The organism is Flavobacterium qiangtangense (assembly GCF_042658345.1).
Classification (GTDB): domain Bacteria; phylum Bacteroidota; class Bacteroidia; order Flavobacteriales; family Flavobacteriaceae; genus Flavobacterium; species Flavobacterium qiangtangense.
This window is the reverse complement of the sequence record NZ_JBHSQB010000021.1, coordinates 57,672-173,014: the sequence shown is the minus strand read 5'-3', so window position 1 is coordinate 173,014 and position 115,343 is coordinate 57,672. Positions and strand designations below refer to the sequence as shown.

General features: G+C 35.0%; 112 protein-coding genes, 1 tRNA gene and 3 pseudogenes (2 of these 116 cut by a window edge). 73 read left to right on the top strand and 43 right to left on the bottom strand.

The genetic code is table 11. The annotated features are described in order from the left end of the window. The 27 genes and pseudogenes from ACFPVY_RS17460 to ACFPVY_RS17330 form a co-directional block, all read left to right on the top strand. Positions 1 to 1,732, top strand: partial view of an efflux RND transporter permease subunit gene (locus ACFPVY_RS17460; protein WP_379793451.1) — the 3' portion only. It extends 1,445 nt beyond the left edge of the window; 1,732 of the gene's 3,177 nt are visible here — the last part of the coding sequence; the start codon falls outside the window, past its left edge; it ends in the stop codon at positions 1,730 to 1,732. Then, positions 1,722 to 3,134: a TolC family protein gene (locus ACFPVY_RS17455; protein WP_379793450.1), complete on the top strand. Its 1,413-nt coding sequence runs from the start codon at positions 1,722 to 1,724 to the stop codon at positions 3,132 to 3,134. Before ACFPVY_RS17460 ends, ACFPVY_RS17455 begins: the two co-directional genes overlap by 11 nt. 288 nt (positions 3,135 to 3,422) lie before the next feature. After that, positions 3,423 to 4,460 carry a DUF4932 domain-containing protein gene (locus ACFPVY_RS17450; protein ID WP_379793449.1) on the top strand — a complete coding sequence of 346 codons (1,038 nt, stop codon included), beginning with the start codon at positions 3,423 to 3,425 and terminating at the stop codon, positions 4,458 to 4,460. A 350-nt stretch (positions 4,461 to 4,810) separates the two neighbouring features. Next, entirely contained in the window at positions 4,811 to 5,296 is a 486-nt protein-coding gene (locus tag ACFPVY_RS17445) for a hypothetical protein (RefSeq protein ID WP_379793448.1), read from the top strand. Positions 5,297 to 5,736: 440 nt separating this feature from the next. Next, positions 5,737 to 5,925, top strand: a pseudogene (locus ACFPVY_RS17440) (tyrosine-type recombinase/integrase); the annotation flags it as partial. A gap of 136 nt (positions 5,926 to 6,061) precedes the next feature. Beyond that, positions 6,062 to 6,496, top strand: a complete 435-nt coding sequence (locus ACFPVY_RS17435; protein ID WP_379793447.1) for a hypothetical protein — start codon at positions 6,062 to 6,064, stop codon at positions 6,494 to 6,496. A gap of 214 nt (positions 6,497 to 6,710) precedes the next feature. After that, positions 6,711 to 8,009, top strand: a complete 1,299-nt coding sequence (locus ACFPVY_RS17430; protein WP_379793446.1) for a serine hydrolase domain-containing protein — start codon at positions 6,711 to 6,713, stop codon at positions 8,007 to 8,009. A gap of 187 nt (positions 8,010 to 8,196) precedes the next feature. Further along, entirely contained in the window at positions 8,197 to 8,931 is a 735-nt protein-coding gene (locus ACFPVY_RS17425) for a carbon-nitrogen hydrolase family protein (protein ID WP_379793445.1), read from the top strand. A 162-nt stretch (positions 8,932 to 9,093) separates the two neighbouring features. After that, positions 9,094 to 9,522, top strand: a complete 429-nt coding sequence (locus ACFPVY_RS17420; protein WP_379793444.1) for a hypothetical protein — start codon at positions 9,094 to 9,096, stop codon at positions 9,520 to 9,522. Between the two features lie 198 nt (positions 9,523 to 9,720). Then, complete coding sequence (locus ACFPVY_RS17415; RefSeq protein ID WP_379793443.1) at positions 9,721 to 10,134, top strand: VOC family protein; 414 nt, start codon at positions 9,721 to 9,723, stop codon at positions 10,132 to 10,134. 109 nt (positions 10,135 to 10,243) lie between these two features. After that, on the top strand, positions 10,244 to 10,807 hold the full coding sequence (locus tag ACFPVY_RS17410; RefSeq protein WP_379793442.1) for a dihydrofolate reductase family protein: 564 nt from the start codon (positions 10,244 to 10,246) through the stop codon (positions 10,805 to 10,807). Positions 10,808 to 10,970: 163 nt separating this feature from the next. Then, positions 10,971 to 11,528, top strand: coding sequence for a tudor domain-containing protein (locus ACFPVY_RS17405; RefSeq protein WP_379793440.1), 558 nt, complete (start codon positions 10,971 to 10,973; stop codon positions 11,526 to 11,528). Positions 11,529 to 11,716: 188 nt separating this feature from the next. Continuing rightward, positions 11,717 to 12,733 (top strand): leucine-rich repeat domain-containing protein, encoded by a 1,017-nt coding sequence (locus ACFPVY_RS17400; protein WP_379793438.1) that lies wholly within the window; start codon positions 11,717 to 11,719, stop codon positions 12,731 to 12,733. 199 nt (positions 12,734 to 12,932) lie between these two features. Next, positions 12,933 to 13,772: a hypothetical protein gene (locus ACFPVY_RS17395; RefSeq protein ID WP_379793437.1), complete on the top strand. Its 840-nt coding sequence runs from the start codon at positions 12,933 to 12,935 to the stop codon at positions 13,770 to 13,772. Positions 13,773 to 13,934: 162 nt separating this feature from the next. Then, entirely contained in the window at positions 13,935 to 14,489 is a 555-nt protein-coding gene (locus tag ACFPVY_RS17390) for a hypothetical protein (protein WP_379793436.1), read from the top strand. Between the two features lie 181 nt (positions 14,490 to 14,670). Beyond that, the gene (locus ACFPVY_RS17385) at positions 14,671 to 14,970 is read left to right on the top strand and encodes a hypothetical protein (RefSeq protein WP_379793435.1); all 300 of its coding nucleotides are present in this window, start codon (positions 14,671 to 14,673) and stop codon (positions 14,968 to 14,970) included. A gap of 4 nt (positions 14,971 to 14,974) precedes the next feature. Beyond that, positions 14,975 to 15,796: a hypothetical protein gene (locus tag ACFPVY_RS17380; protein ID WP_379793434.1), complete on the top strand. Its 822-nt coding sequence runs from the start codon at positions 14,975 to 14,977 to the stop codon at positions 15,794 to 15,796. Positions 15,797 to 15,981: 185 nt separating this feature from the next. Further along, entirely contained in the window at positions 15,982 to 16,602 is a 621-nt protein-coding gene (locus ACFPVY_RS17375; RefSeq protein ID WP_379793433.1) for a hypothetical protein, read from the top strand. Positions 16,603 to 16,773: 171 nt separating this feature from the next. Continuing rightward, positions 16,774 to 17,313, top strand: coding sequence for a DUF4274 domain-containing protein (locus tag ACFPVY_RS17370; RefSeq protein ID WP_379793432.1), 540 nt, complete (start codon positions 16,774 to 16,776; stop codon positions 17,311 to 17,313). Positions 17,314 to 17,500: 187 nt separating this feature from the next. Further along, the gene (locus ACFPVY_RS17365) at positions 17,501 to 18,139 is read left to right on the top strand and encodes a hypothetical protein (protein ID WP_379793430.1); all 639 of its coding nucleotides are present in this window, start codon (positions 17,501 to 17,503) and stop codon (positions 18,137 to 18,139) included. A gap of 39 nt (positions 18,140 to 18,178) precedes the next feature. Further along, positions 18,179 to 19,240 (top strand): toxin-antitoxin system YwqK family antitoxin, encoded by a 1,062-nt coding sequence (locus ACFPVY_RS17360; protein ID WP_379793429.1) that lies wholly within the window; start codon positions 18,179 to 18,181, stop codon positions 19,238 to 19,240. A gap of 236 nt (positions 19,241 to 19,476) precedes the next feature. Further along, complete coding sequence (locus tag ACFPVY_RS17355) at positions 19,477 to 20,190, top strand: hypothetical protein (RefSeq protein ID WP_379793428.1); 714 nt, start codon at positions 19,477 to 19,479, stop codon at positions 20,188 to 20,190. Positions 20,191 to 20,350: 160 nt separating this feature from the next. Then, positions 20,351 to 20,869: a hypothetical protein gene (locus ACFPVY_RS17350; protein WP_379793427.1), complete on the top strand. Its 519-nt coding sequence runs from the start codon at positions 20,351 to 20,353 to the stop codon at positions 20,867 to 20,869. Positions 20,870 to 20,964: 95 nt separating this feature from the next. Next, positions 20,965 to 21,327: a hypothetical protein gene (locus ACFPVY_RS17345; protein ID WP_379793426.1), complete on the top strand. Its 363-nt coding sequence runs from the start codon at positions 20,965 to 20,967 to the stop codon at positions 21,325 to 21,327. A gap of 117 nt (positions 21,328 to 21,444) precedes the next feature. After that, a complete protein-coding gene (locus ACFPVY_RS17340) occupies positions 21,445 to 21,885 on the top strand; it encodes a DUF1801 domain-containing protein (protein WP_379793425.1) in 441 nt (146 codons plus the stop codon). 119 nt (positions 21,886 to 22,004) lie between these two features. Further along, positions 22,005 to 22,724, top strand: coding sequence for a DUF3667 domain-containing protein (locus ACFPVY_RS17335; RefSeq protein ID WP_379793424.1), 720 nt, complete (start codon positions 22,005 to 22,007; stop codon positions 22,722 to 22,724). Between the two features lie 144 nt (positions 22,725 to 22,868). Then, on the top strand, positions 22,869 to 23,177 hold the full coding sequence (locus ACFPVY_RS17330; protein WP_379793423.1) for a hypothetical protein: 309 nt from the start codon (positions 22,869 to 22,871) through the stop codon (positions 23,175 to 23,177). Between the two features lie 41 nt (positions 23,178 to 23,218). Here ACFPVY_RS17330 and ACFPVY_RS17325 read toward each other — a convergent pair whose 3' ends face one another. The 3 genes from ACFPVY_RS17325 to ACFPVY_RS17315 form a co-directional block, all read right to left on the bottom strand. Continuing rightward, positions 23,219 to 24,133, bottom strand: a complete 915-nt coding sequence (locus ACFPVY_RS17325; RefSeq protein ID WP_379793422.1) for an alpha/beta hydrolase — start codon at positions 24,131 to 24,133, stop codon at positions 23,219 to 23,221. A gap of 42 nt (positions 24,134 to 24,175) precedes the next feature. Further along, complete coding sequence (locus tag ACFPVY_RS17320) at positions 24,176 to 25,144, bottom strand: YpdA family putative bacillithiol disulfide reductase (protein ID WP_379793421.1); 969 nt, start codon at positions 25,142 to 25,144, stop codon at positions 24,176 to 24,178. A gap of 104 nt (positions 25,145 to 25,248) precedes the next feature. Continuing rightward, positions 25,249 to 25,719, bottom strand: coding sequence for a CYTH domain-containing protein (locus ACFPVY_RS17315; RefSeq protein WP_379793420.1), 471 nt, complete (start codon positions 25,717 to 25,719; stop codon positions 25,249 to 25,251). 83 nt (positions 25,720 to 25,802) lie between these two features. On the opposite strand from ACFPVY_RS17315, the gene ACFPVY_RS17310 reads away from it, so the two are divergent. From ACFPVY_RS17310 to ACFPVY_RS17300, 3 genes are all read left to right on the top strand, one after another. Continuing rightward, positions 25,803 to 27,884, top strand: coding sequence for a recombinase (locus ACFPVY_RS17310; protein WP_379793419.1), 2,082 nt, complete (start codon positions 25,803 to 25,805; stop codon positions 27,882 to 27,884). Between the two features lie 80 nt (positions 27,885 to 27,964). Continuing rightward, a complete protein-coding gene (dinB, locus tag ACFPVY_RS17305; protein ID WP_379793418.1) occupies positions 27,965 to 29,047 on the top strand; it encodes a DNA polymerase IV in 1,083 nt (360 codons plus the stop codon). Between the two features lie 80 nt (positions 29,048 to 29,127). Further along, a complete protein-coding gene (locus tag ACFPVY_RS17300) occupies positions 29,128 to 29,643 on the top strand; it encodes a PAS domain-containing protein (protein WP_379793417.1) in 516 nt (171 codons plus the stop codon). Here the strand turns inward: ACFPVY_RS17300 and ACFPVY_RS17295 are convergent, their stop codons facing one another. The 16 genes from ACFPVY_RS17295 to ACFPVY_RS17220 all read right to left on the bottom strand — a co-directional run bounded on the left by ACFPVY_RS17295 (position 29,644) and on the right by ACFPVY_RS17220 (position 43,149). Next, a complete protein-coding gene (locus tag ACFPVY_RS17295; protein ID WP_379793416.1) occupies positions 29,644 to 32,310 on the bottom strand; it encodes a carboxypeptidase-like regulatory domain-containing protein in 2,667 nt (888 codons plus the stop codon). An 85-nt stretch (positions 32,311 to 32,395) separates the two neighbouring features. Then, positions 32,396 to 33,115, bottom strand: a complete 720-nt coding sequence (locus ACFPVY_RS17290; RefSeq protein ID WP_379793414.1) for a GLPGLI family protein — start codon at positions 33,113 to 33,115, stop codon at positions 32,396 to 32,398. Positions 33,116 to 33,164: 49 nt separating this feature from the next. After that, on the bottom strand, positions 33,165 to 33,425 hold the full coding sequence (locus tag ACFPVY_RS17285) for a hypothetical protein (protein WP_379793413.1): 261 nt from the start codon (positions 33,423 to 33,425) through the stop codon (positions 33,165 to 33,167). A gap of 84 nt (positions 33,426 to 33,509) precedes the next feature. Next, entirely contained in the window at positions 33,510 to 34,223 is a 714-nt protein-coding gene (locus ACFPVY_RS17280) for a GLPGLI family protein (RefSeq protein WP_379793412.1), read from the bottom strand. 20 nt (positions 34,224 to 34,243) lie between these two features. After that, positions 34,244 to 34,378 carry a GLPGLI family protein gene (locus ACFPVY_RS17275; protein WP_379793542.1) on the bottom strand — a complete coding sequence of 45 codons (135 nt, stop codon included), beginning with the start codon at positions 34,376 to 34,378 and terminating at the stop codon, positions 34,244 to 34,246. A 106-nt stretch (positions 34,379 to 34,484) separates the two neighbouring features. Continuing rightward, entirely contained in the window at positions 34,485 to 35,201 is a 717-nt protein-coding gene (locus tag ACFPVY_RS17270) for a GLPGLI family protein (RefSeq protein WP_379793411.1), read from the bottom strand. A 116-nt stretch (positions 35,202 to 35,317) separates the two neighbouring features. Then, on the bottom strand, positions 35,318 to 36,031 hold the full coding sequence (locus ACFPVY_RS17265) for a GLPGLI family protein (protein ID WP_379793410.1): 714 nt from the start codon (positions 36,029 to 36,031) through the stop codon (positions 35,318 to 35,320). 105 nt (positions 36,032 to 36,136) lie between these two features. Further along, positions 36,137 to 36,871 (bottom strand): GLPGLI family protein, encoded by a 735-nt coding sequence (locus ACFPVY_RS17260; protein ID WP_379793409.1) that lies wholly within the window; start codon positions 36,869 to 36,871, stop codon positions 36,137 to 36,139. Positions 36,872 to 36,914: 43 nt separating this feature from the next. Next, the gene (locus tag ACFPVY_RS17255; protein ID WP_379793408.1) at positions 36,915 to 37,163 is read right to left on the bottom strand and encodes a hypothetical protein; all 249 of its coding nucleotides are present in this window, start codon (positions 37,161 to 37,163) and stop codon (positions 36,915 to 36,917) included. Positions 37,164 to 37,290: 127 nt separating this feature from the next. Then, a complete protein-coding gene (locus ACFPVY_RS17250; RefSeq protein WP_379793407.1) occupies positions 37,291 to 37,500 on the bottom strand; it encodes a hypothetical protein in 210 nt (69 codons plus the stop codon). A 188-nt stretch (positions 37,501 to 37,688) separates the two neighbouring features. After that, a complete protein-coding gene (locus ACFPVY_RS17245; RefSeq protein ID WP_379793406.1) occupies positions 37,689 to 38,456 on the bottom strand; it encodes a Bax inhibitor-1/YccA family protein in 768 nt (255 codons plus the stop codon). 122 nt (positions 38,457 to 38,578) lie between these two features. Beyond that, positions 38,579 to 40,009 (bottom strand): pyruvate kinase, encoded by a 1,431-nt coding sequence (gene pyk / locus ACFPVY_RS17240; protein ID WP_379793405.1) that lies wholly within the window; start codon positions 40,007 to 40,009, stop codon positions 38,579 to 38,581. A 3-nt stretch (positions 40,010 to 40,012) separates the two neighbouring features. Next, complete coding sequence (locus ACFPVY_RS17235; protein ID WP_379793404.1) at positions 40,013 to 40,501, bottom strand: IPExxxVDY family protein; 489 nt, start codon at positions 40,499 to 40,501, stop codon at positions 40,013 to 40,015. 231 nt (positions 40,502 to 40,732) lie between these two features. Then, entirely contained in the window at positions 40,733 to 41,473 is a 741-nt protein-coding gene (rnc, locus tag ACFPVY_RS17230) for a ribonuclease III (RefSeq protein WP_379793403.1), read from the bottom strand. Between the two features lie 7 nt (positions 41,474 to 41,480). Beyond that, positions 41,481 to 42,734, bottom strand: coding sequence for a beta-ketoacyl-ACP synthase II (gene fabF, locus ACFPVY_RS17225; protein ID WP_379793402.1), 1,254 nt, complete (start codon positions 42,732 to 42,734; stop codon positions 41,481 to 41,483). Positions 42,735 to 42,912: 178 nt separating this feature from the next. Then, positions 42,913 to 43,149 carry an acyl carrier protein gene (locus ACFPVY_RS17220; RefSeq protein WP_007137004.1) on the bottom strand — a complete coding sequence of 79 codons (237 nt, stop codon included), beginning with the start codon at positions 43,147 to 43,149 and terminating at the stop codon, positions 42,913 to 42,915. Positions 43,150 to 43,324: 175 nt separating this feature from the next. On the opposite strand from ACFPVY_RS17220, the gene purN reads away from it, so the two are divergent. Beyond that, positions 43,325 to 43,885: a phosphoribosylglycinamide formyltransferase gene (purN, locus tag ACFPVY_RS17215; protein WP_379793401.1), complete on the top strand. Its 561-nt coding sequence runs from the start codon at positions 43,325 to 43,327 to the stop codon at positions 43,883 to 43,885. Between the two features lie 117 nt (positions 43,886 to 44,002). Then, positions 44,003 to 44,482, top strand: coding sequence for a ribonuclease HI (rnhA, locus tag ACFPVY_RS17210; RefSeq protein ID WP_379793400.1), 480 nt, complete (start codon positions 44,003 to 44,005; stop codon positions 44,480 to 44,482). Here the strand turns inward: rnhA and ACFPVY_RS17205 are convergent. The 3 genes from ACFPVY_RS17205 to ACFPVY_RS17195 form a co-directional block, all read right to left on the bottom strand. Continuing rightward, positions 44,479 to 45,363, bottom strand: a complete 885-nt coding sequence (locus tag ACFPVY_RS17205) for an alpha/beta hydrolase (RefSeq protein ID WP_379793399.1) — start codon at positions 45,361 to 45,363, stop codon at positions 44,479 to 44,481. The genes rnhA and ACFPVY_RS17205 overlap by 4 nt on opposite strands. Positions 45,364 to 45,433: 70 nt before the next feature. Continuing rightward, positions 45,434 to 45,823 (bottom strand): DUF1398 domain-containing protein, encoded by a 390-nt coding sequence (locus ACFPVY_RS17200; protein WP_379793398.1) that lies wholly within the window; start codon positions 45,821 to 45,823, stop codon positions 45,434 to 45,436. Positions 45,824 to 45,847: 24 nt separating this feature from the next. Next, positions 45,848 to 46,471, bottom strand: coding sequence for a T9SS type A sorting domain-containing protein (locus tag ACFPVY_RS17195; RefSeq protein WP_379793397.1), 624 nt, complete (start codon positions 46,469 to 46,471; stop codon positions 45,848 to 45,850). Between the two features lie 364 nt (positions 46,472 to 46,835). Here ACFPVY_RS17195 and ACFPVY_RS17190 point away from each other — a divergent pair, with 364 nt between their 5' ends. Genes ACFPVY_RS17190 through ACFPVY_RS17155 form a run of 8 tightly spaced genes read left to right on the top strand, consistent with a single transcriptional unit; the run spans position 46,836 to position 55,406 of the window. Continuing rightward, a complete protein-coding gene (locus ACFPVY_RS17190; RefSeq protein ID WP_379793396.1) occupies positions 46,836 to 48,656 on the top strand; it encodes a type VI secretion system Vgr family protein in 1,821 nt (606 codons plus the stop codon). Positions 48,657 to 48,673: 17 nt separating this feature from the next. After that, the gene (locus ACFPVY_RS17185; protein WP_379793395.1) at positions 48,674 to 50,074 is read left to right on the top strand and encodes a hypothetical protein; all 1,401 of its coding nucleotides are present in this window, start codon (positions 48,674 to 48,676) and stop codon (positions 50,072 to 50,074) included. Then, positions 50,071 to 50,442 carry a hypothetical protein gene (locus ACFPVY_RS17180; protein WP_379793394.1) on the top strand — a complete coding sequence of 124 codons (372 nt, stop codon included), beginning with the start codon at positions 50,071 to 50,073 and terminating at the stop codon, positions 50,440 to 50,442. Before ACFPVY_RS17185 ends, ACFPVY_RS17180 begins: the two co-directional genes overlap by 4 nt. Before the next feature lie 17 nt (positions 50,443 to 50,459). Beyond that, positions 50,460 to 50,633 carry a hypothetical protein gene (locus ACFPVY_RS17175; protein ID WP_379793393.1) on the top strand — a complete coding sequence of 58 codons (174 nt, stop codon included), beginning with the start codon at positions 50,460 to 50,462 and terminating at the stop codon, positions 50,631 to 50,633. Positions 50,634 to 50,653: 20 nt separating this feature from the next. After that, entirely contained in the window at positions 50,654 to 51,451 is a 798-nt protein-coding gene (locus ACFPVY_RS17170) for a hypothetical protein (RefSeq protein WP_379793392.1), read from the top strand. A gap of 7 nt (positions 51,452 to 51,458) precedes the next feature. After that, complete coding sequence (locus ACFPVY_RS17165; RefSeq protein WP_379793391.1) at positions 51,459 to 51,923, top strand: DUF4280 domain-containing protein; 465 nt, start codon at positions 51,459 to 51,461, stop codon at positions 51,921 to 51,923. Between the two features lie 2 nt (positions 51,924 to 51,925). Further along, positions 51,926 to 54,271: a peptidoglycan DD-metalloendopeptidase family protein gene (locus ACFPVY_RS17160; protein WP_379793390.1), complete on the top strand. Its 2,346-nt coding sequence runs from the start codon at positions 51,926 to 51,928 to the stop codon at positions 54,269 to 54,271. Next, a complete protein-coding gene (locus ACFPVY_RS17155) occupies positions 54,171 to 55,406 on the top strand; it encodes a hypothetical protein (protein WP_379793389.1) in 1,236 nt (411 codons plus the stop codon). Before ACFPVY_RS17160 ends, ACFPVY_RS17155 begins: the two co-directional genes overlap by 101 nt. A 27-nt stretch (positions 55,407 to 55,433) precedes the next feature. Here ACFPVY_RS17155 and ACFPVY_RS17150 read toward each other — a convergent pair whose 3' ends face one another. Next, complete coding sequence (locus ACFPVY_RS17150) at positions 55,434 to 56,105, bottom strand: MBL fold metallo-hydrolase (RefSeq protein WP_379793388.1); 672 nt, start codon at positions 56,103 to 56,105, stop codon at positions 55,434 to 55,436. A 132-nt stretch (positions 56,106 to 56,237) separates the two neighbouring features. After that, a complete protein-coding gene (locus ACFPVY_RS17145; RefSeq protein ID WP_379793387.1) occupies positions 56,238 to 57,035 on the bottom strand; it encodes a LytTR family DNA-binding domain-containing protein in 798 nt (265 codons plus the stop codon). A gap of 491 nt (positions 57,036 to 57,526) precedes the next feature. Between ACFPVY_RS17145 and ACFPVY_RS17140 the strand changes: the two genes are divergently transcribed. Continuing rightward, a complete protein-coding gene (locus tag ACFPVY_RS17140; RefSeq protein WP_379793385.1) occupies positions 57,527 to 58,117 on the top strand; it encodes a hypothetical protein in 591 nt (196 codons plus the stop codon). An 11-nt stretch (positions 58,118 to 58,128) separates the two neighbouring features. Here the strand turns inward: ACFPVY_RS17140 and ACFPVY_RS17135 are convergent, their stop codons facing one another. From ACFPVY_RS17135 to ACFPVY_RS17120, 4 genes are all read right to left on the bottom strand, one after another. After that, positions 58,129 to 59,007, bottom strand: coding sequence for a restriction endonuclease (locus ACFPVY_RS17135; RefSeq protein ID WP_379793383.1), 879 nt, complete (start codon positions 59,005 to 59,007; stop codon positions 58,129 to 58,131). 48 nt (positions 59,008 to 59,055) lie between these two features. After that, positions 59,056 to 60,426: a dGTP triphosphohydrolase gene (gene dgt, locus ACFPVY_RS17130; protein WP_379793541.1), complete on the bottom strand. Its 1,371-nt coding sequence runs from the start codon at positions 60,424 to 60,426 to the stop codon at positions 59,056 to 59,058. Positions 60,427 to 60,608: 182 nt separating this feature from the next. Next, positions 60,609 to 61,361, bottom strand: coding sequence for a hypothetical protein (locus tag ACFPVY_RS17125; protein WP_379793382.1), 753 nt, complete (start codon positions 61,359 to 61,361; stop codon positions 60,609 to 60,611). Positions 61,362 to 61,509: 148 nt separating this feature from the next. Then, positions 61,510 to 62,088 carry a hypothetical protein gene (locus tag ACFPVY_RS17120; protein WP_379793381.1) on the bottom strand — a complete coding sequence of 193 codons (579 nt, stop codon included), beginning with the start codon at positions 62,086 to 62,088 and terminating at the stop codon, positions 61,510 to 61,512. A 249-nt stretch (positions 62,089 to 62,337) separates the two neighbouring features. On the opposite strand from ACFPVY_RS17120, the gene ACFPVY_RS17115 reads away from it, so the two are divergent. Both ACFPVY_RS17115 and ACFPVY_RS17110 read left to right on the top strand, forming a co-directional pair. Continuing rightward, positions 62,338 to 62,802: a DUF488 domain-containing protein gene (locus ACFPVY_RS17115; RefSeq protein ID WP_379793380.1), complete on the top strand. Its 465-nt coding sequence runs from the start codon at positions 62,338 to 62,340 to the stop codon at positions 62,800 to 62,802. Positions 62,803 to 62,842: 40 nt separating this feature from the next. After that, a complete protein-coding gene (locus ACFPVY_RS17110) occupies positions 62,843 to 63,505 on the top strand; it encodes a recombinase family protein (protein WP_379793379.1) in 663 nt (220 codons plus the stop codon). On the opposite strand, the gene ACFPVY_RS17105 is transcribed toward ACFPVY_RS17110, so the two are convergent. Further along, complete coding sequence (locus ACFPVY_RS17105; RefSeq protein ID WP_379793540.1) at positions 63,502 to 63,756, bottom strand: helix-turn-helix domain-containing protein; 255 nt, start codon at positions 63,754 to 63,756, stop codon at positions 63,502 to 63,504. The two genes, ACFPVY_RS17110 and ACFPVY_RS17105, sit on opposite strands and share 4 nt — an antisense overlap. A 91-nt stretch (positions 63,757 to 63,847) precedes the next feature. Between ACFPVY_RS17105 and ACFPVY_RS17100 the strand changes: the two genes are divergently transcribed. The 9 genes from ACFPVY_RS17100 to ACFPVY_RS17060 all read left to right on the top strand — a co-directional run bounded on the left by ACFPVY_RS17100 (position 63,848) and on the right by ACFPVY_RS17060 (position 73,516). Further along, complete coding sequence (locus ACFPVY_RS17100; RefSeq protein ID WP_379793378.1) at positions 63,848 to 64,516, top strand: hypothetical protein; 669 nt, start codon at positions 63,848 to 63,850, stop codon at positions 64,514 to 64,516. Beyond that, complete coding sequence (locus ACFPVY_RS17095; protein ID WP_379793377.1) at positions 64,461 to 64,907, top strand: OB-fold protein; 447 nt, start codon at positions 64,461 to 64,463, stop codon at positions 64,905 to 64,907. Before ACFPVY_RS17100 ends, ACFPVY_RS17095 begins: the two co-directional genes overlap by 56 nt. A gap of 201 nt (positions 64,908 to 65,108) precedes the next feature. Continuing rightward, entirely contained in the window at positions 65,109 to 65,936 is an 828-nt protein-coding gene (locus tag ACFPVY_RS17090; protein ID WP_379793376.1) for a toll/interleukin-1 receptor domain-containing protein, read from the top strand. 76 nt (positions 65,937 to 66,012) lie between these two features. Next, complete coding sequence (locus ACFPVY_RS17085) at positions 66,013 to 66,924, top strand: hypothetical protein (protein WP_379793375.1); 912 nt, start codon at positions 66,013 to 66,015, stop codon at positions 66,922 to 66,924. Between the two features lie 37 nt (positions 66,925 to 66,961). After that, positions 66,962 to 67,393 (top strand): hypothetical protein, encoded by a 432-nt coding sequence (locus ACFPVY_RS17080; RefSeq protein ID WP_379793374.1) that lies wholly within the window; start codon positions 66,962 to 66,964, stop codon positions 67,391 to 67,393. A 76-nt stretch (positions 67,394 to 67,469) separates the two neighbouring features. Next, positions 67,470 to 68,480 carry an AAA family ATPase gene (locus ACFPVY_RS17075; RefSeq protein ID WP_379793372.1) on the top strand — a complete coding sequence of 337 codons (1,011 nt, stop codon included), beginning with the start codon at positions 67,470 to 67,472 and terminating at the stop codon, positions 68,478 to 68,480. Positions 68,481 to 68,483: 3 nt separating this feature from the next. Continuing rightward, positions 68,484 to 70,937: a S8 family peptidase gene (locus ACFPVY_RS17070; protein WP_379793371.1), complete on the top strand. Its 2,454-nt coding sequence runs from the start codon at positions 68,484 to 68,486 to the stop codon at positions 70,935 to 70,937. Positions 70,938 to 71,037: 100 nt separating this feature from the next. Next, positions 71,038 to 71,823, top strand: a complete 786-nt coding sequence (locus tag ACFPVY_RS17065) for a hypothetical protein (protein WP_379793370.1) — start codon at positions 71,038 to 71,040, stop codon at positions 71,821 to 71,823. Positions 71,824 to 71,938: 115 nt separating this feature from the next. Next, a complete protein-coding gene (locus ACFPVY_RS17060; protein WP_379793369.1) occupies positions 71,939 to 73,516 on the top strand; it encodes a recombinase family protein in 1,578 nt (525 codons plus the stop codon). Here the strand turns inward: ACFPVY_RS17060 and ACFPVY_RS17055 are convergent. Both ACFPVY_RS17055 and rseP read right to left on the bottom strand, forming a co-directional pair. Further along, positions 73,479 to 73,555 (bottom strand) — tRNA-Asn (locus ACFPVY_RS17055). The two genes, ACFPVY_RS17060 and ACFPVY_RS17055, sit on opposite strands and share 38 nt — an antisense overlap. Before the next feature lie 87 nt (positions 73,556 to 73,642). Then, complete coding sequence (rseP, locus tag ACFPVY_RS17050) at positions 73,643 to 74,980, bottom strand: RIP metalloprotease RseP (protein ID WP_379793368.1); 1,338 nt, start codon at positions 74,978 to 74,980, stop codon at positions 73,643 to 73,645. 211 nt (positions 74,981 to 75,191) lie between these two features. On the opposite strand from rseP, the gene ACFPVY_RS17045 reads away from it, so the two are divergent. The 8 genes from ACFPVY_RS17045 to ACFPVY_RS17010 all read left to right on the top strand — a co-directional run bounded on the left by ACFPVY_RS17045 (position 75,192) and on the right by ACFPVY_RS17010 (position 83,668). Beyond that, positions 75,192 to 76,256 (top strand): NADH:flavin oxidoreductase/NADH oxidase, encoded by a 1,065-nt coding sequence (locus ACFPVY_RS17045; protein WP_379793367.1) that lies wholly within the window; start codon positions 75,192 to 75,194, stop codon positions 76,254 to 76,256. Between the two features lie 133 nt (positions 76,257 to 76,389). Beyond that, positions 76,390 to 77,430 carry a Gfo/Idh/MocA family oxidoreductase gene (locus ACFPVY_RS17040; RefSeq protein ID WP_379793366.1) on the top strand — a complete coding sequence of 347 codons (1,041 nt, stop codon included), beginning with the start codon at positions 76,390 to 76,392 and terminating at the stop codon, positions 77,428 to 77,430. A 104-nt stretch (positions 77,431 to 77,534) separates the two neighbouring features. Beyond that, the gene (locus ACFPVY_RS17035) at positions 77,535 to 78,485 is read left to right on the top strand and encodes an aldo/keto reductase (RefSeq protein ID WP_379793365.1); all 951 of its coding nucleotides are present in this window, start codon (positions 77,535 to 77,537) and stop codon (positions 78,483 to 78,485) included. Between the two features lie 143 nt (positions 78,486 to 78,628). Further along, positions 78,629 to 79,603, top strand: coding sequence for a 2-hydroxyacid dehydrogenase (locus tag ACFPVY_RS17030; RefSeq protein ID WP_379793364.1), 975 nt, complete (start codon positions 78,629 to 78,631; stop codon positions 79,601 to 79,603). 60 nt (positions 79,604 to 79,663) lie between these two features. Continuing rightward, on the top strand, positions 79,664 to 80,164 hold the full coding sequence (locus ACFPVY_RS17025) for a hypothetical protein (RefSeq protein ID WP_379793363.1): 501 nt from the start codon (positions 79,664 to 79,666) through the stop codon (positions 80,162 to 80,164). A gap of 81 nt (positions 80,165 to 80,245) precedes the next feature. Beyond that, a complete protein-coding gene (locus ACFPVY_RS17020) occupies positions 80,246 to 81,232 on the top strand; it encodes an alpha/beta fold hydrolase (RefSeq protein ID WP_379793362.1) in 987 nt (328 codons plus the stop codon). A gap of 123 nt (positions 81,233 to 81,355) precedes the next feature. Further along, on the top strand, positions 81,356 to 82,561 hold the full coding sequence (locus ACFPVY_RS17015) for an MFS transporter (protein WP_379793361.1): 1,206 nt from the start codon (positions 81,356 to 81,358) through the stop codon (positions 82,559 to 82,561). Positions 82,562 to 82,840: 279 nt separating this feature from the next. After that, a complete protein-coding gene (locus tag ACFPVY_RS17010; RefSeq protein WP_379793360.1) occupies positions 82,841 to 83,668 on the top strand; it encodes an HAEPLYID family protein in 828 nt (275 codons plus the stop codon). A gap of 12 nt (positions 83,669 to 83,680) precedes the next feature. On the opposite strand, the gene ACFPVY_RS17005 is transcribed toward ACFPVY_RS17010, so the two are convergent. After that, positions 83,681 to 85,600, bottom strand: a complete 1,920-nt coding sequence (locus tag ACFPVY_RS17005; RefSeq protein WP_379793359.1) for a M1 family metallopeptidase — start codon at positions 85,598 to 85,600, stop codon at positions 83,681 to 83,683. Positions 85,601 to 85,759: 159 nt separating this feature from the next. Between ACFPVY_RS17005 and serS the strand changes: the two genes are divergently transcribed. From serS to ACFPVY_RS16960, 9 genes and pseudogenes are all read left to right on the top strand, one after another. Next, positions 85,760 to 87,031, top strand: a complete 1,272-nt coding sequence (serS, locus tag ACFPVY_RS17000; RefSeq protein ID WP_379793358.1) for a serine--tRNA ligase — start codon at positions 85,760 to 85,762, stop codon at positions 87,029 to 87,031. A 153-nt stretch (positions 87,032 to 87,184) separates the two neighbouring features. After that, entirely contained in the window at positions 87,185 to 88,960 is a 1,776-nt protein-coding gene (locus ACFPVY_RS16995; protein WP_379793357.1) for a tetratricopeptide repeat protein, read from the top strand. 65 nt (positions 88,961 to 89,025) lie between these two features. Beyond that, entirely contained in the window at positions 89,026 to 89,346 is a 321-nt protein-coding gene (locus ACFPVY_RS16990) for a DUF4286 family protein (RefSeq protein WP_379793356.1), read from the top strand. An 80-nt stretch (positions 89,347 to 89,426) separates the two neighbouring features. Then, the gene (gene rsmA / locus ACFPVY_RS16985; RefSeq protein ID WP_379793355.1) at positions 89,427 to 90,206 is read left to right on the top strand and encodes a 16S rRNA (adenine(1518)-N(6)/adenine(1519)-N(6))-dimethyltransferase RsmA; all 780 of its coding nucleotides are present in this window, start codon (positions 89,427 to 89,429) and stop codon (positions 90,204 to 90,206) included. Then, on the top strand, positions 90,196 to 91,548 hold the full coding sequence (mgtE, locus tag ACFPVY_RS16980; RefSeq protein WP_379793354.1) for a magnesium transporter: 1,353 nt from the start codon (positions 90,196 to 90,198) through the stop codon (positions 91,546 to 91,548). Before rsmA ends, mgtE begins: the two co-directional genes overlap by 11 nt. Before the next feature lie 149 nt (positions 91,549 to 91,697). Next, positions 91,698 to 92,645: pseudogene (locus ACFPVY_RS16975) on the top strand (2-hydroxyacid dehydrogenase); the annotation flags it as partial. Between the two features lie 432 nt (positions 92,646 to 93,077). Further along, positions 93,078 to 93,230: pseudogene (locus ACFPVY_RS16970) on the top strand (DUF805 domain-containing protein); the annotation flags it as partial. A gap of 137 nt (positions 93,231 to 93,367) precedes the next feature. Further along, complete coding sequence (locus ACFPVY_RS16965; protein ID WP_379793353.1) at positions 93,368 to 93,742, top strand: DUF4234 domain-containing protein; 375 nt, start codon at positions 93,368 to 93,370, stop codon at positions 93,740 to 93,742. Beyond that, positions 93,714 to 94,178 (top strand): DUF2752 domain-containing protein, encoded by a 465-nt coding sequence (locus ACFPVY_RS16960; RefSeq protein WP_379793352.1) that lies wholly within the window; start codon positions 93,714 to 93,716, stop codon positions 94,176 to 94,178. Before ACFPVY_RS16965 ends, ACFPVY_RS16960 begins: the two co-directional genes overlap by 29 nt. A gap of 46 nt (positions 94,179 to 94,224) precedes the next feature. On the opposite strand, the gene ACFPVY_RS16955 is transcribed toward ACFPVY_RS16960, so the two are convergent. Next, the gene (locus tag ACFPVY_RS16955; RefSeq protein WP_379793351.1) at positions 94,225 to 96,033 is read right to left on the bottom strand and encodes a GNAT family N-acyltransferase; all 1,809 of its coding nucleotides are present in this window, start codon (positions 96,031 to 96,033) and stop codon (positions 94,225 to 94,227) included. A 147-nt stretch (positions 96,034 to 96,180) separates the two neighbouring features. Here ACFPVY_RS16955 and ACFPVY_RS16950 point away from each other — a divergent pair, with 147 nt between their 5' ends. Both ACFPVY_RS16950 and ACFPVY_RS16945 read left to right on the top strand, forming a co-directional pair. Beyond that, positions 96,181 to 96,942: an exodeoxyribonuclease III gene (locus tag ACFPVY_RS16950; RefSeq protein ID WP_379793350.1), complete on the top strand. Its 762-nt coding sequence runs from the start codon at positions 96,181 to 96,183 to the stop codon at positions 96,940 to 96,942. 207 nt (positions 96,943 to 97,149) lie between these two features. Next, on the top strand, positions 97,150 to 98,109 hold the full coding sequence (locus tag ACFPVY_RS16945) for an OmpA family protein (RefSeq protein WP_379793349.1): 960 nt from the start codon (positions 97,150 to 97,152) through the stop codon (positions 98,107 to 98,109). A gap of 192 nt (positions 98,110 to 98,301) precedes the next feature. On the opposite strand, the gene ACFPVY_RS16940 is transcribed toward ACFPVY_RS16945, so the two are convergent. The 5 genes from ACFPVY_RS16940 to ACFPVY_RS16920 form a co-directional block, all read right to left on the bottom strand. Continuing rightward, positions 98,302 to 99,657 carry a PQQ-dependent sugar dehydrogenase gene (locus ACFPVY_RS16940; RefSeq protein WP_379793348.1) on the bottom strand — a complete coding sequence of 452 codons (1,356 nt, stop codon included), beginning with the start codon at positions 99,655 to 99,657 and terminating at the stop codon, positions 98,302 to 98,304. Between the two features lie 119 nt (positions 99,658 to 99,776). Beyond that, the gene (locus ACFPVY_RS16935) at positions 99,777 to 100,835 is read right to left on the bottom strand and encodes an endonuclease/exonuclease/phosphatase family protein (protein WP_379793347.1); all 1,059 of its coding nucleotides are present in this window, start codon (positions 100,833 to 100,835) and stop codon (positions 99,777 to 99,779) included. A gap of 275 nt (positions 100,836 to 101,110) precedes the next feature. After that, positions 101,111 to 102,742, bottom strand: coding sequence for a DUF4139 domain-containing protein (locus ACFPVY_RS16930; RefSeq protein WP_379793346.1), 1,632 nt, complete (start codon positions 102,740 to 102,742; stop codon positions 101,111 to 101,113). A 115-nt stretch (positions 102,743 to 102,857) separates the two neighbouring features. After that, a complete protein-coding gene (locus ACFPVY_RS16925; RefSeq protein ID WP_379793345.1) occupies positions 102,858 to 104,039 on the bottom strand; it encodes a VWA domain-containing protein in 1,182 nt (393 codons plus the stop codon). Positions 104,040 to 104,058: 19 nt separating this feature from the next. Beyond that, complete coding sequence (locus ACFPVY_RS16920; RefSeq protein ID WP_379793344.1) at positions 104,059 to 105,387, bottom strand: hypothetical protein; 1,329 nt, start codon at positions 105,385 to 105,387, stop codon at positions 104,059 to 104,061. Positions 105,388 to 105,561: 174 nt separating this feature from the next. Between ACFPVY_RS16920 and ACFPVY_RS16915 the strand changes: the two genes are divergently transcribed. Continuing rightward, entirely contained in the window at positions 105,562 to 107,382 is a 1,821-nt protein-coding gene (locus ACFPVY_RS16915) for a tetratricopeptide repeat-containing sensor histidine kinase (RefSeq protein WP_379793343.1), read from the top strand. Further along, on the top strand, positions 107,382 to 108,134 hold the full coding sequence (locus ACFPVY_RS16910; RefSeq protein WP_379793538.1) for a LytR/AlgR family response regulator transcription factor: 753 nt from the start codon (positions 107,382 to 107,384) through the stop codon (positions 108,132 to 108,134). The genes ACFPVY_RS16915 and ACFPVY_RS16910 overlap by 1 nt, the downstream gene beginning before the upstream one ends. Before the next feature lie 137 nt (positions 108,135 to 108,271). Here the strand turns inward: ACFPVY_RS16910 and ACFPVY_RS16905 are convergent, their stop codons facing one another. The 5 genes from ACFPVY_RS16905 to radA form a co-directional block, all read right to left on the bottom strand. Continuing rightward, on the bottom strand, positions 108,272 to 108,592 hold the full coding sequence (locus ACFPVY_RS16905; protein WP_379793342.1) for a GIY-YIG nuclease family protein: 321 nt from the start codon (positions 108,590 to 108,592) through the stop codon (positions 108,272 to 108,274). 182 nt (positions 108,593 to 108,774) lie between these two features. After that, the gene (locus ACFPVY_RS16900) at positions 108,775 to 110,745 is read right to left on the bottom strand and encodes a transglycosylase domain-containing protein (RefSeq protein WP_379793341.1); all 1,971 of its coding nucleotides are present in this window, start codon (positions 110,743 to 110,745) and stop codon (positions 108,775 to 108,777) included. 76 nt (positions 110,746 to 110,821) lie between these two features. Next, the gene (locus ACFPVY_RS16895) at positions 110,822 to 112,042 is read right to left on the bottom strand and encodes a DUF3999 family protein (protein WP_379793340.1); all 1,221 of its coding nucleotides are present in this window, start codon (positions 112,040 to 112,042) and stop codon (positions 110,822 to 110,824) included. Further along, entirely contained in the window at positions 112,026 to 114,284 is a 2,259-nt protein-coding gene (locus tag ACFPVY_RS16890) for a DUF2339 domain-containing protein (RefSeq protein ID WP_379793339.1), read from the bottom strand. The genes ACFPVY_RS16895 and ACFPVY_RS16890 overlap by 17 nt, the downstream gene beginning before the upstream one ends. A 61-nt stretch (positions 114,285 to 114,345) precedes the next feature. After that, positions 114,346 to 115,343 carry the 3' portion of a DNA repair protein RadA gene (gene radA, locus ACFPVY_RS16885; RefSeq protein WP_379793337.1) on the bottom strand. The gene runs 367 nt beyond the window's last position, so the window shows 998 of its 1,365 coding nt (coding positions 368–1,365); the start codon falls outside the window, past its right edge — the gene reads right to left on this strand; it ends in the stop codon at positions 114,346 to 114,348.

Here is a 115,343-nt window from a genome sequence, read left to right as displayed (position 1 = left end):
CGCCTTGACTTTGAGCCCGGCATTGTGTGCGCTTTTCTTGAAACCACACAAAGACGGACACCATAAAAAGAAAAACTTGAAAGAAAGATTCTTCTTGGCTTTCAACACCGGTTTTGATAAAATGAACGACAAATATGTCAAGTCTCTTGGATTCTTGGCTAGAAAAAAATGGATCACAACAGTTGCCTTAATTGTTTTCTGCGGCATCACATTCTTATTATTCAAAACGACTCCTTCTGGGTTTATCCCAAACGAAGATAGAGGTATCATCATGGCCGATTTAACGCTTCCTCCTGGTACTACTTTGGAGAAAACACAATTAGCCGTAAATGAATTAGATTCTATTCTGGCTTCAATGCCAATTGTGGAAGCACGTATGAGTGTTGTTGGTTTCAGTTTGTTGAACTCAGTAAATGGTGGATCTTACGCTTTTACGGTAATCAAATTGAAAGATTGGGAACATAGAAAAGAGGCGAACCAATCAGTTGATGCAGTCGTGGGCGAATTGTTCGGAAGAACGGCACACTTTAAAGATGCAAAAGCCTTGTTCTTTACACCGCCTTCTGTTTCTGGTTTCGGTACGGCCGATGGTTTTGAGTTGAAAATTCAAGATACGGGCGATGACGACTGGGCAACTGTAAGTAAAGTGACCAATGAATTCCTTGGAGAGTTGATGAAACGTCCAGAGATTCAATATGCAATGACCAACTTTAATCCTTCGTTCCCGCAATATCAGATGGATATCAATGTGGAAAGAGCAAAAGATGCCGGAGTTTCAGTTACTGATATTTTCAGTACGATGCAAGGTTATTATGGAGGTTTATATACCACAGATTTCAACAAATTTGGTAAACAATACCGTGTAATGATTCAGGCTAAAGCCGAAGAAAGAGCTACGCCAGAATCAATCAACAATATTTATATCAAGAACGCAAACGGACAGCAGGTTGCTATCAGCCAGTTTATCGATTTCAAAAGAATTTATGGACCAGAAGCTGTGGCGCGTTTTAACATGCTGAAAGCGGTGAATGTGAACGGTAAAGCAAACCCAGGATTCAGTTCTGGTGACGCGATTAAGGCCATTCAAGAAACTGCTTCGCAACATTTGCCAAAGACTTATTCTTATGAATTCTCTGGTATGACGCGTGAGGAAATTGCAGCGGGAAGCCAAGCAGCGGGTGTATTCTTGTTGAGTTTGATTTTCGTTTATTTCTTATTGAGCGCTCAGTATGAAAGTTATTTGGTTCCGTTATCTGTATTGCTTTCGTTGCCTGTGGGTATTGCCGGAGCGATTGGTTTCGTTAAACTGGCCGGATTAGAAAATAATATCTATTTCCAAGTTGCCCTGATCATGCTTATTGGACTCTTGGCCAAGAATGCCATCCTTATTGTGGAGTTTGCCATCCAAAGGCGACGCCACGGAATGGGCTTGGCAGAAGCCGCAATTGAAGGTGCAAAAGCACGTCTTCGTCCGATCTTGATGACGTCGTTAGCATTTATCTTCGGATTATTGCCATTGGCCTTATCTTCAGGTGTTGGAGCCGTGGGTAACCGTTCTATTGGTATGGGAGCTGTTGGAGGAATGTTGGTTGGAACTATTTTCGGAGTATTCGTTATCCCGATCTTGTTCATCATCTTCCAAAGCCTGCAAGAAAGAATCTCTGGGAAACCATTTGATGAAGAACAAAAAGAATCTGATGTTATACTTTTAGACGAAGAATATGAAAAATAAGATCTATAAAATTGCAATGGTTGTCGTTCTTGGAACGGTGATGCAATCGTGTTTCGTCGCAAAAAAATACGACAGACCTGAATTAAAAACAGAAAATTTATATAGAACAGAAGTGGTATCGACAGATACTACTTCTTTAGCCAACGTTTCTTGGGACAAGGTTTTTACTGACCCAACATTACAAGGATATATCAAAACCGGTTTGCAAAATAACCTTGATATTAGAATTGCGATGCAAAATATTGTGGCGGCAGAAGCAACTATGAAACAAGGAAAAGCGGGTTACTTGCCAACTTTTTCTGTGGGAGCTGACTGGACACACCAAGAACTTTCTAAAAACAGTCAATTGGGTGCTTTGTTTAGCGCCGGCGGCGGAAGAACAAACGTTGATCAATATCAGTTAACCGGAACCTTAGGTTGGGAAGCTGACATTTGGGGAAAAATCAGAAGCAATAAACGTGCAACAAACGCCGCGTATCTTCAGACGATTGCTGCAAACCAGGCCGTGAAAACGCAATTGATTTCTAGCATTGCTTCGACTTATTACCAATTGCTTGCCGTGGATGCCCAAATTAAATTGGCCGAAGAAACGCTGATCAACAGAAACGAAAGCATTGAAGTGATTGTAGCTTTAAAAGATGCCGGAAACGTAAACGAAGTGGGCGTGAAGCAAACTGAAGCACAGAAATATGCAACAGAAATCATCATCGCCGACTTAAAACAAAGCGTGATTGTTCTTGAAAATACCTTGAGCGTACTGTTAGGACAGGCTCCGGGGAAAATCGAGAGAAGCACTTTAGAAGCACAAGTGATGCAACCAGAAATTACGTTGGGCGTTCCTGCGACTTTGTTGCGCAACCGTCCTGATGTGATTTCGGCAGAATACAACTTGATTTCATTGTTTGAACAAACTAACGTGGCGAAAAGCAACTTTTATCCAACGTTAAAAGTAACTGCAACAGGCGGACTTCAAACCGTGGATATCAAAGAATGGTTCAGCGCCAACTCTTTGTTTGCCAATATTGTAACCGGATTAACGCAACCGCTTTTAAACGGAAGACAGATCAGAACACGTTATGAAATCGCAAAAGCACAGCAACAACAAGCATATTTGCAATTTGAGCAAGCGTTGTTAACAGCAGGCCAAGAGGTTTCAAATGCATTGGCGACTTACAACAATGAGACAGCCAAGTTAGAAATTCGTGGAAAGCAAGTGGATGCCTTGAGAAAAGCAGCCGATTATTCAGATGAATTGCTGACGTATGGTTTGGTAAATTATTTGGAAGTATTGACTGCAAAAGACAATGCCTTGAATACCGAATTGAATTTAATTGACAACAAATACCAACAATACAACGCCATTATCGAGTTATATCGCGCCCTTGGAGGCGGATGGCAATAAGATAGTTCCAGCAATGGGATTATGATTGATTTTGTTTTTGTTCAAGACCACCAGATGATTTAGTTCATTTGGTGGTTTTTTGGTTTAAGAAGTTTTATAACACAATGCAGCGCGAAGTTATCCGCAATCCCGATGCTTCGGGACGCAACCATTGGTCTGTGCGATTGCCTGTAGCTGGCGCGAGCGTCTCGCTCGTGATTATTTGATTGTTTTTTGTTTTGTACTAAATCAATTATATTTACAAAACAAGAGACGAAACCCCACCGTTTCATTTAAAACCAAAATGCCATGCACAAACTGCTATTGATATTATTGCTGCTTTCGGTTTCCGGAAGCTCTTATGGGCAAAAGAACGTTCGGGTGGAAATTGATCCCAGAATTGAAGCCATTACCCTGTTTTACACCCTGGCGACCATCGATACCTTTGATAGAAAACCTACGCCTTCTATTTATTACAAGGATTTCAATACTTATTTTAAGCCATATAAAAATCATCCGTCGTTAACGTGGTACCGAAACTTGGCGCGATGGGATGCGTATGACCTGTCAAGCATCGGGTTGTATTTGTCTGATTCATATCCGTTTCAAGTGGAAATTCCTTATGCGGGATCGCAATTGCAGAGCGCAGACATGACAACTTTTTTATCCAAATTTAATTTGTTTTATAAGGAAGCCAACGTAAAAGATTTCATCAAAAGCCACAAAAAAGAATATGCCCGAATCACAGATTATACTAAAAATGCCATCTTAAAAAGCGGTTTATTGCAAGAGGTGGAACGTTTCTATAACCGACCTTCTGACGGAGAAATGCTTATTTATGTCGATGCCCTCAATAATCAAGGAAGCAACGCCATTACCATTGACCACAACAAATTTGCCGGTAAAAAGATGTTCAAGCTGGCTTACCTCAGCGATGAAACTTTGGAACAGACCAATGAATCTCCGGTGACCTTCATGCCGTTATCCAACGTATTGGTGCACGAGGTTTCGCATTTGTTTGTCAGCGATTTTATTCCGAAGTATAAAGAAAGGTTGGAAGCCATCAAGCACGTTTTTTTAACTACGGCCAAAGGCAAGACTTTGCCAGAAAGTGAATGGCAAAATGAACTTGATGAACTGATCGTTAGGGTTTGCGTGGCGAAGATTTTAGGAATAAAATATGGCGCTGCTGCAGAAGCAAAGGAAGTGGAAAACCAATCGAAACATTTTAAGGACTTTAAAGCCGTTCACGCTTTTTTTGACAACTACACCAGCAACAGAACACGCTATAAAAATAGTACCGAATTTTATCCAGAACTGATACTTTTCTTGGAAACTCTTGCCTAACTAAACAAGCCACCGAAAGCTTTTTCTTTCGATATCAAAACTTTAAATTGATGCACAAAAAACGACACCCTTATGCCTGGAGAACGCAAATGCGGACATATAAGTTTTTAGAAGATTTTTTCTAACGCAAAGTTGGGCAAAGTTATTCGCAAAGTTTCGCGAAGAGTGGACATTTGATATAACTACTACTGGCGCGAGCTTGTTGCGCGGGCTTGATAATTTTCACAACTGTTTCATAACACTGCAATTTTGAAGTATTTGATTAGTATTTGAAATATTTATGGTATTTTGTGTTAATAAAAACAATTTATATAAATTAGTAACATATTAACAATAAAAACCATATAACTATGCCGTTCGTGAATTTAAATGACAAACATTACACAGAAGCTGAGAAAACAGCTGTGTTGAACGCCCTCCAAGCTCTTGAATTTCTTTTAGAGCCTAAACTTTCAAGCCTAACGCCCGATGAACGCATCATGTATGGAAGCGTTGCTGAGCAAAACAAATTGGTTATCAACAAGGTGCGCAACCTTCGAACTTCGCAAGAAGCATTATCAAGTCCTGATATTGATTGGGATGAATTTGAAGCTGACTTTCAGAGTCGCGCATTTCTGCAAAGTATTTTGATGCGCCTTGACAACATGCAACTGGGATTAAACAGTTCGAAAATACTGCACGACTGGGACAATTATCAGGCTTCGTTAACAGATTATGATTACACCAAGTACAAGGAAACCACCGGAGCGCTGGGGTATCAATCTAAGGCGTCAGAGATTAAGCAGTTTTTTGCGGGAAGACCAACCGGTAGTGGCTCTACTCCAAATGGTAATTAGTAAAATTAAGACGGTAACAATTCAAACTTTAAAGGCCAGTAGTTTTACTGGCTTTTTTATGCTTCGTTCTGAAAGAATAAAAAAGAATACTATAATAAAAAAAACACGTCTCGAGGGGTGTTTTAATACGTCACGGACGTATTAAAACACATTGACAGCCTCTTTTAATACGATAACTAACCCATTAAAATACGTCTCAAGGGTGTTTTAATACGTCGGTAGCCTATTGTAATACGTCGTTTGCTACTTTAAATACGTTACATAACCCATTTAAATAGGCCGGAAACTAGTTTTAATGCGTTGGGTAGCGCCTTTTTATACGTTTGTAACCCCTTTTAATGGGTCAGGTTAGGTATTAAAATAGGTTTGAAGGGAGTTTTAATAGGTTAGCCTACCTATTAAAACTAGTTATGAACGTATTAAAAGGGGTTTATAAGCCTAAAATTAAAAAGCCGGTTACACTGCATTGGCTTCGGCATAGCTATGCCACCCATCTTTTAGAATCAGGAACAGATTTAAGATACATTCAGGAACTGTTGGGGCATAACAGCAGTAAAACGACAGAAATATATACTCATGTGAGCACGAAAAATTTACAACAAATTAAGAGCCCTTTTGATGATTTGTAGTTTTTTTTGTTACATTTGATAAAAATGTATGACTTTGTTGTACATATCTATCTTTTTTAGATGTGTATGTATGATTTTGTTATACATATAAATAAGTTGTAGGCAATGCTTCCAACCAAATCGCTTAAAAAAAAATATGGCAATATTAGATAAAGAATTACAAGATAAAATTGATGCATTGTCGGAAAATGCATATGAAAAATTCCAAAATAACGAAATAAAAGAGTCTTTTAATTTGTTAGAAAAAGCTTGGCTTTTATATCCGGAGCCAAGAAATCAATGGAATGAAGCCTATAATACTGCTAAATATTCGTTTGAAGATTATATGAAAATTGGCGATTTTACAAATGCTAACATTTGGCTTGACAGAATGATAGACAACAATAGTAATTTACATCTGTCTGACTTCGAATTAGAACATAATGAAGCTAAATACCTTTTTGAAACTGGAGATTACGCAAAAGCATTTGAAAAGTGGAAATATGTTGTGAAGGAAGCTGGATTAAGGTATTTTGAGGAAGAAGACTCTAAATACAAAAATTTCTATAAAAATAAAGGCATCTTGAAATAAGAATATGAATGAACGATATTATTAAATAGCACTGCCTACAACAAGGGTTTTGCGTCAGGCGGGCTGAAGTGCAAAATTCAACGGTAGTTTTTCAATTGAACTTTAGTAATAAAACCAGCTTTTGTGCTTCGATTTCCCGCCCGAACGCAAAGCCCCAAAACGTTAGCGTTAATGCAGCAGCGACACATTTAAACTCTAAACACCCGACCAATAAATGAAAAAATATTCCACACTCGTATTAATTTTGCTTTCATCAGTTGGCTTATTTGGACAAACAAAAAAGGACAGTTTAACTTACAAACTTGACGAGTATTTTTCGGCATTAACTGCACTTAAAAATTTCAACGGAAACGTAATTGTATCAAAGCATGGACAAATACTTCTTGAAAAAACGTATAATATAACAGGCGAAATAGACAGTTTGAAAGTTACAAAAGATAGCAAGTTTATTATTGCTTCCGTTTCTAAGGTTTTTATCAAATTTAGTATTTTGAGACTTGTTGAGTTAAATAAAATTGAACTTACCGACCATTTAAGCAAATTCATTCCTGACTTTCCAAACGGAGAAAAAATAACCATTGAACAATTAATGCATCATCAATCGGGTTTGCCAAGAGAGCTTACAAATAATTTAGATTACGGCAATTTATCGCTTTCAAAGATTGTTGAATTAGCAAAATTGGAAAAATTGCAATTTGAACCCGGAGCACAAACCCTTTATTCTAATGTCGGTTATTTTCTATTGCATTACATCATTGACAAAACTTCAAGCAATGGTTATTTGACGTTTATCCAAAATGAAATTTTCAAGAAAATGAAATTGAAAAATACTTTGGAGTTCAACTCAACAAAGTTAGTCCCAAAATTTGCTTATGGTTTTGACAACGGAAATGGAAAAATAATTCCTACTTCTAAAGAAAATATAAACAAATTTGAAACAGGAAATTATCTTTCCACTATTGGCGATTTGTATAGCTTTAGCCAGCAAGTTTTGTCAGGCAAAGCATTGAAAAAATCATTGGCAATTAAACTGTTCGGACAAGACAGTATTATCATTCAGGCAGGTGGAAGACCAGGATATAGAGCTTATTTTTACAAGAATTTAAAAACAGACATTACATTCATTTTTGTTTCAAATTACACGGACATGCCAATCCAGGAAGTGACAGCCGACATTATAAACCTACTTGAAAACAAACCATATGAAGTTCCTCATAAAATAAACCGTAAGGCAATTCAGGTTGAAGTAGAAACACTGAAAAAGTATACAGGAAAATTCGCTTTAGAAGTAGATATCACTAAAACTATAACCATTCAGTTAATTGACAACAAATTATTTGACGTAGACACAAATGGCGAAAAAACTGAGCTTTATGCTTACAGCGAAAACGCTTTTTTTATAATTCCTACAACTAAAGACGGCTATATTTTCATACTAAATCCGAAAACTAATCAATATGACTTGACTATAATTTCCACAGGACTAAAATTTAAAACAAAACGACTTGAATAAAATGCACTACCGCTAACATCGGTTTGGCAATATGGCGGCTGAAGTACCTATATGAAACATTTGTACAAGGTTCAACAGTAGGAATTCTATTGAGCTTTTGTGCCAAAAATTCGCCACATCGCCAAGCCGCAAACCGTTAGTGGCAATTTAACCAAAAAACAGCATAAAAAGATAATAACAGACAGAAATGAAAATTTGTATCGGACAAACAAATCCTCAAAAAGGAGACATTGACAAAAATATTGAAATCCATAAACAGCTTATTCAAACTGCAATTGAGCGAGGTGCTGACATTATTGTATTTCCAGAACTTTCACTAACAGGATACGAACCAGATTTAGCAAAAGAATTGGCAACTACCCAATCAGACGAAAGACTTGACACTTTTCAAAATTTAAGTGATAATAACAAAATAATTATCGGCTGTGGAATTCCAACTAAAACAGGAAAAGATATATTGATAAGTATGATTATTTTTCAGCCAAATAAAGAACGAATGACTTATTCAAAACAGTATTTATTTCCAAGTGAACTAGGAATTTTTACTATGGGAAACAATCCTCTTGTTATACACTTTGACAATGAAAATACTATTGCACCAGCAATTTGTTATGAATTATCCAATCCTGAACATTCTGAAAATGCTAAACGTAACAATGCAAATATTTATATAGCAAGTGTTTTGAATTCAGTTAATGGAATAGAAGAAGACATAAATAAACTATCGAACATTGCCAAGAAACACAAAATGACTGTTTTTATGGCAAATTTTATTGGACAATCAGGCGGTTATGAATGTGCCGGGAAATCTTCAATATGGAATAACAGTGGTGAACTTATTGAGCAACTTGACAATAAAACAGAAGGAATACTTTTGTATAATACTAAAACAAAATTGACAACAAAAATAAACTGCCACTAACAAGGGTTTTGCGTCAGGCGGGCTGAAGTGCAAAATTCAACGGTAGTTTTTCAATTGAACATTAGTAATAATACCAGCTTTTGTGCTTCGATTTCCCGCCCGAACGCAAAGCCCCGAAACGTTAGTGGCAATTTTGACAGAACCCTACGAATAAAAGAAATTATGACAACAAACGAAATAATTGAGAAATTGAAAAACCTCAAAATTGAAAATTCAGAAGATTATGAGAAATTGGAAATAATCGACGAGCTAACAAATTTTTTACGACAAAATTCTGACGGTTATTTAGCTTGTGAAGTTATGATTAACTTGTTGGAAAGACATCCGGAAGTTGAATTTGGTTCGCCAGGAGAACCTGTTCATACGCTTGAAAAATTTGAAGGTCATTATGAAGAGTTTCTAATGAAATCATTGGATAAACATCCAACTCAAATGACAGTTTGGATGCTTAATCGAATGATTAATGGGCAAGAAGAAAGCGAACAGAAAAAATTAATTCAAAAATTAAAAGACTGTATCACTCATCCTTTGGCTGACCAAGCGACAATTGAATTTGCTAAAGATTTTTACGAATATCAAACTGAAGAATAAGAGATAAACAAAAAAACTGCCACTAACAAGGGTTTTGCGTCAGGCGGGCTGAAGTGCAAAATTCAACAGCGGTTTTTCAATTGAAATTTAGTAATAATATCAGCTTTTGTGCTTCGATTTCCCGCCCGAACGCAAAGCCCCGAAACGTTAGCGGTCATTGTAGGACGACACACCACCCAATAAAGAAAATTGACAAAAATGAAACAAATATTTATCAATTTGCCAATGAAAAACATTGAAGCATCAATGAACTTCTATAACCAATTAGGTTTTACAATTAACCCATTGTTTACTTTTGACGACCAAAAATGTATGGTTTGGAGTGACCAAATTTATCTAATGTTGCAGACACTTGAAAAGTCCAAATCGGGCAACAGAAAGAATATTTCTGACCCAAGGCAAAATATAATCGCAACTTTTACAATTCCTGTAGAAAGTATTGAAAAAGTGCATGAAATTATTGAAAAAGGTTTAAAATCGGGAGGAACAGAACCTACACAACTTATTGATGAAGGCTTTATGCAAATTAGAAATATTGAAGATTTAGACGGATATAATTGGGGAATAATTTTTCTTGACATTGAAAAATTTAAAAAAATGACAGGTAAATGAAAATGGATAGAAAACAAAGAACCTCTAACATTGTATTGGTAATAGTGGAACGGTAATTATCAAACGACCTCCTAAAAGTTATACAAAATAATTTAATAAAAAAGTAGAAATGAGAAAAGTAGTATTAAAAATGGCGATTACAATAGACGGTTTTGTATGTGGACCGAATGGAGAACTTGATTGGTTTCACCGTTATAGCGATGAAGAGGGTCATTTATGGATAGAAAAATGCCTTTGGGATGCAGGTGTTCATATAATGGGTAGAAAATCATTTGACGCTATGGGTGGATATTGGCCAACTTCAACTGATTCTTTTGCGGAACCAATGAATAATATTCCAAAAGTTGTGTTCACAAAGCAAGAGGATTTAGATATTACAAAATATGAAAATTCATGGTCAGAAGCAATGATTTCTACCGACCTTGTTTCGGACATTGCAAAACTCAAACTACAAGAGGGTAAGTATATTTTAGCACATGGCGGAGCAAGCTTTGCACAAGACTTAGTCTATTATGACTTGATTGACGAATATCGACTTATTATATATCCAGTGATTCTTGGAAAAGGAAAATCACTATTTGCAAAAGCACAAAAAAATATAGATTTAAGACTAATTAATTCTACGTCCTATCCTTCAGGAATTATTATAAATTCTTATCAAAGAGAAAAATAACAACGAACCGCTAACAAGGGTTTTGCAATAGTGGGGCGAAACTGCAAAGTTCAACGGCAGTTCTTCGGTTCAACTTTTGTACAAAATTGAAGATTTGTGCTTCGATTGCCCCACCATCGCAAAGCCCCGAAACGTTACCTGCCATATTACCAAACATAACGCTATGACAAGACTTTACAAATTTGACGAAATACTAAATGACTTAATGGACTACTTCATTTTGGGCGACCCAAATTATCTGTTAACATATAAAAATGAAAACACTTTACCAGACGATTTATTAACAGAACTTACCACAGAAGAAACAGGCGATAAAGTTGTTGAAGACGGAATTATTGTGCCACTTTCGGGTGTCGAAAATTTTCCGTACACAATTTATTTCAACCTATCTGACACGACACCTGAATTATTAAAAGACGGAAATAAATTACAAGTTCGACAAGACGGATATTGCTTAAAAGTTGAAAATGAAGAAATTTTTCTGTTTACAATGCCATATTTAAGAAAATTCACGGAAGAACAAATTGAAAATTTAAAGAAGAATAGAAAAGCGACAATTAAACTCGAAAATGGATGGTATTCGGTTTCTATTTTAGGTGGACTGACAATACAGAAATCTGAACTTGAACCGACATTTGAATTTATTATAAAACCAACTATTGACAAACCTAAATATACAGCTGACATTGCTTATTCATTTGCAATTAGAACTGACGAATAATGAAACGCAGAAAAAATACGGCAGGTAACAAGGGTTTTGCAATAGTGTGGCGAAACTGCAAAGTTCAACGGTTGTTCTTCGGTTAAACTTTTGTGCAAAATTGAAGATTTCTGCTTCGATTGCCCCACCATCGCAAAGCCCCGAAACGTTGTGCGTCACCTTATGAAACCGTACCCAATAAAATGACAATGAAAAAGAACATATTATTTTTTGCATTACTTACATTTTCTCAAATATGTTTGGGGCAATCTAAAACTCAAAAACAAGAAGCCAAAACTGATAATATTGGAATTGCTTTAGTAGATGATAACGAAGCATTTTCTCATTCAGACAATTCTGTTACGATGTCTGTTGCTCCTAAAAACCTAAAAGGTTTTAAAGTCTACAAAACAATCGCTGAAGCGATGAAATCTCCAAAAGATGTTTATATTTTAGAATTGTCTTCTCAATCATTAACAAGCATTCCAGAAGAAATAAAAACTTTGACTAACCTAAAATCTTTGAATTTATCATTTAATGACATTAAAAATATTCCTATTTGGTTGTCAGACCTTGACAGTTTAATAGAGTTAGATATGCAGTCAAATGAATTATCTTCAATTCCTTTGACATTTTTGAAAATGAAAAATTTAACTCATCTCAATTTAGGTATGAATAAACTTTCGGAGCTACCGAAAGACATCGGAAATCTAAGTAATCTTGTCGTGTTTGAATGCACAAATAACAAATTAAAAGAACTTCCAAATTCAATTGGTGACCTGAAAAACTTATATCATCTGGAAATCTACAGCAATGAATTGAACACATTACCAGAAACAATAGGAAATTGTTCTGGTTTAGTTAATTTAAATTTTTCTTACAATAAACTTTCTATATTACCATCAACAATTGGAAACTTAAACAAGTTAACTTGGCTCTATTTTGATGAAAATTTTATTTCTGTTTTACCTGATAGTTTAACTGAATTAACAAACTTGACATATTTCGGAATGAGTGACAATAAAATAGAAACATTGCCTGATAATTTTGACAAATTGAAAAAGTTGTATGGATTTTCAATGAACAATAATAAACTTAAAGAATTACCTGAAACGTTTTTTAATATGAAGTCATTAGGTGATATTCATTTAGAACACAACGAACTTAGTATTGAAACTAAAAATAAGCTTAAGAAGAAGTTTAAGGAAATACCACTTTATCTATAAATGAAAAAGGCGAACGCACAACATCGGTTTGGCAAAATGGCGGGTTCAGTGCTAAATTCAACAGCAGTTCTTCGATTAAACTTTAGTAATAAAATCGGCTTTTGTGCTTCGATTTCCCGCCCGAACGCAAAGCCCCAAAACGTTGTGCGATATGCTAAACCAACACACATTAAAACTGATACAAGGAATCACAAAATAAATGAGAAAAAGAACTTTCATCAGTATAATTATAATTAGCGTTTTGTTTCTCTCGTGTAGTCAGAAAGTAAATGACTATTATTCTGGGTTCGTTGTCGATGAATTTGGAAAACCAATCGCAGATGTTTTAATTGAGGAAAATACAGAATCTAAACCACTGAAAATACATACAAATAAAAGCGGTTTTTTTAAGTTGAATAGAATTGAAGGTATAATCTGCAACCTAAGATTAATGAAAAATGGATATAAATCCGACACCATTTCAACTTATGAAATTCGCTATCAACCGACAGGCACCGATGGAGACATTGAATATCTACCACTTCTCACAAGTGACACATCAAAAATTATATTGCAAAAGCAATCCAACGATTTTTATAATGCTAAGGACTTGCTTGTAAGCGAAATTAAAGACATAAAAGAAATTCCATATATCCAAAACTGTAATGATAAAGTTTTTTGGAATTTGGTAAAACAGGGAAAGAAAAATATCCCTGATTTAATTAACAAATTGACTGACGAAACTGTTTTAAAAGAAGTTTATGTTCCTATGTTTGGCGGAGAATATACGGTTGCAGATGTATCTTTAGTAATTCTTAATGAAAAAATAAAAGGTATTCCAATTTTTGAGTTGATAGGTCAAAAATTTAGTAAAGAATGTGGTTATTGTACTTATTGGTATTATGTGCGAGAAAAAACCGAAAATAGAATTCATTTGCAAAATAATTTAAAGAAATGGTATAAAGAAAATGAAAACAAACTTGTATGGGTAGAATCGAACAGTTCCTTAACCGGCGATTGTTTTTCACCAGCAAAAGGACATTACGAAATTAGACAATAAGCACTACGCACAACAAGGGTCTTGCGTCAGGCGGGCTGATTGCAAAATTCAAAAGTAGTTTTTCAATTAAACTTTAGTAATAAAACCAGCTTTTGTGCTTCGATTTCCCGCCCGAACCGCAAAGCCCTAAAACGTTAGCTGTAATACTAAAAAAAATCCGTTATGATAGGACTAAGTAGCCCAGTTTTAATATATATTGTTTTAATTGTTCTAATAATATGTTGTTTGTTTTGGCTAACAATTTCCATAATAAAAAAATATACTATTGGAAAAATATTATCTATAATCTTTATTCTTTTGTTGAGTTTTCCTTTTTTTGATGATTATTATAGAGCGTATACTTTTAAAAACAACGTGAAAAAAGATTTAAATATTCTAAACTTCCAACTAAATGATGACTTTGAAATTCCAGTAAGTGTTGGAAGCGATAATTTTTTAGGGAAGAGTCAAATTACGACTATTGAAATTTCTAGCGAAGACAAATTAAGATTAATTGACCAAATAGTACAGTCAAAAAACTACATCGAATTAAAAGACGAAAATGAAAGTAGCATAGCACACGATAAAGCATATCTTCCAGAATATTTTTTTAACTACAAATACCCAAAATATTATACACGAAAAATAAAAACTAAAATTGAAAATAAAGAGATAGAAATTGATTTAAAAATTAATTTATTTAGAGATGTTATAGAGTATAGTAAATGGGAAAAATAAAAGTACTACAGCTAACAAGGGTTTTGCGTCAGGCGGGCGAAACTGCAAAGTTCAACGGTAGTTCTTCGGTTCAACTGTTGTACAAAATTGAAAATTTGTGCTTCGATTGCCCCACCATCGCAAAGCCCCGGAACGTTAGCGGTAATTTTGAAGAACCGACCGATACAAAATAAAATCACTGATGAAAAATACTTTATTTAACCATACCATAACAAGATCTTTTTTAGGACTTATTCCTATCTTATTATTCGCAATGATTATCTTCAGTGATAAACAAAGCGGAAATGATTTTTTAGGTACAAACTTCGTTAAAATGATTTTAGGGTTTGGAAGTCTTTTATTATGGAGTGCTTGGATTATTATTGAGACAATCGCATTGTTCTTTAAAAAACAAACTTATTTCGCATACACGAACATTGTTTTAATTATCATAATTGGGGCAATCTATACATTGGAACTTTATTTGAACCATATCCTATAATAAAATGAAAAAACTTTTATTACTACTTGCAATTTTGCCGTTTATGATTTCTTGTAATGGACAGGAAAAAAATAATACATCAATTGAAAATTCTATTATGCAAATACCGCAGAACCTACCTGAACAAAACAAGTTAGATAAATATAATTTGCGTAATAAGGTTTTCAAAATATCAGAAATTATTGGACAGGATACAGTAAATGACCAAGAATATGTTCTTTATAAAATAGACACAACGGACAAATATTTCACTTATGGAACTTCTATAAAATTCAATGCCGAAAATACTTTTAATAACTTTTATAGTGCAAAATGCGGAAACGATTGCTTCCCTTCATCTACAGGAAAATATTTTTTCACCGATGAAAACCACATCTTTATACAGGTAAATAAATTCCAACAAGATGGCGATTGTGAAACGAAGAATATAGTTTTCAGCAGTGGCTTTGTTGGGTATTTTATAAAGCCTATTAACAATGACAGATTCAAACTGATAAAAAGCAACGGTAATTTGAACGACGATAGATTGAATGAAAAATATTCGACACTTATTGACAAATATGCAGAAGAGGTAAAGAACGGAAGTTCTGCACTATTAGATTATAAAACAAAAGCAACCAACAATATCTCAAGAGTGAATGATTTTATAAAAAACAGGACAACAATAAAAGATTTTAAAATTTTGTACAGCAAAAAAGTAGATGATGTATCACTTGTAACCTTGGTAGAAAATTTGGATGCACCTGGTGAATATTTCTTCATCGTTAATGGATTTAGAAATAATTACGAATTTCAGGTTGGCTACTATAAGCTGAAAGGACAATAAAAACTACCGCTAACAAGGGTTTTGCGTCAGGCGGGCTGAAGTGCAAAATTCAACAGTAGTTTTTCAATTAAACATTAGTTATAAAACCAGCTTTTGTGCTTCGATTTCCCGCCCGAACGCAAAGCCCCGCAACGTTAGCGGCAATTTTGCGGACACCCAAAACGACATAAACATTAGACCGACATATGAAACAAGAAATACTTGAAAGAATAAAGGAATTAGGTGGAAATATTGATAATGTAAAAGGAACTTCTTTGCAAGAAGTTTTGCAAGCAATAGAATTCAAGCAGCCGTTATATCCTCACGAACTTTGGGGAACTGAACTTTATGGAATTGACGAATATTACGCAAAGAACAAAACCCTCTATTCAGAGAACAAAGAGAGCTTTTATTTAAACCTAATAAAACATTTTTTCTCTGAACAAGAAAATCCGTATGGACAAATGTTTTATAGAGGAACTTTGTTTACGCCATACAAAAAAGGCACAGCGGACTACGACGAATGGAATGATATTTTTACGGACGACGACGAAGTTGACCTTTCTGAAATTTATACAGTTAGCCAAAACAAGCAACCAGACCTTATAAATCTTTTATTCAGTAACGGCTTTCCTGACAATCTTTATATCTGTCTATCTGACAATAACCCAGACAACCCAACTGTTTTTGGGACAGACCACGAAGAATTTTTTAGCGAAATATCAAATGAGGGAACTTTGAGTGAATTTTTAGAACAATTTTATACCAAAGACGAATTTTTAAAAATTGTGACAAATTATATTGAGAACGAAAAGACCGACAAATAAAACTGCCGCTAACAGGGGTTTTGCAATAGTAGGGCTGATGTGCAAAGGCTCAACTTCAGTTTTCCAATTTGGCTTTTGTGCAAGGGTTGGGCTGACGGAATTCTATTGCCCCACCATCGCAAAGCCCTAATCCGTTAGCCGTCACTTTATGACCGACCGAAATCGAACAGTATGAAAGAAAAAATATCAGACGAAAAATTTGAAGAAATAGTTGACAATCTAATTTTAGAATACGTCAAAACTGTAAATCCTGAAATTTGGCATCAAATGGCAATGGAATGGAATTGGGACAGTTCTTCTGTATTCTTAAACTGGCTTATTGATAATCCAAAAACCGACAAAGCAACTGCTTTAATGATTTATTGGAAATCTGCACCAAGATATTGGAAGAAATTTTTGGACAAAGACGACCTAATCTCAAAGGAAAAATATGGATTAGCAGACTTTGAATTTGTAGAAAGAGTTGAGAATAATATTTTAAAAGACTTCTACCAAGGCAATAATTTTGAGTTTGATCCTAAAAATGACGAACAAAACTACGACTGGACAAGTGATTACGCAGACAAAATAACTGTAAGAAATATACCTGACATTATGTTCGAGAAATTTGAAGGACAAAAAGTTGAAGAGCCTGAAAATTTCATAGAGGGAATGCCACCTGAACTTTATGAAATGCAAGACGAACTATATGAAAAATATGACATCGAATAAAAAGCGAACGGCTAACAAGGGTTTTGCAATAGTGGGGCGAAACTGCAAAGTTCAACAGTTGTTCTTCGATTGAACTTTTGTACAAAATTGAAAATTTGTGCTTCGATTGCCCCACCATCGCAAAGCCCTAATCCGTTAGCGGTAATTTTCAGACCGACCTTACTTAACACAAATAAACAGACAAAAAATGATGAAAATATACAAACTAATTTTCTTTTTAAACTTTACACTTTTATTTACTGCTTGTAACGGACAGGAAAATCCAGAGTATATCGGACAGAAATTTGGAACTTTTGATTTAGATAAAATAGAATTTGAAGAAAATCTCGATACTTTATTTTCTAAAGTAAGTAAGGCTGACTTAATCCTAATTGTTGGAAAATATTCTTATTTCGACACAATACAAAAAAAACAAATTTGGACAGATACTATAGAAGATTATATCTATAGAATTCCACACGCAAAAATTGAGGGCTTGTATTCTTTTAAGAATTTTAAAATCAAGGATAAAGTGGTTTCATTTTACACTGACAATCAAAAAAGATTTAGAAGAGTTGACTTTTCAACTTATATGACAAAAGATGAATATAAAAACTTAATATCCGGAAGCAAAGATTATATTGATGTTACCACTGATAAAGTCAAAAAATTTAACAACGGTAAATATGTTATTTTAGAGAAATTGAATGGGACAAAAAAAACTTTGCTTTATTGCACAGAAGTTAATGATGAAGATGGCGACTATTTTGTTCGAGTTAGAATCAATGACCTCAAAATAAAGGATGATAGATTTGACAAAAGACATAATTCAAAATGGGGATATTAAGCAATATCAACCAAGATTTCACCAATTAAGAAAAATATAATGTCAAAGTTAACACTGCTTTTAATTCTTTGCTTCACAATCCAATCTACACTAACTTTTGGTCAGTATAAAAAAATTAAGGAGGAAAAATTAACCATTATTGAAAACAAATACTTTTATAAAAACATACCATTAAATGGTCGTTATCATTTAAAGTACAAAATGCCAAATGACCACTTGTCTGAGAAGGTTAATTTTACTGATGGATTAAAAAATGATACAATGAGTACTATTTTTCGTTTTGGCAAAAAAGAGAAAGCAGGTGCTTACGTTAATGGCTTAAAAGAAGGAAAATGGACTGAATTTATGTATAGTTACGGAACTATAGAAACAATATCAAACTTTAAAAAAGACCTGAAAGAAGGAATGGAGTTAGATTTTGTTTTTGGAAAAGACACCTTGTATTATACATCAGATAAGTTAGATGGATGGCAAAGTTTCAATAGACATTCTACTGCCGAAAAAAAACATTATGATAATGGTGTGCTCAAAAAATCTGTTGAAACTAACCCAGTGCTTTCATTTACAAAAGAATGCAACTATCTGACAGATAACTATGAATGTTATTCTGAAAGAAAATACCATTCAGCAGTAAGGAAAGAAAAAATAACGGGTAACTATAAGAGCAGATTTGAAAAAACCACAACTATAAATGATACTATCCAACACAAAATTATTGTTGAGAAAACGGAGACAAAAGATAACCTAAAATTCATTGCAGATTTTTATAGAAACAACCAACAATACGAGAAATGGGAAATAATTATTCCGAGTAGAGAGCATTGTTTTAATGAAGAAAACTCAAAAAGATTATTGGATGATGACAACTATCGAATAGAGTATTTTTTGGATGGCAAAAAAATAGGCACAGCTTATAAACTTGAATGTGAAATCTACCAATGGTTAATGTATGTTCATAAAGTAGATTTTTTTGTGTACGATTATAGTCAAGACCAATATGGTTACAGTAAAAACTTTAGAAAATATAAACTCGCAATAATAGAAAGTGATGGCGATATGTTAGGTGGTTGTGTTCCAGAATACATTGAAAGTAATGAGTAAAAACTACTGCTAACAAGGGCTTTGCGTCAGGCGGGCTGAAGTGCAAAATTCAACATTAGTTTTTCAATTGAACTTTAGTAATAATATCGGCTTTTGTGCTTCGGTAAGGGGGGAATAACAAAAAGTATCAATACACTAATATAAAAAAGGTCGAAAAAGCCAATAAAATCAATACCTAACAGAAAAAAGTTAGCGGTAATTTTCAGACCTGCAGACAAATAGCAAACACAATAAAAATGAATAAAATCTTACTCTTATTAAATATAGTCTTGCTTTCTTCTTGTAATTTACAAACGAACAATACCACAGAAAGCTATTCCCAAAAAGTAGAATATGGACTAAAAGGTAATGTAAAAGAAATGAAAAAGTATATATGCAAAGTGGAAAACAACAAAATTCCTCTTGATACCACTAACTTTTTTCGTAGCTATATCAAAACTTTTGATGAAGATGGAAATTCTATTGAATACAATACTTCAAACAAAAACGAAAAAAATACAATTTATGTGACGATGATTTTTTCAGGAAAGGGTAAAGAGATTAGTTACAAAGAGATCGTTTCATTTGATAAGCAAAAAAAACAAGAAAAAGAATTTAAATATGCTTGGTCAGACGATTTTACCTATAAAATTGTTGATATAAATGATGGAAATTATAGTCAAACTCAAACTATAAAACTGAACAAAGAATTTAGTGTCATTGAAGATAATTTCAAACAAGGCGATTATGAATGCTTAGAAAAAAGAGAAACGATAGTAAACAACAACAAAATTGAAAAAATAAAATCAACTATCACAACTAAAACTTATGATAAAACCGACATCAGTTATCACATAGAAGTAGTAAAAAAATATGATGAATACGATAATCCCACTATTATTTACTTATACAATACGTTAGATGAAAAACAATTAAGTGATGTTATTTTTCAAGAATACATTTATTATTAGCCATAAAAAATCATACTTAAATTGAACTATAAAACTAGCCAATAACATGGTTTTGCAACAATAGGGCGAAACTGAAAATTGAGCAATAGTCCATCGGTTATCGGCAAGCATATAACAAAACTAGAAATAAAACAATAAAATTAAATTCAAAACAAACAGTATGAAAACAAAAAAACTATTCTTTTTGTGTATCTTGACTTTTCTTTCTTTTTCAAATAAAATGGTTTCACAAAAGAATCCTACTTTTGGTATAAATGAAACAAAAGTTTTTTATGCAGAAAACTATACTCCGCCATCGAAAATTGAATTTGTGTTTTCTGGGGATGCTGAATATGTGAAATATTTTTTTACAGATCTTGGAGACGAAATTAAAAAAAGGTTCCTGAAACAAAATATTGCAATAGCCTTCAGATATTCTAAAAAAGAAACGCATTATAATTCAAACGGGAATTTGCAAAATAACGATTTTCTGTTTTTTCTAAATATAGATAACGCCGTTACTACCAGTGAGAATAGTGGCTATGACAGAAATATGAAGTTTAATTTTAATGGAGAACTCAAACAAAAAGACAACGATGCAGTTATTTTAAGTTTCAAAACTGTTGTAAAAGCCACTCATGATATCAATAATAAAAATGAGGAAATCGCAGATTATCTTTTAAACAAAATTCTGAAATAAAGTTAGTAGCTGAAATTTGATAGCAACAAAGAATTTTGAACGAGGATTTTTTAATTCATTTCTTGTAATTTGCAACTTATATTTATTTATAATAAATGAAATTCCACAATTTACATATTACGACTAAAAATATTGAAACCTATCAAAAAGTAACAAGTTTGCTTGGTGTAATTCCTGCGTTAGAAACGGAAGACTATAATCTTTGGACTTATCAGGTAGTTACCGATGAACATAACGATTATTTTGATTTTATAAATGTTTTTCTAGAATTGCTCGAACCTAATTTTGAGCGCTTAAAAATTTTAGGAATTGATAAAGAAGATATTTTATTCTGGCTCTTTTATGAATATGACCAACAATGCGCAATGGGATTTTCTGCAAAAGAAATGAAAAGGCTTGGTGAAAGTGGCATTTCCTTAAACGTCGATTGTATTCAGAAGAAAAATCAAACTTTGTAAAATCCGAAGAAATCTTTAATTTTTTTCAAAACTTAAAGATGATTTTAAGTAGTTTTCTTTCACTTAAATTATAGTTTTTCAATATATTGCACCTGCATAAAATTTAAAACAGAAGCTATGGCTGTCAAAAATAAAACTACTCACACGACTGAAAATGTAACCGATTTTATAAATTCTTATGTGGAACAAGAGCAAAAAATGCAAGACAGTTTCCGTTTAATTGAACTTATGAAAGAATGGTCTGGATTTGAGCCGACGATGTGGGGACCCACAATCATTGGGTTTGGCGCTTATCATTATAAATATGCCAGCGGTCACGAAGGAGACGCGCCCATCATTGGGTTTTCGCCTCGCAAAGCAGAATTTTCGCTTTATATTTACACACCAAGCGATGTCAGTGAAAAACTGTTGGAAGAGTTAGGCAAATTTAAAATGGGAAAAGCCTGTATTTATTTCAAAAAATTAGCTGACTTAAATCTTGAGGTTTTAGAAAAACTAAGCAAATCAACCATCGAATATATTAACGAAAACCACGAATGTGGCGCTTGCAAGAGATAGAAATTTAGAGAATTGAAAAAGATTTTTTTTTCGTAAATTAATACTATCTTTTCTAATTGAAGCCAGGTTATTTTGACAACACAGTCGCCTTTAAATATAAGAAAAGCTAACCAAAAACTATGATCTGTAAAAATTGCGATAACACTTTCGAAGGAAATTTCTGCAACAACTGCGGGCAATCTGCTGCAACGCATCAACTTAATGCGCATTTTATCTGGCATGACATTCAGCATGGATTGTTCCATTTTGATAAAGGCATGTATTACTCTGCGAAAGAGCTTTATTTGCGTCCGGGACATTCAATACGCGAATTTATTGAAGGCAAAAGGATCAAGCATTTTGGGCCGATTTCTCTTGTGATCGTGCTTGCCACCATTTATGGATTATTGTATCATTATTTTGACATTAATCTATTTAAAAATGCGCAAGAAGGCATAAAGCTGAATTTAAATGACTGGATTTCAAAGCATTATTCTTGGCTTACCTTGGCGACTATTCCGTTTTACACATTTGGCACTTACATCAGTTTTCGAAAACAAGGATATAATTACATCGAATATTTAGTATTAAATACATTTAAAGCTTCGCAGCGCCTGATTCTGCATATTGTCACGTTTCCGATTTTGTATTATTTCAATGGCACGCCGATGCTTTCAAACTTCATTACGACACTTTACATTATTGATGTTATCTTAATTTATTGGACCAACTTTCAGTTCTTTGATCGAATGGGCAAAATAAAGGTGCTTTTTCTTTCCATTCTTAGCCACCTGATTTTTTTGGCAACCTTTATTATTGTAATGGCGTTAATCTTGGTATTTGGTGGATATGTCGATTAAAGCAACAAGAAAATGCAACTTAAGTACCAATTAATTTGATGCTTCATATCATGAAAATCCAACTAAAACATAAGTTCACAAACCTAAATTTTTAATTTCATTAATTGTATTTTTGTCTAAAAACCAGCCAATAAAAGTTGTCTAATGGAAAGAAAACCGCATTTCATAGCTTTACTAACTTTTGCTTCAGCCGAAGAAAGTAACAAAACGACTCCAGTTTCATCAGGATACAGGGCAACAATACATTTTTCTTTTGAACAAAATCACTTTACAGGAATTCAAAATTTTATGGATACTGATTTGGTGTTTCCTGGAGATGTTGTCAATGCCGAAATAACGCTGTTGAACATCGAGAATTTCAAGGAAAAATTATATCAAGGTTTGGATTTTGATTTTTATGAAAACGAGAATTTGATAGGCCATGGCGTTGTTGTCAAAGTAACTCACCCCTGAATAACCAAAAGGACTGCAAGGAATTCAAGAATCTTTTTTTATTAATCGCAAAACACATAAGGATTGGCCTTATCCGTCTTCTTTCCGGTTTTGAAAACCGTATGATTTTGCACTTTTTTTCCGGCCAAAACATCGTTTAAAAAGTTCAAAATATAAAATTGATCCTTTTCAAAAAGTGTTCCGCTGTATTCGTGACCGCCACCGCAAAACGTGTACAACGAAGCAGATTCGTTCAATGATAACGCGTGATTGTAAATCGAATGTGACCCAAAAAGCATCAGCCAATTGCTTGCATTTGTCTTGCAAAAATGATGCGCTGCAGTTCCAAAAGGTACAGTAACATCTGCACTTCCATGGAAAAACAACATCGGAATTACATTTTTCTTCGTAATCAAATTCAAATCCATAATCGCTCCCGCACCAGAAACCAATCCGGCATATTTAAAGTCTTTCGGAAGCGTATTTTTATACAAATTCATCGTTTTAAAATCCCAAAAAGTGCCGTGCAAAACCGTTTCAGCTCCGGCACTTGACCCCGAAACAAAGATTTTATCCACATCAATGTTATGCTTTTTGCTGTTTTTTATAAAGTAAGAAGTCGCCAGCCACAAGTCATTTGCTCCAAACTGAAATGATTTTATTTTATTCGGAAGCGCACCGTCACAGCCAAAGTTTTTTCCCTTTGCATACAAAGTATAAGTGATCGTGGCAGAAGCAAATCCGTTGTTTGCTAGATATTTACAAAAACTATGACCTGATTCTCTTTGTCCACCAGAAAAACCACCACCGTGAACATAAATCATCAACGGAAGTTTGGTTTTTGAAGCTGTTTCTGGTTCAAATAAATCCAAATCCAATTTTAAAGTGTCATTTTGGAAATAAGTAATTGTGCTCATTTTTTGCGCATTGGCAAAAGCGGAAACAAGCAAAATTGCCAGAAGTAGCATTTTTTTCATAGTAGATTTGGGTTAACTATTTATAAGTATCTATTTACAAATTTAAGAATTTTTCGATACAATCGAATCTAAAATCATAGTTGCATGCACTCTCGAGTTTTCAATAAACCATTTGTGCGTTTCCATTCCACCACAAATTACGCCAGCCAAATAAAGGCCTTGCACATTGGTTTCCATCGTTTCCGGATTATATTGTGGTACTTTTTTGGCGTCTTCAGATAGTTGGATTCCCATTTTTGAAAGAAATTCTAAATCAGGACGATATCCAGTCAAAGCCAAAACAAAATCATTTTCCAGCGTAATTTTGCCTTCAGGCGTATTGATTTCCACTTCATTTTCTCGCACTTCGCAAAGTGTAGATTCAAAATAAGCTTTGATACTTCCTTCAGCAATCCGATTTTCAATGTCGGGTTTTGCCCAATATTTCACTCGGTTATTGATTTCATTTTTTCGGATGACCATCGTTACATCGGCACCTTTTCGGTAACATTCTAAAGCAGCGTCAACCGACGAATTATTGGCGCCAACAACCAAAATCTTGCGAAAAGCATATTCGTGGGCTTCCTTGTAATAATGTCTTACTTTTGGCAAATCTTCGCCAGGAATGTCCATATAAAGCGGAATGTCATAAAATCCGGTTGTGATAATTACATTGGAACTTATGTAGCTTTTTTTGTCCGTAATTATTGAAAATTCGCCATTTTCTTCTTTGGAAACACTTTCCACTTTTTCGAATAAATTAATATTGAAATTAAAATAACGGTGAATATTTCGGTAGTATTCCAGCGCGTCTTGTCGTCCCGGTTTTGGAGTCAAACAATTAAACGGAATGTCGCCAATTTCAAGACGTTCAGCTGTTGAAAAAAAAGTCATGTACAGCGGATAATTGAAAATGCTATTGACCAAAGCGCCTTTTTCAATAATCAAATAATTGAGTTTTTTCTTCTGAGCTTCAATCGCGCAAGCCAAGCCAATTGGCCCACCGCCGACAATTATTAAATCATATTTCATAGTTGAAATGTACCGCAGATTCAAAGATTTTTATTTTTTGAAAAGTAAAATCCAAGTTTAGGTTTCCAAAAAAATCAGATAATCTGCGGTGAATTATTTATTATTTATTTCCAGTTTTTAAACGGATTATTGCTCAAGTAAGCGTTGTAATATCGTTCGTCATTAGTAACTTCTTGCCCAAGCCATTTTGGTTTTTCAAAAGCTTCATCTTCTGATTTAAGTTCAATTTCTGCTACAACCAAACCTTCGTTGTCACCAAAAAATTCATCAACTTCATAAGTGTGGTTTCCAATTTCAACTTCATATCTGATTTTATCAATCACGCCATTTTCGCACAACTGAATTAAATTTTTAGCTTCCGACAATGAGATTTCGGTTTCCCATTCAAAACGGGTCATTCCAGTTTCATTTCCCTTTCCTTTGATGGTTAAGAATCCGCTTTCACCCTTGACTCTCACTCGAACCGTTCGTTCTGGATTACTGTTTAAATAGCCTTGTGCAATTTGGTTTTTATGTGAGGCTTGAGATTTAAAATCTTCGGAATTAACCAAAAATTTTCGTTCGATTTCGAGCATATTATGATATTTTTACCACACGAAGTTACTGATAAATGTTCGCCAATTTGTATTTTTACAGTTAAAGCTTAGCTTAAACCCCTATGAAATTTAAAAAATCAAAGCCTCAAATCACAATTACCTCTTTCTTAAGTCATTATTTTGACGAGGCCCAACTTTGGACACAAACGCAAGACGAAATCGAGCTTTTGGTGCAGTTGGTTAGTATCATACGGCCGAAAAACGCGAAATTAACAGCCAGAATTGACATATATGAACTCTTAGATTTTCTTAAAAAACATGACTTTATTAGATTACAATTTTCGTATTACATAAAACATTTACTGCATCACAAAGAGTTCAATAAATTCTTGTCAGATGCGGGAATTCTTCAAGATGTTGATTTTATTTTTGAAGTGAGAAAGCGCCTTTTTGCCAAATTTCTCCCGTTTCAACCCAATAAAGAATCGCTAGAATATGTCTTGAACCAAGTTTTTTACTTGAACACAGATTCGATTTGGGTCAATAAAATTCCGATAGATCAAATCGAAGAATTGTATGATTTGCTTTTATTCGGAACCATTTATGATTCAGTTGAAGAAGATTCTCCTTTGTCAGAATTATTGCTTTCAATGAGCATCATCACGCAACGAATTTCTGGTCGTGCAATGGAAACCGCAGTAATTAAGATGGTTCCAGAGTATGATAATCTTGAAAGTCCGTTCGCCGCATTTGAAAAAGAATTGCACCAAATCGATGAAAATATACGTGGTGTTGACCGTGATCATTTTATTTCTTCGGCAGATTTATATTATAAACAGCTTTTGATTTTGCATAAACAGTGCATTGATTTCGTTGAAAAAGCATTTGCAAATACTTCAAAATACGGAATTTCATTGCGTGTAAATCAAAACTTGCTCCGAATCAGACAGCAATTGCACCGACTGAAAGTTTTGATGCCATTGTTAGTTGTTGATTTTGAAGAAAACAAAAAAAATAACGGAATCCAGCTGGCTTTAAAGCTGATAAAATACAATTGTTATAAGAATGACGTGCGCGGTTTGATCAGCGAAAGCACGCAACTTTTATCGTATGAAGTTACGCAACACACTGCAAAAACGGGTGAAAAATACATCACAGAAAGCAAGTCAGAATATTTCAAAATGTTCAAGGCGGCGTTGGGCGGAGGCTTGATCGTTGGGATTTTGTGCATCATAAAAGTGCTTTTAGGGAAAGTCGAAACCAGCGATTTTGGACACGCGTTTTTATACAGCATGAATTATTCGCTCGGATTTATTGCAATTTATCTTTGCGGTTTTACTTTGGCCACAAAACAGCCTGCGATGACGGCTTCGGCTTTGATCAGCGCACTAGAAAAAGGTATGAAAAAACAAGGAAATCCGTCGGAAAAGCACAATGCTTTTGCGGTTTTATTTGCCAGAGTTTTTCGCTCGCAATTTATCGCTTTTGTGGGTAACGTGATTATGGCGTTTCCGGTTTCTCTACTCGGAATTTGGCTGATTGATTATGCTTTAGAATATAACATTGCTGCTTCAAAATGGACAAAATTATTGACCGATTTGAGTCCGATTCTTTCGCCTGCGATTTTTCACGCGGCCATTGCCGGAGTCTTCCTTTTCTTATCCGGAATTATCTCGGGAAGTATTGCAAATAGAGACAAACACGGCCACGTTTATTATAGAATTCAAGAGCATCCGCTATTGAAGAAGAGTTTTGGAAGAGTAAAAACCAAGAAATTTGCTGACTTATACGAAAAGAAATGGGCCGGCGTGATTTCTAACTTTTGGTTCGGAGTTTTTATGGGTTCGACCGCTTCCATTGGCTTATTTTTCGGATTAAATTTAGATATCCGACACATCACTTTTGCTTCCGGGAATATGGCGCTCGGTCTTTATGGCGGTGATTGGATGGCCTCTTTGGATTTAATTATTTGGAGCATAGTTGGAATCGGAGTCATTGGTTTGGTCAACTTCTTGGTCAGTTTTGCACTTTCTTTAGGTTTGGCTTTCCGTTCCAGAAATATCCCTTTGCTGGAAGTTCGCTTTATTGTTTCTTCAATTTGGAAACATTTCAAAAACAAGCCGATGAGTTTCTTTTTTCCTTCTGAAAGCAAGGTTAAAACAGAAACGGCGACAACGTATTTGGCTTCAGATTTAAAGAAATAATCAAAAGAATTTGATAGTAAAAAAGGCGGATTTGAATTACTTTTGAACTGAAAATCAGAACTACTTTTTCTGGGGAGATTATGCAGGAGATCAATCAAAATCGTAAAATTATTCACGTGGATATGGATGCTTTTTATGCATCTGTAGAACAAATGGACAATCCAGAATTGCGCGGAAAACCTGTGGCTGTTGGCGGTGGCGAGAATCGGGGCGTGGTTTCTGCAGCAAGTTATGAAGCGCGAAAATTTGGTGTAAGAAGTGCGATCAGCGGATATTTGGCCAAGAAAAATTGTCCCGATATTATTTTTGTGCGACCAAGATTTGAGCGCTACCGAGAAATTTCGGCACAGGTCCAAAAAATATTTTATGACTACACTGATTTGGTCGAGCCGCTTTCCCTTGACGAAGCATATCTGGATGTGACTGTCAATAAAAAAGGAAATCCGAGTGCGACTTTGATTGCTCAAGAAATTAGAAAAAGAATTTTGGATGAAGTGGGTTTAACAGCTTCTGCCGGAATTTCTGTCAATAAATTTATCGCAAAAGTAGCTTCGGATTTCAACAAACCAAACGGACAAAAAACGGTAAATCCGGATAATGTTTTGGAATTTTTGGAAGTACTTCCGATTCGGAAGTTTTATGGAGTTGGGAAAGTTACGACTGATAAAATGTATCATCTTGGCATTTTTACCGGAAAAGATTTGAAGGAGAAATCATTGGAATTTTTAGTAAAAAATTTCGGAAAATCAGGCGGATTTTATTACAATGTGGTTCGGGGAATTCACAACAGTCCGGTGCGATCTGAACGAATTGCAAAATCAGTTGGTGCCGAACATACTTTTGACGAAAACCTTACGTCAGAAATTTTTATGATGGAACGATTGGAATCTATTGCGGCAACGTTAGAACGAAGATTGAAAAAGCACAAGATTGCTGGAAAAACAGTTACATTAAAAATAAAATATAGCGATTTTACGGTTCAAACTCGCAGTAAAACAATGCCTTACTTTATTGCAGACAAAAGTCTGATTCTGGATGTGGCAAGCGAATTGCTTTACCAAGAAAAGATGAAAAATTCTGTTCGTTTGCTGGGATTATCCTTAGGGAATTTAAATACAGAAGTCAAAAAAACAGTTGTTGTGCAGTTAAAATTTGATTTTTAAAAACAATCAACAACAGTTAAACATCGCCAACTTTTTAAAAGCAGTTGTTATAATATTTATATTTGTTTAAAATTTATCAAATGTCTGATCTGGAATCATACGATAATGCGCTTGAAAAATTAGCCAAGATTGCGGAAGGAAATACGATGCCTTTACATTCTTGGGATTTTTATGCGGCCCATTTCGACAACTTAAAAGTATCGCTTTCTGACGCTGAAAGGCTCCAAGAGTTTGCGCAAACGAATCGTTGGCTTGGCAATTGGAATTTTTATGAAGCGTTGCAACAAGAAAAAACAATCGTGGTCACTGATGCGCAATTAACTATCGTTTTTGCTTCTAAAAATATCTTGAAAATGACTGGTTTTTCAAGCGAGGAAGTCGTTGGGAATTCTCCAAAAATGTTTCAGGGCGAAGCTACTTCAAAAGAAGATTTGAAAGAAATTAAAACTTTTATAAATTCCCAAAAACCTTTTGAAAAAACCATTTTAAACTATAAGAAAAATGGCGAAACTTACGATTGCAAGATCCAGGCATTTCCTGTTTTTAACTCAAAAAAACAGCTTGTGAATTTTGTGGCGTTTGAAAAAGTGGCTTGATTACAATTTATAATTTACGCTCAATAAAAATATTCTTGGCAAGATATAAGTAGTTCTTTCACTGATCAGATAATCAGAAAAAGAACTTGTCTTTTTTACGCTGTTATTCAAGAAATTTGTTGCCGAAACCTCAAATCCCCAAGGACTGTTTTTCGTTTGGTAAAACAGCGAAGCATTTGCAACTTGATAGCGATTGTCTTGGTTCAGGCTGTTTGAGTTTTTAAAATTTTCATAATCTGCTTTTAACGTCAGTGATTCAGTTATTGAATATTCCAACCTTGCTTCCAATTGATCGGTCTCAAAACTCGAAGAAGTCAATCCGGTGAATTCGCTAAAACCTTTTGAGTATTTTACACTTGCAAAGGGCCATTTTTTATAGGCGGTTTTTAGTTCCAAACCAATGTCTTGACTGTTTCTGTTGTTTTTCGTTGTCGTTTCATTTATTGTTTGGATGTATTTGAACCAGCTTAAATTGGCATTTATTCCGAGATTAAAACGGTAAATGTTTTTACTTGCGCGCCCAGAAAACCGCCAGTTTGTTTCGGGATTGTCTGTAATCGTTGGCATCGAATATTGGTTGATTCCCTGCAAGACGATTTCATTTCTGATCGTTTTTACTTTTTTATTGAAATTAGCCGAAGCGTTTATCATCAAGCCCCGATACATGCTAAATTTTGAATAATACAAATTAGCCGAATGAAAACGTTCGTTTCTTAAAAGTGCATTTCCCTTGAAAACAGAATTATAGCTTTCTAAAGTAAAGCGTTCTGCCAGCAAATCTGGATTTGGAAAATCGTTATTCAATTTGTACTTGAATTTTAAAGTTTCTGATTTATTGAACTCTAATTCGCTGTCCCATTGCGGTTCAAAAAGCATTTTTCTGAAAGAATTGTTGCTTTCAATTTGATTGGTTTTCAAGTCATACCAATGCAGATAGATTCCGGGTTTGTTCGTGATTTTTCCGATTTTAAACTTGTATTCAAAACCTGCGTAAGCATCATTTAATTGGTAATCCATATTGTTTCCAAAGCCGGATGAAGCGAAATCATTTATATTTCCGTCAGAAAGGAGCTGTTTTTCGGAAGTCTGCAAATTGGTTGCCCCAAAATTATTTCCAATAACAGAATATAAATGGTTGAAATTATTGATGATCCAATAATGCTTTAAAAGTGCGTCAATACTATTGCTTTTTATATTTTTAATTTGGCTTATATTATAAATTTCATCGTTTTGCAACGGAATAAATCCGGCTAAGAATTCGCTGTCCGTTAACCACGTGTTCGTCGGCTTATTGTTGTCAAAAGCGTGGTTTACAACGAAAGTTGCGGTATGATTTTTATTGATGGATTTGTGGTATTCCAAATATTCCTTGAAGGAAGAATTGTCTGCATTTTTGAAGGTTTCGAAGGTATTTGCGCCGACATTCGAAACCGAATTTATTGTGCTTCTGAAATCATTGTTGCTTCCTTGAAATTGAGCATTGTAATATAATTTCTCGTTTTTGTTTCGGGTATAATCTAATTTTATATTTCCCATCGCAAGCAATGACTTATTGCTGTCTTTCTGAAATTTATCTTCAAAAGCAATCGTTTCATTCTGAAGATATTGGTTGTGGATTTCCTCTTTTGAGAGCGTGAAAACTTTTGAAAACAATCCAAATCCGGAAACATTTAGTTTTTCAGAAAACTCGTGGCTGAAATTTAGCGCAGCAAACTGCGAGCGATTTTCGACAACATCGGTATTTTCGGTTGCGAAAGAATATAAATTTGACAACGATTTTCTACCTGAAAGAAAACTGCTCGCGCCACCTTCAAAACGCATCAAGTCTTGAAAAGTAAAAGCACTTTTGCCGATGTTATTTGCGTCTGCAATCAAGCCGAGATTGGTTTTTGGACTGTAATAAAACAAAGCTGCGTGGCCCAGATAAAAGCCATTATCATCATTTCCTGCCTCAATGCCAGCTTGGAGATCGCCAAAAATAAATTTCTTTTTGTCTTCTTTCAGCTTGACGTTCATGGCAAGATCTTCGCTGTCTGAAACCTGTTTCATGAACCCAACTTCGTTAAAATTGTCAATGACTTCAACTTTATCGATCGCGTCTGCAGGAATATTTTCTACGGCAAGTTTTGAACCGCCACCGAAAAATGATTTTCCTTCCACCAGCATTTTTGTTACTTTTTTACCTTGAACGGTAACGCCTCCGTTTTTATCAACTTCAACACCTGGAAGTTTTTCTAGTATTTCTTTCATCTTTCGCTCATTGCCTTTGGCGAAAGCCTTTACGTCATAGATCAGAGTGTCTTTTTTGACTACAATTGGTTTGTATTCATGGGTGATGATGACTTCTTTTAATGTTTCGCCGGTATTTTTCAAGACAAAATGATGCTCTGAAATAGTAGCGTCAGCCTCCAAAATAAAAGTGTCGTCATTATATCCGATGTAAGAAACGGCGAGTTCGTACCTTACATTTTTTTCTAAAACAAGATGGTATCTTCCTTTATTATCTGCAATGGCAAATTTGATGGAAGCGTTTTCCTGCAAGGGTTTTGCCATCACATTTGCAGATTCTAACGGAGAATTTAGGGTATCAGAAATGGTTCCGGTAATGGTTCGTTGGGAGAAAGCTGACGTTGCAAATAATAGAAATAAAAAAAGGTATTTTGGCATTTATTCTTAGGATATAATTCTTTAAATTGAGCACTTAGTTGCTTGAAGTTATTATTTGAAAAAATCATTTTGACATAATGTTATGCTAATCTTTATGCTTTTGTGTTATGTTGTGCTTTACTTTTTCGATTATCTCATGAAATTTATCTTCTGAAATAACGTCATCATCTTGTATTATGTTTTCTTTTTTTAAGTTGACCCTATTTGAGATATCATTATTTAGTTGAACTTTTGAAACTAAATAAGTTACCAATTTGTCTTGTAATTCCAGAATAAGACCAGGAAGTTTACTATATCCCTTAGGGCCAAAATTGAAAGGTATTTTCGGGCTATACCAAGCTATAACTTTAGAAATGGCACCCTTGTAATTTTTCGCTTCTAAAGTAGCTTTATAGCATAGGTAGTTATTTATCATTTTTGTTTCGTTACTCAATTTCCAATCATAATTTGATTCCAAACTAATATTAAAAGTTTTTCCTGAGTAATCTGTTTTTTTAATGATTTCATTTCCGTTGCTAAAATATTTGTCACTTCCTGCGAAAATTTTAGCAAATTTCGATTTTTTATCCTCTAAATCTAAACTTGGCAATAAATAAAAGTAAGATGTATTTTTGTTTATTTCTAATTGATATTCTAATCTGCTAATTGCATTATCAACACCATCAATCTCAAATTTTGTATTTGATGCTTTTTTTGCTATATCTAATAATTTATCGTTTGCAATCACTTGATAGTTTATGATTGCAGTTTGAGAATGTACATTGAAATTTATAGAAAAAAAGATGAGAAAAATTAATGTTTTCATATATAATTTATTTAAAAATGGCTACTAATTTAGTAGCCATTTGATTAATTTAACAAAGCATTCCACCACCCCCGTTGCAATCGTCGTAGGCTTGGTGCGCTAGATAATTAGCCATGTTATAATCTTCATAATCTAACATGTCATCCCAATATGCAAGAGCGTCAAGATACACATCAGCATATGTGTAAATTCCTTTGTCGTCTTCGGGAATGTTTTCTTCAGGACAGGCTTTCTCAACTTCGATAGTATTCGCCATTGAGCTTCCCATAAAAGCTACCATTGCGATAGCTGTAAACATAAATTTTTTCATAATTAATTATTACCTAAACGCAGAAAATTAAAATTATAGACGGTAAATTAATTTATTTCATTTTTGTCATGAACTTAATCAATGCTATTTTTGACTTTCTAAAAATGCTTTGTAATTATCTATGCTGATTTTGTCATATTCTGTTTCAGAAACAATCTCTAAATTTTTTAAACCTGAAATTTTTCTTATTTCCTTACTCAGTGTGATTTTTTTAGCGCCAAATACACCAACAGTTGTTTGAATTTCGAGTATCAATCCGGGTAAGCCTCCAAAACCATTTGGTCCATATTGAAATGGGATTTCTGGACAAAACCACGCTATAACAGGATGTTTAAATGTACCTCTTGGATTTGTAATTATTACTTCATTCGTTGCCTTGTAACAAACGAACTTATCTATTTTTTTTGTTTCTTCAGTAATTTGCCAGTTTTTTAAAGTTTCACTTTTTACGATATATTGACCTATGTTTTCAATTATGTACTCTTTATAAATAGAATCACTTTTAATTTTCGTATTTCCAAATATTGCTATCTTAGCCAGAATCGTAAAAGCGGTTTGTTGATCTGAGTACATTTTCGTTTTTTCAGTAAAAAAAGACTGGTTAGAATTAAATGATAATTCAAATTCAATTTCGTTGGCAACATTAAAAAAATTTGGATGCATTTCCAGCATCAATTTTTGTGAAGCGCTATCTTTTTTGTGAATGAGCTTAATGCCATATGTTACTACGCCAGAATTTATTTTCTGGGAGTAACTGTCAAAAAATAAAAATATTAATATATATAACGGCTTTATCATTGTGTGAATTTTATACAGTATTACTTAAAAGTAATTTTTTCTGCAATAAAATAATTTTTTTCGGATTTTGATGCCTCCAAAACCAATCCGGGTAATCCGTCCCAACCCATTGGTCCAAAATTAGATGGAATTTCTGGCGAGAACCACGCCGTAATATTCTGGATTATGTATTTTTAGTTTTGTAATTCAATGCACTGTCAATAGCAGTTGCTTTGTAACATTTATAATTATTCATCAAATGGTGTTGATCTAATTCAGAAATTAATTTTTTGAACGTTCAAAATCTTCTCTTGACCTTTTATAATCTTCAAGTATCTTAGCATTATATTCTTTGCTTGAAATCTTTGTTCCTTTTGAGGGTTTTTTTAATGCAATTGTTTTGTCTTTATCAATCGTCAGTTTAGTTAGCCCGTATACAAAATTTCGTCGTTGGTATTCGACTATCAATCCTGGAAGTTTTCCATATCCGGCAGGCCCAAAAGAATAAGGCAACGCTGGGCAATACCAAACTGTTACCGGAAAATTAAATGTGCCTTTCAGATTGGCCACGATATGTTCTGACGTGGCTTTATAACAGACATAATTGTCAATCACCTTTGTTTCAGATGTGAGTTTCCAATCGGTTTTTAAAGAATCTGTAATTAGGTATTCGTTGTCATCAGAAGTATAAATTTTTTCAAATGTAAAATTATTGGTATAAATTGGATTTTCAAAATCTACTAACGATAATGCAAAGTCGATATTTTCTGCAATTATTTGTTGTTTCAGACTAAAAAGTGACTCGCTGCCATTAAATTTAAGTAAAAATGTAAGTTTTGAAGAATTGTCCATTGCGTCGCTGTAAATGTCTTTTAAGATTTCTTGGCTTTGAAATAAGGAATCCTTGCCAATTATGGCGCGGTATTCTGCTGTTCCAGAATACTGAGAAAATGTAAGATTAGAGAAACAAATACACCAAAACAACAGGATTAATTTCATGGGATTAATATTATAATTTTATTTTGGGTTACACTAATTTCTGCTTTTTTTAAACTCACTAAACTTTTTTAATATTGCGTTTTAAAAAATCAAGATGATGAATGGAATAATGTGTTTTATTTTTTAAGCGTTTTGTCGCTATATTCTTTTTCTATAATTCTTTCGATTTCTTCCTTTGTGATAGTTTTTGCTTTTTTTAAAAAAGAAAAGTCAAATTTAAATTTAGAATTCGTATCAATTTTCTTTGCACCAAAAACAACATTTCTGACTTGAAGTTCTAAAATTAGGCCAGGTAAATTACCATATCCATTTGGTCCATTGTTGTAAGGCAATTTTGGACAATACCAAGCAGTAACTGGATGATTAAAGGTGTTTACCGAATTGATTACCTTATTTATATTGGTTGCTTTATAACATAAATATCCGTCGATTTCTTTTGTTTCATTAATAAGAATCCAATTGTCAATTTTGGCTTTTTTTTGATACAGATTTTGTCCGAAATTGAATACTTCCGAATAAATCGAATTGTCAAAATCATATACTTCACCTCCATAGCCACTAAAGGTTAAAGCTAAGTCATCGAGCATTTTATTGTCATCTGATTCTAACTTTTTCAAATTGAAAAAGCGGGAATTTTTTTTGCTTATAAATAATGCAAACAATAGTGACTCATCATTTTCAGTTGCATATTTTAGCGCATTTCGAAGGGTTTCATTTGTCATAAAGCTTCCTTCGATCACATTTATTTTTACTCCGTATTCAACATATATACTATTTTGCGAAAAAATGGAACTTGTTGTTAATAGTAAAATAATAATTATCTTTTGCATGTCTCCTTTTTAGTATTCCAGTTTAGAGATAAATTATATAGTGTTTAATGAAAATTACGCTACTAATAAGAAAAGCGGATATAATTGGTTAATCATTGTTTTTTGTCAACCTCTACTATTTCTTAATTCAGTAAATTTTTTCACCATCATGGATTCAAATGCCGCTTCATTTTCAAAATATGTCTTGGCCTCGGGTTTTTTAATCTCAAGCTTTTGATTTGGTTGAATTTCAGAAGCGTAGATTAAAATATTATTTGATGTTATACTTAAAATTACTCCAGGAAGTCCGTCGTAACCGCATGGTCCTAGTGACTTTGGGATTTCTGGACAAAACCAAGCTTCAATTGCCATTTCCTTTGCCGGAGAAAAAACGTTTGCTATAATTTTCTTTGTTCCATTTGCTTTAAAGCATTTGAAACCGCCGATTGTTTTTGATTCTGATGTAATAACCCAATTGTATTTTTCTTGACTGTTTTTTACCAAAAATGTATCTCCTTGAAAGTCTACTTTAAAAAAATCTTCGTTTGTCACCAAATCTTTATAATATGTTTTATTGCCCGAAACTTTTAAATGGGCCAGTTCATAGTACATATTTCCGTTCTCGCTCGGTGACTTAATAGATTCAAAAAGACTTTTATTTTTATTAAAAATCAGTTCCATTTCAATTTTTGGATAATTATCTTTATATAACTGCTGTATTTCTTTTTGCTCTGCAGATTGTGATAAGTTTTCAATAATCCCAATGTATTCGGCTTTGTATAAAATTCGAGTTGATAAATCTTGCTGACCTAGAGCAGATAAGCTTGTAAAGATGATAATATATATAAATTGTATCCTCATGTGTTTAGAAAAGGTAGCGACCAAAAAGATGGTCGCTAATTAATTAATTTGAAGTTGCCTCACAATTATTGTAAATAATTATCCAAGTTACCACATTTTCCCAAGCTGTAGTATACTCATGTAATACAATTAGGGCATTAGCTACTTTTACACAATCGGTTTTTTTGAAGTCGCCGAGTTCCTCTTGTGTTTTTAAAAAGCTTAATTCCTTTTCGTTATTTTCAATAGTATTCGCCATTGAGCTTCCCATAAAAGCTACCATTGCGATAGCTGTAAACATAAATTTTTTCATAAATGTAAAAGTTTTATTCTGAAATTTGCAGAAATGTTATTAAAATTGTTTTGTTGATCAACAAAACAAATAAATAAAACAATTTTGATTTAAAATAATTTCTGTGTTACGGAAAAACCACACATTTTTAAATCCATTTATTTTCTCTAGCAATTTTCAATAAATCTTCATCGTTTCCATTGAAATTTAATTTTTCTTTCAATTTCTTCTTTCGCTTTTCGATGGCGCTGTTTGAAAGATTAATATGTTCGCAAAGGTTTTTATTACGTATACCTTGCGCCAATAATTGCACTATCATCAGTTCAATTTCGTTGAGTTCTATCGTTTTATTTTTCATTTTTGTGCGTATAGTTTTATAAAGCACAAGTTTACTGTTATTTTTTAATGTTTATTACGTTTTTCCATAAATTAATAATAAATTTCTTTAAATATTATTAAAAAAATTATTTCTGCGTATGAATTTATTTTTTGCACAAAAAAAAGCCGAACAAAATGTCCGGCCTATAATTATATATTTTAAACTTTTTAATTTCTGCTTGAAAGCTTTGAAAGCAATCTTAAGAACTCGATGTATAACCAAACTAAAGTAATCATCAATCCCATCGCACCAAACCATTCCATGTATTTTGGTAGTCTTTTTTGAGCTCCTTTTTCGATTAAGTCAAAATCTAAGAACAAGTTCAAAGCGGCAATGATGATAACTACCACGCTGATTCCAACGCTCATTAAAGAATTTCCGTGGTGAACGGGAATAAAGCTTGTGAACATTGACAACAACCAAGAAATCAAGTAATAAGTTGCCACGGCCAAAGTCGCCGCAATGACGACTGATTTAAACTGCTCGTTTACTTTCACGATGTTATATTTATATAAACCAAAACATACCAAAAAAGTCACAAATGTTGCTCCCACGGCTTGGATCACGATTCCTGGATACATTGCTTCAAAAACGGCAGAAATTCCTCCGATAAATAGACCTTCAAATAACGCATAAGCCGGAGCCAAATACGTAGAAAGATGCGGTTTAAATGCAGAAACTAAAACCAAAATGAATCCGATAACCGCACCACCAATTGCCAAAGGCATTGGATTTGTTCCGTTAAAAGCCATGTACCAAGTCAAAGATGCAGTCGCCAAAAGAAGCAAAAGCATAATGAAACTTTTGTTGATCGTTCCAGAAACAGTCATTTCTTGATCATAAGTAATCAAGGTAGAATCTTGCTGTGCAGCATACGTTGTCGGTTTGCTGAAATTCTTATTTCCTAAAAAAGGATTGTTTGATTTAAAATTCATTTTGTATGTATTTTATTATTTGTTCAAATATAATTTTTCTTTTGATGTAATCCCAAAAATCATGCTACAAAAAAAAATCCGCCAGAATTTCTGACGGATTTTTTTATTATTTAAGTTTGAAATTACTCTATTTCAGAAACTCTCAAAGTGTTTACCATTCCTTTGTCAACTACTGGCATTGCTGCAAGATTGATCAAGAAATCACCTTTATCCACATATCCTTTTTCTCTTGCAATTTCGTTCACGTCAGTCACAGTGTCATCCGTGCTCACAAATTTGTCGTAGAAATAAGAATTAACTCCCCAAAGAAGGCTCAACTGCGTCAAGATTCTTCTGTTTGAAGTAAATACCAAGATGTGTGATTGCGGTCTCCAAGCCGAAATTTGGAAAGCAGTATAACCGCTGTTTGTCAATGTACAGATCGCTTTTGCCTTAATTACGTTTGCCATCAAAGCGGCGTGGTGACAGATTGATTTTGTGATAAAACGTTTCGTTCTCACTTGTGGCGTATTTTGCGGTACTTGAATTAGCGGAGAATCTTCCACAGCTTCAATGATTTGCGTCATTTTTTCGATAACTTGAACTGGATAATTTCCAACCGAAGTTTCTCCTGAAAGCATAACTGCGTCAGCTCCGTCCATTACAGAATTGGCAACGTCATTCACTTCCGCACGTGTTGGCGTCAAGCTTGTGATCATTGTTTCCATCATTTGAGTTGCGATAATTACCGGAATTCTAGCCGTTTTTGCTCTTTGAACCAATTTCTTTTGGATCAACGGAACCTCTTGTGCTGGAATTTCAACACCAAGATCTCCACGAGCAACCATTAAACCGTCACAGAAAGCTACGATTTTATCGATGTTTTCAACACCTTCTGGTTTTTCGATTTTAGCAATAATTGGAATTTTATAGCTTGAATTAGCAGAAATCAAATCTTGCAATTCCATTAAATCTTCAGCATTTCTTACGAAAGAAAGTGCGATCCAATCTACTTGGTTTTCAATTGCAAAAAGTGCATCTCTGATATCTTTTTCGGTCAAAGCCGGAAGCGAAACTTTTGTATTTGGCAAGTTTACCCCTTTTTTAGATTTCAAAGGTCCGCCTTGAACAACTCTACAAACTACTTCAGAAGTTCCGTTTGTTTCAAGCGCTTCGAACATCAATTTACCATCGTCAAGAAGGATTTTTTCACCCGGTTTCACGTCAGCAGGAAATTGCTTGTAGTTCATATAAACTCTTTCCGCAGTTCCAGGAACGTCGTCTGCAGTCTGAAAAGTAATGATATCGCCAGGAGCAACTACCACATCTTCTTTCATAACTCCAACACGAAGTTTTGGCCCTTGCAAATCGGCAAGAATAGCCGTGTTGTATCCAAATTCGTCATTCAGCTCACGAATCATATCGATTCTAGCCTTCACATCTGTGTAATCTGCGTGAGAAAAGTTAATCCTAAATACATTTACTCCAGCGTCAATCATGTCTTTTAAAACAGGTTTAGTACTGCAAGCTGGTCCTAATGTAGCTACGATTTTCGTCTTTTTGTTTGTCAACATTTATTAGAAAATTAAATTGTTTTTCGATTTTATAGTTTCCGGATTTACTTCATAAACGGTTGAAATCCAGTCAATATTATTTAGTTTTTGTAAAATTCCGTCCATTTTGTAAGTACTGCAGTTGTTTTCTATTTTCAAGAAATAATCCACTTTTTTCAATTCAGGAAGAAGATATACCTTATTATTAATCTCTACATTTTCATCCAAGAAAAGGTTTTGTTCCAAACTTCTCTTTCTGACGATAATTTCATTTTTATTTTGGATTAAAGTCCAATTGATGTCTTTTGAAACATCTTCAAAACTGAATTTGACAAACATAGCTTCTCCATCTTTGGTTTTTACACCAATTTCATCATTGCTTCTGCTTAAAATAATAGGTAATTGCTGATTGATGAAGTAGGCCAGCCTAAAGTCTTCCAATGAAGTATGAATTGCGATTAGTTCATAATCAACTTCATCAAATTCGTCAAGACTTAACTTATGGATGCCCATATTGAAATTAAATAAGTCGTAAATATACTTAAAATTATTGGTGAATACCGCAAGAAAAGTGTATCTTAACTGTAATTTATCAACGAAAACGATATAGTTTTAGATTATTTACAATATCTTGATGTGGAAATATCTTAGAAAAATAAAATTATGAATTTGGAGTCGTTCTTTTTTGTAACTTAAAGACGGAGAACTTAAAATCAATTACAAAAAAAGCAGGCTTTCACCTGCTTACTTATTATCAATCTTCTGCTGAAAAGCAAAATACGCTCTTTTGCTTGCAATTTCTTCTGCTTTCTTTTTTGAAGTAGCTCTTGCCTTGGCAATCACTTTTTTGTCGATGCTTAATTTTACGCCAAAGAAACGCTCGCCGCTGATGCCGTTGTCTTCATAGACATCATAATGAAAAACCTTCTTTTCTTTTTGGCACCATTCGATCAAAAGGCTTTTGTAACTGATTACTTTTCCTTCTAATTTGGCAATGTCAACATACGGCGTAATGACTCTTTTTCTAATGAATTTCTCGCAATAAGGATAACCTCGGTCCAGATAAATGGCTCCCACCAAAGCTTCAAAGATATTTCCGTGGATGTTTTCTCCAAAGTGCTGCACCGGAACCTTACTTTCAATAAATCGGATCAAATCTAAATCTCTTCCCAATTCATTTAAATGCTCACGGCTCACAATTTTAGAGCGCATTTTTGTCAAATAACCTTCATCCCCAGACGGAACTTCGTTGAAAAGATAAGCAGCAATGACAGAACTTAACATCGCATCTCCCAAAAATTCTAACCGCTCATAATTCACGGCATGCCCGTTTGAATCAAGCTTATTTGAAGAGCGATGTGTGAACGCTCTTCGGTAACATTCTAGGTTTAAAGGCTTAAATCCTAGTATTTTTTGGATATCAGTAAAAAAAATCCCGTCTTCTGGAGAACGGGAATTTGAAAATATTTTTCTGATTATACTCATACGAATATTAAAGGTCTAATTTTTTAACCAAAACACAAGCGTTGTGTCCGCCAAAACCAAAAGTATTGCTCATCACCACATTCATGTCTCTTTTTTGAGCCTTGTTGAACGTGAAGTTTAATTTAGAGTCGATATTTTCGTCATCCGTAAAGTGGTTGATTGTTGGAGGAACAATTCCGTGCTTAATTGATAAAATACAAGAAATTGTTTCAATAGCTCCCGCAGCACCAAGCAAGTGGCCTGTCATAGACTTTGTTGAATTCAAGTTCAATTTATAAGCGTGCTCGCCAAAAACGTGTTGGATTGCTTTTGATTCAGCAATGTCACCAAGTGGTGTTGAAGTTCCGTGCATGTTCACACCATCAACATCTTGTGGACTTAAGCCTGCATCTCTTAAGCAATAATTCATTACGTTTTTCGCTCCCAAACCTTCTGGATGTGGAGCTGTAATGTGATGCGCATCAGCAGACATTCCGCCACCGCCAATTTCACAATAAATTGTCGCGCCACGTGCAATCGCGTGTTCGTATTCTTCAAGAACTAAAGCTCCGGCACCTTCGCCAAGCACAAAACCTTCACGGTCTTTATCCATTGGTCTTGAAGCTGTTTTTGGATCATCATTTCTTGTTGATAAAGCGTGCATTGCGTTAAAACCACCCATTCCGGCGATAGTAACTGCAGCTTCAGAACCACCTGTGATCATAACGTCAGCGTGGTTTAATCTGATATAATTGAAAGCATCGATCATTGCATTTGTTGAAGACGCACACGCAGAAACTGTCGTGAAATTTGGTCCTCTGAAGCCATATTTAATTGAAATATGTCCGCCAGCAATGTCAGCAATCATTTTTGGAATAAAGAAAGGATTGAATTTTGGAACACCGTTTCCGTTTGTGAAATCCATTACTTCTTGTTGGAAAGTTTCAAGGCCTCCGATTCCAGAACCCCAGATAACTCCAACTCTATCTTTATCTAATTTGTCTAAATTGAAATTCGCATCTTTAACTGCCTCGTCAGATGAAACCACGGCATATTGCGCATAGCGGTCCATTTTTCGGGCTTCTTTTCTATCTATAAAATCTACTACATTAAAGTTTTTCAGCTCGCATGCAAATTTAGTTTTGAAATGAGTAGTATCAAAATAAGTTATCGGCGCAGCACCACTAACACCGTTGATCAGACCGTTCCAGTAATCTTGAACGTTGTTTCCAATCGGCGTCAAAGCACCTAAACCAGTTACTACAACTCTTCTTAATTTCATACTTAAAATTTTATAGTTATAAATTTATATAAAAAATACCCATGCTTTCTTCTTAGTCATAAAAAAGAGACAGGGGTATGGCATAATTGTATCTTAATGATTGAGAGCAATCAAATTCTTCTTTTTAAAAAATAATAACTCCCGTGAACTCAAAGGAATGCACGGGATGTTATTGTTATTATTTTTTTGCTTCTTCTATGTAAGAAATTGCTTGACCTACAGTAGCAATGTTTTCAGCTTGGTCGTCTGGAATTTGAATATCAAATTCTTTTTCGAATTCCATAATAAGCTCAACAGTGTCTAATGAATCAGCTCCTAAATCGTTTGTGAAGCTAGCTTCTGTTACAACTTCGTTTTCGTCAACACCTAATTTGTCTACGATAATCGCTTTTACTCTTGATGCAATGTCTGACATAATCTTTTAATTTTTGAATTTAATTGTTGGCAAAAATAAAAAACTTTATTTTAAAACCACGTTTTAGTTGATAAATGTGAGTACTAATTTAAAAAAAATATTTCACAAAGGCTCCCAAATTCTATTTATTATCATTTATTATTCTTTTTTTTGTGCTGTCGTAAAAAAGACCAAAATGAAAAAAATCATACTGTTTGCTTCGGGTTCGGGTTCAAATGCAGCTAATATCATCAACTATTTTCAGGCCAAAAAGACGGCTGAAGTGGTGGCAGTTTTTTCTAACAATCCAAATGCAAAAGTGCTTGAGAAAGCATCAAATCTTCAAGTTGAGACCTATGTTTTCACAAAAGAAGAGCTAAATTCGGGTCAGGTTTTGCAAAAAACAAACGAATTTCAACCTGATTTAATCGTCTTGGCAGGTTTTTTATGGAAGTTTCCAGACGACATCGTCGCGGCTTATCCAAACAAGATAATTAACATTCATCCGGCACTTTTGCCTAAATATGGTGGCAAAGGAATGTATGGAATGAATGTTCACAGAACGGTTCTTGAAAACAAAGATTCGCGTTCTGGCATCAGCATCCATTTTGTCAATGAAAATTATGACGAAGGCGCAATGATTTTCCAGGCAGATGTTTTGGTAAGCGATTGCCAAACCGCTGAAGAAATTGCTGTAAAAGTCCAGGAATTAGAACATATTCACTTTCCTGAAGTTATTGAGAAAATTTTAAAATAGACTCCTTAGATTTGCGTAGATTTTTAGACAACTTAGACTTCTTGCATTGTCTAAAAATATATCAGCCTAACAAATCTTGTAGTCTAAATTTCTAAAAAATCTAACTAATCTAAAAAAATGTCCCACCAAGTTCACATATACACAGACGGCGCTGCGAAAGGAAATCCTGGTCAGGGTGGATACGGCGTTGTGATGGAATTAGTTGGGTCGCCTTATAAAAAGGAGTTTTATGAAGGTTTTCGGCTGACTACAAATAATAGGATGGAACTTCTGGCCGTAATCATAGGTTTAGAAAAATTAAAAACATCTGGAACCAAAGTTTTAGTAGTTTCTGATTCTAAATATGTGGTCGATTCTGTCAGCAAAGGCTGGGTTTTTGGTTGGGAAAAGAAAGCCTATAAAGACAAAAAGAATTCTGATTTATGGAAACGCTTCTTGATTATTTACCGGCAACATAAGGTAGATTTCAAATGGATAAAAGGCCATAATAATCATCCGCAGAACGAACGTTGCGATCAATTGGCCGTTTTTGCGTCGTCACAACCCAATTTGGCGATTGATAAATGGTATGAAGAAATAGGGTCGAAACAGGTTTAGTTTCTTCCTAAAAAGTTTCCAACATCCGTTGTCCATTCTTCTTTATATTTTTTCAAGTAATTCTCGTGGCCCGCTTTTGGATATGTTTTTAGATCTTTTTCTCCGAGAAGATTTTCATAAATCATATCAATTTCTTCACGACTTACCCGATTGTCTTTTTCTCCATAAAGTAGTAATGTGGGACAAGTTATTTTTTTAGCATATTCAATTGGTTCGTGTCCGAATGCCCAAAATCCGTTTTGTGTGCCACCCCAAAACAGAAGCAAGCCAGCCATTGGAAAAGCTGGGACATTCATGTTTGAAAATCGCTTTGCGGTTGTCTGATACATCGTGCCAAACGGACATTCCAATATAATTCCTTTCGGATTTAATTGATAATCATTTTCGGCCTTCATAATTGCAACGGCTCCCATCGAAGTTCCAAAAAGGAATAGGTCTTCAGAAGTATTTTTCTTCAAATAGTCAAAAACGGTTTTCACTTCTTCTGCTTCCTTAAAACCAATTGTTGTCTGGTTTCCTTCGGAATTTCCGCTTCCCATAAAATCGACCAAGAATGTGCTGTAACCCAATTTTAGAAATTCATCAGATTTGTCTAACATCGAAGATTTATTGCCGTTATAACCATGAAATAAGACTACAGTTCCTTTTGAATTACCTTTTTTGATGCTCCAGCATTCGATTTCTTTATTGCTTCTTAAGAATACTTTTTCAAATTTTTGGGAGGGAAAGCTCGTGTTGATCGGCTTTGGATTATTAACTCCAAATAAAATTGTTTTTACTTTTTCTGACGTAGAAAGCTGATTTGAACTTTTGGTTTTTACAGAATTTTCGTCTGCAAAATGCGTCAATTTATAGGCGTGAAAAAAAGCGATTATATTCATAAACAAAAAAAGACTGCCGAAAGAAATCAGCAATCTTCTCTTAATTTTTTTTGCTTTGGATTTCGCCATATTAACTCGGAATCACTTCCACCAAAATCTCATTTCCGGCTTTGTCAAAATAGGTACACGTCATGTGTTTTGTCTTTACAATCCATTTTTCGATGCCTGATTTTGCACAGTCTTGGCAAAAAGTCATGTAATCTGTGCCTCCTTTTTGATGTGATTTTAGGTCAGAAATAAATTGGTCTTTGTTTGCGTTTGTGGCAATTTCCATAGGGTCATATTTCCCTTCAGATTGCGTTTTGAAATCATTTGCTCCAAAATAAACCGAATGGCTGTCGTTGACAAAAGTTTCGAAAGAAATCACGCCAAGCTTTATTAAATCTTGCATGTAATTTGGAAAATCTGCGCCACTTTTTACTTTTGAATGTGCGGCATGTATTTGTTTTACTGTAAACATTTTAAATTTTTTAAGGATTTACATTTATTTCTTGACAATAATTTTTTGAGTAAAATTATTTTTTTCAGCCGTAAAGTTTACTAAATAAATTCCGTCGGTCAAATCGCTCAGGTCAAAATTATTTTCTGCCAACGAAGAAATTTCTTTTACCAACCTGCCAAGATTGTCATAAACTGAAATGTGCTGCATGTTTAAATCGTTATTCTTGATATAAATTTTTCCATTCGTAGGGTTTGGATATAATGCAAAATCTTGCTTTGGATTAAAATCTGATTTTGATAAAAAAGCAAGCGTTTCTGAGTCTGTGACTGAGAAATAATCGCAAGCGGTGTTTGAAATCGAATTATGGATAGTAACGATAAGTGTGTAATTTGAATAAGCAAAATTCATTGGAATAAAAATATCGTGATGAAAAGTCAATACTGGCAGCGTATTATTAAACCAATAGCAAACTGATAGTGTAATCACATTTTGATTGATTGTGTAAGAATCAGACAAATATCCAGCGCCACTAAATGAAGTCGTGTTTAAGCTAACATTCAAGCCATTGGAAACTGGCGAAGCGTTCATGCTTGTTATAACAATTGATTGCGCGGTAGATTTAGATACAGAAAACGCAACCATAAAAAAGAGTAATAATGTTTTCATGTGTTTGATTATTAGGTAGTTAATTTGATTCAAAGATCGTAAAAATATTCTGAAATATTTAATTAAAAATCAAATTAATTAGTGCTCAACTGTCACATTTTCAGCCTAATGTTGAAGTTTTTTTTAAACTGAAGCGATAAATTTCAAGATGCTAAAAACGACATTTGAGCGCGATCCTAACTATTTTATCTTTAAAAATCCTCGTAAAAACCAAGCTTAAAATCATAAAAACAAGACAGTGAGATATTTGTTGTTTAAAATTTAACACTAAATCAATCAATTGAAAAATAAAAAATTCTTAAATTCACGATTCAATAATTTGCATCTTCCCCCAAGATCTATTTAACCTTTAAAATCTACTGCTATGCCAATCAGTACGAAGATTACTATAGAAATTGGGGGAGAAACTCTTACCCGTTTTTCAAAATTGGTTATTAACCAAAAAGTGCAATCGCACCACCGTTTTTCGTTATTGCAACCGCTTCCAAAGGAATTTGTGAGCCAAGCCATTGACAAAGCGCAAAAATATGTGGGTCAAGAAATTAAGATTGTCATTGAGCCCACGGCAATGTCAACTGAATCACCATTACATTTTAACGGAATAATTACGGAAGCCCAGATGGTGAGAACTTCTGGAGCATCTGGAGGAATTATCATCAACGGTTTTAGCAATACGATTTTGATGGAAGGAACTCCAAATATTCGTTCGTTTACCGATCAATCGCTTTCAGATATTGTTAAAGAAGTTTCAAAAGCATACCCTGAAAAAAGCCTCAATTTGGCCGTGAGTGTTCAAAATGATTCAACTTTGCCTTACACCGTTCAATATAATGAAAGTGATTTTGCATTTGTCAGCAGAATGGCACAAAAGAAAGGTCATTGGTTTTATTATAATGGTGAAGAACTGATTTTTGGAAAACCGAAACCTAAAAATTTTACATTAGAATATGGTCGGACTTTGCATTCCTTTAACATAGAAATGCGTGCAAAATCACTTGGTTTTGAATATTTGGGCTATGATCCGTCCAACGGAGAAACTCAAAAAGCCAATTCGATGGAAGTCAATCTTTCTCCAGAAGGTTATTCGAAATCAATCTTTGAATCTTCGAAAAAATTATTTCCAAACAGTTCTACAATGCTTTATTCACATTCTCTTGAAGAAGGAAATTCAAGAACACATCTTGTGGATCGAGTGACAACTCAATTGCAGGCGAGAACGGCAGATCTTGTTACGGCAAAAGGCGATTCTGATGAAACAGGTTTGAGAATTGGCGATGTAATTACGATAAAAGAGCCATCTTTTTCATTGACAGGAAATATTTTAGACGGACTTCAAGAACAAAATTTTGGAAATTATACCATCACAGATATCATGCACGTTTGTGATGAATCAGGCACTTATCACAATAGTTTTGACGCCGTCCCTGAAAGTGTCTTGACGCCGCCTTATGGCAATGTTCATAGTTTTCCTATGGCAGAATCGCAACCCGCAACAGTTATTTCAAACGATGATCCTTCTGGTTTGGGCAGAATTCAGGTGGCATTTGCGTGGCAAGAAGCTTCCGGAAAAAACACACCTTGGATCAGAATGACAAATCCGCATTCTGGTGGCGGAAAAGGATTTTATTTCATTCCAGAAGTTGGCGAAGAAGTTTTAGTGGCTTTTGAAGGAGGGAATGCAGAAAAACCTTTTGTTCTGGGCGCGATGTACAATGGAGGCGCGTCGAGTGGATATGCCGCTTCAGAAAATTCGGTAAAAGCCATTCATACGCGTAGCGGTCACATTATAAAATTTACTGAAGACGAAAGCATAATCATAACTGATAAAAGCGGTAACGAAATAAAATTTGACACCGTTGGAAGCAACATCAACATCACAGCGCCAGAAACGGTGACGATCAACGCAAAAAATATTGTCATGAATGCTGCCGAAAGTATTTCGTCCAGCGCCGGCAAAAATATTTCTGCAACCGCAGGAAAAGATATTATTCAGTCAGCGTCGGGAGATATTATGGAAATGTCTGATAACAGAACAGAAATTGTTCAAAAAGACTACACCAGAAATGCAGCAACATCTTTTGAAACAGCAGAAGAAGTTTCAATGAATAGTACCAAAGAAAATATGATGATGCAAAGCGCAAAAACAGTGGCGTTTAACAGCGGTGAAAAATCAAATATCTTTTAACATTAAAATCTAAATTTATGGGAACATCTGTAAGTTTTGGAAAATACAGCCCGTCTGTTGTTGAGGATCTTGATTTTGATATCGAATTTTCTTTAGATGCAAGTCAAAATACGGTAGTTCCTTTGGGGATTTTGGATTTCAAAAATAATTATGAAAACCCATATTTTGCGTTCAATTATTCACTTTTGAAATCTCCGGTCGAAGAGTTGCATTTTCAGATAACAGATGAAAGCGGAAAGCCAATTTACAATATGGGTTATTTAGAGCCAATAATAATCACGGCTCCAAAGAAGGCGAAAATACAACAAGATGCAAAATCGAACGCGCCAGTTTTTAATTTGGAAAACCCGATAAAGTCTTGGAAATATGAATCTATTTTTAAGCCATACATCTTGACACAACCTGATTTTACGCAACCCGGATCCTATACAATTTATTGGGACGGATTTGATAATGATGAAGTTTTTGACAGTAAAAATTTTGACGGAAAAAGATTGATAGCAAAGATTACTGCGGTAAAAGGAAGTTCTCAAAAAAGTATAGAAATTGATTTTACAACAATTTATAACGAAGTAAAATGGGTGGATGTCAAAATCAATAAAAAAACCAAAAAGATTGATGTCGAGTTAAGAGTAAATTTAAAAGATGGTGGCGCAGAAGGCTTTGATATTGAAAATTATCACGAACCTCTTGACGATCCCAGAATGCCATCAAGACAAAGGCATCCGTCTGAAGGAATTCCAAAAGAATATCGAGATCGCATGAGATATCCGCCAATTATGTCGCCGACCAGAAGCTATCAGCAATTAGAACAGCTTGCCATCGAAGGATTAAATTATCATTGGGGAAGAAATAGCAATCATTTTATAGCAAAAAATGTTTTGATCGCTGAAGAACCTTATGAAATAAATGTAAACGCTGTCAATAGTAACGATGACGTGAAAGCAATTGACGATATTAGCTTAATTTATAATACAAACGGACCGTGGATGCGATCAGGAAATCCAGGAACCGTGGAAGGAATCGTGTCTGCAGTTGGTAATTTAGTTTCAAGGGAAGCAATTTGTTATAACGTTGGCTATTTAAAATATTCAAACGGATGGGGTTACAGGAGAGAAAGTCAAGAAGACTTGGAATTTAAAGACACCGCGGCGCACGAAATTGGGCACACCGTTTTAAAAGCTTACGGAGGAACAACATATTCTTATGGACACAAAGGAAGCGTGAATGTGGTTACTCAAAATAAGAAATCATCAGCGCCAACATTGCCACTACGCGGAGAAATCGATTTGATGCCTTATTTTAGAGAAAATGAGTTGGGTGGCGAAGGAAGTCAGCCAAATTATCACGCGCGAAGAGTTGCAGCAGAAAAAGACGTTTTGAGTCTATTGTGGCTAACAAAAATTAAAATTAGATGATAAAAAATAGCATTGCAATAGCGTCAATTTGTTTTGTTTTAGGAGCTTGTAATTCTAAAACTTATAACGGATATGTGTATGATCAAAAATCAAAATTACCGATTGAAAATGTTGAAGTAAATGATTTTTTGAACAACAAAAGCACAAAAACTGACAATAAAGGATATTTCAATTTAAAACACGAAGGAAAAATTTCAGGACAATTGCTTTTTAAAAAACAAGGATATGTCTCTGATACATTGGAAACTATCAGGATTCAAAGTGGTGAAAAACAGATAGAGCAATTTAAAGGCGACACCATTTTTATGTATGATGTCAACAATTCATTTCGGGATTCGATTAAAAGGTTAAATCAAGTGCAAAATTAATTTAAAGCTAAAAAACTATGGCGATTTTAAAAACTTCAAAAAATAGATCAGTGACTGTTTTAAGAAAATATACGGCCATTGCATCAAAAATAACGAAAACCTCAGAATCAATAAATGTTGATTCCACAAAAGAAAATTTGATGATGAATTGCATCAAAAAAATCACGGCACACGGAGGCAAAGAAAAATAACGTGAATTAAAATTTAATTGATGATAGTTGGTCCAAAAAAAAGTTTGTACAAAGAAAATATTTTGCGATTCAATACAAACGAATTTAAAAAGAAATACAAGGTTGAAGTTGTTTTTGAAGAAACTATTTATGATAGAACCCGAATTGTTTATGAGGTTTCTGTAGAAAATTTAGAAGTCATTGCTTCAGGAAATTATTTGTGTTATGTGGTTATGAATAATTTTTTAATCAACAACAAAGAACCTGATTTAATCATGGAACAATTGGCTCATAAATGCAGAAAACCATATGAAACTTTAGTTCTGATAATATCTAAAAATGGAGAAATAATTGGTTTAAATAATCATCCTGATATTATTGAAAAGTGGAATGTTTTAAAGAAAAGGCTTGCAGTTGAATATTCAGGAAAAGAATTTGAGAAGTATGTTCAATTGACAGAAGATGCGATTATAAAACCTGAAATCTTCTTGTCAAAGTTGAAAAATGATATTTTTATTAGTCAATTTTTTTATCCGATATATGAAGAGGCTTTTATAGGTTTTGCAAAAAAAAATATAGAAAGTGCCAAGTTCTTTAATATCAATTATAAAATAAATATGTTGCTCTCAATTCAAGATGAAGGAGAACTCAATGAAGACGGAAACATGATTATCAAAAAGAGTATTGACAAGAATGAATATAATTTTCATCAAATGCCAATTGACTCATTTGACACAGAATATGTACTAAATAGTAAATCTGAAATTGTAAAAATCAAAGGAAAATTTGACAATCATAACAGACGATGTATTTTTAATATCATCGAAAAAATAAAATAAAAACGCTATGTCAGAAAAACATTTAGTTTGCCACGGAGCTTTATGTCAGTGCAATTTTGGTACCGCACCTGACAAGCTTATGGTAAAAACACATCAAAAAGAGTACATAAACGATTCTAGTGGAACTGAAAAGTTAATCGCCACAACCAAAGATATCGGACAAACTTTTGAAAAAAATAATTTTGGGTCTTGCTCAAAGATGAATAACAATCCGTGTAAAGTTCAGGTCACAGAATGGAAGGGATTTTATGAAAAGACTACTTTAGAACATTCGGGAAAAATTCTTTTAGAAGACTCAAAAGCCACTTGCGCCGTGGGAGGACCAGACTGTATAAAAATTACTTTTCACGGACAAGTTACACAAACTTCGAGCGCAAATGTATCAAATACAAAACCAGAAACCATGGAAACCCTCAATCCAATGGTGGCTGCATCAGAAATGAAAGAAGATAATTCACCAGATTATTATTAGATATGAGAGGAATATCGAGCATCAGCGGCACGGCAACTCCCTTGGTTGGGCAAGAAACTTTTTATGAAGTTTCAGGCTTATATCCAGGAACGGTTATCAGCGATTATAACAGCGTAAAATGGAAAGTTTTTCGAAAGTCAAACGGAGCCTGGGTCGAACTTCAAGGTACTTTAAAAACCGGAAAAAAAGTTTCGTTTAGCTTTCCGCAAAAATGGTATGGCCAAGAATTACTCATCGAAGCTTTTTTATCTAATCCAGAGAAAAAAGCGCCTCCGGGTATCATCATAAGACCAGTTTTAGGTCCAAAAAGCATTAAATCAATTGAAATCAGAGATGCCAACGGAAATCCGATTACGCAAAAACCAAAGTATGGTCAAGCGATAACGGCTCGGGTAACCACAGAAAACATGATGGGAGAAACCATTCAGTTAAGTTTGTGGGAACGCGACACTATTTCTTCAACCGGTCATGATCCAAATGGAAATACAAAACTCTGGAATGGATCTGTAAAAGTTACAGAATCAAATGGCATCGTAACACAGCGAATCATGCTGAGTCCCGCCATGATGCAAGAGGCAAATAAAAGTTGGTTCGAAGGCGGTGAGCACGAATATTATATGCTGGCTCAGGCAACAAATACGGCAACAAAATTTTCAGTAACTACACAAGTTAAGAATGAAATTGTTTTAAGTCCAAATGCTCCCGCGCCGGCATCCCAGACGCCTGCCCAGCAAACGGCAACGCCACCATTGCAAGCGCAAGCCCCGGTTCAAGTGCAAAACGGATTAGGAACTCCAGAAATGCCTGCAACAGGTCAAACGGCGGCAACGGTTCAAGAAAATCCAATTGAAACGGAAGAAGGTACTTGCCCAAGATGCAAAGTGCTTACAAAAGAAGAATTAAAACTAATTTTCAGTGGCGCTTCTGATACAACGATCGATGAGGTTGTAAGTGCTTTTAATGAAGTAAATGTGCAACTTGGGATCGATACTTGCCAAAAGAAGGCTCACTTTTTTGCCCAAATTAGGGAAGAATCGGGAACCACATTGACGCCTCACGAAGCAGAAAGTTTAAATTATTCCGTAAGGAGGTTAAAAGCTTCTGATTTTGTCAGCGGAACCGGTTGGGTGAGAGATGCCGTTGAAGGTGGTCATTACCAATCTGGAGTCAGCAAACGCGGACCTTTTCAGTATTTTAGAGATCATCCAGACGAGGCGTTACTTTATGGACGAAAAGATTTAGATCGTTATCTTGACGGCGGTATCCAAAGAGCAAATCAAGAAGCAATCGCAAATAGAGCTTATGCCAACAGAAATGGTAACGGAGACATTGCTTCTGGAGATGGCTGGAAATACAGAGGTCGAGGCCATATCCAACTTACTGGAAAAGACAAATATGACTTGGTAAACAATCGATTGACGGCAAAAGGTGTTGATTTAACCATCACTTCAACGAATGTAAATAATAATTCTGAAGGGATAAAAGCGTCAATGGCTTATTGGGATGCCAGCGGTTTGAATGAAAAATCAGCCGAAGGAAATGAAGATTCACACGTGAACGCAATCACCGCGATTATCAATCTGCATACCGATTCTTATGCGCACCGAAGAACACATTTTGGCAATACTTACAGACATTTTAGAGTTGCAGAATGTAGCAAAGATGAAAAAAAGGAAGAAGCGACGGTGGTCGAGCCGGGCGTTTGGCATGATCCTGTTGACAGCCCGCAACGAACCAAATACAATTCAAACGGAAACATCAAACCAGTGAGCGGCGCTTATGGCGACGTTCGAAATAGTTATACCAAATATCATTCGGGATTAGATTTATTCGCATTGCCCGGAACCACTGTTTATGCGTGTTTAAAAGGTAAAGTTGTTGAATCAACACCCGGAAATACGGCAGGGCAAACTATCAGAATTAAAATTGACAACGTAAAAGATTTGCTGACTCAAAAAGATGCCGTAAATTATAGTCTGGAGTTTAGCCAAGGAGAAGAAATGGGCATTGATATCGCTGAAACTGACGATGTCTATTTGATTTATATGCACTTGAGCCAGCGAGATGTTGAGGTTAATGAAACTGTTGAACCTGGCGATGCCATTGGACTTTCGGGAGTTTCTGGGACAATTGCCAATAATATTCCGAGTCCGCATTTGCACCTGGAAATTGCTACCGTGCAAAATGCATTTGGAACAGGAAAAACAAAACGCACAAATCCCGCAAGATTTATTAATTTGAATTCTTATGATACCACAGAACAAGATGATTCAGTCAAATTTAAATACCATCAAGATGGCACAAAAACCGCATGGAATCCGCCGTTGGCAGACCAATCTGCATTATAATGTGTTTGTAATTTTATTTTTTATCGCCATCAGCACAGCTTACTCGTGCACCGATAAAAAAGTCGAAGGAGCGATGATTGCTGAGCAAAAGCAAGAGCCAAATTTCTCTTTAATTGGAAGAAAATTGGAAGAATTATATGATTCAAAATATTCTTCTTCTGGGATGGATTTTTTGGTTTCTAAAAATTTAGCGAAGCAAACCAATTCAAAATCAGATGTTTTTGTAGATTTAGGCGGGCAATTGCTTGAAGGAACTGATGTGAGAATTATCACATTAAGAACTGCAGATTCAAAGAAAGCTTCGGGTGTTGATAATAAGCAAAATCGTTATTTATTCGTAGAAAAAAAAGGAGCTAAAGGTTTCGTGATTTCAGATACTTTAAATGTAAAAAAAGGCCAAGATTATTCTGTAAACACTTTTTTTGAGAACGGAAGAAAAGGAATTGCAGTCGGAAATTTTAATGAAGCTGAAGAATTTTTTGAAATTACCGCATTGTATGAAATTTCAAACGAAGGCAAAAAGAAGAAACTAGACCTAAATACGACTGTTCTCGATTGTCCGGTTCCGTTGGATTATATTCGCGAAGATGATTCTGGAAATTATCAATTCGGAGTTAAAAACCAGAGCGCTCATTCAAGATTTTGGAAAGAAAATTCAAGCGAAAGCCCAGCGCAAACCGGATTTTATGTTTTAGACGAAGCCACAATTGCACTAAAAGATAAAACCTTAAAAGTTACTGTTCTTGAAAAAAACGCCAAAAAGGTGGAAAACGCACAGCACTTTGACTTGCGAATTGAGGTTTCTGAAAAATCAGGAAAAGGCTTTGCGCCCAAATCAAATGCTGCCATCGTTCAATCTTTAGACGGAAGCTGTTCTGCCGACGGTTTTACTGATGTGGTTTCAAAAGACAATTATTTTACCATCGAGCAAACTTTCTGCAAAGATGCGCTTTACGTGAGCTCTTACACTACTTTTAAAGTGGTTGGCAACGATATTTTGCTCCATAAATACAGTGAAAGTTATACCGATCGAAATAATCCTGACAAAGAAATCAAAGATAAAATCTGGACGAACAAGGAATTTGGGCAAATAAAATTTGAAAATTTCAACTACAAAACTTCGATTAAAAGATAGTCTTCATTTTTAAGTAAGGGAAGAAATTTAATACGGAATTGTTATAATTTCTCCCTGTTTATCCAATAATTTCAACTGCGAATCTTTTTCGTCAAGCGTAATTTTATCATTTTGGCCGATGTGGTAAATGGCGTATTTTTTACTGAGAATTTTCAAGTCAACGTTTTTTTCTTTGGCATCCATCAAAAGCCAAATTGGGACAAATGCCCAATCTAAATCGGTTTGCGAAGCGATAGTTTCAGAATTCGTCGTGTCGCCCGAAAGAAATATTTTCTTGCCGTGCCAAGTTATTAAATAAGAATAATGCTTAAACGAAATCCCAAAAACAGTGTGATCAGTTTTAAAAGCCTTGATTGCAAAATCTGGAATGGTCTCGCTTAATTTTTCTAATTCTTCTATATTCCACGGATCAAATTTTTGACCGCTTAATTTCTTCAAAATTTTGCTGGAATAGTGATCCGCGTGGCGGTGCGTAAAAATGAAAATTGCATTCTCTTTTACATTTTCAATTTCTGACTTGTCATATTCCATATAATTGTGCGCGCCAGATTTATATGGAAAGTCGATGTAAAAGTTGGTCGTGCCGTCGGTCATAGACAAGCCACAGTTTCCGATAAATCTAATTTTTATTTCATTGGCTTGGCCAAAAGTGAAATTCGAAATTAAAATTAGAGCAAAATTCACTAATAAGAATCGCATTTTTTTGTAGCTGTACATATGTGAACAATTTAGATGAAGTTTCAAAGTAAATGCGAAATCTCTTGCTGTTCAAATGTTTGTGACGAAATGCTTGCTTTTTTGACCACTCGATAACAGTTTGTTTCTGAAAAACTAAGTTGCGTTATTTTTAATCTGTTTGTAATAAGTTTTCGACAACGGAATTTGCTTTTCACCAACTAAAAAACAAATCGTCGCGCTTTGGGAATTTCCGATAATTTCTTTAATGTTATTTGTGTTAACAAGATATGATCGATGGCATTTTTCTAGAAAAGGCGCTTGCTCGCAGACTTTTGAAAGTGTCTGCCGAAATGTTTTGGAAATAATTTTTGCATTTTTATCCACAAAACAGATTTCGATATAATTTTCAACCGCTTTTACGAATAGCAATTCTTGTTTTTCGAGCGTCAAGATTTCGTTTTTATTTTCTCCAATCAGCATAATTGAATTTTGCGAAAGTGGAACAATCTTTTCTCCGAACTTTTGCCTTAAATAAATCATCAATGGCGCAAAAACAGGAATCATCGCAATGACGATCGTCAACAGATACAGAAGATGGCTTTCTATCGTATAACTGCTTCCGTTTACCACCATTCTGTTATAAAAATAGAGAATCGTTCCGGAAAATATAAAAAAGACGATTGTAGAAAGGATTTCGTGGAAAACTCGCCAAACCTTTTTTGTTTTTAGATACCAAATGTTTTCGATACAGTTCTGAATTACGAACACAATAAAAATCAATATTCCAAAACCAGAAAGCAACAATAATTTATTATTAGATTTAAATTGGTCGGTATCAAAAGGCTCGAGAACAATAATGACGAACGATAAAAACAGACACAAGACCAAGCCAATCGCTATTTTGGACTTGATTGGATATGTGAAATGTATTTGTTTTTTTAAGGAAGTCAATTTGAGAGTGATTCGTTTTGTAAAACTAATAATAAATCAAATCAGATAAGAAGGAAATTCCACGAAAGTATATAAAACAAAAAATCCTGATATTTCTATCAGGATTAATTTTGCTCCCCTAACTGGTAGTTTCTCGAACCAAATGTACGATGATTTAAAGAAAATCTATGATTTAAAGGCCTTCGTGCCGGTATTGCCGTATAGCGAAATAATGAGTAGAAATCTCTAAAGCCCAGATTCTCCCGTGTAATAGCCTCCTATAATAACCTTGAACCGTAAGACTAGGAAGATAGAAACAGGTAGTTCAAACACGAGACTTATGAAAAGGCAGATGGAATAGCTGGAAGAAGTAAGATGTCCGAAAGCAGTCTAATCGACTAATGAAACCAGATAGAAGTAAGCGTATTTTGATTAATTGGCTTGATTAATTGAAAAACGGACAAGAATTCAGCTGCAAATGCTCAAGTTGAACAAGAAAAGTTAGTAAATCAATGAAAAGAATACATAAAAAGTTATTAAAAAAGCATAAAAGCGTCTTAGAAATGATAAATAATCATTGTGATTTATATGAGATTTATGACCAATTTCAAGTGACCGAAGAGGATATTAAATTTTGGCGCAAAACAATATCTGAATTTGATAAGTTATATCTGGAAGCTGTAGGATTGACAAGCATTCAAGAGCAATTTATCGAGGTTTTCCCAAAGAAGTTATTGAATGTATCTGCTACATGTAAAACAGTAAAAATTAGCAGACAAACCTACTATAGATGGCGAGACACATGTGACACATTTAGTGTCTTTTTACACGATGCGGTAGAAGGAATGAAAGATGATGTTGAAACAATCTTACTTCAGAAATTATTTATAGACAGAGATTCTAAAGCGTTATACTTTTTTATGAAAACTAAGATGAGAGATAGAGGCTACGGAGATAGCCCTATTTACATTACGAATAACCAACAGAATGTAAATGCAATTTCGTTTGATAAAGATTATTCCAAATACTCAATTGAAGAATTGGAAGCCGAAAAAGCTTTAGTTGAAGGTAAACTGCTTAAAAAAAATAAAACGTCAGATTGAAGTCCAGTGTATTACTTATTTTTACGCTCTACAATCAAACCAATTTCTGAAAAAGTAAATACCCGCTCTTCAAATATTGATTTCATTATTAACCAAACTTGATCAACCAATTTAAAACTTAGTTTTTTGCTAGCGTCGATTTCTATTAATTGACCCGTGAAGGTAATTCCGTTAATTTCTACAGAGTTAGTAGTGTGAAAAAGAATTGCGTTTGGAATTTCATAATGTTTAGTAATTTTTTCAGTTTTTTTATTTTGAAGATTTACTTCATTTCGAAATTCGTTCACATATTTTATTAAAGGAATTTTAGTCTGGGTTTCCAATATTACAGCATAATTATAATAATCCCACTCATCACTGATTTCTATGCTTTGGTTATTACCAATGTCTATATTTAATATTTGTGGCCGTGTTATAATTGTTTGAATGTTTAGTAGCAAATCCCCAATATGGATTTCTTTAGGAGTTTCCTCAAAGTCTTTTTCTCCTATTTCTCTTAGTTCAACAAGACCAATATTATACTCGCGTGCAAAATTAGTAGCATCTTTGGTAAATCCGCTTTTTGAAACTATAATACCTTTCTCGATTCGAGCATCATTAATAATACCTAATACTTTCATCACGGTATCTTTAGTTATTTTCGTCTTTAAGTGTTTGCATTCAATTGCAGTTCGAACCTGATGCACTCCGTTAGATTGCATAGTCAAAACGTCAATTTGATGAAAGTTACCTGATTTTCCCTGAACCTTACAGTCATTACCATAACCTACAACTGTAACTCCAAATTCTTTACCCAAAGTCTCATAGATGTATTTTGTTATGGCTTCGTATTCTTTCCAGTCAAGATTGTTTTGACGCATCTTTTGTAGTGTTTTTTTTTTCTTGATCAAATGTTGATAAATATTGTAAGTAACATTTAGCAGCTTTCGCCTACAGTTTTAGATTTTCATACCAATTTCAATTCCCTTTATTCGTTTGTAAAGGTCAGTTGCATAGTTATCAGTCATTCCAGAAATATAATCTAAAACGCCAAGTATCCGTTCATATTCTGGCTTACCATCATAATTAAAAGTTCTTGGTAATAATTTTAAAGCTTTTCTTTGAGATTGTGTTCTAATACTTTCAACTTCAAGGATAGGTGGAATGAAATGTGATAATAATTCGTACATAACATTATATCCAGCGTTTTCAATCTCAACAACATTTCTATCATTATAAATGTTTTCAGTAGAAAACGCTATAATTTTTTGTAAAGCATCACATTCATTTTTAATTGTATTGAAAATTGCTTTCTTAAAAGTTCCAGTTAAGAATTTATCTAAGTTATTTTCGTAAATTTCTTTGGCTCTCATCGTCAGAACATTAATTGCTTTGGCACGTAAATATGAAATTCGATCATTCCGGTCATCAATTTTAGCCAATTTACCTTCAATTTTTAATTTATCTATTCCTCCAATACAGGTAATTAAGTCGCTCAGCAATTTTACACAATGTGAGTGTTCGATTATTCCTAACCTATGTGAATCCTCCAAATCTATTATGTTGTAACATATATCATCAGCAGCTTCAACTAGCCAAACAAAAGGATGTCTTAAATAAATTAATGGAGTTGTATCATCTTTTATCATCCCAGTATTTTCAGCAATATCTATAAATGTGTTTTTTTCAGACTGAAAAAATCCAAACTTTTTTCTATGCGTAAAATTCTCATCTTTAGCAATCGATTCACATGGATATTTTGCAATTGCTGCGAGTGTTGAATATGTAAGTTTAATTCCACCTTCAGACTTTCCATTTTGTTGATGTGTGAGAACTCTAATGGCATTTGCATTCCCTTCAAAGTTTACTAAGTCTTTCCATTTTTCATCTTGTTCAACAAAAAACTTTTTTAGAGAGTCTTTATTTTTGATAAAATAACTGGCAATTGCATCTTCTCCAGAATGTCCAAATGCAGGATTACCAATATCATGACATAAACATGCGGATGCAACTACATTATATAAATCATAACGGTAAAAGTCTTGACTCTCGGGAGTTAAATCTCCCTTGTACTTATCGTGTATTATGTTACCCACTAATGTTCCTAATGAACGGCCAACAGATGCAACTTCTAGAGAATGGGTTAACCTATTATGAACAAAAACACTCCCAGGCAAAGGAAAAACTTGAGTTTTGTTTTGAAGTCTACGAAAAGCTGATGAAAATATTATTCGATCAAAATCTCTTTGATATTCGGTTCTTGGATGGCTATCTTTGTGTGTACTACTAATCCCAGTTCTTTTATTTGAATAAATTTCGTTTAAATCAATATTCATATCAATTGTATTTAGTTGTTGGTTCTTAAAAATGATAGAGCGTTTCGCGCAGTCACACAGTCACTTAAAAAATAACTGAGTTCGCTCTAACGAATATAAAAATTTCTTCGTTAAATGATAGTTTTTAGCTTTCTAAAATTAACAATTGCGTATATGCCCTGTTATATACAAATAATCTACTTTACAGGATTTGGATGAAAAAGTTTTTTTAATTCACTTAAATCTCCGCGATTGAAATTTTTATATTGCGACCAACAAATACAATTAACTAAACTATTTTTATGTCTAAGATGTTTCGGAATATCTTCAAATTTATTTTTGGTTAATACCTCCAAAATTTTTTCAGCAATTATGTCGGACAAATATGTTTCATGCTCGTTATAATTTACTGAAACATTAGGATTATCAAGTATTAGCTTATTAAAAAAAGGCCGCAAAGGAAGTTTTCCATTGATGTCATTTAGAATTAGCATTGATCCAACATCTTTTAATTTGTTTCCTTTCTTGTAATTATTTTTAAATTCGTCCAAATCTGAATAATACCAATCTTTTTCAGATTGTGTAGAATTCCAATGCACTGGATTTACTCTTGTAATTCTAACACTGTTTACCAAATCTGATTTAAGTAGTTCAGTGCTAAAAGAAAATAAAACCGGTCCATATTTATTTCGTCGATTGAAAACAGTGTGTATGTCCATTGCATCCAAAAAAATTCCATCCCAAATCCCAAATTTTTTATCTTTTTCATCGGAATACTGGTCAGTCTGAAATAGATTATTGTCTAAAACAAATTTTCTAGATAAAAGAGACTTTTCGTTTAAGAATGAAATTGAAGTTGCAATAGTATTTGCGTGATACAAATTTTCAATCCCTTTTTCTCGAAAAATTTCAAATAATTTATTTTTGTCTAAATCAAATTCTGTAGCCATATTTTTGTTTTGCTTACTTATAAACGCTCCCATGCTTTGTGCTATTGCGAGCTCCGGAACTTATTATTTTCCACTAAGATAATATTTTTTGTTAAAGAGAAACATTGGCTTGCACAAAATTCGCAGTAGCGCAAAACGTGTGTTTTGCCTAATTTTCTTTAATTGAATTAATACAATCTGTTAATAATTGTTCATAAAATATTTTATCAAGACCCATTGAATTTAAATACAAAAGTATAATTTCTTTCGTTTTTAGAAATTTTAAAGACGTTGCCATCAAGTCAACTTGGGAATTAAACTTAAGAATGTTTTCGTCAAGGATGTAGTCAGATTTTGAAAACTCTTCTGCACTGAGGTAATTAATTTCTTTCAAATTGACACTTAGGTTAGGCCAGACCAAGTCTTTTGTTATATCAAATTGATTTCCATTTAGAATGTTCCAAGCATGCTTAATGATAGTTGTACTTTCTAAACCCTCTTTTTCAACTTGGATGTTGGCAATGCCCTCAACAATTTTAGCACCAGTGGCATTTGCAACTTGATAAGCGTTATATAAACATTGACCTTTTCCAATTTCTTCGGCAGGTTTTAATTCAATTAAGTTTTTTACTTGCTCCATTTGTTCTTCATTTATGATTTCTGAACTAATTACTGTTTGAGCCTCTTTCAAAGTTTCCTTTAATTGATCGTATTCTAAAAAAATCATTTTTTGGTTAGTTTTACTCATTTTCTACAAAGATGGTTTTATCTTTTAATAAAGTTTATAATAAATTAGGCACAATTTACTTATATAAATCATAAAAACTAAATAAAATTATAGGTAACGAATTAAATATGACTTTAATTTACTAAAGTCTAAACAGTAAAACACTATATAACAATAATTAGGTGGTCAACCTAGGGTTAGTTTTTTTGTAAAAAACAGCTCAAAATGTCAGGTAAAAAGTCAAATTCTGAGTAGATTTATAAAAAATAAATGAGTTCAGAGATTTACACAATCGGCTACGGAAACAGAAGCATTCAGGCTTTTATCCAACTACTTCAAAAATACGAGATTCAGATTTTAATTGATGTTCGTACTAATCCATTTTCACGTTTCAACCCAGACTTCAGAAGCAAGAAGTTAGAATTGCATTTAATCAACCACAACATCCGGTATTTATTTTTAGGCTATGAGCTTGGTGGTAAGCCATCGGATTTGGATTGTTACACCAACAATGAAGTTGATTATCAAAAAATCCAATCTAAAGAGTTCTTTACTGATGGCATTGAACAAGTAGTAAACATTAATCAGAACGAGCTTAAAATAGCTCTCATGTGTGCAGAGCAATCTCCAGCACATTGTCATCGAAAAGTTTTGATTGGAGATTATCTTCAAGCCAAGAATTTTAACATTCGACATATTGACAAAGACGGTACTATTTTGAACGAACTTTTTTAATAGTTACGTTTTACAAACATCCCTTTAAAAAACTTTAGTAATGGAGAAATATATTGCATACTATCGAGTTAGCACCCAAAAACAAGGAAATTCTGGATTGGGTATTGAAGCCCAAAAATCATCAGTCAGCAAGTTTGTAAATTCTGATGATGAATTGTTTGCGGAATTTCAGGACATTGAAAGCGGAAAGAATAATAATCGACCAAACCTCATCAAAGCAATTGAAGAATGTAAAAAGCAAGGTGCAACTTTGCTTATTGCAAAACTTGATCGATTAAGTCGCAATGCTTCCTTTATTTTGACTCTAAGAGACAGTCAGGTGAAATTCAAGTGTTGTGATATGCCAGATGCTAATTCGGTAACAATTGGCATCATGGCAATTCTAGCACAAGACGAACGAGAACGAACGAGTCAGCGAACTAAAGATGCACTAGCAGAATTGAAACGAAAAGGAGTGAAACTGGGTTCTCCTCAAAATTTGAATTTAGAAGCAAGGCAAAAAGGGCTAGAGATAAGAAAGTTGAATTCCTTGGAAAACGAAAACAACAAGAAAGCAACGGCTTTAATCGATGGACTCAATAAACAAGGTAAATCTTTTTACTTCATTACCAAAGAACTGAATAGGCTAGGTTTCAATACCCGAAGAGGTAAGGCTTTTACGCAGGTTCAAACCAAAATATTATTTGAAAGGAACAATAATTAAATTTTGATATTACCCATTAGCTCTGATAAGGAGACATTAAGGGCTTTTGCTAATATCGACAATGTAGTGATGTTTGGAGTAACTCTACCCTTTTCGATTTTGTAAAGATACTGCCTATCCTTACCGACCATTTCTGCTAATTCAGTTTGGGATAGATTTCTCAATTTTCTGAATATGACAATCTGCTCTCCCACAAGTTTGGGAATTTCATTTGACAATCGAGATATTTCTATTTCAGAGAGACTACGCATATGTGCAAGTTGCACGTAAAAACATTAGTTTTTGTAACCTTAAAATACTACATTATTCATATATTTACATCATAACATTCAAATTCAAATTATGGGAAAAAATTTCAAAAGCATTGTGTGCATTGGACTTATTGCATTAACATTTTACAGCTGTAAGAAAGGTTCAAATTCGGAAACAGCTGATCTTGGCACTAACCAGTATAAAGATTATAATGAACAGGTTAGTCAGAATGTTTCAAAATTGAATCCAGAAAGAAAACAGCAACGTGAAAAATGGTTAAAGGAGCTAAAGAAAAATCCAGTTTATATTGATTTAGTCGATAGTGATGTAGTTTCAGTAGATTACTTGCCCACATTAAATGCTGTAAGCGACGCTATAAAGAACTCTTTTTCTATTGATGGGAGTTCGCAGTTTGGAATTTCAGAAGCAATTGCCACCAATTTAGAAAAATCTAACAATGGAGACAGTAAAATGAGTTTTGTTGTAGCGGTTTCATCATTATCATTGCGAATGAATGGTGGATTGCCAAATGAAATTGTTGAAGTTTTTGACAGGTATCGCAGTAAATACAATTTATATGGAGCAGGAAATACCAATTTTTATGACAGTAATGGTAAAAGCGTGAAGATTGAAAAGCCGTTTAACATCTCATACGCTTTTGGTTTGTTTGATCCAAAAGACGAAAAGGTATTAGACGCTATTTATGAGAGCGTTCAGAAAGGAGTTAGCCAATGGAAGGAAAGCAGTGAACAAGTGTGATGAAAATGGCTTTATGGCTTTAAAATCAGAGTATATGAAACATCTTAAAAAAGTATATCCCGATAGCCCATATTTGATAGATATAGATTTTGAAATTACTGCACCGGATTTATACCAAGCATACGAAGCTAATGAGGTGTCTGCTGATGAACAATACAAAGGCAAGAAAATTGCAGTGACTGGTACGATAGGAAATATCGGAAAAGATGTTTTAGACAATCCTTATGTCTCTCTGGAGGTAGGTTATTTGCAAAGTGTAAATTGTTATTTTTCGGATGAAAACAATAAGATAATATCTCAACTTGGGAAAAGAGAAAAAGTAACAATAATTGGCAAATGTAAAGGTTTTACTTTACAAAATGTTGTTATTCAAGACTGCTCGGTAAACTAGGCTTCAGTACAACAATTTAAGCCCTGTCGATTTGACGGGGCTTTTTTATTTTAAATGATTGATAGATTTGAGTGAATTTATATTTTCCAGATTCTCAACAAAATATAAGTATTTAACTATAGTAGTATTAAAAAGTTCTCTACATTTGGTAATATATGTTAGCTGGTATAGTATAACAAAAAACATTAAATAATTTATTAAATGAATATTTTTATAAGCTGGTCAGGGGAAAACAGTAAAGAAATTGCAAGTGCACTAAAAAATTGGATACCGAAAGTATTACAATCCGCAAAACCATATTTTACACCTTCGGATATAGAAAAAGGGTCAAAATGGGAGACAGAAATAACTAAAAAGTTAAACGAGTGTAAAGTGGGTTTAATTTGTTTAACAAGTGAGAACACAGAAAAACCTTGGATTCTTTTTGAAGCTGGAGCACTTTCAAATAAACTTGAGAAATCAAGAGTTTGTCCAATTTTATTTGGTTTAACAAATTCATATTTGAAAGGCCCTTTAGCTACTTTTCAAACCACCGAATTTAAAAAAGAGGATTTTAAAAAATTAATGAAATCTATTAATTTACTCCTTGATGAGAATAAAATATCCGATGTAATATTTGACGAAGTGTTTGAAACATTTTATCCTAAATTAGAAGAGGACATTAAAACAATACTTGAAACCACTAATGTAAAAGATGTTACTAATATCGCACCTAAAAGATCGGACAGGGAAATTTTAGAAGAAATTTTAGAGTTAACAAGAAAACAGTATGTTAATCCGAACTTGATAACAGAGGGTAAGGATGTTGATGATAAATTTTTTGATTTGTTTAATTCAGGACAATTGTCATTCGATTCGGCACTCGAATTAGGAACAGGAGATAGGGTTTTACACAATAGATTTGGAGAAGGAACAGTTATTGATGTTATGATAGGTAAAGAGGTTAAGGATTCTAAAATTCAAATTAAGTTTGATAATTCTGGGATAAAAACATTGCTGTTAAGATTTGCACCTCTACAAAAGCTATAACAGAAGCCATTTTACTATAACCTTGAAAGAAGAAATCTGGCATATCCAACTTAAAGTATTAAAAAAAAACACACTTATGAAATTAGAAATTAAATGGGATACTTTTTCAGATAAAATAAAATCATTTGTTGATGAAGCAAATGAAATAAGCAAAACAGAAAGGGAAATTAAAAATGAGGCGGACCTATCAATTGTAAAAGAAAAAATTGAAGGTTGGAACAAACAGTGTTATGATTATTTAAAAAGTTCTTTTGATGGTGAGAATAATGATTTTGCAATTGGCTTTTACAATGCAAAAGAATTGCGTTATAACTTAGGGCAAAAAGAGGATGTTCCTAAAAAAATCAAAAATGTGTTTGCTGATTTTAATGAAAAAAAGAATACCCTAACATATTTATTGAGAACATTAAGCGTCTGTGATGCTATAATAAGAACCGATGAGATAAATATTAAAGAAAGAGAAAATTTTACAACCGGAGAAACACTTGATTTGATTCTTGAAAAATTATTTGATCTTTATGATAATTATTTTCATTCAATTGAGATGATTTTAGAAGGAAATGGGATAGTTCAAAAAAGACATGGGGAAGACAGAGAACTAATAAAAATTTTAGAGAACAGAGGATTAGTAAATGTCATGGCAGCACGACATATAACGGCACAACTAACCACTAACGGGAAAATATATGTTGAAGAGAGAAGGAAAGTTAAATCGTCTGATTACAGCCGTATAAGTGATTCTAAAAATGAGATTAATCATAAAATTGATGAAATAATACAAGAACTAAATAAATTAGGGCTTGGGCAAGAAATTATATTTGATGAACTTTCGGAAATGAAGGATTTGTATGAAAGATTAGATAAAAAAAATTGGGGGCAATTATTAAAAGGGAAATTAATTGATTTAGGACTGTCACAAGCTGTCAGCATCGAGGTTTTAAACTTAATTTATAAAGAATTGACTAAAGAAGTACTTAAATTAATCTAAAGGGATAATTCTTAATATTTTTTTGAAATAAGAAGTAATGAAAAAATACTATTTCATAAACCAACCTCCAATTGTCAAAAAATTCACTTTATTGGTTGATGATATAACTGAAAGTGAAAATTGGGGTACAACTACAGATTTAGAAAAAATAGAATATAATCGCCAAATCTTTGGAGAGGATATTGATATTGATGTTCAGATTCGCCAGTGCTTAACAGACGAAGGTACAACCGCTGTGTTTTCATTTGGTAGATTTATAACAATATTCCAAATCAGAAAAGATAGTAAGAAAGGACGAATGACATTCTTCGACTTTCAGACCGATTTTACTCGTAAAGAATTAGAAGGACTGTTGCAGCCTCTTTATTCTGAAAATATTGTAAAAGCTTGGTTTAAAGCATATGATGTATTAGTCGAAAATTTTACAGAATTGAATGACTTGGCGGAATTGTATAAACCGGAAATTTAATAATTGGTTGAAAACAAATATTATCCACTCTATTTTCTATTTTTGTACCTTGTAAACAAACTTACAAACATTAACAATGAACCAGACGCTACTAACAAGATTATTTAAATCTATCGAAGGCAATAAAGAAGAGCCTTTGGTAAGGATAGCCTATACCATTATTGATGATGAAAGGAAAAAGGGACACACAAAATTAGCAGATAGGCTTGATACGATTTTAGAAGGAAATTTGGCAAGAGTTTTAGAGCCACAACAACATCCGACTTTAAAGTTAACAAGAAACAGAGACGATGTTTTTTCAATCCCAGCAGATAGAAGATACAAATTGCCTTTGGCTACCCACATAGAAAATGATTTTTTAAGACACGATATGGTGCTTGCTCCAGTTGTTGAAGAAAAGATATTGCGAATTGAGAAAGAATACGTGGCAAGAGAAAGATTGGCACATCATGGTTTAAGACCTCGTCAAAAAATACTTCTTTACGGTAGTTCGGGATGTGGTAAAAGTATGACTGCAGAAAGAATTGCTTGGGATTTAGGATTGCCATTCTATAAAGTTCGATTTGACACTATAATATCATCTTACCTAGGCGAATCGGCTTCAAACTTAAATAAGTTGTTTGAGAGCCTTGAAAGGTACCCGTGCGTGCTTTTATTAGATGAGTTTGATATTATTGGTAAGCAACGAGATGTAAAGTCTAACGATGTAGGCGAAATTCATCGTATTGTTAATATAGTTTTGGGGTTGCTAGAAGAATATAACGGACAAGGGATATTGATAGCGACTACAAATTTAGAAGGCAGTTTGGATAAGGCCTTATTTAGAAGATTTGATGAAATTATTGAATTGCCTAGGCCGAATGAAAATGAAATCATAGACTTATTGAAAATAACATTTTCCGCATTGAATTTAAACAAAAGCATTAAGCTTAAAGATTATGCAAAAAACATGAATGGGCTGTCTTATGCTCTGGTTGTTAAGATTGCAAATGATGCAGCTAAAAAATCAATTATAAACTCTCACAAAGAAATTTCTGCCGATGATTTGAATAAAGCACTAGAAGAAAATTTGGCTTTTAACAAATAAAATATGGAGAAATTTCCCCACTTAAAATTTCATCAAAAAGTTTTTGGAAAACCTCGTTTTCACGGTGGTGGAGGTACACATCCTAATTCAAAAAAAAACAAAGATGATAGAAAAGGGCACTTTGGCTATTTATCAGGGCGAACATCTCAAATAAAATCTGACTGGGCGAACAGAATTAATGAAAGGGAAGAACATGATTTGGCTCCTTTAGATGCAGATGTAATTCCTATTTTTTTAAAAATAAACCCTGATTTAATAGGTAATGACTTTGATTTAAAACAATTTGGCATTGAAGTGATTTCGGAAGAAGAAGAAGGTTTCATTATTGGAGCATCTTTGGACGGCTTCAAATCATTAAACGAGAAAATTCAAATGTTTCTTGATAATCAAAGAGGGAGTGCTACTATAGCAGATTTTTGGGAAATCGTTGATGGAAAAAGCTGGAAACCCATTCATATTCTTTCGGAAAAACTTAAATCAATCTGGAAAACAATTGAAGAAGACGGATTATATAAACTCGAAGTTGGTGTTGCTTTTGATAAACCAATTGAAAAAACACCAGACCCGACCAAAAGAGGTTACCAGAATAAACTAGAAGAACATAGACAAGAACAAATTGAACGAGACAAACGATTTGATGAGAGACAAGAAGAGTTTGAGAAATTTATAAATCATTACGGACAGATAAATAGTTCTCTTATTGACTTAGAGGATAGCTTTTGTTGTGAGGTTGAAATCACAGGAAAAGGTTTGAAAGATTTAGTGTTTAATTATCCCTTTGTTTTTGAGGTTTCAGAAATTGATGAAGTTGTAGGCTTAAGTAGTGAAGTTGATGAAGTAGGGACGGTGGAAATTGAAGTTATTGCGCCAGATGATAATTCTCCAGAAGTCGGAGTAATTGATAGTGGTATAATGGAAGGTCATAAATATTTGTCTGCTGCAATAATCGGAGGAAATTCTAAATCTTACATTGAAGGTGACCCTTCAACTGCTGATTATGTAAAAAATGGAGGGCATGGTACTAGAGTTGCTGGAGCTATTCTATATCCTAATGGAATATCTTCGGTAGAACAACCATATCAACTACCTTGTTTTGTTAGAAATTTGAGAGTGTTGGATAAGAACAACTTGCTTACTCATAAATTACCGGCAGAACTTATGAAGAAAATTGTAGAAGAAAATGAAGATTGCAAGATTTTCAATCTTTCTATAAATTCTAGTGTAGCTTCTCGATTAAAACATATGTCATCTTGGGCGGCTACTATTGATTCACTTATTAATCATAATAAAGTCATTTTTTTAATTTCGTCTGGAAACATTACAAAAGATGATATTAAACATTATTTGAGCAACGGAGTTAATTATCCTGATTTTTTAGAAGAACCATATTGTAGAATAGCTAATCCTGCGCAAAGTAGTTTTGCAATTACAGTGGGTTCAGTTAACCATACTTCTTTTGAAGATGATTACTATCAGTCGTTAGGTATTGATGACGAAGTTTCTCCCTTTTCAAGAATTGGTGTGGGTATTTGGGGAATGATTAAGCCCGATGTTGTTGAATATGGAGGAGGACTTACTGTTTCCAAAACAGGAAATATTGTATCTGGAAAAGATATAATTTCACCAGAATTAATTCGTTCGACGTTAGATGGAGGTGCTGGTATAGGAAGCGATATTGTAGGAACTTCGTTTGCAACCCCTAAAGTTTCATATATTGTTGCTCAATTATTAAAATTGTATCCAGATGAGGATGTAAATTTATTGAGAGCTTTAGTAATTCAAGGAGCTAGATTACCGAATACTTTTTTTGAAAATCCTACATTAAAAAGCATGAAGTATTTCGGCTATGGAATTCCATCTTTAGAACGCGTAACTAAAAATACTCATCAAAGAATTACATTCTATAATGTAGGCGAAATTAGAGCTGAAGAAGGTCATGTCTACTCGTTGAATATTCCAGAATTTTTGAGGTCTCCTGTCGAAGAAAATGATATTTTAATTGAGGTTACTTTATCATATTCAGCAAAGGTGAGAAGAACCAGACAGAAGTCTAAATCGTATTTATCTACTTGGCTAGATTGGACAAGTTCTAAGATTGATGAGCCTTTAGAAGACTTTAAGGATTACATTCTTAAAGAAATTGAAGGGGGAGTAACTACTTACGATCCTGAACATAGAAACGCTATGAAACATCTTCATTGGAAGATAAATAGTGATACTAGATGGGGTGTTGAAGGGATTAGTAGAGCAAATAGTACAGTTCAAAAGGATTGGACAATAATCAAATCACATGACCTACCAAGCGATATAAGTTTTGCAGTTAGAGGTCATAAAGGTTGGGACAAAGAAAACGGAGAAGTTCCTTATTCATTAGTTGTCTCCATTGAAATATTAAATTCTAATTTAGAAATCTACGAAGCTATTAGAATTGAAAACGAAATAGAATTAGAGACTTAAAACGCATTAATAAATCTAATACTTACAAAGACTTCCGAATCTAAAAACTATTTGTTACTGCAATGTAATATTTTTATATATTTGTAAAAAATATTAGATCATGCAAAAGAATAATATACTATACGATAAAATTAACCAAAACGCATTGCGTGAAATTTATGATGAACTTCCAGATTCATTTATAAACTTTACAGACAGTGACATAATGGATTATTGTTTACACCAAATAAAAGTTGGTACAAAAAGTGAACAATCAGCAAGGGTTCTCAACAGCTGGATAAATAATGACATTATTTTTGTTAACGAGGCAGATAAAGGTAAAATCCGAAGGTTCGACAGGCTCGAAAGTATTTGGTTAAGCATTATTATTGAGGCTCGAAAATTTGGAATTCCATTAGAATCGTTGAAACAAACTCGAAAAGACCTAACAGAATCTCCTATTCAGAATTTCTCACTTCTGAAATTTAGCGTACTGGATACTATATTAAGAGTGCCTAAAACACTTCTGATATTTGAAGGTGGATTTACTAATATCATGTCTTTGGAAATTTATACTCATTTTATCTCCAAAGGGCTTCTTCCTACACATATAAATTTCAAATTACAAGACTTTATAGCACTCGAATTTCCTAATAATGCCTTTGAATTAGACTTTAAAATTCAAGATGCATATGAAAATACTGAAAAAATGACTTTGTTATATTTTCTCAAAACTGGCGATTATAAATCCATAAAATTACACATAAAGGAAGGTGACGTAAGACTGATCGAAGACTCTAATTTAGTAATAAAGAATATGGGCTTAATGAATGCTATTTCATCATGGTCATTCAATAAAGCTGAGATCTTCGTGGATGATGGAGTTACAGTAACCATAACGAGTTAGTCTATGATTACAATCGAAAAATGCAAAACGATACTTAATAGTTCTGAGCGCAAGTACACGGATGATGAAGTCAAGAAAATTAGAGAGTTTCTTTATCAAATATCAATAATAGAGTATGATAAATTTAAAGCAGACGTTGCAGCACTTCAAGGTGTTAATGTACAAGAGGGTATCCACTGAAGAACAAAAGGAAAACGGATATAGTTTACAGGAGCAGGAAGCGAGAATTATTAAACACTGTGAAAAGTTTGAATGGAAAATAATAGCGAGTTATGAAGATGATCATTCAGCAAAAACTTTTTTAAGACCTCAATGGAGGCTTCTGTTAGAGGAGATAAAAAGCAAAAGAATACGCCCAGACATAATTGTAGTTACTAAAATTGATAGATTTTCAAGAGATGCTTTTGAGACTCACGATATGATTAATATTTTGGCGAAATACAATATCAGAGTTTTCAGTATTAGCGAAAATCAGTTTTATGATTTCAAAGACCCAAAAACTTTTTTTCAACAATATTTTAGTGCAGGTATGGCACAATTTGAAAATTTAGTTAGAGCAGACAATACTAAACGAGGAATGCGTCAGGCTTCAAAAGAAGGACGCACGATGGGCAAAGCTCCTGTTGGCTATCTCAATGATAAAATAAATAAATCAATAATAATAGACCCCATACATGGTCCATTAGTGGTAAAAGGATTTGAAATTCTTTCACATGGCTTGCTTTCAATAGAGGAGGTGCGAAAAAATCTAATCAAGGAAGGATTGAAGCGTTGTTGCAAACAAACTTTTTTGAATCTTGTTCGAAATCGGTATTATTATGGGTTGATTATAGTGCCTGCTTGGGACGACGAGCCAAAGCAAGAAGTTTTAGGCCAGCATTCTCCACTAATATCAAAAGAGTTATTTGACAAGGTTCAGATGGTGCATTTTGGCAAAAGAAAGAAATCAACAGCCGTGTTGACAAGAAAAGAAGAACTCCCATTAAGAGGACATTTATATTGTGATCGTTGTGGAGGTAAATTAACAGGAAGTCCATCAACTAGTCGGAATGGGACGCAACACTTTTACTACCATTGTCAAAAAGGTTGTAAAGAACGATTTAGGGCAGATTTAGCGAATAATTCCTTCGAGAACTACCTTGATTCATTTAAAATTAGCAAAAGTGTTTTAATGCTCTCTAAGGCGATATTGGAAGATGTTTTTAATCAAGATGAGCATGAGAGAATAAATAAGATTAAACAAGCGGATGATAAAATCAAAGAGTTAAAATTGAAATTAGAGTCTTTACAGGATAAGCTCTTGGATAATGTAATTAACAAAGATGATTATCACTCAATTAAGTCTAGGATTCAAGAATCTTTGGATGATTGGAGGTTTAAGAAGGAAGAGTTAAGTGTTGATAAATCTGCTTTTCAAAAGTATTATAATTATGGGTTAACATTCTTGTATAACATGAAAGAATACTATAGAAGTGCTGATGTGGAAGTAAAACAAAAAATTATTGGTTCGATATTCCCAGAGAAAATTATATTTTTTAAAAATAGTTATCGAACCACCCAAGTAAATGAATTACTCTCTCTTGTGGCTTTAAATATCAACGAATTAGGTAAAACAAAAAATGGGCAAACTACTATTTCTAGTAGTTTACCCATTATGGCTCCCCCTCTTGGGCTCGAACCAAGGACCCTCTGATTAACAGTCAGATGCTCTAACCAACTGAGCTAAGGAGGAAGGCTTGTTTGCCTTGTAAAGCGGTGCAAAGATAGGGCTATATTTGATTTCTGCAAATAATTTTGAAAAAAATTTTCAATTTTTTTTCTATCTCGTCAGCGCCTTGTAAATATCATTTCCGTTGGCAAATAAAACCAACGCTATAAGTATAAAGAAACCAGCAACTTGTGCTCTTTCCATGAATTTTTCGCTCGGTTTTCTTCTTGTTATAATTTCGAATAATAAAAACATTACGTGACCTCCGTCAAGTGCAGGAATCGGCAATAAGTTCATAACTCCAAGCATAATTGATAAGAAAGCCGTAATGCCCCAGAAATATTCCCAGCTCCAAACACTTGGGAAAACATTAAAAATCGCATAGAAACCGCCAACGCCTTTATAAGCTCCGGTATCTGGATTCACAATCGCTTTCAGTTGCGTGATGTATCGTCCCAATTCGTCTTTGCTTCTCTGAATTCCCGCTGGAAACGATTCCGCAAAAGAGAAAGTTTCTCTGCTGATGTTGTAATATCCTAATTTTTCTAAGTTATCGATTTTTACGCCACCGTGCATTACGCCTAATTTTCCTTCGTTTGTCAAAGTCAATTTTACGTTTTGCTCTTTTTCGTTTCTAAAAACAACAGCATCAAATGTTTTTCCAGGATTTGCCTTGTTGAAAGTCAATACTTCATCCGCGTAGCGCATTTTTTTTCCGTCAATGCTTAATAAAACATCACCTTTTTCAAGATTATTTTTGTTCGGAGAAGCTTCATCTAAACCGCCCACGATGAAAGGAATTCTCAAGTCAAGATATCGTTTTTCGTCTTTCATCACTTTGTCCAAAACATCTACCGGAAGCTTAATCGCTTGCTCAGCACCGTTTCTTCCCACAGTCACTTCTTTCGCAAAATTCACGCTGTATGGAACATCATTGAATTTCTCCACTTTTTTTCCGTCCACGGCAATGATTTTGTCTCCGGTTTTAAAACCTAATTCCTCACCAACCGGACTAGAAACCCAAACTCCGTCTTTTAATTCAGAATTTGCGATGTACGTGTTTCCATAAACAAACGCCATCCCGATGTAAATGATGATAGCCAAAATAAAATTCACCGTCACACCTCCAAGCATAATAATCAGTCGTTGCCAAGCTGGTTTTGAACGAAATTCCCACGGCTGAGGTGGCAATGCCATTTGCTCTTTGTCCATGCTTTCGTCAATCATTCCGGCAATTTTCACGTAACCACCAAGTGGCAACCATCCAATTCCGTATTCAGTTTCACCGATTTTTTTCTTTAAAAGAGAGAATTTGACATCAAAGAAAAGGTAGAATTTTTCCACTCTCGTCTTGAATAATTTCGCCGGGATAAAATGCCCTAATTCGTGCAGTACAATCAACAATGATAAACTCAACAAAAACTGTGAGAGCTTAATAACTATTTCCATTTTTTAGTTTTAGATTCAATAATTCCGAACAAAAATAGTGTTTTCTATTTACTTACAATTACAATCTCGATTTTTCCCCGTTTTAAAAGTTTGTTAATAATTGAAATCCGCTTCCCACTTTATTATTTGTGCCTTAACTTTACTTTTTTGAATGGCATTTCTGTCATTCTTTATTGGTTTACAAAGCCATTTCTCTTAAAAACACACCATTATGTCTTCAAAATTATTTTCAATATTTCAGATAAAAAGCATTATTCTGAAAAATCGCATCGTCATTTCTCCAATGTGCCAATATTCTGCCAAAGACGGATTTGCAAACGATTGGCATCTCGTTCACCTCGGAAGCCGTGCCAACGGAGGCGCTTCGTTAATTATCCAAGAAGCCACATCAGTTTCTCACGAAGCCAGAATTTCTCCCGAAGATTTAGGAATTTGGAGCGACGAGCACATCGAAAAATTAAAAAACATCACCAATTTTATAACCGAACATCATTGCGTTCCCGGAATTCAATTGGCGCACGCCGGAAGAAAAGCCAGCGTCACTTCGCCATGGCAAGGGAATAGAAAATTGTCAAAAGAAGAAGGTGGCTGGGAAACTTTTGCACCAAGCGCCATCGGTTACCACGACAATGAGAATACGACAGCTTTAGACAAAGCCGGAATCGAAAAAGTAATTTCAGATTTCAAATCGGCTACAAAACGTGCGGTTCAAGCAGGTTACAAAGTCTTGGAACTTCATGGAGCGCACGGCTATTTGTTGCACCAATTTCTTTCGCCTTTGTCCAATAAACGAACTGACGAATATGGCGGAAGCTTTGAAAATAGAATTCGTTTTACGTTAGAAATTTTAGAAGCCGTGCAACAAGAATGGCCAAATGATTTGCCTTTATTCGTAAGAATCTCTGCAACAGATTGGGCTGACGGAGGCTGGAATATCGAAGAATCCATAAAACTTTCCGAAATTTTAAAACACAAAGGCGTTGACTTAATTGACGTTTCTTCTGGCGGATTGGTTTCACACCAAAAAATTCCAGTTGAACCAGGCTACCAAGTGCCGTTTGCCGAACAAATTAGGAAAGAAACAAAAATGTGCACAGGCGCTGTCGGATTAATTACGGAAGCAAAACAAGCGGAAGCCATTGTATCTGAAGAAAAAGCCGACCTAATTTTCTTCGCCAGAGAATCCCTGCGCGACCCAAATCTTGCTTTGACTTTCGCTAGGGAATTAGGCGTAGATGTTCCATGGCCAAACCAATATGATAGAGCGAAGAAGTAGCTCGCAAAGTTTCAAAGTCGCAGAGCCTCAAAGTTTCAAAGTAAAATTAACTTTGCGTCTTAGCGCCTTTGCGAGAAACTTCTAAAACTTTGCGAAAGACTTTGCGCCCTTTGCGTTAAACAAACCACACAATATGAAAAAAATAAAAACAGCCCTTCTTTCCTACGGAATGTCCGGAAAAGTATTCCACGCGCCATTCTTAGATTTACACGAAGGATTCGAATTAATCGGTTCTTGGGAAAGAAGCAAAAAATTAATACAAGACGATTATCCATACACAAAAAGCTATAATTCCATCGAAGAATTGCTTCAAGACGATTTAGATTTAGTTATTGTAAACACGCCAGTCGGAACCCATTTTGAATACGCCAAACAAGCAATTTTAGCCAATAAAAATGTTTTGGTAGAAAAAGCGTTCACCACAACAGTCGCTGAAGCTGAAGAATTGAAAAATTTAGCCAAAGAAAAAAATCTAAAATTGACGGTTTTCCAAAACAGAAGATGGGACAGCGACTTCAAGACTGTAAAACAGATTTTAGACCAAGATATTTTAGGAGAAATCGTCGAAGCAGAAATCCATTTCGACCGATATAATCCAAATTTAAGTCCAAAACAGCACAAAGAAACCGCCAATTCAGGCGCCGGAATCTTAAAAGATTTAGGCCCGCATATCATCGACCAAGCCTTGACGTTATTCGGATTTCCAGAAGCTTTGACTGCCGATATTAGAATCACAAGAGACCAATCTTTAGTAGATGACAATTTCGATATTTTGCTGTATTATCCTCGCTTCCGCGTAAGATTGAAAGCCGGATTTTTCGTCAGAGAAATGCTTCCGTCGTATATTTTACACGGAAAAAAAGGCTCGTTTTTGAAAGACAGAGGTGATGTTCAGGAAGACGAATTGAAACTAGGAAAAAAACCAAATAGAGATAATTGGGGAATCGAACCCGATTATAAAGAAGGATTGCTTCACACCGAAGTTAACAGCGTGGTCATCAGGGAAAAAGTCCCAACATTACACGGAAATTATTTCGAGTTTTTTGACAAATTATACGAAGCCATTGCGGAAAATAAAACAGAACCTGTAACTGCCGAAGACGGCGAAAACGTGATGCGAGTTATTGAAGCTTCGATTAAAAGCAATGAAGAGAAGATATTAATTGAATTTTAAAATAATTGCCACAGATTAATGGATTTTCACGGATTCTACTAAGTTTTAGACAAAGAGAAAATCATTTTGAATCCTCTAATCTGTGGCAAAAAAACAACACAACAATGGAAAAAAGACAATTAGGTAACACCGATTTACAAGTCTATCCAATCGCTTTCGGAGGAAACGTATTTGGCTGGACTTTAGACGAAAAAAAGTCATTCGAAATCTTAAACGGTTTTACCGACGCCGGATTTAATTTTATTGATACCGCCGACGTGTATTCTCGATGGAAACCCGGAAATTCAGGCGGAGAATCTGAGAAAATCATCGGGAAATGGCTGAAAGAAAAGAAAAACCGCCACGACATTATCTTGACCACGAAAGTAGGTTCTGATATGGGCGACGGCAAAAAAGGTCTCAAAAAGAAATACATTCTGCAAGCTGTGGAAGATTCACTGAAACGATTGCAAACCGATTATCTAGATTTGTACCAAACCCATTTCGACGATGAATCCACGCCGGTTTTAGAAACGTTGGAAGCTTACGACCAATTGGTAAAAGACGGAAAAATCCGCTGGATTGGAACGTCCAATATGTCGCCAGAAAGAATCAAAGAATCGTTAGAAACCAGCGCGGAAAAAGGCTTGCCGAGTTATGAAACCTTGCAACCGCATTACAATTTATACGCCAGAGAAAAATACGAAAGCGAATATGAAACGTTAGCTTTAGGGCACGGATTGGGCGTTTTCACTTACTTTTCTTTAGAAAGCGGTTTCCTGACCGGAAAATACAGAACCAAAGAAGACTTGAAAAAGAGTCCGCGTGGTGGCAACATGGAGAAATATTTTGACGAAAGAGGACTGAAAATCTTAGATGCATTGGACGAAATTGCAAAGCAAAATAACACGACTCCGGCATCCGTGGCGTTGGCTTGGTTGATTCAAAGGCCATCGGTTACCGCGCCGATTGTGAGTGCCACGAGTCTGGAACAATTAGACGCCATCATCCAAGCACCCGAACTAAATTTAGATTCAGACGCGATTCGATTTTTGACTTCGCAAAGCGCTTGGTAAAACAGATTTTAAAAATGAAAACACAGATTTCACAGATTCACACAGATTGAAAATCACAAAAAAATCCGCGCAAATCAGTAGAATCCGTGTCATCCGCGTTCCAAAACCTTTAACCGATCACCCAAAAAAATGAACCCAAAAAAATGAAAATATTCATCACTAGAATAATCCCCGAAGCCGGACTGAAACTTTTCCGTGAAGCTGGAATCGAAGTAACTCAATGGCAAGAAAAAAGAGAATTGACCCAAGAAGAATTAATCGAAAATTGCAAAAAAGTTGACGGATTGCTGATTGCAGGAAGAGGCAACATTGACGCCGAATTCTTAAACGAATGCAAGCACTTGAAAGTAATTTCGTTGTTCGCCACCGGCTATGATAACGTAGATATTGCCGAAGCCACAAAATTGAAAATCCCTGTTGGCCACACGCCGGATGTTTTGAGCAAAGCCACAGCGGACATTGCATTTTTATTAATGCAAAACGTAGCCAGAAAAGCCTTTTTCCATCACAAAAGAATTCTTAACGACGACTGGAATTTCTTCGAGCCTTTGGCTAATATCGGACAAGATTTACAAGGAAAAACGCTCGGAATCTTAGGTCTTGGAAAAATCGGATATGAAATGGCAAGAGCTTCCAAAGGCGCTTTTGAAATGGATATTATTTACCATAACCGTAGCAATAATACCGAAGCCGAAGAAAAACTCGGAGCTAGAAAAGTTTCCTTCGAAGAATTATTGGAACAAAGCGACGTACTTTCGGTTCACGCAAATCTTACAGATGAAACTAAAGATTTGTTCAACAAGGAAGCTTTTGCAAAGATGAAACCGAACGCCATTTTTGTGAACACCGCTCGCGGACCAATGCACAACGAAAAAGATTTGCTCGAAGCCTTGAAAAACAAAACCATTTGGGGAGCCGGATTAGATGTTACCAATCCAGAACCGATGCATTTTGACAATGAACTTTTAAATATGCCAAATATTGCGGTTTTGCCACACATTGGTTCATCAACAGAAGAAACACGCGATGCGATGGCAATTCTTTCCGCTAAAAATGCGATTGCGGGAATCAAAAGCGAGCGACTTCCAAAAGTGGTGAACTCAGAAATTTATGAATAAATAATGTAAGCAATATCGATTTCAACGGCGTAACTTTATAAAAAACAAGAAATTATGAAAATGGAAACGATACAATTAAAATTCAAAGACGACGGAAAAATTCCGAACAGTCCGCTACCGCTTTTGATTTATAAAAATGTTTTCTCCGAAGAAAAAGCCGATGCCGATTTTATCAAGAAACATTTTGAAGACCGAAATTGGAGCAATTCTTGGAAAAACGGAGTTTATGATTACCATCATTATCACAGCAATACGCACGAAGTGATGGGCATTTACAGCGGTTTTGCCACGATTCAATTTGGAGGCGAAAACGGCGACAAACTCAGCATTGAAGAAGGCGATGCGGTTGCGCTTCCGGCTGGTTTGGGACATAAATTGATTGAGTCTTCGGATGATTTTGGTGTTGTCGGCGCTTATCCTGACGGAATGGATTATGATATTATGAAAGGCGAAGATGGCGAAAGACCAAAGGCTGATGAAAACATTAAAAATGTCCCGATTCCTGACAGCGACCCAGTTTATGGAAAAGTCGAAGGTTTGCTTTCGCTTTGGGGAAAATAAATTTTCAACGCAAATTAAATAATTTCTAAATAAACTAATCGGTGGAAATCCTTTAATCTGTGGCAAATAAATAATTAAATTATGAAGAAACTATTAATAATCGCCTTGATTTCAATTTCAAGTTTTGCTCAAGAAAAAGTGCAGGATTTTGGAGAAAATTTGGAAAAACTAAAATATCCGTTTCCGGTCAAAGAAATTTCGGTGAAAACCCAAGACCAAAATCTGACGATGGCTTATATGGATTTACAGCCAAAGTCTCCTAATGGAAAGACAGTTTTGCTTTTGCACGGAAAAAATTTCGTCGCGATGTATTGGCAACAAACCGCAAATGATTTGGCGAAAGCCGGTTACCGCGTGATTATGCCTGACCAAATTGGTTTTGGAAAATCATCAAAACCCACAAACATTCAATACAGTTTTCAGTTTTTGGCCAATAATACCAAAGCGATTTTAGACAAAGAAAATATCTCTAAAGTCAATGTTCTCGGACATTCAATGGGCGGAATGTTGGCAACACGGTTCACGTTAATGTTTCCGGAAACCGTAGAAAAATTGATTTTGGAAAATCCAATTGGTTTGGAAGATTGGAAAACCGTAGTTCCGTATCAAAGTGTTGACGATTGGTATGCAGGCGAATTGAAACAGGATTACCAAAAAATTAAAGACTATCAGTTGCAATTTTATTACGACAATAAATGGAAGCCAGAATATGACAAATGGGTAAATGTCTTGGCGAGTTTTACGCTGAATAAAAATTATCCAGCGATTGCCCAAAATTCTGCGATTACGTATGATATGATTTTCACGCAACCCGTTGTTTATGAATTCGAAAACATAAAAGCGCCAACATTATTAATCATCGGACAGCGTGACAGAACGGCTCTTGGAAAAGGGAAAGCTTCTCCTGAAGTACAGAAAACATTGGGAAATTATCCCGAACTTGGTAAAAAAACCGCAAAAAAAATCAAGAATTCTCAGCTCGTAGAAATAGAAAATGTCGGACATTTGCCTCATATTGAAGCCTACGAAAAATTCATTGGTCCGGTGCTGGATTTTTTGAAGAAGTAAGTTTTGAATGGCCACATATTCACGAATTTTCACTAATGCTTTGCTGTCAATTCCGACACGAATGCTTTAGAACGAATTCGTGAAATTTGTAAAATTCGTGGCGAAACATCAAAGTACATTTTTATGGAATTCAGATTCATCAACCGGTTCAACACGCGACCAAAGTTAAAAGGTTACAAACACGCGAAACAGTCGTATTTGAACCGAATTCGCTGGGCGGTTTCACTGTTTTATTTCGCGATGGGATTGTGTTCCGCCACTTGGGCGAGCCGAATTCCCGACTTAAAAACTACTTTGCATTTGAGCGAAGGCGATTTGGGAACTATTTTGTTCGCCATTCCGTTTGGGCAACTGTTTGCGATGCCGTTTGCTGGGAAAGTCGTAACGCGATTTGGGAGCCATCGAATTTTGCTGATCTGCCTGACTTTGTATGCGTTTTTAATGACTACAATTGGCTTGGCAAACGACCCCTGGCAATTATCTGCAGTTCTTTTTATTTTCGGAGTTTTTGGGAATTTGAGCAATATCGCCGTCAATACACAAGGAGTTTACACCGAAAATCTTTTCAAAAAAACCATAATGTCATCGTTTCACGGAGCGTGGAGTTCGGCAGGATTCACGGGCGCTTTCATTGGTTTGGCAATGTTATATTTCAAAATTACGCCTTACGTACATTTCATAATCACCTTTGGAATCGTCATTATTTTGATGGTCTTGAATTTCAAATTTTTGATTAAAGCGAAAGATAAAAAATCCGTAGAAAAAAAGAAATTTTTCACCAAACCAGACACCGCTTTAATTTGGCTCGGCGTTATCGGATTTTGCTGTATGGCAAGCGAAGGCGTGATGTTTGACTGGAGCGGTGTTTATTTTAAAGATGTCGTGAAGGCGCCAGGACCGTTAGTGATTTTGGGCTATACTTCGTTTATGGTAATGATGGCTTCCGGAAGATTTGTGGGCGATAGATTTATCTTAAAATTCGGAAGAAAAAGAGTGCTTCAAATCAGCGGATTGATGATTTCCATCGGATTATTCACTGCCGTTTTCTTTCCTTATTTGATTCCATCAACGTTGGCATTTATGTTGGTTGGATTGGGAGTTTCAACTGTCGTTCCCACGGTTTACAGCGTTGCCGGAAAAAACACAACGGTTTCCCCGGGAGAAGCGTTGACGATAGTTTCCAGCGTAAGTTTTCTTGGTTTTTTAATGGGACCGCCTATCATCGGATATATCGCGGAAGCGTTTGGCCTGCAATTTTCATTCGCCTTCATCGGCGTTTTTGGCGTTTTGATTGCAATAATGGTTAGCAGGATTAAGGCAATTGAGTAAAAAACTGCAAGGTTACTTCGTCGATTCGACATTCGGTCTTGGGTTGCAGATTTTTTATACCTGATTTTTATTTTTTCAAAGATGAAAAACCTACGAATTAACTCTTTCAGAAATCGATTTTATCACTTTAGAATTGAATAAATTAGAACTGGTGAAATAAATTTTTAAGACAAAATAATAGAAAGGCTTTGATTAATTTCAAGGCCTTTTTTTATGGATTTTCATTATTCCTAATTGTTTCCTATTTGCAGATGTAGGTTTGTTTCAAATAAACTTACAATGAAAAACACACTTATTTTCCTCGCCTTTCTCTTTGCATCGCTAAACTCAAATGCACAAATTTTAAAAGATACGATTACAAAAACCGTTGAAAAACCAAAACCCCTAAAAATACACCACGCCGAACCTTTATATCTTGATTTGATCCGAGATTTGGGCGCCAGAAAAGGCGAGAAGGAACTAAATTTTGGAATGGGAATCGACGATTACAAAGAATATATGAGCTATTCTGGCTTTATGGAATATGAATTTGCTGTCGCCAATCGATTGGGAGTTGAAGTCGAAGTTCCGTTTAAATTCTATCAAGATGTTGGCGGTGTTGAAACTACGGCAACGCCACAAAATAGAATAGAGGGACTTAAAGTTGCGACACAATATACGTTTTTGGTTTCCGAAAAATACCAGACATCGATGGCGGTTGGTTATATTCAAGAATTTGAATTTTCATCGTTTTCTTCAATCGACCATCACGGAAAATTCTTGGAAGGAATTTTATATAATCCAATTTTTATCGTTGCAAAAAAATGGACGCCAAATGTGCATACGTTGCTTTACACCGGGCCTGTTTTTGAGCAACATTTAGACAGCAATGACATAAATACGATTGGTCAAGTCAATGCGAGTTTTCACTATTCTTTTGCCGGAGGAAATTTTATCGGGTTGGAAACCAATATGGAATTTATGAAAAATGAATCTTCCGTAACCTTTAGGCCACAAATCAAACAGAAACTTTCTAACGGACTTTATCTGGGTTTCGTAACCGGAATTCCTACAGAATTTAAAGAGAAAGGAGTCAGTTTTATGACCAGAATAATTTGGGAACCTTAGAATTTCTAGAGATTATGCTTTCACAAATTTCATCTGTTTCATTCCAGAATCCGTATAAATTTTGATGTAATTAATTCCGGTTGGCAATGAAGAAACATCCCAAGAAGTCTCGCTTTTTGACTCTTTAATAATTTGTCCCAAAGAATTATAAAAAATGGCTTTTTCAACGGAAACACTTTCCGGTAATTGCAAGTTTAAAATGTTTGAAGTTGGATTTGGATACAATTTAATTCCTTCGATTAAAGCAAAATCTTCGTTGCCCAAAGTCATTGTGCTATTTTTCGAGATAATATCATTCTTCGGATTAAAAATAACTCCGGTAACGGTAAAAGGAACTGGTTTTAAAATCACTTGGCCATTCGTGGTATTGTCTAAAACTAAGTCTAAAGTTTGGCCTCCCGCACCAGTAACTCTAACGGGAACAGGCATTTCAAAAAACGGAACAGAAAAATGTGAAGTTGTTTGATTGATTACAAAACGAACTTGCCCGCCAATCCAATTTTGCGCTGTAATTGTGTATGTTGGATAGCCTTGTTTGTAAACCCAGTCGTTAAAAAACTCATCTAAATTTATCCCTGAAGCTGCGGCCAAATGTGTTTTTAGATTTTCGGTGGAAGCGTATCCGTAAGCTAAATTTGGGTCAGCTAAATAATTTTTCATTCCCTGAAAAAAGTTGGTGTCGCCCAATTTAAATCGAAGCATATTTGCCACCATCGCACCTTTATTGTAAGATAATCTGCTACTGAAAATCCTGCCAGAATTTAGCGCTTCGGCATCTGTCAAATAAACCGCACCGCCGGTTTGCGACGTGATATCATTGATTAAACTTCCTTTCCAGGAGTTAAAACTAGTCGCGCCGTCTAAATTTTCAATAACCAATCCAGATAAATAAGTTGCAAAACCTTCGTTTAACCAAATATCTTTCCAAGATCCACAAGTTATTTTATCTCCAAACCATTGATGTCCAAGTTCGTGCGCGATTAAATTTCGATCAAAACCACCCATAAACGAAACGGTTGTGTGTTCCATTCCGCCACCTAAAGCACATTGCGCATGACCATATTTTTCATTGTGAAAAGGATAAGTTTCGAAAAGTTGCTCGTATAAATTCATAATCGGAAGCGTCACGGCCAAATTGTTTTGAGTTGCCGTTTGTGTTTCTGGATAAATATAATTTACGATTGGAAATGTATTTGGGGGCGTTCCTGCTTGCTGTGTAAAAATCGAATAATTGGTTCCCGCAATTGCAATTAAATACGCGGCAATTGGATAATTATGCTTGAAATGTGTGGTTTTTGTATTGTTTGGATTTGTAACTGCTGTAATTTGAACGCCATTTGAAACGCCAACATATTGCGAAGGCATCGTCAAATACACATCAATATTGTCAACTTTATCATTCAAATCCTGCTTGCAAGGCCACCAATCTCTGGCGCCAAAAGGTTCTGATAAAGTGTAAAAACCAGCAACTCCGGCGTGCGTATATTTCGTGAAAGAACCTTCGTTTGAACTCGGAATTCCAGAATAATTTATGGTAAGAGAATCTAAAACATTAGCATTTTGAGTTGTTGGTAACGTGATAACTACTTCTTTGTTAATGTTTTGAGTAAAAATTACCGGAGTTCCGTGACGTAAAACTGAACTGACTGTCAACGTATTGTTCAAGTCAAAAGTAACGGTGTTGAGGTTTTGCGTTGCCAAATAATGTGTAGTCACTTCTCCGGTGATAAATAACGTTGCAGGATCAACCGTAAACCGCATTCTGTGGTATTTCACGTCATAGTTTTGCGTGTTCACATTTGCCACGGCGTTCATCACATTTGTTGCTGATTTTCTTTCAGCGTCAGCAATTTGGCTGTTTTGGTGATTGTGATTTTGTCCAAAAGCCGAGAAAATCGATAATAATGCAATGAGAATTGGGAAGCGTTTCATTATAATAAAAAATTTTTCAAATGTACTTAATAATATAATATACGAAATGTTAATTTCTTGGTTTCAAAATGTTGCAAAACTTTCCATATTGTTGGCAAGCAACTTTGCAACTGTCAACCTTTTTTCACTAAATTTGCTTCCTTATAAAAACCAAGTATAATGTTACAGATAGCGTTTATCCGAGAAAATCAGGAAAAAGTCCTTAAAGCTTTGGCAAAAAGAAATATGGATGCCAAAACTATTGTTGAACAAGCAGTGTCACTCGACGAAAAAAGAAGAGCGACACAAGCTGAAATGGACGGTATTTTGTCGGAATCAAACAAGCTATCCAAAGACATTGGGGAATTGATGAAGTCTGGCGAGAAATCAAAAGCGGAAATCTTGAAGCAGAAAAATGTTTTGTTGAAAGAAAAAAGCAAGGATTTATCTGAGAAATTGGATGTTTACACCAATGAATTGACAGAACAGCTTTATCTTTTGCCTAACCTTCCAGCAGATTTAGTTCCCGAAGGAAAAACACCAGAGGACAATTTGACGACTTTGCAAGAAGGAGAGATTCCGGTTTTGCATGAAGGCGCGCTTCCTCACTGGGAATTGGTTAAAAAATATGACATCATTGATTTCGAATTAGGTAATAAAATCACTGGTGCTGGTTTTCCGGTTTATAAAGGAAAAGGAGCCAAATTGCAACGTGCTTTGATTACGTATTTCTTAGATAAAAATACCGATGCAGGTTATCAAGAGTACCAAGTCCCACATTTGGTAAACGAAGCTTCGGCTTATGGAACGGGACAATTGCCTGACAAAGAAGGACAGATGTACCACGACAAAACCGATGATTTGTACTTGATTCCAACAGCAGAAGTTCCGGTGACGAATTTGTTCAGAGACGTGCTTTTGCAAGAAAACGAATTGCCGGTTTTGGCAACGGCTTACACGCCATGTTTTCGTAGAGAAGCAGGTTCGTATGGCGCACATGTTCGTGGTTTGAACCGTTTGCACCAATTTGACAAAGTAGAAATCGTGCGTGTCGAGCATCCAGATAAATCGTATGAAGCTTTGGAAGGAATGGTAGAACACGTTCGCGAAATCTTAAACGAATTGAAATTGCCTTACAGAATCTTGCGACTTTGTGGTGGTGATATGGGATTTGCGTCTGCGATGACTTATGATTTTGAAGTGTTTTCAACCGCACAAGACCGTTGGTTGGAAATCAGTTCAGTTTCAAATTTCGAGACTTTTCAAGCCAATCGTTTGAAATTGCGATTCAAAGACAAAGACGGAAAAAACCATCTGGCACACACTTTAAACGGAAGTTCGTTGGCATTGCCAAGAGTTTTGGCCGGAATTCTTGAGAATTATCAAACTCCAGAAGGAATCGTAATTCCAGAAGTTTTGAGGAAATATACCGGATTTGATATTATAAATTAATTCCAAATTTAAAATTAATGCCCTTGCAAATTTTGTGTGGTTTTCAAGAACCGTATAAAACTGTAAGGGCATTTGATAATTTATATTTCATTGGTTATTAATACTATTTCGCCTGAAAAAATGTTATCTTAGTAGCAATTGATTTTCTAAAAAATGAAAAAAATCCTCCTTATTATAAATTTATTTTTCTCCCTAATTGCTTTTTCTCAAAACGAGCAATTGGCGCTGAATTATTTTGACAAAGGAGAATTTGAAAAGGCGATTATCAGCTATGAAGATTTGCTGAAAAACCAACCTGCGAATAGCTTTTATTTCCAAAAATTAGTGGAATCGCATCAGCAAATGCAACATTTTGACGTGTCAGAAAAATTGCTTCAAGACCGATTGGACAAATATAAACAACCTGCGCTTTTGGTAGAGTTGGGTTATAATTTCCAATTGCGAAAAGAGGCGTCCAAGTCAAAAAAATATTATGACCAAGCGGTAGAGAAAATCAAAGAAAATCCATCAAATGTTTATACAATCGCCAACGCTTTTGAGAAAAAAACCTTGTTGGACTATGCTTTGCAATCGTATAAATTGGCGGTCAGCATCGAGCCAAAAATGAATTTTAATTATCAAATGGCGGTTTTATACGGCCAATCTGGAAAAACCGATTTGATGATTGAAACTTTTTTAGACGAATCTTTTGCGAATCCAAACAGCACGATTATGATTCAAAATCAGCTTTCGCGTTTTATGAACGACGAAGCCGAAGAATCGTTTAATACGTCGTTGCGAAAATCACTTTTGCTTCGAGCACAGAAAAATCAAGATATTTTTTGGAACCAATTTTTAAGTTGGTTTTTTGTACAGCAAAAAGAATATTCCAAAGCGTTTATCCAAGAAAAAGCCATCTACAGAAGAGACCCAGAATCGTTTTCAAACATCGTGAATTTGGCGCAATTGGCCTTGGAAGAAAACGAAGAAGAAACCGCGCAGGAAATTTTCGGATTTGTTTTAGAAAATACGCAAGACCAAGATTTGCAGATTTTGGCCAACTATTATTTGATGGAAGCCAAAATCAAAAAAGCGCCCGAAAAAAATTATCCAGCGCTGAAAGCCGAATTGGATTTATTGGTAAAAAAATTCGGAATCACGCCGTATAGCTTGCAACTGCAAATCCTTCAAGCACATTATACGACGTTCAATATGAAGAATCCGGAGGAAGGAAAAACCATTTTGAAACGAACTTTAGAACTTCCGTTGAACAAATATCAAACCGCCGACGTGAAAATGGAATTGGCTGATATTCTTTTATACGAAGAAAAATTTAACCAAGCCTTGATTTATTATTCCCAAATTGAGGAAGATTTGAAAAACGACCCAGTTGGTCATGAAGCGAGTTTAAAAGCGGCGAAAACCAGTTATTTTAAAACCGATTTTGAATGGGCTTTAAAGCAGTTCAAGGAATTAAAATCGGCTTCAACGCAATTGATTGCCAACGACGCATTGGAATTATTTCTTCTGATAAATGATAATACCGTGGCTGATTCAACGCAAGTTGGCTTGAAGAAATTTGCCCGAGGCGATTATCTTTTGTACCAAAATAAAAATAAAGAAGCTTTGGAACAATTCAAAGCGATTTTAAAAGAATACAAAGGTCAAGAAATTGAAGACGAAACGCTTTTGAGAATCGGACAGATTTATGAAAAATTAGGCGATTATACTTCTGCGTTATCGAATTACCAAACCATAATCGAAAATCACAAGGAAGGAATTTACATTGACGAAGCTTTATATTTTTCAGCAGAAATTTACAGCGATTTAAAAGATATTGAAAAAGCAAAATCGCTTTATGAACAAGTTTTGTTCAACCACGAAGACAGCATTTATTTTATTGACGCCAGAAAGAAATTCAGGCAGTTGCGAGGCGATGCGAATCTTTAGAGTTATGAGTTCGAAGTTGACTCAAAATGATCGAAAAATCTAACAATCGAATAATCCAAAGAAATATGATAATCTACAACGTAACCACAAATATCGACGATTCTGTTCACGACGAATGGATTCACTGGATGCAACACACGCATATTCCTGAAGTTTTGGCAACCGGAAAATTTACAAAAGCACATTTGGTAAAAGTTTTAGTAGAAGAACAAATGGGCGGAAAAACCTATTCAGTTCAGTTCCACACTGATTCTCATGAAACTTTGCAGAAATATTACCAAGAAGATGCGCCGAGACTTCGTGAACAAAGTCAGAAATTATTCGGGGATAAAATGCTGTCGTTCAGAACAGAATTAGAATTTATCTGCGAGCATAAAGCGGTTTAATTAGCGAATTCGTTAATTAGAAAATTAGACAATGATTTAGCGAGAAATCTTAAATCAAAAATCCTAAATCAAAAATTAAAATGGAAAAGGTAAAAGCCAAGAAACATCTTGGACAGCATTTCTTGAACGACGAAAGCATTGCAAAAGACATTGCGGACACGTTGAGTCTTGAAGGCTATGAAAATATTTTGGAAATCGGACCAGGAATGGGCGTTTTGACCAAATATTTGTTGGATAAACCGACTACAACTTACGTCATTGAAATTGATAATGAATCGGTGGATTACCTGAATGCAAATTATCCGAAACTGCACGATCATATTATTTCCAAAGATTTTTTGAAATACAATATTAATGAGATTTTCGAAGGAAAGCAATTTGCAATCATCGGAAACTTTCCTTACAATATTTCGACTCAGATTGTTTTTAGAGCCTTGGAATTGCGAAACCAAATCCCAGAATTTTCGGGAATGTTTCAAAAAGAAGTTGCCGAAAGAATCTGTGAAAAGAAAGGCACAAAAGCATACGGAATCTTATCTGTTTTAGTGCAAGCGTTTTATGAAGCCGAATATTTGTTCACGGTTCACGAACATGTTTTTAATCCGCCACCAAAAGTGAAATCAGGCGTTTTGCGCTTGCGCAGAAAAGAAAATTTCACGCTTCCTTGTAGTGAAAAATTGTTTTTTACAGTAGTGAAAACGGGTTTCCAGCAACGAAGAAAAACGCTTAGAAACAGCTTAAAATCGATGAATCTTTCGGATAATTTGCGAGAAGACACTATCTTTGACCTCCGTCCAGAACAGTTGGATTTCCAGCAATTTATCGAACTAACACAAAAAATTGAGGCCGATGCAGTTTAAAATCAGTAAGGAGCTTATTCTTGAAATTGAAGAATTAATCGAAAGCAAAAACGACCAGCAATTGGAAGTTTTGCTGAACGATATGCACCACGCTGATATCGCTGAAATCCTTGATGAGCTTGATTTTGACGAGGCAACTTATATTTTCAAGGTCTTAGACAGTGAAAAAACCGCAGAAATTCTTCTTGAATTGGAAGATGATTTGCGTGAAAATATCTTGAGTAGGCTTTCGCCAAAAGAGATTGCCGAAGAGCTTGACGAATTAGACACCGATGACGCGGCCGACATTATCGGTGAACTTTCTACCGAAATTAAAAACGAGGTAATTTCTGAGCTGAACGACGTTGAACACGCCAAAGACATTGTCGATTTGTTGCGTTATGACGAAGATACTGCCGGCGGTTTGATGGGAAAAGAGCTTGTGAGCGTCAATGAAAACTGGAATGTTTTGACTTGCGTCAAAGAAATGCGCATCCAGGCAGAAAATATTTCAAGAGTACATTCTATATATGTTGTTGACGATGAAAATCGCCTAAAAGGAAGACTTTCGCTTAAAGATTTATTGACAACTTCCACAAAAACGCCGATCAGCGAGGTTTATATTCCAAAAGTGGATTATGTTCGAGTGGATACCGAAGACGTTGAGGTTGCGAGAATTATGCAGAAATATGACTTGGAAGCCATTCCGGTTGTAGATGAATTGGGTCGTTTGGTCGGAAGAATCACCATCGATGATATTGTCGATGTGATCAAAGACGAAGCCGATAAAGATTACCAGTTGGCGGCCGGTATCTCGCAAGACGTTGAAGCCGATGACAGCATTTTAGAACTGACAAAAGCCCGACTTCCGTGGTTGGTTTTGGCACTTTTAGGAGGCTTTATTTCCGTCAAAATGCTCGGACTTTTTGAAGGCGCGATGTTAGAGCACGGCGAGCTTTTCTTTTTTACACCGCTTATCGCTGCAATGGCCGGAAACGTTGGCGTACAATCTTCAGCGATTATCGTGCAAGGTTTGGCGAATAACACGATCAGCGGTTCGCTTTGGAATCGTTTAGTGAAAGAAGTTTCGCTGAGTTTATTAAACGGCGTAATTTTAGCAACAATACTTTTTGCAGGAAGCCATTTTCTGCTCGATGTTGATATAAATTTAGGAATTACAGTAACCGTTTCCTTGATTTCTGTAATCGTAATTGCTTCATTAATAGGTACTTTTATTCCTTTATTGCTAAATAGATTTGGAATTGATCCCGCTTTGGCGACCGGTCCGTTTATCACTACAAGCAATGATATCTGCGGAATTTTGATTTATTTTTCTATTGCAAAATTGATTTTAGGATTTTAAATACTTTTTTATTTGAACACAGATGACACGGATTTCAATAATTTTTAAAATCCGTGTCATCTGTGTTCTAAAAGTGATTTAGAATTAAAAATAAATCTGCGAATCTGCGGTCTTTTCTTTAAATTTGGTAGAAAGAAATTCACCAAAGAATGATACCAAAAGACATAAAAATCCTTCACATCGACAGCAATAATCCAATAATGATGGAGCAATTGCAAGAAGCCGGATTTACAAACCATGAAGATTTCAAATCTACAAAAGAAGAAATCGAATCAAAAATTCACGATTATCACGGAATCGTAATCAGAAGCCGTTTCAATATTGACAAGACTTTTTTAGACAAAGCCATCAATCTGCAATTCATCGCGAGAGTTGGCGCTGGTTTGGAAAGCATCGACACCGATTATGCTGAAACCAAAAACGTTGCGTTAATCGCCGCGCCAGAAGGAAATAGAAACGCAGTTGGCGAACATTCGCTCGGGATGCTTTTGTCGCTTTTCAATAAATTAAATCAAGCCGATCGTGAAATCCGTTCTGGACATTGGAACCGAGAAAAAAACCGTGGTTTTGAACTAGACGGAAAAACCGTTGGGATTATCGGTTACGGAAATATGGGAAAATCTTTTGCCAAAAAACTCCGTGGTTTTGATGTAGAAGTTTTGTGTTATGATATCATGGAAGACGTTGGCGATGCAAATGCAAAGCAAGTTTCTTTGGAAGAATTACAGCAAAAAGCAGATGTTTTAAGCTTGCACATTCCGTGGATGCCAGAAACTGATAAATTAGTCAATGCCGATTATATTGATGCTTTTGCGAAACCTTTTTGGTTGATAAATACTTCTAGAGGAAAGAATGTCTTGACCGCCGATTTGGTGGAAGCTATGAAATCTGGTAAAATTCTCGGAGCTGGTTTGGATGTTTTGGAATATGAAAAATTGTCTTTCGAAACGCTTTTTGAAGAAGATAAAATTCCGGATGCTTTTCAATATTTACTTGAATCTGACAAAGTAATTCTGTCGCCACACATCGCCGGCTGGACTTTTGAAAGCCACATTAAATTGGCGAAAACCATCGTTGATAAAATAAAAGCAATTTATTTCGGCGAAAGCCATCTTGAAGAAGAAGAAAGACGCGTCACCGGAATTGGGGGTTTTTTCTTCAAAGCTGAAAATCCTACATTATTAAAAGAGTGGTACAAAAAACATCTTGGTTTAAACACAGATGATTATGGTTGCACTTTTTGGTGGAAAAATAAAGAGGGCGAAGATTGTTCCACTCAATGGTCGCCTTTTAAAAGTGAAACCAACTATTTTGAGCCTTCACAGAAACAATTCATGCAAAACTTTAGAGTTGAAAATTTAGAAAGATTGTTAGAAAATCTAAAAGCTGAAAACGTACAGGTTTTGGATGAAATGCAAGTTTTTGATTATGGAAAATTTGCGTCAATTTTAGATTTAGAAGGAAATAAGATTGAACTCTGGGATCCTGTTGACAAAATATTTCTATAATTTTAAAATGTTAACAAAAGTGGTTGGTTTATACTAATTATTTTTATTCCAATTATTGGGGCAATCTGGCTTATTGTCTTGTTGGCAACAGAAGGAATACAAGGATCTAACGAATATGGTCCAGATCCAAAAAATCAATATGATGAAGTAAATAAATTAGGTACAGATTACTAAATTTATACTTTTCAATATTTTGAAACCCAAGTCGAAAGGCTTGGGTTTTTTATTTTTTCTAATTTTTATAAAAAAGCTTTTATGTCTTATTATTTTTGTTAATTTTATCCCAACAAACTCAAAAACAAAAATCAACAATGGAAATAATCAATCCTGACAATCGCAGGCCAATTCCTGAATTTAATGTAGATCCAATAATAGTGCTGGTTCTTGGCATAATAACTTGTGGATTATACCTAATTTATTGGAATATAAAGATCGCAGAAGTTATTAACGCTGTCGCAGAAAGAGAAGTGATTTCACAACCAATCGCCATTTTTTCTGGATGTTGCATGCCAGTAAATTTGTACTTTTACTACTTGGCAGGTAAAGAAGGTTTGCCAAAAGTGTATGAAAGAACTGGCGAACCGCAAAAAGACCAATCTACATTATTATTAATTTTAGGTTTCTTTTTTCCAATGGTTGCCGCAATGATTGTTCAAGGTGATATCAACAAGTTATACAATAAATAAAAAAAATAAATTAAAAATTTACGGAATTGCCGGAGCTTTATTGACGCTGGCAATTCCGTTTTTTTTGATGCTTCATAACGATCACAATCACCTTGAAACCGATCAGTCATTGTGTCCGTTTAAGATGCTCACAGGATTTCCTTGTCCGGGTTGTGGAATTACAAAATCTTTGGTTTATTTATACGAAGGAAATTTAGCAAAAAGTTTCTATTACCATCTTTTCGGGCCATTTGCTTTTGTGTTTTGCTTTGTAGTAATAATAACGCTCACGGCCGAATTGATTACAAAAAACGAATATTTCAACAGCATTTTTTACAGCAGAAAAGTCGCTTATTTCTTAGGAATAATTTTAATGACATATCATTTAGGACGATTAGTCTATTTTGTAAAAGATCATACCGTCGATGAAATAATCAAAGAATCCATTTGGAGATAAATTTCATAAAAACAAAAAACCCAAGACATCAATCTTGGGTTTCTTTTTATAATTTTTCTCCTTTTTCAATCAGCTTTCGTTCCAGTTCAGCTTGAAATTCTTCCATAACGGGTTTCATTGTGCTTTCGGGAATATCGGCGATTCTGATATACATTAAACCGTCAACGGCATTGTTAAAAAGCGGATCAACGTTAAAAGCCACAACTCTCGCATTTTGCTTGATGTATTTTTTAATCAAGACAGGCAAACGCAAACTTCCTGGTTCTAATTCATCAATGATTTTATCAAATTTATTCAAATCAGCTTCGGCTTCATCAAAGATAAAATCCTTATCGGCATCTTTTAATTTTACTTTAAATTCTTTCTTCGGATGCACATATTGCGCAATGTAAGGATCATAATAATGCGATTTCATAAACTCAATCATCAGCGATTTCGAAAAATCAGAAAATTGATTGCTGATACTCACGCCACCAATCAAGAACTTATGATCTGGATAACGCAAAGTCGTGTGCACAATTCCTTTCCAAAGCAAAAATAACGGCATCGGTTTCTGCTGAAAATCTTTGGTAATAAAAGCGCGTCCCATTTCGATAGACTTGTTCATCATATCGTGCAATTCTGGCTCAAAACGGAAAAGCTCTTGAAGATAAAATCCGTCGATTCCATACTTTGGAAAAATCTCAGAACCTAATCCCATTCGGTATGCGCCGGCGATTTGCTTTGTGTCATCGTCCCACAAAAACATATGGTGGTAATATTTGTCAAAACGATCTAAATCTAAAGATTCGTTCGTTCCTTCACCAACTTCCCTGAAAGTAATCTCACGAAGTCTTCCGATTTCATGCAAAACATTCGGAATTTTATTGGCTTCGGTAAAGAAAACCTCATAATTTTTGCTTTGCAATAATCGACAATCTGTATTTCTCAAAGCATCGACTTCGGCCACAATTTGCTCGTGATTTGCCGGCATCGCAATTTCTTTCGGACTTCTGTTAATTTTTAAATTAGACGTATCTAAAAGCTTGGTTTCCTTTTCAAAAGGATTCGCCAACATATACGTTTTTCTTCTTAAAAATTCAGAATATTCTTCAATCGTTTCATGTTCGTTTTGCTCATTTAAAGAAATCGCTTTCCCGATTCTAACTTTGATCACACGATCTTTTTGAGTCAATAATTCTGAAGGAAGTTTTGCCGTTCTTAAAGTATCATCCAACTTTGAAAGCAAGTAAAACAAACGGCTATTTTTTGCATGGAAATAAATTGGAACAACCGGAACTTTTGCTTTTTTAATCAATTTAATCGCGCCTTCTTCCCATTGTTTATCGACCACCAGTTTTCCATCTTTATATGTAGAAACTTCTCCGGCAGGAAACATTCCCAATGGTTTTCCATCGCTTAAATGACGAAGCGTTTCCTTGATTCCAATCACGCTCGATTTTGCATCCTTGTGAGTTTCAAAAGGATTAACCGGCATAATATAAGGTTTCATCGGATCAATTCTGTGCAATAGAAAGTTGGCAATAATCTTGAAATTCGGCTCTCTTTCAAGCATTAATTTCAGTAATAAAATGCCATCAATTCCGCCAAGCGGATGATTTGAAATAGTAATATAAGCGCCGTCTTTTGGCAAACGCTTTAAATCTTCTTCCGGAATTTCAAATTTTATCTGAAATTCATCCAATATCGCGTTCAGGAATTCCACATCTTTTAAGTGTTTATTCCTGTCATAGATCTTATTTAAGGTAGAAATCTTGAGTATTTTCATGAGCAACCAGCCTGAAAAAGTACCCAAAACCCCATATTTATCAGTGTTTATTGCTTTAGCAACTTCTTTAGCGGTGACTAGACCCATTTACATTTTTTGTTTTCGTGCGTAAAAAAACAAAGATAGCAAAATTGCATTAACACATTCATTTTTTTACGCCCACTATCAAATAGATTTTAAATAATGGTTAATCTTTTTTTACTTACTTTTGAAAAAGTCAAAATTGAATTAAAAATGAGAATTATCTCCTATAATGTCAACGGAATTCGTGCGGCGATCGCCAAAGGTTTCCTTGAATGGTTGGAACAAGCGAGTCCAGACATCATTTGTCTTCAAGAAATAAAAGCAACGCCAGAACAGATTCCGCTGGGCGAATTTGAAAAAGCAGGTTACCCTTATAATTATTGGTTTCCAGCACAAAAAAAGGGATACAGCGGTGTGGCAGTTTTATGTAAAACAAAACCCAATAATGTAGTTTTTGGTACGGGAATTGAGCACATGGATTTCGAAGGAAGAAACCTTCGCGTGGATTATGACGATTTTTCGGTCATGAGTTTGTATCTTCCTTCGGGCACAAATATTTTGAGATTAGACCACAAATTTATGTTTATGGACGATTTTCAAAACTATATTACCGAGCTGAAAAAGGAAATTCCAAACCTTTTGATTTGCGGTGATTACAACATTTGCCACGAAGCAATTGACATTCACGATCCAATTCGCAACGCAAAAGTTTCGGGATTTTTGCCACAGGAAAGAAGCTGGCTCGACATTTTTATGAAAAACGGATTCGTCGATTCGTTTCGTCATTTTAACAAAGATCCGCATCATTACACGTGGTGGAGTTACCGCGCCGGCGCCAGAGGAAACAATAAAGGATGGAGAATCGATTATATTTTGGCCAGCAAGCCATTAGAAAATCGATTGACGCGTTCGGTGATTTTGCCAGACGCCAAACATTCAGACCATTGCCCGGTATTAGTAGAAATTGAGTAGATTTTTTAGAAGCTATTTCCCGCTTTTCAGTGCAAGTCCTCATTTTTAAAATCTTTTTTCACTAGCAAAAAAACGAGCTTCCTCCGGTCGCTGTTTTTCCTGCTGTGAAAAATAGATTTAAAAATTCCGGGCTTTCCCTTGCAATCTGGGCTATTGCTTTTAGAAATAAATAAAATTTAGAATTAAACAAGAACAATAACTTACATTATGATTAAAAAAGTTTCCCTCGGCTTATTGGCTTTAGCACTGACAACATCGTGCGTTTCGTCAAAAGTGTACAAAGAATTAGAAAGCAAATATGCCAACTTAAAAAAAGAAAACAGAAGCCTTTCTGATGAAAATGGCGACTTATCAAAAACCAAAAACCAATTAGAATTAGAGTCAAAAGATTTAAAATCGCAATTGGATAAATTAAAAGCCGAAAGAGATAAATTGGCTGCAGATTATGCGGCTACTTCCGGTAATTTAAATAAGTTGAAATCTTCTTATAGCGATTTAGAAAAAAATAGTGGTGACGCTTTAGACACCAATATGAAAAAGAACCGCGAGCTTTTGGCACAATTAGAAGCCAAAGAAAAAGCGTTGGCGGCAGAGCAAGAAAGATTGAACAAATTGCAAGCTGAATTAAAAAGTCGTTCTGCAAGAGTGGACGAATTAGAAGGAATGATTGCTTCAAAAGAAGAAAGCATGCGAAAACTGAAAGAAACCTTATCGAAAGCCTTGAACAGCTTTGAAGGAAAAGGGCTTACGGTAGAACAAAAAAACGGAAAAGTGTATGTTTCTATGGAAAATAAATTGCTTTTTGGTTCTGGTTCTTGGGCTGTGGGAACTGAAGGAAGACGTGCTGTTGTGGAAGTTGGAAAAGTACTTGGAGTTAATCCAGACATTTCCGTTTTAATTGAAGGTCATACTGACAACGTGCCTTATGGCGGATCTGGACAAATCGTGGACAACTGGGATTTATCGACAAAACGCGCCACTGCAATCGTAAATATCATCGCTGAAAACAAAGCGGTTGACAAGAAAAATTTAACTGCAGCAGGTCGTGGAGAATTTGCACCGCTGGTTCCAAATACAACAGCAGATGGAAAAGCAAAAAACAGAAGAATAGAGATTATCTTGACTCCAAAATTAGATGAAATTTCTAAAATGTTGAATGATTTGTAAGAAAAGTTTCTGGGGTTTAAAGTTGCTGAGGCGCCAAGATTTTTAGATTTTAAATAAACAAAAGGCTCGAGATAAATTGACTATCTCGAGCCTTTTTAATTAATAACAACCCTTATATTTTCAGGTGCTGAGATATTAAGGTTTAAAACTACTTAGTACCTAAATACCTTAGTTTCTCATCATCTTTTTTAATTATCTAATGTTTAATTTTGAAGTAAATTTGTTTCCAGAAACATCTTGAAGCGTAACCAGATATATTCCGGTTTGAAGGAAACTGGTGTCAATATAATGTTCCGAAGTGTTTTCTAACGGAATTTCTGCCAATAATTTTCCTGATAAATCAATAACCGAAAGCTGACTCAAAATCGTTCCATTTTGATTGGAAATCATAATTTTTTCGGTCGCAGGATTTGGCATCATCACAAAACCGTTGTGGGCAAAACTATCAGTGTTTAAAGAGGTGTCAACGACTTTATAAAGCGTTCCTCCGGCAGAAGCGATGTATAATTCACCGTTCACATCTTCCCCAAAAGTGGTGAAACTGTTGCTTCCGGTAAAATTTGGCGTGTAACTAATTACTCCGGCATCACTAACCGTTCCAATTCTATTTCTGCAATAATCAGCGAAAAAATATTTTCCGGCAAAATTTGGATAAAGTGTTCCCGTATAAGCATAACCGCCCGTGATTGAGCATCCGTCAGCGTGGGTGTATTGTGCCAATGGAAAGGTCATCGTGCTCATCGGTGCACAGCCAGAAGTGTTATAAGAATTGTTTCCCTCATAACATCTCCAGCCATAATTTAAACCGGCAGCTGTTGGTAAAACCTTATTGATTTCTTCAATCGTCACTTCGCCAACGTCGGCAATCCACAAATCGCCGTTGGTTCTGTTAAACGAAAATTTCCAAGGATTTCTGAGTCCGTACGCCCAAATTTCATCAGCTCCGGCGGTTGCTCCAGCAAAAGGATTCGTACTCGGAATTCCATACGGAGTTCCAGAATTTACGTCTATTCTCAATATTTTTCCAAGTAATTCATTGGTATTTTGGGCACGAGCGCTGTCTGCGGCATCACCTGTAGAAATATACAAATTTCCGTCAGGACCAAATTTTAAACTTCCGCCATTATGATTTGTTGCTGAAGGTCTGGTAATGGTCAACAAAATTTGGGCACTTGAAGCATTGGCTACGTTAGCGTCGGCAGAAACCGTGTATCTCGCCACAACCGTATTTCCCGCAGTATTATTGTAATTGATGTAAAAATAACCGTTCGTGGCATAATTTGGATGAAAAGCCAATCCCAATAATCCCTGTTCGCCGGTGTTTGCGATTAGCGAAGTCACATTTAAAAAGTTAGTTGTATTTGTGCTTCCGTTTGGATTTACAATTTTTATCAATCCGTTTTTTTGAACGACAAAAATACGGGAATCTCCAGCGTTTGTAACTTCCGTCGGTGTGTTAAAACCCGTGGCGAAAGATTGTATTCCAATGGTCTGCGAAAGCATTACATTTGATAAAAATAAAATTAGTAAGTGTAGTGTTGTTTTCATAATGCGGTAGTTTTGATTTAAGTAAATTTAGTTAAATACTTTCAAACTAACTCATAATGAAATACTTATATTGATTAAATATTTCTTAAATATTTAAAATTAATTTTAGTTTTTGATAATCACATCGGATTATCGGTAAGTCCGGCTTCAATTTTTTCTTCCACTAATTCTTTATCTTCGGCGTCAGCAACCATTTTATCTTCATCATCTTGATGCGAAAGTACCAAGCAAATGCTTATCGGAAAATGGTCTGAATCAATATGTTTTTCGACTTTCATATCGACCAATCGAAAGTGACTGCTCACAAAATAATGGTCTAACGGCCAGCGAAGCAACGGATATTTGGCGTGAAAAGTGCTGTACATTCCTCGTCCGCGTCTTGGGTCTAGCAATTCGCTTGATTTCAGGAACAATTTTGTGGTATAACTCCAAGCGACGTCGTTCAAATCGCCAATTACCACACATGGGCCTTCGTGTTTTTTTGCCATTTTCCCAATTAATAAAATCTCGGCGTCGCGGTCTGTGCTGTGTTCATTTTCCTGCGGAACGGGCGGAGTGGGGTGCAATCCAAATATTCTAACAAGCTGATTGTCAAATTCTACATCGGCAATAATCGACGGAATTTCTTCATCAATAAGATAATTTATTTCTTGGTTTTTAATCGGAAGCCGGCTGTAAAACAAAAGTCCGTACGTATTATCCAAAGGAATTTCTATATAATGCGGATATTCTTCTCGCAATTCTTTCACGCCATCAAGCCATTTTTCATCGGTTTCCACCAAAAAAACGATGTCTGGATTTCGCTTTTTGACCAAATCTAATAACTTTTGATACTTTCTGTTGTATTGATAAATATTCGCTACGAGCAAATTAATCGTTTCCTTATTTTTTCCGGAAACTCTGTCAATCATTGTTTTTCCTAGGAAAGTAAATGGCAAAATCAAATATAAAAGGTAGAAAAAGGCGAAAGACAAAAAAATGCTAATGCTAATGTCAAGCCAAAATTCGCTTTCGCGGAAAAAGACAAACCAACAAGTGGCCAAAATTCCGATGATGGTAAATTTCTGCAACCTAGGATAATCAAAAACCCGAAAAATCCAAAAGTCTTTTTTAATAAACGGAAGCAGAACAGAAAGTATGGCGATAAAGGATAAGACGTAAAGTAGAATTTTGAGCATAAAAGAAATTTGATTTAAAGGTATAAATTAAATTTCCACCACCTTTTTTATTAGAATAAATTTAGGATTTGTTTTATAAAAAAGGTACAACGCAAGCTGTACCTTTTCTATTTAATTGATTATTGGATTCTATTTATTTTTTGCGAATTATTTAGAGAATCAAATGACCTATACATGTCATTCCGACGAAGGAGGAACCTCCGTCAGTAGCTCAAATTGTGGCGATTCCTCCTTCGTCGGAATGACAAAAATCAACTTATTCCTTTATAACGTTTCTATAAATTGTCAATTGTTTTGTCTTTTGGATGTTTTACTTTGTAACTTATCCTGATTTTCTTGGTTTCATTTGGAGAAAGTTTTAAATCCCATGAAAGAATTCCGGTTTCGGCATTAACTTTCGCCTTGTCGCTTTGCAATAATTCCACGGTCATTTCTTTGTCAGTGCTGATTGGATATTGGTCTTTCAGCAGAATTTGAACCGATTCCTTTTTATTGTTTTTCACGACAATGTCATACGTAAAGGTCTGCTCTTTATAGGACGATAAAAATTTTGTTCCTGATTTATCCACAATTTTTTCTCTTGAAATCGCAATTTTTTTATCTCTTCCCATGCTCAAACTCAAAGTATCCGAAGTCTGATTTGGATTGATTTGCGTTTTGCCCACATACATTCCTTCAAAAACGATATTTGCTTCGCCCTGCAACAAATTATATTTTGAATAATCGCTAATTTCCGCCAATAAAAAGGCTTCTTTGTCCGCTTTTGGAACTGCAAAATATTTATAAGTGGCAGGCAATTTCATTTCTTTTAAAGTCACGCTGTGCATTTTTCCGTTAGACAAAATATCATACGGAATGTCAATATCAAAAGAAGTATTTAGCTGATTTTCAAGGACGTTTGTGTAGTTTGAAATAGAAGACTGTTCCATTTCTTCTTTTTGTATAATTTTCGCGTTAGCGATTTGCAAACCAGAAACTTTTCCTTTAAGTGAACTTACCGAAACCTCTGCCAATTTCTCATCGTTTTCATAGTCATTTTGATAAGCATAATTTAAAAACCATGGATTTAATAAGGGTGCCTGGTTATTTTGATTTGGAACGCCAGATGACAGCGTCAGTTTCACTTTTTTCCAGTCAATTCCAGAGTTTTGAGTAACCTGCGCTTTGTACATCATATTAATTGAAGAAGTCAGGTTTTCAGCACGCAAATCATAAAATGGACGCCAAGTTGCTGTGTTTGTGATGTAGCTAATGTCAATTGGCGTGTTGCCGGCAACAGTATTCATCACTTGAAGAATCAGTTTTCCGGAAGAAATTTTTTCCTCGTTTTTAGTGTCAAATTCCAATTTGTTTCTAAGCTTCTGAAGTTTTTCGTTCTGTTTTGTTTCCTTTTCGACCAACAATGCAATCGAATTGCTCAATTCACTTCTTTTGGTTTTGTAATACTCTACCATTTTCATCAATTCGGTCACATTCAGTCCAGAATTCGCTCCAGAAACCTGCTGATTTCGGTCTAAAAGTTCGATGGTTTTATTGTAAGAGCCTTTTTCAACCTGAATTTTGGCAATATCTTTTTGTACCAATTCAATGCTGTCGCGCACTTTTTTTATCGCCGGAGAGTTTTCGTCAATTTCATATTCCGAAATGTAATTGTTTGTAAACTGAACCGACATAACCGTTACCGAAGACGGCGCGCCAATTTGAATCGTGCTTTCATTAAGCGAAACCGCGACATTTTTGATTACGATTTCGCTGTTTCCCGCCGGAAGGTTCAGCGAAGCAGATTGCGAAAGTTCCGCTCCATTAAAGTAAACGGTAGCGTTTTTCACTTTTGCCGTAGTAAAAATTGGCTTTTGCGCATACGCCATTGCTTGGAAAAAAAGCAGAAAGAAAAGAATTTTTTTCATTTGGATTATATTTAAGTGTCCTTATTGATATAGAGTATAAAAAAGTTGAAAAGGTTGGGAAGGTAAAAAATAAAAATTAAAAACCCCGAATATAGATTCGAGGTTTTGCAAAGATTTATTTCTCAAAAGTATAACCTTTTACTTTCGCAAAATCTTTAATTGAAGAAGCGATTGCGTTGCCCAAATCATCTTTTACCTTTTGCTTTTTAGCTTCGGCATCAATGAATTCCTGGCGTTTTTTTGCCAAATCGGCCATTTCTTTTTGAATTGCTTCGCGTTCTTTGGTTTTGGTTTCCACGATTGCTTTTAATTCTGAAGCAGATTTATTTTGCAATTCCTTCGGAAGCTCTTCTTTTTTTATTTTTCCCAAAGCTTCTTTATCATCTTTCACTTTGTCAACCAAATCCCAAGAATCATTTTTGTAAACCGCTTTTGACTTGCTCACTGCGCGTTCTGCATAATTTGAAGACGAAACTGATTCTGCATTTCGGTCTTGCGTTTCTTGCATTGCTTTCTTTTCAACGCCCTTGCTTCCGTAACTCACATAAGTTCCGTTCAAACGCTCGTTACATTGGTAAATTTTGTCGTCATAAGGCGTGGCGATATATTGCACTTTTTCGTCAGAATCAATATTGAAATATTTTCCTTGGCCTTTGTCAGCACCGTCTTTCCAGCTTGAATTTATTCCTTCAGAGTTATTTCCGCAGAAAATCGTATTCACATAAATATCTTTTTTCAAAGCATCATTAATCACTTCTTTGTAACTAATCGGACCTTGAGAAAACTCTTCATTTCCGGCGATGTAAAGCAATTTCATATTTCCTTTCTCACTTCCCCATTCAAGTTTTTTTGTAGCATCTTGAATCACGGCGCCACAATATTCGTTGCCACCATTGGTTCTCAGCGAAAATAATTTCTCTGAAATCAAATCTAAATCCGTAGAAAGTGGCGTCACTTGGCGAATAAAATTCGTTGAAGCAGACAACCCGTCATTTCCATATTCATACAAGGCAATTTCAATCGTCGGATTTTTTCCTTCATATTTTAAAGTCGTCAACGTGTTGACAATGTTCCAAAGTCGGGATTTTGCCTGGTCAATCAAACCGTCCATACTATTGGAAGTGTCTAACAAAAGCGCCACTTGAATTTTCGTTCCGCTCATTTCTGGAGGCGTATTCAGAGCCAATTCCGGATTTTCATCAATCACCGGATCTTTTGAAGTTGTTTTAAAATAGTCACAGCTAAAGCAAAGCGAAGTCGCCAAAAGTGCTGTCGCAAAAAGAATTTTCGTTTTCATAATGATTGGTTTTTTTAGGTTATTGTAAATTTTTAATATCGTTTTCAATCGAAAGAATCATCAGGCAAGTCGCCGTGCAAAAAACTGGGCTCGTAATGCAATGGTGGCCGTTCCAGCTTCCGTCATTATTCTGGATGCTGATGATTTTCCCGCCCACATTGTCGTACCATTTTCGCCATTCGTCATCTTTATTGACAATCATCGATTCGCCAGTTTGCAGGAAACTCAAGAATTCTTCACCGCCGTTATTCCCAAAACCGCTCATCACGTCATTTTGAACCGCTTTCACTTTGGCTGAATTATACACCTTGTCAGCCACTTCATAAACTTCGGCTTGTTCGTCAGAAACGCCTGCTTTTTTCAAATTATCTTTATTTAAAGGCGCATTTCGGTCTAGTTTTCCTTCACTTTTTGCTTTGGCGATAATTTCTTTTGCTTCTTGCGATTCTTTTGCGCTTCCACGAACTGAACTGCTCACGGCATACAACATAATTCCGGCGCCATCTTCAGATTTTACGCTTTCATTTTCTGAATTATAATTGCTTTTTTGGTAATCTCTAGACTTTTTCAATTTATCAGAATCCACCTTTACATCTTTATTTTTAGAAGCATTTTCCAAGCCTGAACTTGCAAAAGAAGATTGCAAAACACCAGCCCAACCTGCACCTTTCACTTTTCCGTTGCCGTCGTATGATTTTTCAATTTTATTGATGCAAACTTGAATGGCGTCTTTCACTTTGTCTTTTAAATTTTCATTTTTCAGAGTCGGATAAATTTGATTCAGAAACTGCAAAGTCAAAACCGCGTCGATATTTTCTCCCAATTTCCGCTGAATTTGCGTACCTCGAACTTCCGTTATATAATCTGGATTGTTCTTTGTTTTTTCAATTTCAGCCAAAAGATAATCCAAGCTTTTTCTCAAGACATCACTATGTTTTCCAGATTCCATATTATAGCCAACGCGGTACAAAGCCATTGCCGTCATTGCCGTTGTCGCCGGGTCTGAGCTCACAGCGTGTGGGTCTCTCACGTTCTGCATTGCGTGTGAACCCGCGCCCCAACCGCCATCTTTGTTTTGTGCTTGCACGAGCCAGTTTTCGCCTTGGGCAATTTTCTCGTCAATTTTTGCATCGCGTTTCACTTTTGCAAAACCTTCAGAAGGCTGTTCGTTCATCACTGTCATAAAAACGCACGGCAGTTCTTCGTCATCCTTTTTGTCTTCTGGAATGACCATTGCAAAATCCTTAGGTTTTTCTGAAACTGGTTTTACAGAATTGCGATTGATGATTTTTACCGAAGCGTAGCATCCAAAAAGCAGGACCGCTACTGAAATTATTTTTGCTCTCATAATTTGTGGTTTTAAGATTTCTCTGGTAAAATTAGATTTCAAATCCGCTCAAAATTTCCAGAAATGGTGAAACCCCGTTTTCAATTGGTGAAAGGAATAGGATAACAGGTTGAAATTAATTTACTTTACATTATAAATTCTGCTTGGTTTTTAAATCCTAAGCGATAGACTGTTATGAAGAAATTGAATCTTAAAATCGCGATTTTTCTGGTGATGCTTTTCGGCTTTCAAAGCTTGATGGCGCAGGATACTATTAAAAAGAAAATCCTCCCGACCAAGACAAATAGCGTTTCTAAAAAAGCGGTGGAGCTGAAGGAAGCGCTCTCAAAAGACGAAAGCGATTTGCAAATTGCCCAGCGGTACGAGGCTTTGGCCAAACAACTTTCTGCCAAAGGCGATTACGCAAAAGCGGAAGAATATTTGAAAAAGGCGAAAGATATTTATGCCAAATTGAATAAAAACAAGGAAGTTGCAAATGTCAGCAGAAACATCGGGAAAACCCAGGAATCCCAAAATAAAACAAGCGACGCAATTATAAGTTATGAAAAGGCCAGCGAAGTTTCTTCGGACAAAGAATTAGAAAGAGTCAATTATAATGATGCAGAACGATTGAAAAATTCAGTTCCCGCAAAGCAAGATGATTATATCAATTCGAATATTTCTATCTTAGAAAAAAAGGGAAAAAGAGAAGAAGTTTCAGAAGCATATCAGCAAAAAGCGATGAACAGCATCAAGTTAGATGATAAACTTGGAGCGATTGAAAACTACAAAAAAGCGCTGGAAAATGTCAAAGGAAAGCCTTCGGAAGCTTTAAAAATCAAGAATGAAATTGCCAAAGTGTATGTTTCTGACAATCAATTTGACAAAGCCATCGCTATTCACGAAAAAATGATTGGCGAAGCAAAAACACGCAGTGATTTTGACAATGAAATTGCTCAAATGCAAGAATTGGCTTCGATTTATTTTACCCAAAAAGAAGATGAAAAGGGAATTTCGCTATTGAAAGAAGCGTATGAAGTTAGTATCGAAAACGGAAAAACATTGCTTGCAAAAAACACTTTAGAATTACTCTTAAAACAATATAAGGAAAAAGGAAACGGACAAAAAAGTATCGAATTATATGAGAATTTCTTCGAAAACTTTGAAGCTTTAATCAAGTCGGATAATTCTTTGATTGACTCAAAAACATTTCAAGTTACCGAAGACCGAATCAAACATTTGGAGAAAGAACGTGCTTTGAAAGACGAATTGATTACCAAGAAAAATACCTTTAATTATTTTCTTTTGGGTTCGGTCGTTCTGATGATTTTGCTTTTTGTGTTTATCGTAAAAGCGTTGTATTCGATTAAAACCAAGAATAAAAAAATCGCTTTGCAATCCTTACGGAGAGAAATGAATCCGCATTTTATTTTCAATAGTTTGAATTCTGTGAACCAATTTATTTCTGAAAATAATGAACTTGAAGCCAATAAGTACTTGACTTCGTATTCTAATTTGATGCGAAATATGATGGAAAATTCCAATAAAGACTTTGTGACTTTAAGCAATGAAATCGAACAATTGAAAAAATATCTTGACTTAGAACATTTGCGATTCAGCGATAAATTTGATTATGAAATAAAAGTCGATGAAAACTTAGACGCCGACGCAATTTTTGTCCCAAATATGCTTTTGCAACCGCATTTGGAAAACGCCATTTGGCACGGATTGCGTTACAAAGAAGACAAAGGTTTCTTGAAATTGGATTTTAAATTAGAAAAAAATCTGGTAAAAGTAACCATCGAAGACAACGGAATTGGGTTGAAAAAAAGCAAGGAATTGAAAACAACAAACCAGAAAGTCCACGAGTCGCGAGGCTTGACAAATACTTTGGAGCGAATAAACTTGCTGAATGAATTGTATCATAAAAATATTTCGTTCCAAATTTCAGAAAGAGATTTGCCTCAAACCGGAACCCAAATCGAATTGACATTTCCTTTAATTGATAAAATATGATGGTTTTGCAAAAAATAAAAAGTGTCATCGTTGAAGACGAATCGGCCGCGCGCGAAGTCCTGAAAAACTACTTGCAGAAATATTGTCCGCAGGTTGAAATCACTGGCGAAGCGCAGAATTTCAAGGAAGCAATTCCGTTACTGCACGACTTGAAACCGCAATTGGTTTTTTTGGACGTCGAAATGCCTTTCGGAAATGCTTTTGATGTTTTGGAAGCGTGCAAAGATTTGCAATTTGAAACCATTTTTGTCACAGCATTTTCAGAATATTCATTGAAAGCGTTGAATCAAAGCGCGGCGTATTATTTGCTAAAACCAATCAGTATCGAAGAACTGATTACCGCCGTAAATAAAGTACAGCAACACATCGTGAACCATGAAATTTTCAACCGTAATAAAATCATCGTGGAAAATTTCAGAGAAACAAAACCTGAAAAACAGCAAGTGATTTTACCAACTTTGGAAGGCTTTGAAGTTGTAAAAATGGAGGAAATAGTAAGACTTCGTGGCAACGGAAATTTCACCGATTTGTACCTTTCAAATGGCCAAAAAAAGATGGTTTGCCGGTTCTTGAAACATTTTACAGAAATTTTGCCGTTTCCGTTTATCAGAGTTCATAAATCAAATATTATCAATATCAACTTTGTAAAATCATATCACAAAGGAACCGGCGGTTATGTAACGATGATTGACGAATCTGAAGTGGAAATTTCCCCGAGTTATAAGGAAGAATTTTTAAAGGCTTTTAAGTGAAATACAGCAGATTCTTAGAATTTCAATTACACAAACCTGTCGTTCTGTAAATGTTAGTTATTTCGGTAAAGTTTTTCCACAAGAAACTCCACAAACTTGTCATTCTGACGAAGGAAGAATCTCCGCGAAAAAAATTTTCAAAGATTTCCTTCAAACAAATAATTCAAGAATTCTAAATTAGGATTTATCGTTTTAATTAAATCAATTTTCTTCTCTTTTCGCCATCCTTTAATTTCCTTTTCTCTAGCAATTGCTTCATGAATCCAAGTAAATTTCTCGAAATACAGCAAGTATTGTACGTGATATTTTGAAGCAAATGTGTTATTTTTAGATGTTATGTTTTCGCTGTGTTGTAGTAATCGAATTTTCAAGTGGTTCGTCACACCGGTGTACAAAACCGTTTTTGCCTTGTTCGTAATTATATAGATATAGTAAGTGTGATAACCTTCTGTGAGCATAAGTTTATTTTTAGTGGCGAATATTTTATGGAGATTCCTCGTTCCTCGGAATGACAAAATTATCGATGCAGATTTAGTATAGTTTTTCAAGAGCACTCCACAAACGTATCATTCTGAAGAACGAATCTTTGCAAAAAATTTAGGCAACGAAGATTTTGCGTTCCTGGGAATGAAGAAAACTTTTAAAAATCAAATTCTTCATCAATTTGAATTTTATCCAAAACTATTGAATCTAAAGGCTTCAGCTTGATAAAAGACCTCGCCGGACCGATAATTTCTACAGGAAACTGCTTCTGCAAAGTATCTTGCTGTTCCAATAAACCACGGCGCAACATCAAGTCGGCGATGCGATGGTTTTGGCGCATATAATTTTCTTTTAATCGGGCTTGACCGTCAAATTGCCACGCAAAACTTCTCGGTCTTGGGACAATACTCGCCAAAAACAACGACTCGTTTAACGTTAAATTTGAAGGATGTTTTCCAAAATAAAATAGCGAAGCTTCGCCAATTCCATAAACATTTGGTCCCCATTCGATGATGTTGAAATACACTTCCAGCATTCGTTCTTTGCTTGAAATTCGGTTGTTTTCAAGAATATAAACCAATAAAATTTCTTCTAATTTTCGTGAAAGCGTTTTTTCTCTCGTCAAGAAAACGTTCTTAATCAATTGCATGCTAATCGTACTTGCGCCTCGAGAAAAACGTTTTGTTTTGATATTTTTAATAATCGATTGCTTGAACGCTTCGTTGATAAAACCTCTGTGCGAGAAAAACGAAGGGTCTTCTGAAGTCAAAACGGCCTTTCTCAAATAAGGAGAAATTTCGTTTAAAGGCGTGTAATTTGGGTTCGACGGACTCACTTCCACAGCGCGCTGGCGGATTCCGTTGATGATGGCGCGATACGTGAAACTGCTGTTTAATTTGTTCAAATTCGCTTCGCCATATTTGATAATTTTCAAATTTTCTTTCTTGAAATTACTATCAAAAACCAATTCGCGAGGTTTGTTTTTATTGTACAAAAATTCCAAATTATAACTAAAATTTCCTTCGGCTTCCATTCCTTCAAAGTTTGTAAAAAGTCCCTCCGGAAGTGACACGATAAAATCTTGCGCGGTCATTTTTGGGATTTTTACTTTCAAGGCATAAATTTGGTTTTTGTCTTCTTTTGTTTTTTGGTAGAAAACATACGGAGAAAATTTCATTTTGTTTAAAGTCACTGTTGACGAGCTGTCAATCGCAATAAAATCTTCGCCAAAAATAAAATTATAGTCAAATTCTGCTTTTTTGATGACCACATCTTTTTTCGAAACTTTTGGATGATTTACCGTGAAATTTGCAATGGAAGAAGTTCCGTCGATGTGCAATTCATCGCCGTCCATTTCTATGTTTTTGATATTTAGTCGAATGGAATCAAAGCCAGCTTTCAGGTTAAAACGTTCATCAATATAAGGAATTCGGATTTTTCCGGTATCCACATTGAAAAATCGTAAGTCAGTTTGTTTTTTTCTTGGGTCAGCAAAACCCTTTATTTTCCAAGTTTGTTTAAAATTATCCGCGGTCACGCCAATCGAAGTTTCCAATTGTTTGTCAACCAAACGCAATTTTTTCAGGTCTAATTTTACTTTTCGACCCATATCGTCCATTCGAAGCGAAACGTTTTCCAAATCCATATCGGTTGGAACCAAATTTAGCGCTTGATTCAGCATTCGATAGGCTTTTTCAGCATAATTTACATCAACATCGGTCGTGTCTTTTGGTTCGTCTTTCTTTAAAAACGCATCGAAATTTCTGCCGTTTTTATCTTTTACCAATTGCACAAAACCGTTTTTTACATACAAAGTTCCGAGTTGCACATCGCCGGTCAAAAGCTTCCAAAAACTGACATTTGTCTTAATACTTTGTACATTCAAAAGTGTGTCTGCGTTCTTTGGAACCAATAAAATATTTTCTAAAGCAACACCTGAAAAACCTTCAAAAGAAGCTGATTTAATGGAGAATTTACTGTTGTATTCTGTTTCCATTTTGGTAGAAACTTTGGCAATTGCCTTTTGCAGAATTGAATTTCTGAAAATAAAAAACAGGCCAATGGCTAGTACAAAAATTACAGCGATGATTGTAACGGCAAGTAAGACTTTCTGTTTTCTAGTTCTCATTCAGAATTTTCAAGTTTAAAACACAAATATAAAGGAATAATGGAAAGTTGGCGGATGAATAAGCGTAATTAACAGACTACTCGCGCAACATTTTCAACGAAAAATATCCAATGACCACAATAATTATTCCCATTAACGCCCAAAGCCAAATTTTATTTTCAAACAATGGCGATTGCGTAATATTCTTGAAATCAGGGTTTTTCTCTTCGTTTCCGATTTGTAATTCTTTTGGGTTTTTAGGAATTTTTTCTTGGAAATTTTCAATATCATAATTGGTATTCGAAGCTTTCAGATTTCCGTAAAATAAAGAATAGTCGGCTTTTTCTGTAAATCGCGCTAAAAGATAATAAATCGAGTTTTTGACTACGATATTTTTAATTTCTAAAGGCTGATTGCTTCCGTTTTCAACGGTGATTTTTAGTTTTTTGACTAACGTGTTTCCAAGCGAAAAACCAGTTTTGTTCAACGAACTCAAGGTTTCATTTGCAATTGTTTCATAATTAAAACGCCAACCATTTTCGGTTTCGATGCTATCTCTTAAAACTTCAATTGTAATCGGGCGGTAATAATCAAAAGTGTTTGTCAACTCGATATTTAACGAAGAAACAGGAACTTTATGTTGCAATTCCAAATAAAATATCGAAAGCTTTTTCTTGGAATCAATCTCGTTTTTTTGACTTTTCAATACCGAAATTTTAAAGTCGCCGTCGTTTTTTTTCTGTTCCCAAATTTTGGCTTCCGTTAATTTTGGTTGTTCCGAAGCCTTAATTTTTATACGGTAAAATTTATACTTCGAATCTGGAAAATCAACCTGGGTAAATTTATAATCAGTTTGGCTGTTTTTTATCGAAAGAATGCGGTAATTTTTTAAAACAGAAAACCATTCTGACTGATTATTGCTGGCTTCCAATTCAACTTTCCAATCAAAGTTTTCTTGATTGAAATTTAATTTTATCTGGTTAATCTGTTTGTTTTCCGAAAGTTCAAACGTGTAAAAATATTCCGAATTTCTGCTCGAAACGTTAATCATTTGAAACGGAATCGCTACTTCTGAAATATGATTTTCAGATGATTTTAAAATATACGGAGCTTCGATTTTACCATCATTTCCAAAGATTCTGATGTCTGAAAAATCAGCTTTTAATTTTCCAAAAGAAGCTTCGGGCAAAATGATTTTGTGCCAAGTTTCTGAAGTGTTTTCAATTTTTCTTTTGAATTTAAAATCTTCGGTTTGGGCAAAAGAATTTAGGTTCAAGACCAAAAAAAGCAGTGCGAATATTTTATTTTTTGTCGTCATCAAGAAGCAAATGTTTGTATTTATTGTACAAAAAGGAAATAATTAAAAGCAAGATTCCGAGTGACACGAAAACGATGGTTTTGCGAATCGTGTTGAGTTGCGCTATGTCATAAAAGAACAATTTTACCAGCGTAATGCCAAATAAAACGATGGCCAAAACGCGCAGTTGTTTTCTGTTTTTCCAGATTCCGTAGCTTATTAAAAGTAACGATAAAACGCCCCACAAAATGCTCAATCCCAGTTTGCTGTTCGTCCAAGAATTGTTTGCGTGAATCCAAATCAGCATTTCGGCGCTGATAATCCAAATTATCAAAACCGAAAGCGCGACTTCAAAAAAGCTTCGGTTTTTCTCTAATTTTGTTCCGAAATAATTGTAAATCTGATAGGCTAAAATTCCCAAACAAAGCAACGAAATATAATGAATCACCACGGCAAAAAATCCGGTTGTTAATATCGCCTTCGCATCTGGATTGTAATAACTGTAAATCAGCTCGCTTTGCGTATACAAACCGTTGAAAAGGAAAATTAAAATGGCGATTGTTGAAAGTACTAAAGTAGCAATTTCAAAAAACTTGTTTTTGACTTTTTTTGCGATAATTAGGAACATCGCAGAAAGATATAAAAGTGTAAAGTTCAAAATCCAAATGTCTCTATAATTGTAAAAATCACTGAAATAAGTTTGGTTTTTGTAAATTTTCAAATCCCAATAATTGCTGATCTCAAGTCGAATCGCGTTGTACAAAACCAGCACGAAAACCGCCGGGACAAAGTGATTCATAAAAGAAATTACCGCCGATTTTCTCTCGGTTTCTTCCATTGGATATTTTCGTTGGAAATACACAATCAGTCCAAAAGCGACCACGAATAAAATCGAATTTAAGAACTGGGAATTTAAAATTGGAGTTTCGGCATCATAACGGAACCAGTCCTCAAAAAGGCTGATTATCGCCAAAATCATTACGATATATGACAACGTTTCATAGAAAGAAATCTTTTTGCTTCGGCCCAAATAAAAGAGCAACATTCCTTGAAAAGCCCACGCCAAAGTGACCCATTTTCCACTTAATTGTACCGGAATTGCAATCGTGATAAAAGTCAAAACCATTCCGATTACCAGATAAAATAAGCTTTTGTCAGCTAATTTTTTCTTGTAAATTAAAACGCTTACGCCAAAATGAATGATGGCGTTCAACAACGTAAACAGGCCAAAATATTGTGAAGCAGTTGGATTTCCGCTTAAAATCCCGATTCCTAAACCATAAAAAATAAATGAATTTGAAAGCACCGAAAAAATGTCTTTTGCTTCGTAATTTTCTTTTTTGATTAATTTGTAAGATAAAAAAGCTACGTAAAAAATGGTGAAAAATACGAAGAGAAATGTCAGTGCTATTCCAAAATGAATGTTTGGTTTAAAGCTTGCAATAATCCAAGAACCGAAGATAATCCAAGTGGCGACGAAAGAAATTATGTTTAACAAACGCCAGTATTTTTTGAAGGCGATGATTAGAATTCCGATATTGATAATCGCCATATAAGTAAACAAAATCACGACTTTCCCCGAACCATCGCTCAATAAAAACGGAACCGAATACGCTCCGACCAAACCGATAATTGCGATGACTTGCTGGTTGTATTTTAAGGCAGAAAAAACCGTGAAAATGGTAAACAAAACCATAATCACAAACGCCAAAGATTGCGGAATCAAGCCATATAAACTGTAAGCGAGAAACGAGATGAAGTATAGTATCGCCATAGAACCGCTCAGTAAAACGGCACTGAAGTTTTCGAATTTGGGCTTCAATTTTAAAGCAAAACCAAGCAGTCCTAATCCGATGAAATAGCCCAAAATAATTCGCGTCAACGGACTGATTAATTCGTTGTCAATCGCATATTTTGCTCCGATTCCCACGCCAATAATCAGAATTAAAACACCAATTTTATTGATCAAATTTTCACCAATAAATTTTTCCCAATTGCTTGGTTTTTGGATTCTTGGCTCCGTTCTGGAAGTTGTCGGTCTTGAAAAAACGACCGTTTCTTTTGGAACAGAAGGTTTTTCTAGAATTGGTTTTTCTTGGTTGGAAGAAACTATTTCCGGAGTTTTTGAAATTGGTGCAACATCAGTTTGAAGCGCACGAATTTCGTTTCTTAAATCTGAAATTTCTCTTTGAAAACCGTCTTGCCTTTTGATCAGGAAATCCAGTTTTTGATGGAGGAGGTTTAACTTATCTTGATCAGGCATAGATTATAGAAATTTGTTTTAAAGATATGTAAAAAAGCGACAGATTTTAACAATCTATTATTTATCCAAACAATTCTGCTGCAACATCTTCGATTTTTGAAACCAATCGCACTTTAATAAAGGTATTTTTCAACGTAATTTTATTGTATTTCGAAACAAAAATGGTTGAAAATCCTAATTTTTCAGCTTCCTGAATTCTTTGGTCCACACGATTTACCGGACGAATTTCTCCAGAAAGCCCGACTTCTCCGGCAAAGCAAAAATCTTTCCCAACCGGAATATCTTCGTTTGAAGACAGAATTGAAGCGACAACTGCCAAATCAATCGCTGGGTCATCCACGGAAATTCCTCCTGTTATGTTCAAGAAAACGTCTTTGGCGCCAAGCCTGAATCCAGCTCGTTTTTCAAGAACTGCCAAAATCATATTAAGCCTTTTTGCGTTGTAACCAGTCGTGCTTCGTTGTGGCGTTCCATAAACTGCGGTCGAAACAAGCGCTTGGATTTCAATCATAATCGGGCGCATTCCTTCCATTGTCGTGGCAATTGCGGTTCCTGAAAGTTCTTCTTCTTTGTGGGAAATTAAAATTTCTGACGGATTTGAAACTTCGCGTAAACCTGTTCCTTGCATTTCATAAATTCCTAATTCTGCGGTCGAACCAAAACGGTTTTTCAGCGAACGCAAGATTCTGTAAATGTGGTTTCTGTCCCCTTCAAATTGCAAAACAGTATCGACCATGTGTTCCAAAATCTTTGGTCCGGCGATGTTTCCGTCTTTCGTGATATGTCCGATTAAAATCACCGGAATATTGGTTTCTTTCGCAAATTTTATCAATTCTGCCGTGGTTTCCCTAATTTGAGAAATGCTTCCGGCTGATGATTCGATGTAATCGGTATGAAGCGTTTGGATGGAATCGATGATTACGATTTCGGGTTCAATTGCCTCAATTTGCTTGAAGATATTTTGCGTTTTTGTTTCAGTCAAAATATAACAATTATCACTCAGCGGATTGATTCTTTCCGCACGCATTTTAATCTGTTTTTGGCTTTCTTCGCCCGAAA

Coding starts and splice junctions, on each gene's coding strand:
- ACFPVY_RS17455 (WP_379793450.1), top strand. CDS start 1,722: ATGAAAAATAAGATCTATAAAATTGCAATGGTTGTCGTTCTTGGAACG.
- ACFPVY_RS17450 (WP_379793449.1), top strand. CDS start 3,423: ATGCACAAACTGCTATTGATATTATTGCTGCTTTCGGTTTCCGGAAGC.
- ACFPVY_RS17445 (WP_379793448.1), top strand. CDS start 4,811: ATGCCGTTCGTGAATTTAAATGACAAACATTACACAGAAGCTGAGAAA.
- ACFPVY_RS17435 (WP_379793447.1), top strand. CDS start 6,062: ATGGCAATATTAGATAAAGAATTACAAGATAAAATTGATGCATTGTCG.
- ACFPVY_RS17430 (WP_379793446.1), top strand. CDS start 6,711: ATGAAAAAATATTCCACACTCGTATTAATTTTGCTTTCATCAGTTGGC.
- ACFPVY_RS17425 (WP_379793445.1), top strand. CDS start 8,197: ATGAAAATTTGTATCGGACAAACAAATCCTCAAAAAGGAGACATTGAC.
- ACFPVY_RS17420 (WP_379793444.1), top strand. CDS start 9,094: ATGACAACAAACGAAATAATTGAGAAATTGAAAAACCTCAAAATTGAA.
- ACFPVY_RS17415 (WP_379793443.1), top strand. CDS start 9,721: ATGAAACAAATATTTATCAATTTGCCAATGAAAAACATTGAAGCATCA.
- ACFPVY_RS17410 (WP_379793442.1), top strand. CDS start 10,244: ATGAGAAAAGTAGTATTAAAAATGGCGATTACAATAGACGGTTTTGTA.
- ACFPVY_RS17405 (WP_379793440.1), top strand. CDS start 10,971: ATGACAAGACTTTACAAATTTGACGAAATACTAAATGACTTAATGGAC.
- ACFPVY_RS17400 (WP_379793438.1), top strand. CDS start 11,717: ATGAAAAAGAACATATTATTTTTTGCATTACTTACATTTTCTCAAATA.
- ACFPVY_RS17395 (WP_379793437.1), top strand. CDS start 12,933: ATGAGAAAAAGAACTTTCATCAGTATAATTATAATTAGCGTTTTGTTT.
- ACFPVY_RS17390 (WP_379793436.1), top strand. CDS start 13,935: ATGATAGGACTAAGTAGCCCAGTTTTAATATATATTGTTTTAATTGTT.
- ACFPVY_RS17385 (WP_379793435.1), top strand. CDS start 14,671: ATGAAAAATACTTTATTTAACCATACCATAACAAGATCTTTTTTAGGA.
- ACFPVY_RS17380 (WP_379793434.1), top strand. CDS start 14,975: ATGAAAAAACTTTTATTACTACTTGCAATTTTGCCGTTTATGATTTCT.
- ACFPVY_RS17375 (WP_379793433.1), top strand. CDS start 15,982: ATGAAACAAGAAATACTTGAAAGAATAAAGGAATTAGGTGGAAATATT.
- ACFPVY_RS17370 (WP_379793432.1), top strand. CDS start 16,774: ATGAAAGAAAAAATATCAGACGAAAAATTTGAAGAAATAGTTGACAAT.
- ACFPVY_RS17365 (WP_379793430.1), top strand. CDS start 17,501: ATGATGAAAATATACAAACTAATTTTCTTTTTAAACTTTACACTTTTA.
- ACFPVY_RS17360 (WP_379793429.1), top strand. CDS start 18,179: ATGTCAAAGTTAACACTGCTTTTAATTCTTTGCTTCACAATCCAATCT.
- ACFPVY_RS17355 (WP_379793428.1), top strand. CDS start 19,477: ATGAATAAAATCTTACTCTTATTAAATATAGTCTTGCTTTCTTCTTGT.
- ACFPVY_RS17350 (WP_379793427.1), top strand. CDS start 20,351: ATGAAAACAAAAAAACTATTCTTTTTGTGTATCTTGACTTTTCTTTCT.
- ACFPVY_RS17345 (WP_379793426.1), top strand. CDS start 20,965: ATGAAATTCCACAATTTACATATTACGACTAAAAATATTGAAACCTAT.
- ACFPVY_RS17340 (WP_379793425.1), top strand. CDS start 21,445: ATGGCTGTCAAAAATAAAACTACTCACACGACTGAAAATGTAACCGAT.
- ACFPVY_RS17335 (WP_379793424.1), top strand. CDS start 22,005: ATGATCTGTAAAAATTGCGATAACACTTTCGAAGGAAATTTCTGCAAC.
- ACFPVY_RS17330 (WP_379793423.1), top strand. CDS start 22,869: ATGGAAAGAAAACCGCATTTCATAGCTTTACTAACTTTTGCTTCAGCC.
- ACFPVY_RS17325 (WP_379793422.1), bottom strand. CDS start 24,133: ATGAAAAAAATGCTACTTCTGGCAATTTTGCTTGTTTCCGCTTTTGCC.
- ACFPVY_RS17320 (WP_379793421.1), bottom strand. CDS start 25,144: ATGAAATATGATTTAATAATTGTCGGCGGTGGGCCAATTGGCTTGGCT.
- ACFPVY_RS17315 (WP_379793420.1), bottom strand. CDS start 25,719: ATGCTCGAAATCGAACGAAAATTTTTGGTTAATTCCGAAGATTTTAAA.
- ACFPVY_RS17310 (WP_379793419.1), top strand. CDS start 25,803: ATGAAATTTAAAAAATCAAAGCCTCAAATCACAATTACCTCTTTCTTA.
- dinB (WP_379793418.1), top strand. CDS start 27,965: ATGCAGGAGATCAATCAAAATCGTAAAATTATTCACGTGGATATGGAT.
- ACFPVY_RS17300 (WP_379793417.1), top strand. CDS start 29,128: ATGTCTGATCTGGAATCATACGATAATGCGCTTGAAAAATTAGCCAAG.
- ACFPVY_RS17295 (WP_379793416.1), bottom strand. CDS start 32,310: ATGCCAAAATACCTTTTTTTATTTCTATTATTTGCAACGTCAGCTTTC.
- ACFPVY_RS17290 (WP_379793414.1), bottom strand. CDS start 33,115: ATGAAAACATTAATTTTTCTCATCTTTTTTTCTATAAATTTCAATGTA.
- ACFPVY_RS17285 (WP_379793413.1), bottom strand. CDS start 33,425: ATGAAAAAATTTATGTTTACAGCTATCGCAATGGTAGCTTTTATGGGA.
- ACFPVY_RS17280 (WP_379793412.1), bottom strand. CDS start 34,223: ATGATAAAGCCGTTATATATATTAATATTTTTATTTTTTGACAGTTAC.
- ACFPVY_RS17270 (WP_379793411.1), bottom strand. CDS start 35,201: ATGAAATTAATCCTGTTGTTTTGGTGTATTTGTTTCTCTAATCTTACA.
- ACFPVY_RS17265 (WP_379793410.1), bottom strand. CDS start 36,031: ATGCAAAAGATAATTATTATTTTACTATTAACAACAAGTTCCATTTTT.
- ACFPVY_RS17260 (WP_379793409.1), bottom strand. CDS start 36,871: ATGAGGATACAATTTATATATATTATCATCTTTACAAGCTTATCTGCT.
- ACFPVY_RS17255 (WP_379793408.1), bottom strand. CDS start 37,163: ATGAAAAAATTTATGTTTACAGCTATCGCAATGGTAGCTTTTATGGGA.
- ACFPVY_RS17250 (WP_379793407.1), bottom strand. CDS start 37,500: ATGAAAAATAAAACGATAGAACTCAACGAAATTGAACTGATGATAGTG.
- ACFPVY_RS17245 (WP_379793406.1), bottom strand. CDS start 38,456: ATGAATTTTAAATCAAACAATCCTTTTTTAGGAAATAAGAATTTCAGC.
- pyk (WP_379793405.1), bottom strand. CDS start 40,009: ATGTTGACAAACAAAAAGACGAAAATCGTAGCTACATTAGGACCAGCT.
- ACFPVY_RS17235 (WP_379793404.1), bottom strand. CDS start 40,501: ATGGGCATCCATAAGTTAAGTCTTGACGAATTTGATGAAGTTGATTAT.
- rnc (WP_379793403.1), bottom strand. CDS start 41,473: ATGAGTATAATCAGAAAAATATTTTCAAATTCCCGTTCTCCAGAAGAC.
- fabF (WP_379793402.1), bottom strand. CDS start 42,734: ATGAAATTAAGAAGAGTTGTAGTAACTGGTTTAGGTGCTTTGACGCCG.
- ACFPVY_RS17220 (WP_007137004.1), bottom strand. CDS start 43,149: ATGTCAGACATTGCATCAAGAGTAAAAGCGATTATCGTAGACAAATTA.
- purN (WP_379793401.1), top strand. CDS start 43,325: ATGAAAAAAATCATACTGTTTGCTTCGGGTTCGGGTTCAAATGCAGCT.
- rnhA (WP_379793400.1), top strand. CDS start 44,003: ATGTCCCACCAAGTTCACATATACACAGACGGCGCTGCGAAAGGAAAT.
- ACFPVY_RS17205 (WP_379793399.1), bottom strand. CDS start 45,363: ATGAATATAATCGCTTTTTTTCACGCCTATAAATTGACGCATTTTGCA.
- ACFPVY_RS17200 (WP_379793398.1), bottom strand. CDS start 45,823: ATGTTTACAGTAAAACAAATACATGCCGCACATTCAAAAGTAAAAAGT.
- ACFPVY_RS17195 (WP_379793397.1), bottom strand. CDS start 46,471: ATGAAAACATTATTACTCTTTTTTATGGTTGCGTTTTCTGTATCTAAA.
- ACFPVY_RS17190 (WP_379793396.1), top strand. CDS start 46,836: ATGCCAATCAGTACGAAGATTACTATAGAAATTGGGGGAGAAACTCTT.
- ACFPVY_RS17185 (WP_379793395.1), top strand. CDS start 48,674: ATGGGAACATCTGTAAGTTTTGGAAAATACAGCCCGTCTGTTGTTGAG.
- ACFPVY_RS17180 (WP_379793394.1), top strand. CDS start 50,071: ATGATAAAAAATAGCATTGCAATAGCGTCAATTTGTTTTGTTTTAGGA.
- ACFPVY_RS17175 (WP_379793393.1), top strand. CDS start 50,460: ATGGCGATTTTAAAAACTTCAAAAAATAGATCAGTGACTGTTTTAAGA.
- ACFPVY_RS17170 (WP_379793392.1), top strand. CDS start 50,654: ATGATAGTTGGTCCAAAAAAAAGTTTGTACAAAGAAAATATTTTGCGA.
- ACFPVY_RS17165 (WP_379793391.1), top strand. CDS start 51,459: ATGTCAGAAAAACATTTAGTTTGCCACGGAGCTTTATGTCAGTGCAAT.
- ACFPVY_RS17160 (WP_379793390.1), top strand. CDS start 51,926: ATGAGAGGAATATCGAGCATCAGCGGCACGGCAACTCCCTTGGTTGGG.
- ACFPVY_RS17155 (WP_379793389.1), top strand. CDS start 54,171: ATGATACCACAGAACAAGATGATTCAGTCAAATTTAAATACCATCAAG.
- ACFPVY_RS17150 (WP_379793388.1), bottom strand. CDS start 56,105: ATGCGATTCTTATTAGTGAATTTTGCTCTAATTTTAATTTCGAATTTC.
- ACFPVY_RS17140 (WP_379793385.1), top strand. CDS start 57,527: ATGAAAAGAATACATAAAAAGTTATTAAAAAAGCATAAAAGCGTCTTA.
- ACFPVY_RS17125 (WP_379793382.1), bottom strand. CDS start 61,361: ATGGCTACAGAATTTGATTTAGACAAAAATAAATTATTTGAAATTTTT.
- ACFPVY_RS17120 (WP_379793381.1), bottom strand. CDS start 62,088: ATGAGTAAAACTAACCAAAAAATGATTTTTTTAGAATACGATCAATTA.
- ACFPVY_RS17115 (WP_379793380.1), top strand. CDS start 62,338: ATGAGTTCAGAGATTTACACAATCGGCTACGGAAACAGAAGCATTCAG.
- ACFPVY_RS17110 (WP_379793379.1), top strand. CDS start 62,843: ATGGAGAAATATATTGCATACTATCGAGTTAGCACCCAAAAACAAGGA.
- ACFPVY_RS17105 (WP_379793540.1), bottom strand. CDS start 63,756: ATGCGTAGTCTCTCTGAAATAGAAATATCTCGATTGTCAAATGAAATT.
- ACFPVY_RS17100 (WP_379793378.1), top strand. CDS start 63,848: ATGGGAAAAAATTTCAAAAGCATTGTGTGCATTGGACTTATTGCATTA.
- ACFPVY_RS17095 (WP_379793377.1), top strand. CDS start 64,461: ATGAGAGCGTTCAGAAAGGAGTTAGCCAATGGAAGGAAAGCAGTGAAC.
- ACFPVY_RS17090 (WP_379793376.1), top strand. CDS start 65,109: ATGAATATTTTTATAAGCTGGTCAGGGGAAAACAGTAAAGAAATTGCA.
- ACFPVY_RS17085 (WP_379793375.1), top strand. CDS start 66,013: ATGAAATTAGAAATTAAATGGGATACTTTTTCAGATAAAATAAAATCA.
- ACFPVY_RS17080 (WP_379793374.1), top strand. CDS start 66,962: ATGAAAAAATACTATTTCATAAACCAACCTCCAATTGTCAAAAAATTC.
- ACFPVY_RS17075 (WP_379793372.1), top strand. CDS start 67,470: ATGAACCAGACGCTACTAACAAGATTATTTAAATCTATCGAAGGCAAT.
- ACFPVY_RS17070 (WP_379793371.1), top strand. CDS start 68,484: ATGGAGAAATTTCCCCACTTAAAATTTCATCAAAAAGTTTTTGGAAAA.
- ACFPVY_RS17065 (WP_379793370.1), top strand. CDS start 71,038: ATGCAAAAGAATAATATACTATACGATAAAATTAACCAAAACGCATTG.
- ACFPVY_RS17060 (WP_379793369.1), top strand. CDS start 71,939: ATGATAAATTTAAAGCAGACGTTGCAGCACTTCAAGGTGTTAATGTAC.
- rseP (WP_379793368.1), bottom strand. CDS start 74,980: ATGGAAATAGTTATTAAGCTCTCACAGTTTTTGTTGAGTTTATCATTG.
- ACFPVY_RS17045 (WP_379793367.1), top strand. CDS start 75,192: ATGTCTTCAAAATTATTTTCAATATTTCAGATAAAAAGCATTATTCTG.
- ACFPVY_RS17040 (WP_379793366.1), top strand. CDS start 76,390: ATGAAAAAAATAAAAACAGCCCTTCTTTCCTACGGAATGTCCGGAAAA.
- ACFPVY_RS17035 (WP_379793365.1), top strand. CDS start 77,535: ATGGAAAAAAGACAATTAGGTAACACCGATTTACAAGTCTATCCAATC.
- ACFPVY_RS17030 (WP_379793364.1), top strand. CDS start 78,629: ATGAAAATATTCATCACTAGAATAATCCCCGAAGCCGGACTGAAACTT.
- ACFPVY_RS17025 (WP_379793363.1), top strand. CDS start 79,664: ATGGAAACGATACAATTAAAATTCAAAGACGACGGAAAAATTCCGAAC.
- ACFPVY_RS17020 (WP_379793362.1), top strand. CDS start 80,246: ATGAAGAAACTATTAATAATCGCCTTGATTTCAATTTCAAGTTTTGCT.
- ACFPVY_RS17015 (WP_379793361.1), top strand. CDS start 81,356: ATGGAATTCAGATTCATCAACCGGTTCAACACGCGACCAAAGTTAAAA.
- ACFPVY_RS17010 (WP_379793360.1), top strand. CDS start 82,841: ATGAAAAACACACTTATTTTCCTCGCCTTTCTCTTTGCATCGCTAAAC.
- ACFPVY_RS17005 (WP_379793359.1), bottom strand. CDS start 85,600: ATGAAACGCTTCCCAATTCTCATTGCATTATTATCGATTTTCTCGGCT.
- serS (WP_379793358.1), top strand. CDS start 85,760: ATGTTACAGATAGCGTTTATCCGAGAAAATCAGGAAAAAGTCCTTAAA.
- ACFPVY_RS16995 (WP_379793357.1), top strand. CDS start 87,185: ATGAAAAAAATCCTCCTTATTATAAATTTATTTTTCTCCCTAATTGCT.
- ACFPVY_RS16990 (WP_379793356.1), top strand. CDS start 89,026: ATGATAATCTACAACGTAACCACAAATATCGACGATTCTGTTCACGAC.
- rsmA (WP_379793355.1), top strand. CDS start 89,427: ATGGAAAAGGTAAAAGCCAAGAAACATCTTGGACAGCATTTCTTGAAC.
- mgtE (WP_379793354.1), top strand. CDS start 90,196: ATGCAGTTTAAAATCAGTAAGGAGCTTATTCTTGAAATTGAAGAATTA.
- ACFPVY_RS16965 (WP_379793353.1), top strand. CDS start 93,368: ATGGAAATAATCAATCCTGACAATCGCAGGCCAATTCCTGAATTTAAT.
- ACFPVY_RS16955 (WP_379793351.1), bottom strand. CDS start 96,033: ATGGGTCTAGTCACCGCTAAAGAAGTTGCTAAAGCAATAAACACTGAT.
- ACFPVY_RS16950 (WP_379793350.1), top strand. CDS start 96,181: ATGAGAATTATCTCCTATAATGTCAACGGAATTCGTGCGGCGATCGCC.
- ACFPVY_RS16945 (WP_379793349.1), top strand. CDS start 97,150: ATGATTAAAAAAGTTTCCCTCGGCTTATTGGCTTTAGCACTGACAACA.
- ACFPVY_RS16940 (WP_379793348.1), bottom strand. CDS start 99,657: ATGAAAACAACACTACACTTACTAATTTTATTTTTATCAAATGTAATG.
- ACFPVY_RS16935 (WP_379793347.1), bottom strand. CDS start 100,835: ATGCTCAAAATTCTACTTTACGTCTTATCCTTTATCGCCATACTTTCT.
- ACFPVY_RS16930 (WP_379793346.1), bottom strand. CDS start 102,742: ATGAAAAAAATTCTTTTCTTTCTGCTTTTTTTCCAAGCAATGGCGTAT.
- ACFPVY_RS16925 (WP_379793345.1), bottom strand. CDS start 104,039: ATGAAAACGAAAATTCTTTTTGCGACAGCACTTTTGGCGACTTCGCTT.
- ACFPVY_RS16920 (WP_379793344.1), bottom strand. CDS start 105,387: ATGAGAGCAAAAATAATTTCAGTAGCGGTCCTGCTTTTTGGATGCTAC.
- ACFPVY_RS16915 (WP_379793343.1), top strand. CDS start 105,562: ATGAAGAAATTGAATCTTAAAATCGCGATTTTTCTGGTGATGCTTTTC.
- ACFPVY_RS16910 (WP_379793538.1), top strand. CDS start 107,382: ATGGTTTTGCAAAAAATAAAAAGTGTCATCGTTGAAGACGAATCGGCC.
- ACFPVY_RS16905 (WP_379793342.1), bottom strand. CDS start 108,592: ATGCTCACAGAAGGTTATCACACTTACTATATCTATATAATTACGAAC.
- ACFPVY_RS16900 (WP_379793341.1), bottom strand. CDS start 110,745: ATGAGAACTAGAAAACAGAAAGTCTTACTTGCCGTTACAATCATCGCT.
- ACFPVY_RS16895 (WP_379793340.1), bottom strand. CDS start 112,042: ATGACGACAAAAAATAAAATATTCGCACTGCTTTTTTTGGTCTTGAAC.
- ACFPVY_RS16890 (WP_379793339.1), bottom strand. CDS start 114,284: ATGCCTGATCAAGATAAGTTAAACCTCCTCCATCAAAAACTGGATTTC.